Source organism: Kineococcus rhizosphaerae (assembly GCF_003002055.1).
Classification (GTDB): domain Bacteria; phylum Actinomycetota; class Actinomycetes; order Actinomycetales; family Kineococcaceae; genus Kineococcus; species Kineococcus rhizosphaerae.
Genome location: NZ_PVZF01000002.1, coordinates 115343 through 230685 on the forward strand (window position 1 = coordinate 115343; position 115343 = coordinate 230685).

The 115343-nt window shown below is 73.5% G+C and carries 96 protein-coding genes, 1 tRNA gene, 1 pseudogene and 2 riboswitches (2 of these 100 running past the window's edge); of the genes and pseudogenes, 73 read left to right on the forward strand and 25 right to left on the reverse strand.

The features are described from left to right. The 4 genes in view from CLV37_RS04795 to sufU are tightly spaced (at most 10 nt apart) and all read left to right on the forward strand, a layout consistent with a single transcriptional unit that may run on beyond the window. Positions 1 to 381, forward strand: the end of a protein-coding gene (locus CLV37_RS04795) for an NtaA/DmoA family FMN-dependent monooxygenase (RefSeq protein WP_106207704.1). Its footprint begins 984 nt before the window's first position; 381 of the gene's 1365 nt are visible here — the last part of the coding sequence; its start codon lies off the left edge, out of view; its stop codon occupies positions 379 to 381. A 10-nt stretch (positions 382 to 391) separates the two neighbouring features. Further along, on the forward strand, positions 392 to 1168 hold the full coding sequence (locus CLV37_RS04800; RefSeq protein ID WP_106207706.1) for a DUF1684 domain-containing protein: 777 nt from the start codon (positions 392 to 394) through the stop codon (positions 1166 to 1168). Then, a complete protein-coding gene (locus tag CLV37_RS04805) occupies positions 1165 to 2499 on the forward strand; it encodes a SufS family cysteine desulfurase (protein ID WP_106207708.1) in 1335 nt (444 codons plus the stop codon). The genes CLV37_RS04800 and CLV37_RS04805 overlap by 4 nt, the downstream gene beginning before the upstream one ends. Positions 2500 to 2509: 10 nt before the next feature. Next, positions 2510 to 2938 (forward strand): Fe-S cluster assembly sulfur transfer protein SufU, encoded by a 429-nt coding sequence (gene sufU, locus CLV37_RS04810; protein WP_106207710.1) that lies wholly within the window; start codon positions 2510 to 2512, stop codon positions 2936 to 2938. Positions 2939 to 2944: 6 nt separating this feature from the next. Here sufU and CLV37_RS04815 read toward each other — a convergent pair whose 3' ends face one another. Next, positions 2945 to 4015: a LacI family DNA-binding transcriptional regulator gene (locus tag CLV37_RS04815; RefSeq protein ID WP_106207712.1), complete on the reverse strand. Its 1071-nt coding sequence runs from the start codon at positions 4013 to 4015 to the stop codon at positions 2945 to 2947. A 432-nt stretch (positions 4016 to 4447) separates the two neighbouring features. Here CLV37_RS04815 and CLV37_RS04820 point away from each other — a divergent pair, with 432 nt between their 5' ends. The 10 genes from CLV37_RS04820 (at position 4448) to CLV37_RS04865 (ending at position 16165) form a co-directional block, all read left to right on the forward strand. Next, positions 4448 to 5752, forward strand: a complete 1305-nt coding sequence (locus CLV37_RS04820; RefSeq protein WP_170127060.1) for an ABC transporter substrate-binding protein — start codon at positions 4448 to 4450, stop codon at positions 5750 to 5752. A gap of 9 nt (positions 5753 to 5761) precedes the next feature. Next, positions 5762 to 6712, forward strand: coding sequence for a carbohydrate ABC transporter permease (locus CLV37_RS04825; RefSeq protein ID WP_106207716.1), 951 nt, complete (start codon positions 5762 to 5764; stop codon positions 6710 to 6712). Continuing rightward, positions 6709 to 7593, forward strand: a complete 885-nt coding sequence (locus CLV37_RS04830; protein WP_106207718.1) for a carbohydrate ABC transporter permease — start codon at positions 6709 to 6711, stop codon at positions 7591 to 7593. The genes CLV37_RS04825 and CLV37_RS04830 overlap by 4 nt, the downstream gene beginning before the upstream one ends. Next, entirely contained in the window at positions 7590 to 8564 is a 975-nt protein-coding gene (locus tag CLV37_RS04835; protein ID WP_211298399.1) for an aldo/keto reductase, read from the forward strand. The genes CLV37_RS04830 and CLV37_RS04835 overlap by 4 nt, the downstream gene beginning before the upstream one ends. Continuing rightward, positions 8561 to 9658 (forward strand): Gfo/Idh/MocA family protein, encoded by a 1098-nt coding sequence (locus CLV37_RS04840; protein WP_106207720.1) that lies wholly within the window; start codon positions 8561 to 8563, stop codon positions 9656 to 9658. Before CLV37_RS04835 ends, CLV37_RS04840 begins: the two co-directional genes overlap by 4 nt. Next, positions 9658 to 10053 carry a tautomerase family protein gene (locus CLV37_RS04845; RefSeq protein ID WP_146149298.1) on the forward strand — a complete coding sequence of 132 codons (396 nt, stop codon included), beginning with the start codon at positions 9658 to 9660 and terminating at the stop codon, positions 10051 to 10053. The genes CLV37_RS04840 and CLV37_RS04845 overlap by 1 nt, the downstream gene beginning before the upstream one ends. After that, positions 10050 to 11198 (forward strand): zinc-binding dehydrogenase, encoded by a 1149-nt coding sequence (locus CLV37_RS04850; RefSeq protein ID WP_106207724.1) that lies wholly within the window; start codon positions 10050 to 10052, stop codon positions 11196 to 11198. The genes CLV37_RS04845 and CLV37_RS04850 overlap by 4 nt, the downstream gene beginning before the upstream one ends. After that, a complete protein-coding gene (locus CLV37_RS04855; protein WP_106207726.1) occupies positions 11195 to 11971 on the forward strand; it encodes an SDR family NAD(P)-dependent oxidoreductase in 777 nt (258 codons plus the stop codon). Before CLV37_RS04850 ends, CLV37_RS04855 begins: the two co-directional genes overlap by 4 nt. Positions 11972 to 12099: 128 nt before the next feature. Beyond that, complete coding sequence (locus tag CLV37_RS04860) at positions 12100 to 13770, forward strand: IlvD/Edd family dehydratase (RefSeq protein WP_425433608.1); 1671 nt, start codon at positions 12100 to 12102, stop codon at positions 13768 to 13770. Positions 13771 to 13801: 31 nt separating this feature from the next. After that, a complete protein-coding gene (locus CLV37_RS04865) occupies positions 13802 to 16165 on the forward strand; it encodes a beta-xylosidase/alpha-l-arabinosidase (RefSeq protein ID WP_106207728.1) in 2364 nt (787 codons plus the stop codon). On the opposite strand, the gene CLV37_RS04870 is transcribed toward CLV37_RS04865, so the two are convergent. Next, positions 16156 to 17022 (reverse strand): VOC family protein, encoded by an 867-nt coding sequence (locus tag CLV37_RS04870; protein WP_106207730.1) that lies wholly within the window; start codon positions 17020 to 17022, stop codon positions 16156 to 16158. The two genes, CLV37_RS04865 and CLV37_RS04870, sit on opposite strands and share 10 nt — an antisense overlap. A gap of 50 nt (positions 17023 to 17072) precedes the next feature. Between CLV37_RS04870 and CLV37_RS04875 the strand changes: the two genes are divergently transcribed. The 8 genes from CLV37_RS04875 to CLV37_RS04910 all read left to right on the forward strand — a co-directional run bounded on the left by CLV37_RS04875 (position 17073) and on the right by CLV37_RS04910 (position 24297). Next, on the forward strand, positions 17073 to 17387 hold the full coding sequence (locus CLV37_RS04875) for a putative quinol monooxygenase (protein ID WP_106207732.1): 315 nt from the start codon (positions 17073 to 17075) through the stop codon (positions 17385 to 17387). Between the two features lie 31 nt (positions 17388 to 17418). Continuing rightward, positions 17419 to 18750: an endo-1,4-beta-xylanase gene (locus CLV37_RS04880; RefSeq protein ID WP_106207734.1), complete on the forward strand. Its 1332-nt coding sequence runs from the start codon at positions 17419 to 17421 to the stop codon at positions 18748 to 18750. Continuing rightward, positions 18747 to 19787 (forward strand): glycoside hydrolase 5 family protein, encoded by a 1041-nt coding sequence (locus CLV37_RS04885; RefSeq protein ID WP_106207736.1) that lies wholly within the window; start codon positions 18747 to 18749, stop codon positions 19785 to 19787. Before CLV37_RS04880 ends, CLV37_RS04885 begins: the two co-directional genes overlap by 4 nt. 32 nt (positions 19788 to 19819) lie before the next feature. Beyond that, positions 19820 to 20320, forward strand: a complete 501-nt coding sequence (locus CLV37_RS04890) for a GNAT family N-acetyltransferase (protein WP_106207738.1) — start codon at positions 19820 to 19822, stop codon at positions 20318 to 20320. A gap of 128 nt (positions 20321 to 20448) precedes the next feature. Continuing rightward, a riboswitch (SAM riboswitch) is annotated at positions 20449 to 20532 on the forward strand. Between the two features lie 5 nt (positions 20533 to 20537). Further along, positions 20538 to 20939, forward strand: a complete 402-nt coding sequence (locus CLV37_RS04895) for a rhodanese-like domain-containing protein (protein ID WP_106207740.1) — start codon at positions 20538 to 20540, stop codon at positions 20937 to 20939. 115 nt (positions 20940 to 21054) lie between these two features. Beyond that, entirely contained in the window at positions 21055 to 22245 is a 1191-nt protein-coding gene (locus tag CLV37_RS04900; RefSeq protein ID WP_106207742.1) for an O-succinylhomoserine sulfhydrylase, read from the forward strand. Between the two features lie 23 nt (positions 22246 to 22268). Next, positions 22269 to 23489: a cobalamin-independent methionine synthase II family protein gene (locus tag CLV37_RS04905; protein WP_106207744.1), complete on the forward strand. Its 1221-nt coding sequence runs from the start codon at positions 22269 to 22271 to the stop codon at positions 23487 to 23489. A 4-nt stretch (positions 23490 to 23493) separates the two neighbouring features. Next, positions 23494 to 24297, forward strand: coding sequence for a class I SAM-dependent methyltransferase (locus CLV37_RS04910; RefSeq protein WP_106207746.1), 804 nt, complete (start codon positions 23494 to 23496; stop codon positions 24295 to 24297). Here CLV37_RS04910 and CLV37_RS04915 read toward each other — a convergent pair. Further along, on the reverse strand, positions 24233 to 26188 hold the full coding sequence (locus CLV37_RS04915) for an FAD/NAD(P)-binding protein (RefSeq protein WP_106207748.1): 1956 nt from the start codon (positions 26186 to 26188) through the stop codon (positions 24233 to 24235). The two genes, CLV37_RS04910 and CLV37_RS04915, sit on opposite strands and share 65 nt — an antisense overlap. Positions 26189 to 26377: 189 nt before the next feature. Beyond that, positions 26378 to 27580 (reverse strand): ROK family transcriptional regulator, encoded by a 1203-nt coding sequence (locus CLV37_RS04920; RefSeq protein WP_245885255.1) that lies wholly within the window; start codon positions 27578 to 27580, stop codon positions 26378 to 26380. A gap of 177 nt (positions 27581 to 27757) precedes the next feature. Here CLV37_RS04920 and CLV37_RS04925 point away from each other — a divergent pair, with 177 nt between their 5' ends. The 5 genes from CLV37_RS04925 (at position 27758) to CLV37_RS04945 (ending at position 36226) form a co-directional block, all read left to right on the forward strand. Next, entirely contained in the window at positions 27758 to 29962 is a 2205-nt protein-coding gene (locus CLV37_RS04925) for an alpha-galactosidase (protein ID WP_211298401.1), read from the forward strand. Positions 29963 to 30122: 160 nt separating this feature from the next. Continuing rightward, positions 30123 to 31463, forward strand: a complete 1341-nt coding sequence (locus CLV37_RS04930) for an ABC transporter substrate-binding protein (RefSeq protein WP_106207750.1) — start codon at positions 30123 to 30125, stop codon at positions 31461 to 31463. Between the two features lie 10 nt (positions 31464 to 31473). After that, on the forward strand, positions 31474 to 32439 hold the full coding sequence (locus tag CLV37_RS04935; RefSeq protein WP_106207752.1) for a carbohydrate ABC transporter permease: 966 nt from the start codon (positions 31474 to 31476) through the stop codon (positions 32437 to 32439). Continuing rightward, positions 32436 to 33353 (forward strand): carbohydrate ABC transporter permease, encoded by a 918-nt coding sequence (locus tag CLV37_RS04940; protein WP_106207754.1) that lies wholly within the window; start codon positions 32436 to 32438, stop codon positions 33351 to 33353. The genes CLV37_RS04935 and CLV37_RS04940 overlap by 4 nt, the downstream gene beginning before the upstream one ends. Next, on the forward strand, positions 33350 to 36226 hold the full coding sequence (locus CLV37_RS04945) for a glycoside hydrolase family 2 TIM barrel-domain containing protein (protein WP_106207756.1): 2877 nt from the start codon (positions 33350 to 33352) through the stop codon (positions 36224 to 36226). The genes CLV37_RS04940 and CLV37_RS04945 overlap by 4 nt, the downstream gene beginning before the upstream one ends. Before the next feature lie 24 nt (positions 36227 to 36250). Here the strand turns inward: CLV37_RS04945 and CLV37_RS04950 are convergent, their stop codons facing one another. Continuing rightward, the gene (locus CLV37_RS04950; protein ID WP_106207758.1) at positions 36251 to 37414 is read right to left on the reverse strand and encodes an ROK family transcriptional regulator; all 1164 of its coding nucleotides are present in this window, start codon (positions 37412 to 37414) and stop codon (positions 36251 to 36253) included. 249 nt (positions 37415 to 37663) lie between these two features. On the opposite strand from CLV37_RS04950, the gene CLV37_RS04955 reads away from it, so the two are divergent. The 3 genes from CLV37_RS04955 to CLV37_RS04965 are packed head-to-tail and all read left to right on the forward strand — an operon-like array spanning position 37664 to position 40961. Further along, on the forward strand, positions 37664 to 38611 hold the full coding sequence (locus CLV37_RS04955; RefSeq protein ID WP_106207760.1) for a carbohydrate ABC transporter permease: 948 nt from the start codon (positions 37664 to 37666) through the stop codon (positions 38609 to 38611). Positions 38612 to 38643: 32 nt separating this feature from the next. Then, entirely contained in the window at positions 38644 to 39585 is a 942-nt protein-coding gene (locus tag CLV37_RS04960) for a carbohydrate ABC transporter permease (RefSeq protein ID WP_211298402.1), read from the forward strand. Positions 39586 to 39593: 8 nt separating this feature from the next. Then, complete coding sequence (locus tag CLV37_RS04965; RefSeq protein ID WP_211298403.1) at positions 39594 to 40961, forward strand: ABC transporter substrate-binding protein; 1368 nt, start codon at positions 39594 to 39596, stop codon at positions 40959 to 40961. Here the strand turns inward: CLV37_RS04965 and CLV37_RS04970 are convergent. Then, positions 40954 to 41760, reverse strand: a complete 807-nt coding sequence (locus tag CLV37_RS04970; RefSeq protein WP_106207762.1) for a helix-turn-helix domain-containing protein — start codon at positions 41758 to 41760, stop codon at positions 40954 to 40956. The genes CLV37_RS04965 and CLV37_RS04970 overlap by 8 nt on opposite strands. Before the next feature lie 73 nt (positions 41761 to 41833). Between CLV37_RS04970 and melA the strand changes: the two genes are divergently transcribed. Continuing rightward, the gene (melA, locus tag CLV37_RS04975; protein ID WP_106207764.1) at positions 41834 to 43204 is read left to right on the forward strand and encodes an alpha-glucosidase/alpha-galactosidase; all 1371 of its coding nucleotides are present in this window, start codon (positions 41834 to 41836) and stop codon (positions 43202 to 43204) included. Beyond that, on the forward strand, positions 43201 to 44457 hold the full coding sequence (locus CLV37_RS04980; protein WP_106207766.1) for a glycoside hydrolase family 27 protein: 1257 nt from the start codon (positions 43201 to 43203) through the stop codon (positions 44455 to 44457). The genes melA and CLV37_RS04980 overlap by 4 nt, the downstream gene beginning before the upstream one ends. Positions 44458 to 44541: 84 nt before the next feature. On the opposite strand, the gene CLV37_RS04985 is transcribed toward CLV37_RS04980, so the two are convergent. The 10 genes from CLV37_RS04985 to CLV37_RS05030 all read right to left on the reverse strand — a co-directional run bounded on the left by CLV37_RS04985 (position 44542) and on the right by CLV37_RS05030 (position 57002). Further along, positions 44542 to 46245: a dipeptide ABC transporter ATP-binding protein gene (locus CLV37_RS04985; protein WP_106207768.1), complete on the reverse strand. Its 1704-nt coding sequence runs from the start codon at positions 46243 to 46245 to the stop codon at positions 44542 to 44544. After that, positions 46242 to 47966 (reverse strand): ABC transporter substrate-binding protein, encoded by a 1725-nt coding sequence (locus tag CLV37_RS04990; protein WP_211298404.1) that lies wholly within the window; start codon positions 47964 to 47966, stop codon positions 46242 to 46244. Before CLV37_RS04990 ends, CLV37_RS04985 begins: the two co-directional genes overlap by 4 nt. Positions 47967 to 48012: 46 nt before the next feature. After that, the gene (locus CLV37_RS04995) at positions 48013 to 49008 is read right to left on the reverse strand and encodes an ABC transporter permease (protein WP_106207770.1); all 996 of its coding nucleotides are present in this window, start codon (positions 49006 to 49008) and stop codon (positions 48013 to 48015) included. Continuing rightward, positions 49008 to 49973, reverse strand: a complete 966-nt coding sequence (locus CLV37_RS05000; RefSeq protein ID WP_106207772.1) for an ABC transporter permease — start codon at positions 49971 to 49973, stop codon at positions 49008 to 49010. Before CLV37_RS05000 ends, CLV37_RS04995 begins: the two co-directional genes overlap by 1 nt. Positions 49974 to 50044: 71 nt before the next feature. Next, on the reverse strand, positions 50045 to 51208 hold the full coding sequence (locus CLV37_RS05005; RefSeq protein ID WP_106207774.1) for an acyl-CoA dehydrogenase family protein: 1164 nt from the start codon (positions 51206 to 51208) through the stop codon (positions 50045 to 50047). Between the two features lie 9 nt (positions 51209 to 51217). After that, the gene (locus tag CLV37_RS05010; RefSeq protein WP_106207776.1) at positions 51218 to 52462 is read right to left on the reverse strand and encodes an SfnB family sulfur acquisition oxidoreductase; all 1245 of its coding nucleotides are present in this window, start codon (positions 52460 to 52462) and stop codon (positions 51218 to 51220) included. Then, a complete protein-coding gene (locus CLV37_RS05015; protein ID WP_425433609.1) occupies positions 52459 to 53799 on the reverse strand; it encodes an LLM class flavin-dependent oxidoreductase in 1341 nt (446 codons plus the stop codon). Before CLV37_RS05015 ends, CLV37_RS05010 begins: the two co-directional genes overlap by 4 nt. 47 nt (positions 53800 to 53846) lie before the next feature. Then, complete coding sequence (locus tag CLV37_RS05020) at positions 53847 to 54665, reverse strand: carbohydrate ABC transporter permease (RefSeq protein ID WP_211298405.1); 819 nt, start codon at positions 54663 to 54665, stop codon at positions 53847 to 53849. Positions 54666 to 54678: 13 nt separating this feature from the next. Beyond that, positions 54679 to 55629 (reverse strand): carbohydrate ABC transporter permease, encoded by a 951-nt coding sequence (locus CLV37_RS05025; protein WP_106207780.1) that lies wholly within the window; start codon positions 55627 to 55629, stop codon positions 54679 to 54681. Further along, positions 55626 to 57002: an ABC transporter substrate-binding protein gene (locus tag CLV37_RS05030; protein ID WP_106207782.1), complete on the reverse strand. Its 1377-nt coding sequence runs from the start codon at positions 57000 to 57002 to the stop codon at positions 55626 to 55628. The genes CLV37_RS05025 and CLV37_RS05030 overlap by 4 nt, the downstream gene beginning before the upstream one ends. Positions 57003 to 57253: 251 nt before the next feature. After that, positions 57254 to 57344: riboswitch (SAM riboswitch) on the reverse strand. A 435-nt stretch (positions 57345 to 57779) separates the two neighbouring features. Here CLV37_RS05030 and CLV37_RS28795 point away from each other — a divergent pair. The 7 genes from CLV37_RS28795 to CLV37_RS05065 all read left to right on the forward strand — a co-directional run bounded on the left by CLV37_RS28795 (position 57780) and on the right by CLV37_RS05065 (position 66465). Then, positions 57780 to 60980: an Rne/Rng family ribonuclease gene (locus CLV37_RS28795; protein WP_281260507.1), complete on the forward strand. Its 3201-nt coding sequence runs from the start codon at positions 57780 to 57782 to the stop codon at positions 60978 to 60980. A 129-nt stretch (positions 60981 to 61109) separates the two neighbouring features. Then, the gene (rplU, locus tag CLV37_RS05040) at positions 61110 to 61421 is read left to right on the forward strand and encodes a 50S ribosomal protein L21 (RefSeq protein ID WP_106207786.1); all 312 of its coding nucleotides are present in this window, start codon (positions 61110 to 61112) and stop codon (positions 61419 to 61421) included. Positions 61422 to 61427: 6 nt separating this feature from the next. Further along, positions 61428 to 61682, forward strand: a complete 255-nt coding sequence (rpmA, locus tag CLV37_RS05045; protein WP_106207788.1) for a 50S ribosomal protein L27 — start codon at positions 61428 to 61430, stop codon at positions 61680 to 61682. A gap of 242 nt (positions 61683 to 61924) precedes the next feature. Next, entirely contained in the window at positions 61925 to 63466 is a 1542-nt protein-coding gene (gene obgE / locus CLV37_RS05050) for a GTPase ObgE (protein ID WP_106208524.1), read from the forward strand. After that, positions 63463 to 64611, forward strand: coding sequence for a glutamate 5-kinase (proB, locus tag CLV37_RS05055; RefSeq protein ID WP_106207791.1), 1149 nt, complete (start codon positions 63463 to 63465; stop codon positions 64609 to 64611). Before obgE ends, proB begins: the two co-directional genes overlap by 4 nt. A 41-nt stretch (positions 64612 to 64652) precedes the next feature. Then, entirely contained in the window at positions 64653 to 65036 is a 384-nt protein-coding gene (locus CLV37_RS05060; protein WP_106207793.1) for a hypothetical protein, read from the forward strand. Positions 65037 to 65160: 124 nt separating this feature from the next. After that, a complete protein-coding gene (locus tag CLV37_RS05065; protein ID WP_106207795.1) occupies positions 65161 to 66465 on the forward strand; it encodes a glutamate-5-semialdehyde dehydrogenase in 1305 nt (434 codons plus the stop codon). Here the strand turns inward: CLV37_RS05065 and CLV37_RS05070 are convergent. Then, positions 66450 to 67418, reverse strand: a complete 969-nt coding sequence (locus tag CLV37_RS05070; RefSeq protein WP_106208526.1) for a glycosyltransferase — start codon at positions 67416 to 67418, stop codon at positions 66450 to 66452. The two genes, CLV37_RS05065 and CLV37_RS05070, sit on opposite strands and share 16 nt — an antisense overlap. 86 nt (positions 67419 to 67504) lie before the next feature. On the opposite strand from CLV37_RS05070, the gene CLV37_RS27390 reads away from it, so the two are divergent. The 5 genes from CLV37_RS27390 to CLV37_RS05090 all read left to right on the forward strand — a co-directional run bounded on the left by CLV37_RS27390 (position 67505) and on the right by CLV37_RS05090 (position 69507). After that, positions 67505 to 67663, forward strand: a complete 159-nt coding sequence (locus tag CLV37_RS27390) for a hypothetical protein (RefSeq protein ID WP_170127057.1) — start codon at positions 67505 to 67507, stop codon at positions 67661 to 67663. Further along, positions 67660 to 68307 carry a nicotinate-nucleotide adenylyltransferase gene (gene nadD / locus CLV37_RS05075; RefSeq protein WP_106208528.1) on the forward strand — a complete coding sequence of 216 codons (648 nt, stop codon included), beginning with the start codon at positions 67660 to 67662 and terminating at the stop codon, positions 68305 to 68307. Before CLV37_RS27390 ends, nadD begins: the two co-directional genes overlap by 4 nt. Positions 68308 to 68337: 30 nt before the next feature. Further along, the gene (gene rsfS / locus CLV37_RS05080) at positions 68338 to 68718 is read left to right on the forward strand and encodes a ribosome silencing factor (RefSeq protein ID WP_106207797.1); all 381 of its coding nucleotides are present in this window, start codon (positions 68338 to 68340) and stop codon (positions 68716 to 68718) included. A 10-nt stretch (positions 68719 to 68728) separates the two neighbouring features. Beyond that, entirely contained in the window at positions 68729 to 69355 is a 627-nt protein-coding gene (locus CLV37_RS05085) for a histidine phosphatase family protein (protein ID WP_106207799.1), read from the forward strand. Positions 69356 to 69434: 79 nt separating this feature from the next. Beyond that, positions 69435 to 69507, forward strand: a tRNA-Ala gene (locus tag CLV37_RS05090). A 56-nt stretch (positions 69508 to 69563) separates the two neighbouring features. On the opposite strand, the gene CLV37_RS05095 is transcribed toward CLV37_RS05090, so the two are convergent. Further along, positions 69564 to 70367, reverse strand: a complete 804-nt coding sequence (locus CLV37_RS05095; RefSeq protein ID WP_170127061.1) for a serine hydrolase — start codon at positions 70365 to 70367, stop codon at positions 69564 to 69566. A 108-nt stretch (positions 70368 to 70475) separates the two neighbouring features. Next, positions 70476 to 71501, reverse strand: coding sequence for an LLM class flavin-dependent oxidoreductase (locus CLV37_RS05100; RefSeq protein WP_106207803.1), 1026 nt, complete (start codon positions 71499 to 71501; stop codon positions 70476 to 70478). A 41-nt stretch (positions 71502 to 71542) separates the two neighbouring features. Here CLV37_RS05100 and CLV37_RS05105 point away from each other — a divergent pair, with 41 nt between their 5' ends. The 9 genes and pseudogenes from CLV37_RS05105 (at position 71543) to CLV37_RS29290 (ending at position 83658) form a co-directional block, all read left to right on the forward strand. Further along, the gene (locus CLV37_RS05105) at positions 71543 to 72376 is read left to right on the forward strand and encodes a shikimate 5-dehydrogenase (RefSeq protein WP_106207805.1); all 834 of its coding nucleotides are present in this window, start codon (positions 71543 to 71545) and stop codon (positions 72374 to 72376) included. 136 nt (positions 72377 to 72512) lie between these two features. Beyond that, a complete protein-coding gene (locus tag CLV37_RS05110) occupies positions 72513 to 73376 on the forward strand; it encodes a diguanylate cyclase domain-containing protein (protein WP_146149299.1) in 864 nt (287 codons plus the stop codon). Positions 73377 to 73599: 223 nt separating this feature from the next. After that, positions 73600 to 76131 (forward strand): leucine--tRNA ligase, encoded by a 2532-nt coding sequence (leuS, locus tag CLV37_RS05115; RefSeq protein ID WP_106207810.1) that lies wholly within the window; start codon positions 73600 to 73602, stop codon positions 76129 to 76131. Between the two features lie 3 nt (positions 76132 to 76134). Further along, on the forward strand, positions 76135 to 76635 hold the full coding sequence (locus CLV37_RS05120; RefSeq protein WP_211298409.1) for a GNAT family N-acetyltransferase: 501 nt from the start codon (positions 76135 to 76137) through the stop codon (positions 76633 to 76635). A gap of 77 nt (positions 76636 to 76712) precedes the next feature. Further along, positions 76713 to 77522 carry a hypothetical protein gene (locus CLV37_RS05125; RefSeq protein WP_106207812.1) on the forward strand — a complete coding sequence of 270 codons (810 nt, stop codon included), beginning with the start codon at positions 76713 to 76715 and terminating at the stop codon, positions 77520 to 77522. Further along, complete coding sequence (locus tag CLV37_RS05130) at positions 77519 to 78886, forward strand: protein kinase domain-containing protein (protein WP_106207814.1); 1368 nt, start codon at positions 77519 to 77521, stop codon at positions 78884 to 78886. Before CLV37_RS05125 ends, CLV37_RS05130 begins: the two co-directional genes overlap by 4 nt. A 151-nt stretch (positions 78887 to 79037) precedes the next feature. After that, complete coding sequence (locus tag CLV37_RS05135; RefSeq protein ID WP_170127062.1) at positions 79038 to 80507, forward strand: fibronectin type III domain-containing protein; 1470 nt, start codon at positions 79038 to 79040, stop codon at positions 80505 to 80507. A gap of 904 nt (positions 80508 to 81411) precedes the next feature. Next, positions 81412 to 82185, forward strand: a pseudogene (locus CLV37_RS29285) (SGNH/GDSL hydrolase family protein); the annotation flags it as partial. Positions 82186 to 82389: 204 nt separating this feature from the next. Next, entirely contained in the window at positions 82390 to 83658 is a 1269-nt protein-coding gene (locus CLV37_RS29290) for a PKD domain-containing protein (RefSeq protein WP_245885259.1), read from the forward strand. 78 nt (positions 83659 to 83736) lie between these two features. Here the strand turns inward: CLV37_RS29290 and CLV37_RS05145 are convergent, their stop codons facing one another. After that, the gene (locus CLV37_RS05145; RefSeq protein WP_106207821.1) at positions 83737 to 84585 is read right to left on the reverse strand and encodes an NAD(P)H-binding protein; all 849 of its coding nucleotides are present in this window, start codon (positions 84583 to 84585) and stop codon (positions 83737 to 83739) included. A 140-nt stretch (positions 84586 to 84725) separates the two neighbouring features. After that, positions 84726 to 86978, reverse strand: a complete 2253-nt coding sequence (locus CLV37_RS05150) for a glycoside hydrolase family 3 C-terminal domain-containing protein (protein ID WP_106207823.1) — start codon at positions 86976 to 86978, stop codon at positions 84726 to 84728. 46 nt (positions 86979 to 87024) lie between these two features. Between CLV37_RS05150 and CLV37_RS05155 the strand changes: the two genes are divergently transcribed. The 7 genes from CLV37_RS05155 to CLV37_RS05180 all read left to right on the forward strand — a co-directional run bounded on the left by CLV37_RS05155 (position 87025) and on the right by CLV37_RS05180 (position 96393). Continuing rightward, the gene (locus tag CLV37_RS05155) at positions 87025 to 87630 is read left to right on the forward strand and encodes a TetR/AcrR family transcriptional regulator (RefSeq protein ID WP_211298410.1); all 606 of its coding nucleotides are present in this window, start codon (positions 87025 to 87027) and stop codon (positions 87628 to 87630) included. Between the two features lie 85 nt (positions 87631 to 87715). Then, positions 87716 to 88579, forward strand: coding sequence for a ComEA family DNA-binding protein (locus CLV37_RS27395; RefSeq protein ID WP_211298411.1), 864 nt, complete (start codon positions 87716 to 87718; stop codon positions 88577 to 88579). Then, on the forward strand, positions 88576 to 90960 hold the full coding sequence (locus CLV37_RS05160) for a ComEC/Rec2 family competence protein (RefSeq protein WP_170127064.1): 2385 nt from the start codon (positions 88576 to 88578) through the stop codon (positions 90958 to 90960). The genes CLV37_RS27395 and CLV37_RS05160 overlap by 4 nt, the downstream gene beginning before the upstream one ends. 581 nt (positions 90961 to 91541) lie before the next feature. Continuing rightward, the gene (locus CLV37_RS05165) at positions 91542 to 92924 is read left to right on the forward strand and encodes an amidohydrolase family protein (RefSeq protein WP_106207829.1); all 1383 of its coding nucleotides are present in this window, start codon (positions 91542 to 91544) and stop codon (positions 92922 to 92924) included. Continuing rightward, positions 92921 to 93424 carry a nucleoside deaminase gene (locus CLV37_RS05170; protein ID WP_106207831.1) on the forward strand — a complete coding sequence of 168 codons (504 nt, stop codon included), beginning with the start codon at positions 92921 to 92923 and terminating at the stop codon, positions 93422 to 93424. The genes CLV37_RS05165 and CLV37_RS05170 overlap by 4 nt, the downstream gene beginning before the upstream one ends. A gap of 29 nt (positions 93425 to 93453) precedes the next feature. Further along, positions 93454 to 94986, forward strand: a complete 1533-nt coding sequence (locus tag CLV37_RS05175; protein ID WP_106207833.1) for a PucR family transcriptional regulator — start codon at positions 93454 to 93456, stop codon at positions 94984 to 94986. Between the two features lie 108 nt (positions 94987 to 95094). Beyond that, the gene (locus CLV37_RS05180) at positions 95095 to 96393 is read left to right on the forward strand and encodes an NtaA/DmoA family FMN-dependent monooxygenase (protein ID WP_170127065.1); all 1299 of its coding nucleotides are present in this window, start codon (positions 95095 to 95097) and stop codon (positions 96391 to 96393) included. Positions 96394 to 96403: 10 nt separating this feature from the next. On the opposite strand, the gene CLV37_RS27400 is transcribed toward CLV37_RS05180, so the two are convergent. Then, positions 96404 to 96859, reverse strand: coding sequence for a PPC domain-containing DNA-binding protein (locus tag CLV37_RS27400; protein ID WP_170127066.1), 456 nt, complete (start codon positions 96857 to 96859; stop codon positions 96404 to 96406). A gap of 294 nt (positions 96860 to 97153) precedes the next feature. Between CLV37_RS27400 and CLV37_RS05190 the strand changes: the two genes are divergently transcribed. From CLV37_RS05190 to CLV37_RS05235, 10 genes are all read left to right on the forward strand, one after another. Then, positions 97154 to 98212, forward strand: a complete 1059-nt coding sequence (locus CLV37_RS05190; RefSeq protein ID WP_170127067.1) for an ABC transporter substrate-binding protein — start codon at positions 97154 to 97156, stop codon at positions 98210 to 98212. A 70-nt stretch (positions 98213 to 98282) separates the two neighbouring features. Continuing rightward, the gene (locus tag CLV37_RS05195; protein WP_106208534.1) at positions 98283 to 99005 is read left to right on the forward strand and encodes an ABC transporter ATP-binding protein; all 723 of its coding nucleotides are present in this window, start codon (positions 98283 to 98285) and stop codon (positions 99003 to 99005) included. Continuing rightward, positions 99002 to 99787: an ABC transporter permease gene (locus tag CLV37_RS05200; RefSeq protein WP_106207839.1), complete on the forward strand. Its 786-nt coding sequence runs from the start codon at positions 99002 to 99004 to the stop codon at positions 99785 to 99787. The genes CLV37_RS05195 and CLV37_RS05200 overlap by 4 nt, the downstream gene beginning before the upstream one ends. Positions 99788 to 99804: 17 nt before the next feature. Further along, positions 99805 to 100677, forward strand: coding sequence for an ABC transporter permease (locus tag CLV37_RS05205; protein ID WP_170127068.1), 873 nt, complete (start codon positions 99805 to 99807; stop codon positions 100675 to 100677). After that, positions 100674 to 102284: an N-acyl-D-amino-acid deacylase family protein gene (locus CLV37_RS05210; protein ID WP_106207843.1), complete on the forward strand. Its 1611-nt coding sequence runs from the start codon at positions 100674 to 100676 to the stop codon at positions 102282 to 102284. The genes CLV37_RS05205 and CLV37_RS05210 overlap by 4 nt, the downstream gene beginning before the upstream one ends. Beyond that, positions 102281 to 103480 carry an amidohydrolase family protein gene (locus CLV37_RS05215; RefSeq protein ID WP_106207845.1) on the forward strand — a complete coding sequence of 400 codons (1200 nt, stop codon included), beginning with the start codon at positions 102281 to 102283 and terminating at the stop codon, positions 103478 to 103480. The genes CLV37_RS05210 and CLV37_RS05215 overlap by 4 nt, the downstream gene beginning before the upstream one ends. Continuing rightward, positions 103477 to 104532 carry an adenosine deaminase gene (gene add, locus CLV37_RS05220; RefSeq protein WP_211298412.1) on the forward strand — a complete coding sequence of 352 codons (1056 nt, stop codon included), beginning with the start codon at positions 103477 to 103479 and terminating at the stop codon, positions 104530 to 104532. The genes CLV37_RS05215 and add overlap by 4 nt, the downstream gene beginning before the upstream one ends. Then, positions 104529 to 106334, forward strand: a complete 1806-nt coding sequence (locus CLV37_RS05225) for an adenine deaminase C-terminal domain-containing protein (protein WP_106207847.1) — start codon at positions 104529 to 104531, stop codon at positions 106332 to 106334. The genes add and CLV37_RS05225 overlap by 4 nt, the downstream gene beginning before the upstream one ends. A 16-nt stretch (positions 106335 to 106350) precedes the next feature. Beyond that, positions 106351 to 107475 (forward strand): acyl-CoA dehydrogenase family protein, encoded by a 1125-nt coding sequence (locus tag CLV37_RS05230; protein ID WP_106207849.1) that lies wholly within the window; start codon positions 106351 to 106353, stop codon positions 107473 to 107475. Between the two features lie 108 nt (positions 107476 to 107583). Then, the gene (locus CLV37_RS05235; protein ID WP_106207851.1) at positions 107584 to 109008 is read left to right on the forward strand and encodes an amidohydrolase; all 1425 of its coding nucleotides are present in this window, start codon (positions 107584 to 107586) and stop codon (positions 109006 to 109008) included. Here CLV37_RS05235 and CLV37_RS05240 read toward each other — a convergent pair. Next, positions 108989 to 109846 carry an NAD(P)-dependent oxidoreductase gene (locus tag CLV37_RS05240; RefSeq protein WP_170127069.1) on the reverse strand — a complete coding sequence of 286 codons (858 nt, stop codon included), beginning with the start codon at positions 109844 to 109846 and terminating at the stop codon, positions 108989 to 108991. The two genes, CLV37_RS05235 and CLV37_RS05240, sit on opposite strands and share 20 nt — an antisense overlap. Before the next feature lie 29 nt (positions 109847 to 109875). After that, a complete protein-coding gene (locus CLV37_RS05245) occupies positions 109876 to 111531 on the reverse strand; it encodes an LGFP repeat-containing protein (RefSeq protein WP_106207855.1) in 1656 nt (551 codons plus the stop codon). Between the two features lie 89 nt (positions 111532 to 111620). Between CLV37_RS05245 and holA the strand changes: the two genes are divergently transcribed. Further along, a complete protein-coding gene (holA, locus tag CLV37_RS05250) occupies positions 111621 to 112658 on the forward strand; it encodes a DNA polymerase III subunit delta (protein WP_106207857.1) in 1038 nt (345 codons plus the stop codon). Between the two features lie 84 nt (positions 112659 to 112742). On the opposite strand, the gene rpsT is transcribed toward holA, so the two are convergent. Further along, positions 112743 to 113003: a 30S ribosomal protein S20 gene (gene rpsT / locus CLV37_RS05255; protein WP_106207859.1), complete on the reverse strand. Its 261-nt coding sequence runs from the start codon at positions 113001 to 113003 to the stop codon at positions 112743 to 112745. 239 nt (positions 113004 to 113242) lie between these two features. On the opposite strand from rpsT, the gene CLV37_RS05260 reads away from it, so the two are divergent. Together CLV37_RS05260 and CLV37_RS05265 are read left to right on the forward strand one after the other, a co-directional pair. After that, positions 113243 to 114844, forward strand: a complete 1602-nt coding sequence (locus CLV37_RS05260) for a circularly permuted type 2 ATP-grasp protein (RefSeq protein WP_106207861.1) — start codon at positions 113243 to 113245, stop codon at positions 114842 to 114844. Between the two features lie 3 nt (positions 114845 to 114847). Beyond that, a protein-coding gene (locus CLV37_RS05265; protein WP_106207863.1) for an alpha-E domain-containing protein crosses the window boundary here: on the forward strand, positions 114848 to 115343 show its 5' portion. Its footprint extends 446 nt past the window's final position; 496 of the gene's 942 nt are visible here — the first part of the coding sequence; its start codon is at positions 114848 to 114850; its stop codon lies off the right edge, out of view.

Consider the following 115343-nt stretch of genomic DNA (forward strand, 5'->3'; position numbering starts at 1 on the left):
GTCACCTCCGACATCGCTCAGGGCCGCACCCGGATGACGAAGGACCCCCGCGAGACCGCCCGCACCTGGCGCGAGCTCGCGGCGGCGAACGGCTGGACCGCGCGCGAACTCGTCGTCGAGGTCACCGGCCGCCAGCAGTTCGTCGGCACGCCCGAGCAGGTCGCCGCCGAGATCGACGAGTACGTCCAGGCCGACGCCTGCGACGGGTTCATCCTCGTCCCGCACCTCACCCCGGCCGGTCTCGACGAGTTCGTCGAGAAGGTCGTCCCGCTGCTGCAGGAACGCGGCAGCTACCGCACCGAGTACGCCGGGCAGACGCTGCGCGACCACCTCGGCCTGCAGCACCCGCACGCCGTCCCGTCCGTCCGCGCCACCGCCTGAGGAGACCACCGTGACCACCACGCTCGACGTCACCACCGCCCGCACCGAGTTCGACGCCTGGCGCGCCGCCCGGACCGCCGACCTGAGCACGCCCCACGGCTGGCTGAGCCTGACGAGCCTGAACTGGCTCGGTGCCGACCCCGCACCCGTCGAGGGCCTGCCCGGAACCTGGGCCTCGGTGCCCGGTGGCGTCACCGTCACCGCCACCGCCGCCGACGGGATCGTCGCCGAGGGAGCCCTCGTCGACGGCACCGTGACGATCGAGACGGTCGAGGGGGCCCCCGGCAAGCTCGTCGAGATCGGCGACCTGCGGGTGGAGGTCATCCAGCGCACCGGGTCGCACGCCCTGCGCGTGCGCGACCCGAAGGCCCCGGCCCTGGCCGCGTTCACCGGGGTGCCGGTCTTCGACTTCTCCGACGAGTACGTCCTGGACGCCGAGTTCGAGCCGTTCGACGCCGCCCGGGAGGCCGTGGTGGGGGCGGTCAAGGACGGGCTGGAGCACCACTACCGGGCCGTCGGCGTCGTGCGGTTCGAGCTCGACGGCCCGCAGCAGCTGACGGTGTTCCAGGGCGGTACCGTGCTGTTCACCGACGCCACCAGCGGCGTCACGACGACCGGCACCACCCGGTCGGTGAAGGTCCCCGAGGTCCCCGGCCGTTTCGTCCTGGACCTCAACCGCACGCAGAACCTGCCGTGCGCGTTCACCGACCACGCGACCTGCCCGATCCCGCCGGTCGAGAACCGGCTGACCGTCCCCGTGGCCGCGGGGGAGAAGGACCCCCGTTGACCTCTGCCGACCACGCCGTCCTCGCCGGCTTCTCCGCCGTCGAACTCGCCGCCCTGCGCGCCGACTTCCCCATCCTGGGGCGCTCGACGCGCTCGGGGAAGCCTCTGGTGTACCTGGACTCGGGGGCGACGTCGCAGAAGCCGCTCGCGGTCCTGGACGCCGAACGGGCCTTCTACACGCAGCACAACGCGGCCGTGCACCGCGGCGCGCACCAGCTCGCCGAGGAGGCCACGGACGACTTCGAGGCCGCCCGCGCCGCCATCGCAGCGTTCGTGGGCGCCCCTGCGTACGAGGTCGTGTTCACCAAGAACGCGACCGAGTCGCTGAACCTCGTCGCGCACGCCTTCAGCACGACGACGGCCTACGCCGCCCGTGGCTCGGCCCCCGACGGACAGGCGGTCGACCCGCGGTTCGTGCTCGCCGAGGGCGACGAGATCCTGGTCACCGAGGCCGAGCACCACGCCAACCTCGTCCCCTGGCAGGAGCTGTGCGCGCGCACCGGCGCCGTCCTGCGCTGGATCCCCGTCACCGAGGAGGGCGTCCTGGACCTGTCGACGCTGCCCTCCCTCGTCACCGACCGGACGAAGGTCGTCGCGTTCGCGCACGCGTCCAACGTCCTCGGCGGCATCGCCCCCGTCGAGGTGCTCGCGGCCGCGGCGAGGGCCGTCGGGGCGCTCGTCGTCCTCGACGCCTGCCAGTCGGTCCCGCACCTGCCCGTCGACCTGCCCTCCCTCGGCGTCGACCTCGCCGCGTTCTCCGGGCACAAGATGCTCGGCCCGTCGGGGATCGGCGTCCTGTGGGGGCGCTCGGAACTCCTCGCCGCGATGCCTCCGTTCCTCACGGGCGGTTCGATGATCGAGCTCGTGCGGATGGAGCGCTCGACGTACGCCCCCGCGCCGCAGAAGTTCGAGGCGGGGGTCCCGATGACGGCGCAGGCCGTCGGGTTGCACGCGGCCGTGGAGTACCTGCGCGGACTGGGTCCGGACGGCACGGGCCTGGCCCGGGTCGAGGCCCACGAACGGTCGCTGACCGGCCTCCTGCTGCGCGAGCTCGCCGCGCTGCCGTGGGTGCGGGTCCTCGGGCCCCTCGACGCCGCCGACCGCGTGGGGCTGGTGTCCTTCGTGGTCGAGGACGTGCACGCCCACGACGTCGGGCAGCTGCTCGACGACGAGGGCGTCGCCGTCCGCGTGGGGCACCACTGCGCGTGGCCGCTGCACCGCCGGTTCGGCGTCGCGGCGAGCACCCGCGTGAGCTTCGGGCCCTACAACCAGCCCTCCGACGTGGACGCCGTGCTGCGGGGGCTGCACCGGGCCCGCGACCTCTTCGCGTGAGAATGGTGCCGTGGACCTGTACCAGCAGCTGATCATCGAGCACTCCAAGCGCCCGCACGGCGAGGGCCTGCGCGCGCCGTTCGGCGCGCAGGCCCACCACGTGAACCCCACGTGCGGGGACGAGATCACCCTGCGGGTGCAGGTCGAGGACGAGGTGGTCACCGACGTCTCCTACGACGCGGTGGGCTGCTCCATCAGCCGGGCCTCGGCCTCGGTGCTGCACGACCTCGTCGTCGGGCAGCCCGTCGTGGCGGTCGGCGAGGTGCGCGACGCCGTGCAGCACATGCTGACCAGCCGCGGTGAGGACACCGGGGACGAGGAGGTGCTCGGCGACGCCGTCGCGTTCGCGGGCGTGGCGAAGTACCCGGCGCGGGTGAAGTGCGCGCTGCTCAGCTGGTCGGCGCTGGCCGACGCGCTGCTGCGCACCGCCCCGGCCTGAGAGCCCTCAGCCCGCAGCCTCCGGGACGGACCCGGGGGGTGGCCCGCTGGAGTCGCGCACGACGAGCTCGGTGGCCAGCTCGACGTGGTGCGGCTCGACGGTCTCCCCGTCCACCAGGCGCAGCAGCATCTGCAGGGCGTAGCGGCCCATCTCCTGCAGCGGCGTGTGGACGGTCGTCAGGGCGGGGGTCAGCCACGGCGCCAGGTAGGTGTTGTCGAACCCGACGACCGACAGGTCCTCCGGCACGCGCAGCCCGCGGCGGTGGGCGGCCTGGACCACCCCGAGGGCGCACACGTCGGTGACGGCGAAGATCGCCGTCGGCGGTTCGCCGGAGTCGAGCAGGCGCCCGGCCAGTTCCAGGCCCGCCTCGAACCCGAAACCGCCGTCCACGACGAGCCGCGGGTCGACGGGCAGCCCGGCGTTCTCCATGGCCGCCCGGTACCCGTGCAGCCGGGCCTGGCTGATGGCCGCCCGCGCCGGGCCGCCGAGGTGGGCGATGCGCCGGTGGCCCAGGGAGATCAGGTGCTCGGTGGCGCTGAGGCCACCGGTCCAGTTCGTGGCCCCGACGCTGGCGACGCTCGACTGCGGCGTGTGGACCGGGTCGACGACCACCAGCGGCAGGTCCACCTCGGAGAAGCCGGAGGTCTGCTGCGCCGTGAGGTCCGAGGTCACCACCAGGACCCCGTCCCGTCCGGCCTTCAGCAGCCGCTGGGCCCACTGCGCCCCGTCGGTCCCGGCCGACCCGTCCGAGAAGCGGCCGACGACCACGTCGGCGTCGACGGCCGTCCCGGCGTCGGTGACCCCGCGGATGAGCTCGGTGGCGTACGGGCTCATGAAGTCGTCGAAGATCAGGCCGATGGTGCGGTGCGAGCCCGCGGGGCGGCGCTGCGCCGCGGGCCGGCGCGGGACGACCGGCAGGTAGTCGTGCTCCACCAGCAGCCGCTCGATCTGCGCGCGCGTGCGCGCACCGACGTCGTCGCGGCCGTTGAGCACCTTCGAGACCGTCGCCGTGGACACTCCCGCCTCCGTGGCGATGGCGGTCAGCGTCGGGCGACGGCGCCCTGCTGCGTCGGTCACGGAACCCCCTCGAGCCCTGGGGGGCACGGTGCCCCCACCTGGATCATCCCAGCCCCGTCGAGCGGGGGCGGTGGACCCGCTGAGGGGTCCACCGGCGACGTCGCCAGCTGCTGGAGACCTGTTTTGCGAAAGTCCACCGTACGTCGCGAAACGGCAAAAGTCCCCTATCTGGAACGAGATGCTTGCCCGAGGCGAGGGTCTTGACGGTTTCGCGACAGCGGGTTTAGCGTCGTGTCCCGTCGAGCTTGCGAAAGTTTGCGAAGACGCCGCGACGACGCCGCGACACCGACGGTGGGCCGTGGCGGGTGATCCCCGCCCCATCCACCCCGAGCACCAGCACCCGCTCCGCCCCGCACGCACCGGCCGGCCCCGCGCCGCCGGGCCCGGCCCCGCACGTGGACGTGCCGGGGCACCCACCCGATGGAGGACACCGTGCACGAGACCTCTGCCCCTTCCCGGACCCGTCTGAGCCGCCGCAACCTGCTGGCCCTGGGCGCGGCGGCGAGCGCCGCCCCGGTCCTGGCCGCCTGCGGGTCGGACGACAGCGGTGGCGGGGGCGGGAACGTCACGCTCGGCCTGTGGACGTGGGCCTCGGAGTTCGAGGACGCCTTCGCGACCGCCGCCGACGAGTACCACCAGTTGCACCCGAACGTCACCGTGAAGCCCCGCTACTGGAGCTTCGCCAACTACGCCCCCTCGCTGCAGGCGGCCCTGGCGGCCAAGGAGGAGGGCGACATCTTCATGCCGCTGGTCTCCACGCTGGCCCTGGCTCAGGCCGAGCGCACCATCGACCTGCGCAAGGCCCTCGGCGCCGACTTCCTCGACGGGTTCTTCCCCTCCACCAACGAGGAGAACGTCTACCAGGACGGGCAGTACGCCGTCGGCTGGGCCGCCCAGACCTTCGGCCTGTTCCACAACACCACGCTCATGGCGCAGTTGGGCCTGACGCCCCCCGAGACCTGGGACGACCTGGCCGCGATGGCCCCGAAGATCAACGCCGCCGGTCTGGTGCCCATGTCCATCCAGGGCAACCCCTCGAACCAGCTGTCGGACTTCATGCTGCCGATCATCACGCAGATCACCGACGACCCCCAGGTCGTGCTGGACCTCGACACCCACGAGAAGAAGGGCGTCAGCTGGGACAGCGAACCGGTCGTGCAGGCGCTGACGATCGTCAAGCAGCTCACCGACGCCGGGGTGTTCTCCTCCGGGGTCCTGGCCACCGACAGCGACACCGCCAACAGCACCTTCACCAGCGGCAAGGCGGCGATGCTGTTCACCGGGTCGTTCTTCCCGCCGTCCCTGCAGACCACCGCCCCGCCGGAGTTCCTCACCCAGTACGGCATCGCCAAGACGCCGACGGTGAAGCCGGGCGGCAAGCACTGGTGCGCCAACCAGGCCGGCTACACGTGGGCGGTCAGTTCCGGCTCGAAGAACCAGGACGCCGCCGTCGACTTCCTCAAGTACCTCTACGACCCCGCCCGGTACCTGAAGATGATGAACGACACGTTCTCCATGCCCAGCACCGAGGCCGCCGCCGACGGGGTCAGCAGCTCGGACATCAAGACCATGACGTCCTGGCTGCTCGACGGCGAGGGCGCCCCGCACATCATGTTCGGCAAGGGGACGCTGGACTCGGTCACCAACGGGGTCGTCTCGGTCGTCAACGGCTCGGCGACCCCCGCGCAGGCGGCCAAGGCCATCGAGGCGGCCGTGGTCCAGGCGCGGAAGATCTGAGCGGGCCCGATGACGACCACCACCCCCGCGCAGGCCCCGGCCGCGGCGCCCGGTCGGCGCCGCCGGTCGCGGCCCCTCACCGGCTGGTCGACCCCCACGGGTCTGCTGTTCACCGCCCCGGCCGTCGTGTTCTTCGGCGTCTTCATCGCCTACCCCGTCCTGCGGACGTTCTGGCTGTCGCTGACCACCTCCGACGGTTTCGGCGGTTCGTCGTTCGGCGGGCTGCACAACTACGGGGTCATGCTCACCGACCCCATCTTCCGCCAGGCGGCGGTGGTCACGGTGGTCTACACCGTCGTGACCACGGTCCTGCAGACGGTGCTCTCGCTGCTGCTGGCCCTCGTCGTCCACGCCGGCCCGCGCCGCAGCGCCGTCGTCTACCGGACGCTGCTGTTCCTGCCCGCCGCGGTGTCCCTGACCGTCACCGGACTGCTGTGGCGCATCGGCCTGACCCCCGTCTTCGGGGTGTTCAACCGGGCCCTGGAGGCCGTCGGCCTCGGCGCGCTGCAGCACGCCTGGCTCGGGGACACGGCCACCGTGCTGCCCACCGTCATCGTCGTCTCGCTGTGGCAGTCCACCGGCCTGTTCATGCTCATCTTCTACGCGGCCCTGGGCAACGTGGACCCGGCGATCTCCGAGAGCGCCCGCGTCGACGGGGCCGGCCCGTTCCGGGAGGCGTGGAGCATCACCGTGCCCATGCTGCGCCCCGTCGTCGAGGTCGTCGTCATGCTCAACGTTCTCAGCGGGCTGAAGGTGTTCGACCTCAACTTCGTCATGGCCAACGGCGGCCCGCTGCACGCCTCGGAGTCCCTCAGCAGCTACACGTACCTGCTGACGTTCGGCTCCTCCACCGGCGGGGTCCCCTCCTTCGCCTACGGCTCCGCCATCAGCGTCGTCGTGTTCCTCGTCGCCGGCGTGGCGACGGTCCTGCTCTACCGCTTCCGGAAGGGAGAACAGTGAGCACCCAGGCCCTGCACCGCCCGCAGCCGGTCGCGGTGGGCACCCGAGCGCCCCGCACCGCGGCCTCGGTCGGCCGGCGCGTCCTGTGGCACGCCGTCATGGGCGTCGTCGCCGCGGCCGCCGTCGCCCCGCTGCTCTACATGGTCCTCACCTCGATCCGGCCGCAGGCCACCGCCTTCTCCGGGCCCATCGTCCCGGACGAGTTCTCCGGCGCCGGGTACGCGTTCGCGTGGAACGACCTGCAGATCTGGCGGAACTTCCTCAACTCCGTCCTCATCACCGGCGTCACCCTGGCCCTGACCATCGCCGCCGCGACCCTGGCCGGGTACGCGTTCTCCCGCATCGGGTTCACGGCGCGGAACCTGCTGTTCTTCGTGGTCACCAGTGCGCTGTTCCTGCCCGGGGTGGCGACCCTCATCCCCGTCTACCTGGAACTGCAGAGCTTCGGCCTGCTGGGCAGCCGGCTCGGCCTGATCCTCGTCTACACCGCCGGTGGGGTCTCGTTCTCGCTGTTCCTCATGCGGACGTTCTTCGACGCCCTGCCGAACGAGCTCAGCGAGGCCGCCCGGCTCGACGGGGCCAGCGAGCTGCAGATCTTCTGGCGGGTCATGCTCCCGCTGTCGGCCCCCGGCATCGCGACCGTGGCGATCTTCCAGATGATCAGCGTCTGGAACGAGCTGCTGTTCGCCAGCGCGCTGGTCTCCGACCCCGCCTCGCGCCCGATCCAGCCGGTCGCGAACTCCCTCATCAGCCAGTACGGCACGAACTGGCCCGCGCTGACGGCCACCATGACGCTCACCGCGCTGCCCATGGTCGTCGCCTACGTGGTGTTCCAGCGCTGGTTCGTCGCCGGCCTCACCGCCGGGGCGGTGAAGGCGTGAGCGCGCAGCACCCCGGCACCGGCACCGGCACCGGCGTCGACGTCCTGACGCCGCGCTCTCTGGGCCGCACCGGGTTCGAGGTCACCGGGTTGTGCGTGGGCACCGCCGAGCTGGGCGACATGACGAACGTCTACAGCGCCGTCCCCGAGGAGCAGGCCCTGGCCACGGCCCGGCGTGCGTTCGCCGGACCCCTGACGTTCGTCGACACCTCCAACGGCTACGGCTCGTCCGAGCGCCGGCTGGGCACCGTCCTGCGCGAACTGGGCGGTGTCCCCGACGGCATCCTGCTGGCCACCAAGGTGGACCCGCTGGACGGCGGCCCGTTCGACGGTCCGCGGGTGCGGGCCTCGGTCGCCGAGAGCCTGGAACGGCTCGGGCTGGACCACCTGCCGCTGCTGCACCTGCACGATCCCGAGCGGATCGGGTTCGAGGCCGCCACCGCCCCCGGCGGGCCCGTCGACGTCATGCGCGAACTCGTCGCCGAAGGACTGGTCGGGCACCTCGGCGTCGCCGGCGGCACCGTGGACCTGCTGCGCCGGTTCGTCGGCACCGGGCACTTCTCCGTCGTGCTGAACCACAACCGGTGGACGCTGCTGGACCGCTCGGCCGAACCGCTGCTGGCGGACTGCGCGGCCAGCGGCACCGCCTTCCTCAACGGGGCCCCCTTCGGCGGCGGGATCCTGGCCAAGGGCCCGGCCGCGGTGCCCCGGTACTGCTACGCCCCGGCGTCCCCCGAGGTCCTGCGCGCGGCCGAGCGGATCGAGGCCGCCTGCGCCCGCCACGGCGTCCCGCTGGCCGCGGCCGCGCTGCAGGACTCGTTGCGCGAACCGCGCACGACCTCCACCGTGGTCGGGTCCTCCCGACCGGAGCGGCTGGACCAGACCCTGGCCCTGGCCGCCCACCCCGTCCCCGACGAGCTCTGGACCGAACTCGCCGACCTCGTCCCGCCGAAGGAGCACTGGCTTCCGTGACCACCACCGCCACCACGCCCGCGAGACCCACGACGTTCGCCGTCATCGGCAGCGGCTGGCGCTCGGAGTTCTTCCTGCGCCTGGCTCAGGCCGCGCCCGACCGGCTGCGCGCCGTCGGCGTCGTGACCCGCAGCGCCGAGAGCGGTCAGCGCCTCACCGACCGCTGGGCGGTGCCGACCGTCCGCACGGTCGACGAGCTGGTCCGCAGCGACCGCCCCGACTTCGTCATCGCCTCGGTGCCGTGGGCGCAGATGCCGATCACCGTCCGCGAGCTGGAGGCGGCCGGGATCGCCACGCTCGCCGAGACCCCGCCGGCCCCCGACCTCGACGGGCTGCGCTCGCTGTGGAACGACGTCGGCGCCGGCGGCCGCGTGCAGGTCGCCGAGCAGTACCTGCTGATGCCCGGCCACGCGGCGCGCCTGGCGCTGGTGCGGGCCGGGGTCATCGGCGAACCCACCCAGGTGCAGCTGTCCTCCACGCACATGTACCACGCGGTCTCGCTCATCCGCGGTCTGCTCGGCGTCGACATGGACGAGGTCGTCGTCAACGCCCGCAGCTTCACCGCCCCGCTCGTGGACCCGCTCAGCTTCGGCGGCTGGGACACCGGGGCGACGCCGCGACCGCGCGCGAACGTCCTGGCCACCCTCGACTTCGGCGGGAGGTCAGCGCTCTACGACTTCAGCGACAACCAGTGGTGGAACCCGCTGCGGGCCCGGCGCATCGTCGTGCGCGGCTCGATCGGCGAGATCGTCGACGACGCCGTGACGCGCATGGTCGACCCCACCAGCCCCGTCACCTCGCCGTTGTCCTACCGCCGTCGCGGGGTGGACATGAACCTCGAGGGCGTCGACCTCGACACCGTGAGCTTCGACGGGCAGGTCGTGTACCGCAACGCCTGGGCGGGCACCCGGATGTCGGAGGACGACATCGCCGTGGCCCAGATCCTCGCCGACACCGGCGCCTGGGCGCGGGGGGAGGGGCCGGAGCCGTACCCGCTGGCGCAGGCCTGCCAGGACCACGCCATCGCCCTGGCCATGGGCACCTCGGCGGCCACCGGCACCGACGTGCGCGTCGCGAAGGAGGTGTGGGCCTGATGCCCCTCGTCCGCATCGACCTGCCCGACACCACCTCCGTCGAGCTGCGCCGCGCCATCGGCGACGCCGTCCACGAGGGTCTCGTCGAGGGGCTGGGCATGCCTGCGCAGGACAGGTTCCAGATCCTGCGGGCCCTGCCCGCGCAGGACTTCTCCTTCGACCCGCACTTCATGGGCGGCTCTCGCCGCGACGTGGTGTTCCTGCAGGTGCTCATGGTCCGCGGGTACTCCACCGAGGTGAAGAAGGCGACGTTCGCCGCGATCGCCACCCGGCTGGAGGCGGCCGGGGTCCGCCCCGACGACGTGTTCCTGGCCGTCACCGAGAACGGCGGGGAGGACTGGTACGTCGGCCGCTCGGGGGACGACTCCGGGGACGACGCGAGCGCCACCCCGTGAGGGCGCTCGTCCTGCGCGCGCCCGGCACCCGCCCCGAGGTCGAGGACGTCGAGCTCGACGGCCCAGGACCGGGGGAACTGCTGGTGCGCGTCGAGGCGGCCGGGGTGTGCCACACCGAGCTGCACTACGTCAGCGGCGACATCGGCTGCCCGCTGCCGATCGTCCTGGGCCACGAGGGCACCGGGGTCGTCGAGGAGGTCGGACCCGGCGAGGCCGGCGGCCCCGACGCCGTGCGCGTCGGGCAGCGGGTCGCCTTCACCTGGCGCCCGCGCTGCGGGCAGTGCGAGCCCTGCGTCACGGGCCGGCCGGTCATGTGCGTGTACGGCCGCGTGCAGGCCCGCAGTGGCGGGCTGATGGACGGCACCAGCCGCCTGCGCCGCGGCGGTGAGCAGCTGCACCACTTCCTCGGGGTGTCCTGCTTCGCCGAACGCGCCGTCGTGTCCCGGCGCGCCGTCGTCGCCCTGCCCGACGACGTCGCCCCCACCCTGGCCGCGGTCGCGGGCTGCGCCGTGGTCACCGGCGTGGGAGCCGTCGTCAACGTCGCCGCCGCCGACGGCTCCCTCGCGGGCCGTCCGCTGCTCGTCGTCGGTGCCGGCGGGGTGGGGCTGTCCGCCGTCATGGGGGCCGCCCTCGTCGGAGCCGGGCCCGTGGTCGTGGTCGACGTCAGCGCGGACAAGCTCGCCCTCGCCCGCCGGCTGGGGGCCACCCACACCGTCGACGCCTCCGGGCTGGAGGCGGCCGAGGTCGTCGAGGCCGTGCAGGAGGTGACGCGCGGGGGCGCCGACGTGGCGGTGGAGGCCGTCGGGAACCCCGCGACGCTGGCCCAGGCGTTCTCGGCCGTGCGCCCCGGCGGGACGGTCGTGGCCGTGGGCCTGTCCTCGGCGACGGCGACCGTCGCCGTCCCCGTCAACGAACTCGTGCAGCAGCAGAAGCGGCTCGTGGGCAGCCTGTACGGGTCGGCGAACCCGCCCGTCGACCTGCCCCGGCTGCTGGCCCTGCACCGGGCCGGGCGGCTGCCGCTGGAGGACCTGCTGGGGGCGACGTACCCCCTGGAGGAGACCGCCGACGCCTACGACGCGTTGCGGGCCGGAGCCGTCGGCCGGGCCGTGGTCCTGCCCGGGCCCCCCGCGGCGGTCGCCGCGTGAACGCCACGGACCGCTACGCCACCTACCCCAGCCTGCGCGGTGCGGGGGTGGTGGTCAGCGGGGGAGCCACCGGACTCGGCGCGCAGTTCGTCACCGAGTTCGCCGCCCAGGGCGCCCGGGTCGGGTTCGTCGACGTGCAGGAGGACGCCGGCCGCGCGCTGGTCGAGGCGGTCGCGGCGGCCGGTCACCCGCGCCCGGAGTTCCGCCGCGCCGACGTCCGCGACCTCGCCGGTTACCAGGAGGTCCTGCGCGGCCTCGCGGCGGACCTGGGCTCGGTGGGCGTCCTGGTGAACAACGCCGCCGACGACACCCGCCACGCCAGCACGGGCGTCGACCCGGCGGCCTGGGACGCGGGGTTCCGGGTGAACCTGGACCACCAGTTCTTCGCCGTCCAGGCCCTCGCGCCCGCGCTGCGGGCCGCCGGCGGGGGATCGGTGGTGAACCTGGGGTCGATCAGCACGCACGTGAAGCTGCGCGACCTCGTCGTGTACCGCACGGCCAAGGCGGCCGTGGAGGGTCTGACGCGCGCGCTGGCGATCGAACTGGGCGCCGACGCGGTCCGGGTGAACTGCGTGATCCCCGGCTGGGTCATGACCGCCCGGCAGCTCGAGCACCACGTCGACGCCGAGGCCGAGGCCACCCTCGACCGCGAACAGGCGCTGGCCCGGCGGGTGCAGCCCGCGGACGTCGCCCGCCTGGTGCTGTGGCTGGCCGCCGAGGACAGCGCCGCCTGCACCGGACAGAACTGGATCGTCGACGGAGGCTGGATGTGAACGACGTGCAGGACACGACGCAGGACACGACGCAGGACACGACGCAGGACACGACGCAGGACACGACGCAGGACGGCGCGACCCCGCGGCGCAGCCGGGCCTGGTTCGGGGCCACCGGGCGCTCGGGCATGCTCTACCGCTCCTGGTTGCGCAACCAGGGGTACGGAGCGGACGTGTTCGACGGCCGGCCCGTCATCGGGATCGCCACCACCTGGTCCGAACTGTCCCCGTGCAACGCCCACCTCGACCGCGTCGCCGAGGCCGTCAAGCGCGGGGTCTGGATGGCCGGGGGTTTCCCCCTGGTGTTCCCGGTGATGTCGACCGGGGAGACCCTGATCCGCCCCACGGCGATGCTGTACCGCAACCTCATGGCGATGCAGGCCGAGGAACTCATCCGGGGCAACCCCCTCGACGGGGTGGTGCTGCTCTCCGGCTGCGACAAGACCACCCCCGCGCTCCTCATGGGGGCGGCCAGCGTCGACCTGCCCACGATCGTGGTGACCGGCGGGCCCATGCTCAACGGCAAGTTCCGCGGCCAGGACGTCGGGTCGGGGACCCACGTGTGGCGCTTCGAGGCCGAGATGAAGGCCGGGCGCATGAGCGCTCAGGAGGGGGCCGTCGCCGAGGGGTGCATGGCCCGGTCAGCCGGCCACTGCATGACCATGGGCACCGCCTCGACGATGGCCTGCGTCGCGGAGGCCCTGGGGATGCAGCTGCCCGGTTCGGCCGCCTGGCCCGCCGTCGACGCCCGCCGCGACGAGGTCGCCCAGGCCGCCGGCCAGCGGATCGTCGCGATGGTCGAGGAGGACCTGCGCCCCAGCGCGATCATGACGCGCGGCGCGTTCGAGAACGCGATCCGGGCGACCGCCGCGATCGGGGGGTCCACCAACGCGATCGTGCACCTGCTCGCCCTCGCCGGCCGCCTCGGCGTCGACCTCGCGCTGGAGGACTTCGACACCCTCGCCCGCGACGTGCCCACGATCGTCGACCTCATGCCGTCGGGCCGGTTCCTCATGGAGGACTTCTGCTACGCCGGGGGCCTGCCCGCGGTCCTGCGCGACCTCGCCGAGCACGGCCTGCTGAACACCGGCCAGGTCACCGTCACGGGCCGGCCGCTGGGCGAGCTCGTCGCCGACGCCGAGTGCTGGAACCGCGAGGTCATCCGCGGGTTCGACACCCCGCTGCAGCCGGCGGGGTCCGGGACCGCGGTCCTGCGCGGCAACCTGTGCCCGCGCGGCGCCGTCCTGAAGCAGTCGGCGGCCTCGCCGCACCTGTTGCAGCACACCGGCCGCGCCGTGGTGTTCGACTCGCCCGAGGCCTACCACGCGGTCTGCGACGACGAGGACCTCGACATCACCGCCGACGACGTCATCGTCGTGCGCGGCGCCGGGCCGCGCGGTTACCCGGGCATGCCGGAGGTCTCCAACGTCCCGCTGCCGGCCAAGCTGCTGCGCGCCGGGGTGAGCGACATGGTGCGCATCAGCGACGGCCGGATGAGCGGCACCGGGTTCGGGGCCGTGGTCCTGCACGTGGCGCCCGAGGCAGCGCTCGGCGGTCCGCTCGGCCTGCTGCGCACCGGGGACGTCATCGCCCTCGACGTCCCCGCCCGGCGGCTGGACGTGCAGCTGAGCGACGCCGAGCTCGCCGCCCGCGAACCCTCCTGGCGCCAGAGCGCCGACGCGCCCGAGGGGGGCTGGCCCTGGCTGTACGCGCGGCACGTCCTGCAGGCCGACGAGGGCGCCGACCTGGACTTCCTGGTGGGTGCGCGCGGCAGCGCCGTGCCGCGAGACTCGCACTGACGAACGACCACCCGAGCACGGAGGAACCACCATGGACCACGCGACCGAACCGTCCACCCGCCCCGGGGACCGGGTCGAGGAGCTCCTGGCCGCCATGACGCTGGAGGAGAAGCTCGCCCAGCTCGTCGGCCTCTGGGAGGGCCGTGGGGACACCGACAGCGACGGCGAGGGCGGCGGTGAGGGGGCGGCGGTGGCCCCGATGCAGGACACCATGCAGGTCGCGGTGGACAGCCTCGAGGGGTTCGCCGGTCAGGGGCTGGGCCAGCTCACCCGGGTCTTCGGCACGACCCCCGTCGAACCCTCCGACCAGACGCGCGCCCTGATCGCCAAGCAGCGCTGGCTGCAGGAGAACACCCGGCTGGGCGTCCCCGCCCTGGTGCACGAGGAGTGCCTGACCGGACTGGCCGCCTGGAAGGCGACGACGTTCCCGGCCCCGCTGTCCTGGGGGGCCAGCTTCCACCCCGAGCTCGTGCAGGAGGTCGGGGCCGCGATCGGTTCCTCGATGCGCAGCCTCGGCGTCCACCAGGGCCTGGCCCCCGTGCTGGACGTCGTCCGCGACGCGCGCTGGGGCCGGGTCGAGGAGTGCATCAGCGAGGACCCCTACGTCGTGGGGACGATCGCGGCGGCCTACGTGCGGGGCGTGCAGTCGACCGGGGTGATCGCCACGCTGAAGCACTTCGTCGGGTACTCGAACTCCCGCGCCGGACGCAACCTGGCCCCCGTCCACGCCGGGCCGCGCGAACTCACCGACGTCCTGCTGCCGCCGTTCGAGATGGCCGTCCTCGACGCGGGGGCCCGGTCGGTCATGAACTCCTACACCGAGGTCGACGGGGTCCCCGTCGCCGCCGACGCGTCGTTGCTCACCGACCTGCTGCGCGAGCGGTGGGGTTTCACCGGCACCGTGGTGGCGGACTACTTCTCCGTGGCGTTCCTGGAACGCCTGCACGGGGTCGCGGGGTCTCCCGCCGACGCCGCCGCGCAGGCCCTGACCGCCGGCATCGACGTGGAACTGCCCACCGGCGTCACCTACCTGACCCCGCTGGCCGACCTGGTCCGCGCCGGGCAGGTGGACGAGGCCCTCGTGGACCGCGCCCTGCGCCGGGTGCTGCGCCAGAAGGCCGAACTCGGTCTGCTGGACCCCGACTACGACCCCGCCGCCGGGATCGACCCCGACCGCGTCGACCTCGACCCCCCGCAGCACCGCGCCCTGGCCCGGACGCTGGCCGAGGAGTCGATCGTCCTGCTGTCCAACGACGGCACCCTGCCGCTGCGAACCGCGGCCCGGGACGAACCCCTGCGGATCGGCGTCGTCGGGCCCAACGCCGACGACACCTCGGCCCTGTTCGGCTGCTACAGCTTCGCCAACCACGTGCTGGCCCAGCACCCCGGTGTGGAGCTCGGACTCGACGTCGACTCCGTCCTGGCCGCCCTCGGCGCCGAGTTCGCCGGCGCCGCGCGCACGACCCACGTCCGCGGCGCCGACGTGGACACCGACGACACCGGCGGTTTCGCGGACGCCGTCGCCGCGGCGGCGGCCTCCGACGTCTGCGTCGCCGTCGTCGGGGACCGCGCCGGGTTGTTCGGGCGCGGCACCTCCGGGGAGGGCTGCGACGCGGAGTCGCTGGAACTGCCCGGCGTGCAGCGCCCCTTCGTCGAGGCGCTGCTGGACACCGGCACCCCCGTCGTCCTCGTGCTGCTCACCGGCCGCCCCTACGCCGTGGACTGGGCCCTGCAGCGGTGCGCCGCCGTCGTGCAGGCGTTCTTCCCCGGCCAGGAGGGCGGCGGGGCGATCGCCGGGGTCCTGTCCGGTCGGGTGAACCCCTCCGGGCGCCTGCCGGTGTCGCTGCCCCGTTCGGTCGGCGCCCAGCCGTACAGCTACCTGCACCCCAGGCTGGGCGCGGCGAGCCCGGTCTCGAACATCGACACCGCGCCTGTGCGGCCCTTCGGGCACGGCCTGTCGTACACGACGTTCACGCACTCCGACCTGCGGCTGGCCGCGGCCGAGGTGCCGACCGACGGCGCGATCGTCACCACCGTCACGGTCACCAACACCGGCGACCGCGCCGGGGCGCACGTCGTGCAGCTCTACGGCAGCGACCCCGTCGCCTCGATCACCCGCCCCGTCGTCCAGCTGCTCGGCTACGCCCGCGTCGAGCTGGCCGCCGGGGCGAGCGCCGAGGTCACCCTCGACGTCCCGACCCAGCGGCTGGCGTTCTCCGACCGCCGGGTGGTGCGCGTCGTCGAACCCGGCCGGGTCGACCTGTTCGTCGGCCACGACTGCGCCACCCCCGACCTGACCGCGGTGGTCGAGCTGACCGGTGCGGTCCACGAGGTCGGGACCGGCGACCGCCGGGTGGTGCAGGTCGACGTGCGGCCCGTCGCGGGTCAGCCGTGAACGGCGGGGGACCAGCCCGCCGGCAGGAACCGCAGGGTGAGCCCGTCGCGGTCCACGACGTGCCGTCCCGGGCCGCTCAGGGCGCTGGGACGGCCCCCGTGCCCGGTGACGACCCGGGACGCCGCGTCCGGGTCGGGGCAGGTCAGGGCGAGGACCCGCAGCCCGAGCCGGTGCACGTCGACGTCGGCGGCGGCCGGCAGCGGGTCCACAGCGTACGAGAACACCTCCAGCACGCCCGGTCCCGCCGCGAGGTAGCTGCGCACGTACCCGCGCTCGTCGCCCGGGTGCGGCACCTGACCGAGCCGGCCCAGCCCCAGGCCGTCGGCGTACGTCGACAGCGCCTCGTCCAAGTCGCGCACCGTGGTCGCGGCGTGGTCGAGCACCGGGGTGTCGTCCTCGCCGTCCCCGGGGACGGGGTGCGTGACCCTCGCGGCGACGAGGTCGGCGTCCCAGACGTCGGTGTGGCGCAGCTCGCCGGCCACGAGTTCGACCAGCGCCCCGTCGGGGTCGCTGAAGAACACGATCCGCACCCCGCCGAGGGCGGTCATCGGTGCGATGACGAACTCCACCCCGGACCGGCTCAGCCGCTGCGCCCAGGCGTCCACGTCGGCCACCGTGAATCCGACGTGGCGGAAACCCGCCTGGTGGTTCACGCTCGTCCAGCCGCCGAGGTCCCCGTCCTCGACCCGGACCAGCCGCAGGAGCCCGGACCCGGCGCTGAGCCAGGCCTCCCGTGGTCCCCAGGAACGCTGGTGGGCGGGGCTCAACCCCAGGACGTCGACGTGGAACTCCAGGCTGCGGGCGAGGTCACGGACCCCGATCTCGACGTGGTGCAGTTCGACCGGTGCGGTGGGCATGGCCCCACCAGACCGCGACGACGCCCCGGCGGCAACCCGGGAGGAACCCCGTGACCCTCGCCCTCGTCGTCCGTTTCGACCTGCCCGACGCCGCGGCGGCGCAGCGGTTCGACGCCCTGCTGGGCGCCGCGCTGCCCGCCGTCCGCACCGAACCCGGGACCCACCTCTACGTGCCGCACACCAGCGACACCGAACCCCTGGCGCGGCTGGTGTACGCCGTGTACGCCGACCGCGCCGCGCACGAGCGGCACAACGCCGCTCCCGCGATGGCGCGCTTCCTGCGCGAACTCCCGGGCCTGCGCGCCGCCGTGCGCGTCGAGGAACTCGTGCCCGTCCCGGACGCCCCGCGCGTCCCACCGGTCTGAGGCCGGTACCCCTCTCCCGAAGGAGTTCCCCGTGTCGCACGACAGCACCCCCACCCCCGGCCCGGTCACGGCCCCCGCCGCCGACCGTCCCGAACTCGCCCACCGCGTCGCCGCCGCGACGGTGACCGTCCTGGGCGCCGACGGCGTCCCGCTGGCCGACCGGGAGGTGACGCTCGCCCAGCGCGACCACGAGTTCCTCTTCGGTTGCATCGGTTTCGACTTCGTCGCCCACGCCGGCGGGGAGGACCCCGCGACCGCCGACGGCACCTCGTCCTTCTTCGGGGCCTCGGCCCCGGCCGGTCAGGCCGAGGACCTCGCCGAGGCCTGGTTCGGTCTGTTCAACGCCACGACCCTGCCGTTCTACTGGGGCGAGTTCGAACCCGTGCGGGGCCGGCCGGCGACGGACCGGCTCGTGAAGACCGCCCGCTGGTTCGCCGACCGCGGCGTCGTCGTCAAGGGGCACCCGCTGACCTGGCACACCGCGGCGCCGGACTGGCTGCTCGACCTGCCCACCGCCGGGGTCGTCGACGCGCTGCGGGACCGGATCCGGCGCGAGGTGGGCGGTCTCGCCGGGCTCGTCGACACGTGGGACGTCGTCAACGAGTCGGTCATCATGCCCGTGTACGACAAGTACGACAACGGCCTCACCCGGGTCGCCCGCGAACTCGGCCGCACCGCGACCCTGACCCTGGCCTTCGAGGAGGCCCGCGCCGCCAACCCCGCGGCGACGTTGCTGCTCAACGACTTCGACATGTCCCCGGCCTACGAACGGGTCGTCGAGGAGGCCCTGGAGGCCGGGGTGGGCATCGACGCCCTGGGCCTGCAGAGCCACATGCACAAGGGGTACTGGGGCGAGGAGCGGACGCACGACGTGCTGGCCCGGTTCTCCCGCTTCGGCCTGCCGCTGCACTTCACCGAGAACACCCTGGTCTCCGGGGACCTCATGCCCGCCACGGTCGGCGACCTCAACGACCACCAGGTCGAGCACTGGCCCTCCACCGACGAGGGGGAGCAGCGGCAGGCCGACGAGGTCGTGCGCCACCTGCGGACCCTCGTCGAGCACCCCGCGGTGTGGGCCTTCAACTACTGGGGCCTGACCGACGCCACCACCTGGCTGGGCGCACCGGTCGGCCTGGTGCGCGCCGACGGCACCCGCAAACCGGCCTACGGCGCGATGCACGACCTGGTGAAGGGGCAGTGGTGGCTGGCCCCCACCACCGTGCGGACCGACCGGGACGGGCGGGTCGCCGTGCGGGGGTTCCGCGGGGGGTACGAGGTGTCCGTCGCCGGCGAGACCACCGGGTTCCGCCTCGACGGGTCGCAGGACGCCGCCGAGGTGCGGGTGGGGGGCGCGGACCGGTGAACCGGCGCGCGACCCGCGACGTCCACGGGTTCAACTACGCCGGGTCCTGGGGCACGTCCGGCCTGGACCTGTGGCAGCACCACGACCACGGTCTGATGGCCGTCGAGGTCGCCCGCGGCAAGAAGGCCTTCCCCGGGTGGAACACGGCCCGCTGGTGGCTGTCGCACGAGGCCTTCCAGCGCGACCCGGAGCGCTTCCTGGCGAACCTCGACGCCGGGCTGGGGTTGTTCGCCGCGCACGACGTCGCCGTGGTCCCCGTGCTGTTCAACCGCTGGCGGGACCCGGTGTGCGACTTCGGCGGGGTCCCGCTGGACCACCTGCTCCCGCACGCCAGCGCCTGGACCCGCACCGACGACCTGTTCGCCGACCCCGCGGTGGACGGCCCGGACGTCGCCCCCGTGCAACGGATCTTCCGGCGCTACCTCGTCGACGTCGTCACCGCCCACGCCGACGACGAGCGGGTCTGGGCGTGGGACCTGTGCAACGAACCCCTCATGGGCGCCTACGTCCACGACGAGGACAGCCCCCTGCGGGCCGCCGAGCTGCGCTGGCTGCGGTGGTGCCGGGGCGTGGTCCTGGCCGCCGGGGCCCGCCAGCCGCTCACGGTCGGCAACTACGCCGACGTGGCCGCCCTGCGGGCCACCGAACCGGTCAGCGACGTCCTGGGGTTCCACCCCTACTGGATGTGGCAGGGCATCGGCCCGGAGACGAACGTGCACACCCGCGAGGGGTTCGAGGCCTACCTCGACGAGTGCGTCGCCTTCGCGCGCTCGGTCGGCAAGGACCTGTACGCCAGCGAGACCGTCTGGGGCGCCCGCGACGACGCCAAGCACGTGGAGGTGATGCGCTACACCCTGTCCCGGCTGCGGGAGCGGGGGATCGGGTACACCGTCCACGCCCTGCACCACAGCGGTGTCGCCGACCTGCACCGCGACAGCCACGGGCCCGTCGGGCACCCGGAGTGGCTGCACTTCCTCGACGCCGACGGCAGCGTGCGCCCGGGCCACGAGGCGTTCGACGAGTTCGCCCCCGGCTGAGGGGGTGCCGCCCGCCCGGCTACGGTGCCCGGGTGCTGATCCGTGAGTGCACCGACGCCGACTGGCTCTCGATCTGGCCCTTCTTCGACGAGATCGTCGCCGACGGCGAGACGTACGCGCTGCCGCAGGGGCTGACGTCGCAGCGGGCGCGCGACCTGTGGGTGCAGGGCCCGCCGTGGGGCACCTTCGTGGCCGTGGACGGCGAGGGGGCGGACGCGGAGCAGGTGCTGGGCACGGCGAAGTGCGGCCCGAACCGACCCGGCGGCGGGTCCCACGTCGCCACCGCGAGCTTCATGGTCTCCCCGGCGGCCCGGGGTCGCGGCGTCGGCCGCGCGCTCGGCGAGCACGTCCTCGGCTGGGCCCGCGAGCGGGGGTTCCTCGCGATGCAGTTCAACGCCGTCGTGGAGACGAACACGGCCGCCGTCGCGCTGTGGCGCTCGCTGGGCTTCGGGATCGTCGGCACCGTCCCGCAGGCCTTCGACCACCCCGAGCACGGCCACGTCGGTCTGCACGTGATGCACCGCTTCCTCTGACGACCACCCACCCCGCGCGAGGCGCACCTCGCGCCCCCGCCGGCGGCGTGTCGCGGCGCGAGGTGTGCCTCGCGCCCCGGTGAGCGCGGTCGGCGCCCGGACGGGCCGCCCCATGCCCTAGGGTGGGCGGACCATCCAGAGCGGCCGAGAGACCTGGCTCGTCGACGCCGCAGCAACCCCTCGAGGGGTGCTCATGCCAGGACCGATGGGAGGAACAGTGGCCTACGCCGGCGACCTCACCCCGCGTGAGGCCTTCGAGCTCGTCCGGGACGACCCGGACGCCGTCCTGGTCGACGTCCGCACCGACGCCGAGTGGCGCTTCGTGGGCACCCCGACCGGCCTGGGCACCGAGCCCGTGTTCGCGTCCTGGCTCCCCGTGGACCCCGAGCGCTTCCTCACCGAGCTGTCCGCGGCGGGGATCGCGCCCGGGAGCGGGCGCAAGGTCGTGTTCCTGTGCCGCTCCGGACAGCGCTCCGTCGCGGCCGCCGAGACCGCCACGGCGGCCGGGATCACCCCCAGCTACAACGTCCTCGAGGGGTTCGAAGGACCCCTCGACGCCGACGGGCACCGCGGTGCGGTGGGCTGGCGGGCCGCGGGACTGCCCTGGAGGCAGTCGTGAGCGACGCGCGGTGCGGCGCCGCCTGGACCGAGGAGACGCGCCGACGGAGTCGCTGCGTGGATCCGCGGGAAGGCGGCGGCACGGGCACCGCGGCGGAGCGAACGGGGGAGACGTCGTGAGCGACACGCACGCCTGGCGGCCCGACACCACCGCCGTCCGCGGCGGCCTGGCCCGCTCGCAGTTCGAGGAGACCGCGGAGGCGATGTACCTGACGTCGGGGTACGTCTACGAGACCGCCGCCGACGCCGAGGCCGCGTTCAGCGGGGACGTCGACCGCTACGTCTACTCCCGCTACGGCAACCCCACGGTGTCGGTCTTCACCGAGCGGCTGCGGCAGATCGAGGGCGCCGAGGCCTGCTACGGCCTGGCCAGCGGCATGTCCGCGGTGTTCTACGCCTTGGCCGCGCTGCTGGGTGCCGGGGACCGCGTCGTCGCCGCCCGCAGCCTGTTCGGGTCGTGCTTCGTGATCCTCGACGAGATCCTCCCGCGCTGGGGCGTCGAGACGGTCTTCGTCGACGGCGAGGACCTGCAGCAGTGGGAGCAGGCCCTGGCGACGCCGGCCCAGGCGGTGTTCTTCGAGACCCCGGCGAACCCCATGCAGACGCTCGTGGACATCGCCGCGGTCACCGAGCTCGCGCACGCGGCGGGGGCGACGGTCGTCGTCGACAACGCCTTCGCCTCCCCGGTGGGGCAGCACCCGCTGCAGTTCGGCGCGGACGTCGTCGTGTACTCGGCGACCAAGCACATCGACGGCCAGGGCCGGGTCATGGGCGGTGCCGTCCTGGGCACCGAGGAGTTCATCGCCGGACGTTTCCGCGAACTCACCCGGCACACCGGCCCGACCTTGAGCCCGTTCAACGCCTGGACGCTGGCCAAGGGACTGGAGACCCTGAGCCTGCGGGTGCGGCACTCGGCGGCCACCGCGCTGCGGCTCGCCGAGCACCTCGAGCAGCAGCCGGGGATCCGCTGGGTCCGCTACCCGCTGCTGCCCAGCCACCCGCAGTTCGACCTGGCGAAGCGTCAGATGGACCTCGGCGGGACCATCCTCACGTTCGAGCTCGACGCCCCCTCCGGCCGCGGCAAGGAGCGCGCGTTCGAGGTGCTCGACGCGCTGCGGATCGTCGACATCTCCAACAACCTCGGCGACGCCAAGTCGCTGGCCACCCACCCGGCCACCACGACGCACCGGCGGCTGGGTGCCGAGGGTCGTGCCGCCATCGGCCTGACCGACGGCGTGCTGCGGTTGTCGGTGGGTCTGGAGGACCCCGACGACCTGCTGGAAGACCTCACCCGCGCCCTCTCCTGAACACCCCGATCGGAGCAACTCCCTTGTCCAGCCAGCAGATCCCCGTCTCGCACGCCGGCTCCCTGCCGCGCACGCCCGAACTCATCGCGGCCAACGAGGCGCGCACGTTCGCCGAGGACGGTTTCACCCTCGACCGCAGCCCCGAGTTCGACGCGCTGCTCACCGGTGCCGTCGTCGACCTCGTCCAGCGCCAGAAGGACCTCGGCGTGACGATCGTGGGGGATGGCGAGTACGGCAAGGCCATGTCGAGCGCCGTCGACTACGGCGCCTGGTGGGGGTACGTGTTCCAGCGCGTCAGCGGTCTCGCGCTGACGGGCGAGGACATCTTCAGCCAGCCGAACGTGCTGTCCGAACCGGGTCACGTGCGCCTGACGAGCTTCCCGAACCGCCGCGACTGGACGATCTTCAAGGACGCCTACACGGACCCGACGTCGGGGATCTCGACGGGGAAGAACGCCACGCCGTTCCCCGCGACGACCGGTGCCCTGCAGTACACCGGGCACGAGGCCATCGCCTCCGACATCGCCAACCTCAAGGCCGGCCTGGCGGCCGCGGGCCTCGAGCAGGGGTTCATCACCTCCCTGTCCCCGGGCAGCGGCGCGCGCATCGCCAACCGGCACTACGCCACCGAGGAGGAGCACATCTGGGCGTGGGCCGAGGTGATGCGCGAGGAGTACAAGGCGGTCACCGACGCCGGCCTGATCGTGCAGATCGACGACCCGTCGATCGCGGAGAACTGGGACCAGATCACGCCCGAACCCTCCGTGGAGGACTACCAGGCGTTCACCCGCATCCGCGTCGAGGCCCTCAACCACGCCCTGCGCGGGTTGCCGACCGAGCAGGTCCGCTTCCACCTGTGCTGGGGCAGCTGGCACGGCCCGCACACCACCGACGTCGAGTTCAAGCACATCGTCGACCTCATGCTCGAGATCGACGCCGGGTCGTACTCGTTCGAGGCCGCGAACGTGCGCCACGAGCACGAGTGGAAGGTGTGGCGGGACGTGCGGCTGCCCGAGGGCAAGAAGATCGTCCCGGGCATCGTGAGCCACGCCACGAACGTCGTCGAGCACCCCGAGCTGGTCGCCGACCGCATCGAGCGGTTCGCCTCCGTCGTCGGCGCCGAGAACGTCGTGGCCTCCACCGACTGCGGTCTGGGCGGCCGCATCCACCCGCAGATCGCGGTGGCCAAGCTCGCCGCGCTCGGTGAGGGCGCGCGCCTGGCGGGTTCCCGGCTGTTCGGGTGAGCTGATGTCCGCGGGGGAGGCGGCGTGGGCGCTGTGGCAGGACTCGCCCTGGGGCCGGTTGCGGTACCACGTCGTCGCCCGGTTGCTGCGGTCCTGGACGGCCGATCTCGGCGACGGGCTGCGGGTGTTGGACGCCGGTGGGGGCGACGGGCGCGACGCCCTGCCGTTCGCCCTCGCCGGGCACGAGGTGACGATCCTCGACCGGTCGCCGGAGATGCTCGCCCTCGCGCGGGCCGCCGCGGCGGCCGCCGGGGTCGCCGAGCGGGTCCGCACGGTCAGCGCCGACCTCGAGGACCTCACCGCCCTGGCCGCGCTCACCCGGCACCGCGAGGGTGGTTCGGGCTCCTTCGACGTCGTGTTCTGCCACGACGTGCTGCAGCACCGCAGTTCCCACCAGCAGGTGCGGGCCGACGTCGCGACCCTGGTGTCCTCGGTGCGCCCCGGGGGCCTGGTCTCCCTGCTCGCGCCGAACCCGCCCGCCGACGTCGTCGCGACCGTGCTGCACGAGGGGCCCGCGGCGGCGTGGGTGACGCTGGACGCCGACCGGGCCGCCGACCCGGCGACCGGTCACACGGCGCTGCGGTTGTCGCCGGAGTTCGTCGCCGACGCCCTCGCCGAGGCCGGGTGCGACGTCGTCGGCCGGGCCGGGGTGCTCGCCGTGACGGCGCTGCTGGAACTGCTGGGCGACGGCGGCCGCGTCGACGACCGGGTGGCGGCGGACCTGGAGGAGCTGGAGGTCGAGCTCAGCGCGCGGGTTCCGTTCGCCGGGACGGCGCGGTACTGGCTGCTCGCGGGGCGACGACGCTGACGGGCGTGCCGGGGTCGGTTCCGCCGGTGCCGGCGACCCGCAGCAGTTCCTGAGCCACCCGGTCGTTCAGCCGGAAGAACCCCGCGTCGAGGTTCGGCCGGGCGAACGCCGCCGCCCACCCGCCACCGGCCACCCACGGGCCCAGGCCGAAGCGCCGCGGGTGCACCGAACCGTCGGTGTGCACGAGCCGCTGAGCGGGGTCGACGACGAGCCGGCCGTTCCCGAGCTCGCTCACGTGGCCGCGGTGGGTCAGGTTGCGCAGCAACGGGTCCGCGCTGGCCGTGATCCGCGCTTCGGGCAGGCGGGCGTCGACCAGGGTGGTGGCGCTCACGACGGCGGGGGAGTTCGCCGACCGCGCCGTCCAGCAGCCGCCGACCTCGTCGGGGGCGATGCGCACGTCCCCGCCGAGGAACCGCACGACCCCCGCGTCGGCCAGGGCGAGGAGCTCGAGCAGCCGCCGCGGCGGGGGGCCGGAGGCGAGGTAGCTGAACAGCCCGTGCCACCAGCCGTCGACCTCGACGACGGACTCGGGGTCGAGGCGCCCGGAGTGGGCGAGGCCGGCGACCGTCACGTAGCAGGACAGCAGCGCGTGGAACACCGCGGCGTCCATGCTGTACGCCGGGTCCGCGCGGCGCGCCACGTCCGCAGCGACGTGGTCGTGGACCCGGCGGTGCACCTCCTGCGCCGACGACCCCCACCACCCGTCCAGCGGCCGGTCGAGGCGGTGCAGGTCGAACCGGTCCCGCGGGTCGGGCACCGCGCGGGACACGAGGTCGTCGAGGGCGGCCGACCCCCAGGGCAGCCCGGCGAACTCCCGGTCGAACCCGGGGGCGTCGCCGGTCGTGCGGCCGGGGTGGGACCGGAACAGCTCGTGGTAGTGGGCGCCGGCGAGCTCCTTGGCGACGAGCGGCCACAGGTCCCGGCGCAGGTTCAGCGTCCCGTGCGCTCCGAGGGCCTGCGGGGTGAAGAACCGCGGCAGCGGCGGACGCTCGTCGAGGACGTAGGTGATCTTCGAGCGGTACGGGACGCCGCGGCGGGACCCGACGTGCAGCACGGGCTCACGCCCGCTGGGGTGGTAGACGAGCCCGTCCGGCCCGTCCGTGAAGCGGCCGCCGCGCCCCTGGGTGAGGAGCACCACCAGGTCCACGAACGCCAGACCCATCCCCGCCACGAGGACATCGGCGCCGGGGCGCAGCGTGTCCTCGTCCTCGGTGAGCCCGAGGTCGCTGGTGTACCCGGGCTCGACGTAGCGCAGGCCGTGCCGGTCGGCGAACGCGCGCGCCGCCCGCTCCCGGGGACCGGGCACGACGTCGGGGTGACCCTGGGCCAGGACCACGGCGTCGACGACGAGCTCGGTCCCGTCCTCCAGGCGCACGGCCTGCCGCGCCGGGCCGGTCACCTGACCGGGCACCTGGTCGACCACGTCCACCACGCGGGTGCGGTGGGTGTGCAGCCGCACGGTCGGCGGCAGGTCCGTCACGACGCGCTCCCACGCCCAGCCGAGGTACCGGCTGCCCAGCGCCCGGGACACGAACGTCCCCTCCCGCACCCCGAGGACCTCGCGGCGCAGGGCCTCCTGCCCGGTCGCGGCGAACCCGGCGACGAGGTCGGCCCGGTGCTCGTCGAGCCACGCGTACAGCGTCGGGCCCGTCCGGACCGGCCCGTCGAGCCGGGAGGAGGCGTCGGGCAGGACGGTGACGTCCGCCGCGCGGGAGTTCATCCACAGCAGCGGGTGCTGGTCGGCGCGCCAGATGCGGCCCGCGCCGGCGGGGTGGGGGTCGACCACGTGGACGTCGACGTCCGCACCGGTCGCCGAGGCGTGCGCGCCGAGGCGGTCCAGCACCCCGAGGGTGCGGGGACCGGCGCCGACGAAGAGCAGGGACAGGCTCACGTGCGCTCCTGGAGTGAGGTTCCGGCGGGGGACTCCTCAGCGACAGGTGGCGGCCTGGGTGCGGCACAGGTCGACGTGGCGACGACGGACCAGCCGTCCGTTCGTCGCGCTCACGACCCGCTCCGCCGGCACGGGTCAAGGGTAGGCCCGGCGTCCCCGTCCCGCCGCTCACCCCGGTGACGGGTGGGGTCAGCGGCGGTGGCCCAGGACGAAGGTCCGGATCGCGGTGACCGCGGCCCCGCGGGCCCACTCGGTGAAGCCGGTCGGCTGCACGACGAGGTCGAGGTCGGTGGCGTAGGAGCTGCGGTGCTCGGCGATGCCGCGGTGCAGGGCGTCCTCGCCGACCAGGGCGAGCCGGATGCCCTCACCCGACAGGATCACCATCTCGGGCATCGTCAGGTTGCCGACCGCCGCGACGAGCACGCCCAGGCCGTAGGCCGAGTCGTCGACGACCCGGCGGGCCAGGGGGTCCCCGGCGGCCGCGAGGTCCAGGACCTCCTCGTAGCCGACCGCGCGCCGCAGCGCCACCGAGGCCCGGGACTGCACGGCGGCCACGGTGAGCAGGGCGTCGGCGCAGCCGAGGTGGCCGGCGGGGCACAGCGGCCCCCCGGGCAGCAGCGGGTAGTGCCCCAGCAGGCCCACGCCGGCGTCGGGCCGGTCGAGCACCTCGTCGCGGACCACGAGCCCGTACCCGAGCCCCTCGCCGATGGTCAGCACGGCGAAGTGCCCGCAGCGGCGGGCCGAGCCGAACCACTGCTCCGCGCGCGTGAAGGACAGCAGGTCGTTGTCGACGACGACGGGCAGGTCGAGCTCGGCCTCCAGGACGGGGCCGAGCGGCACGTCCTGCCAGCCGAGGAAGCTGGCGTTCAGGACGTGCCCGTGCTCACCCACCAGCCCGCCCAGGGCGACCCCGACGGCGCGCAGCGAGCCGGCGTGCTCGGGGTGGCCGGCGACGACGGAGCGGACGAGGTCCACGACGGTGGCCACCACCGCGTCGGGCGTCCGGTCGGGCAGCTCGGCCTCGGCGGTGTCCAGCACGGTGGCGCGCAACGACGTCAGCACGACGTGCACGGTGGTGGCGGTGAGCTTGACCCCGACGAACAGGTGCGAGGTCTCGTCGACGTCCATGGGCCGGGTCGGCCGGCCCGTGACGGGGTCGCTGGCCTCGCCGATCTCCTGCAGCAGACCGGAGTCGAGCAACGGCTTGGACAGCCGGGTCAGGGTGCCGGGCGACAGGTCCAGCCGCCGGGCCAGTTCGCTGCGGGCCAGTGGCCCGTCGAGCAGCACCTCCAGCGCGATGCTGTGCGCGGTGCCGGTCAGGGGGGTCCACGCCACGGCGCTGGTGTCGGTGATCGTGACACCCGCCGGACGAGGAGTTGCGAGAGCGTCCACGATCCGCCTCCTTCGTGACCGGATGGTACCCCTGGGAGAGACCTTTGGGAGTGTTGCAGTGGAACTCACTTGAGGACATCCGCGCCGAAAAGACCGTGACGTCGCCGTGATTGACGAACTGGGAGTTTCAGCGTAGAACTTCCACGTCCCGTACACCGACGTGCCGACGGAGCCACCGTGAGCCAGCACGACCCCGCACCCCAGCCCGAGACGCCTGTCGTCGCGGGCCGGACCGTGCACCTGCGCGCCGCGGGCGTGAGCCTCGTCCTCGACGTCCACCCGGACTCGACGCCGACGCTCGTGCACTGGGGCGCCGACCTCGGCGACCTGTCGCAGCCGGCCCTGGCCGACCTCGTCACCGCGGGCCGGACGGCCCGCAGCAACAACGACCTCGACGTGCCGCAACCCCCGCGGCTGCTGCCCGAGCAGTCCTGGGGCTGGAGCGGGCGCCCCGGGCTCGTCGGGCACCGGGCCGGTGCGGCCTGGTCGACGCGGTTCGTCCCCACCCACCTCGAGGTCACCGGCGGAGTCACCGGCGGGGTCACCGACGGCGACGCGGGGGGCCGGGTCGCGCTGCGGGCCACCGACCGCGACGCGCACCTCGACCTCGAGATCGAGCTGGAACTCCTGCCCTCGGGCCTGCTGCGCCACCGCGCCACCGTCACGAACACCGGCCCCGACGCGTACGAGGTCGCCGAGCTGGCCCTGGCCCTGCCCGTGCCGCCCGTGGCCACCGAACTGCTCGACCTCGCCGGCCGGTGGGCCAAGGAGCGCATCCCGCAGCGTCGGGCCCTGACGTTCGGCTCCCACGTCCGGGAGAACCGCCGCGGGCGCACCGGTCCCGACGCCCCCCTGGTCGTGGCCGTGGGGACCGAGGGTTTCGGGTTCCGGCGCGGCGAGGTGTGGGCGCAGCACACCGCGTTCAGCGGCAACCACCGCTCGGTCGTCGAACGCCTGTCCTCGGGAGCCACGACGGTCGCGGGCGGCGAACTCCTGCTGCCCGGCGAGGTCCGGCTCGCGACGGGGGAGCAGTACCGCACCCCGTGGGTGTTCGGCGCCTGGTCGGACGCCGGCCTCGACGGCGTCGCCGCCCGGTTCCACGACCACCTGCGGGCCCGCCCGCACCACCCGCACGGTCCGCGGCCCGTCGTGGTGAACACGTGGGAGGCCGTCTACTTCGACCTCGACCTCGAGCGCCTGCTGGAACTGGCCAGGGCCGCCGCCGACGTCGGCGCCGAGCGCTACGTCCTGGACGACGGGTGGTTCCGCCACCGCCGGTCGGACGACGCCGGGCTCGGCGACTGGTACGTCGACGAGGGGATCTGGCCGCAGGGTCTGCACCCGCTCGTCGACGGCGTCCGCGAACTCGGCCTGCAGTTCGGGTTGTGGGTCGAACCGGAGATGGTGAACCCCGACTCCGACCTGGCCCGCGCGCACCCGGACTGGATCCTGCGCAGCGGGGACCGGCTGCCCCCGGCCTCGCGCCAGCAGCAGGTCCTCGACCTCGGGAACCCCGACGCCTACGCGTACGTGCTCGGACGGCTCGACGCCCTGCTGTCCGAGTACGAGATCTCCTACCTGAAGTGGGACCACAACCGCGACCTCGTCGAGGCCGGTTCCGGGCCGGTGCGCGCTCCCGGGGTCCACGCCCAGACCCTGGCGACCTACCGCCTGCTCGACGAGCTGCGGGCGAGGCACCCCGGGGTCGAGATCGAGTCCTGCTCCTCCGGTGGCCTGCGCGTCGACCTCGAGATCCTCGAGCACACCGACCGGGTCTGGGCCAGCGACTGCATCGACCCGCTGGAACGCCAGGACATCCAGCGGTGGACGCTGCAGCTGCTGCCGCCCGAACTCATCGGGTCGCACGTGGGTGCCTCGCCCTCGCACACGACGCACCGCGCGAACGACCTGTCGTTCCGGGCCGGGACGGCGTTGTTCGCCTCGTTCGGCATCGAGACCGACCTCACCCGCCTCAGCGGCGCCGAACGCGACGAACTGCGCCGCTGGGTGGCGTTGTACAAGGACGTCAGGTCGTTGGTGCACACCGGGACGACGGTGCGCAGCGACGACCACGACGAGTCGTTCCGCGTGCACGGTTCCGTCGCCCCGGACGCCTCCGACGCGCTCTTCGCGGTCGTCCAGACGGGGACCCCCGACGGTTCGGTCCCCGGCCGGGTCCGGCTCCCGGGCCTGCTGGCCGACGCCGAGTACCACGTGAGCGCCCAGGAACCCGGGGACGCCCCCCGGGTCCGGGGCGAGGCCGACCTGCCCTGGCTCGCTTCCGGAGTGCGTCTCACCGGGCGTGCGCTCGGTGCGGTCGGGCTCGCCGCGCCGGCCCTGCAACCCCAGCAGATCCTCCTCGTGCGCGCCCGGCGCACCTGAGGCAAACCCCTTCGACCGCAGTCCCGCAGAACCGCTTGACAACCCATCCACCCACACCCACGCTGACGGTGAGGGACCGTGTGATCTCCGCGCAGGAGATCGAGGATCCCGCACCGCGTGCCCGTCCCGCCGACCGCGGGACGCCGACGAAGGAGTCGCGATGAATCGCCCCGCCACCGAGTCCGAGTACCTCGCGAGCCTCGTGCCCGCCTCCGCCGGCCGCCAGGGTTTCAGCCGCCGCAACGTGTTGCGCGGTTCCCTCCTGGCCGCCGGGATCCCCGCCCTGCTCGCCGCCTGCGGCGGCGGTGGCGGCAACAGCGGTTCCGGGGGCGGCGGGGGCCAGGTCACCCTGGGGTCCAACTTCTCCGACGAGGTCCCCCTGAAGACGATGAAGGCCATGGTCGAGGACGCCCAGAAGAAGCAGGGCATCTCGATCAAGCTGAACACCGTCGACCACACGACGTTCCAGAACAACATCAACAACTACCTGCAGGGCAGCCCGGACGACGTGTTCTCCTGGTTCGCCGGGTACCGCATGCAGTTCTTCGCCGCGCAGGGCCTGGCGTCGGACATCTCCGACATCTGGGGCTCGATCGGCGCCAACTACACCGACGCCTTCAAGAAGGCCTCCACCGGTGAGGACGGCAAGCAGTACTTCGTCCCCACCACCTACGGCCCGTGGGCCGTCTTCTACCGCAAGTCGCTGTGGCAGGAGAAGGGCTACCAGGCCCCCAAGACCCTCGACGAGATGAAGACCCTCGCGACGCAGATGCAGAAGGACGGTCTCGTCCCGCTCGCCTTCGCCGACAAGGAGGGCTGGCCGGCCATGGGCACCTTCGACCAACTCAACATGCGCATCAACGGCTACCAGTTCCACGTCGACCTGATGGCCGGCAAGGAGGCCTGGACCGACCAGAAGGTCAAGACGGTCTTCGACACCTGGAAGGGTCTGCTGCCCTTCCACCAGACCGACTCCCTGGGGCGCACCTGGCAGGAGGCGGCCACCGGTGTCGTCAACAAGACGTCCGGCATGATGGTCATCGGCTCCTTCATCGGCCAGCAGTTCGAGGAGGCCGACCAGGAGGACATCGACTTCTTCAACTTCCCCGAGGTCGACTCCGCGGTCGGCGCCGACGCGGTCGAGGCCCCCATCGACGGCTTCATGATGTCCAAGCGCCCCCGCAACGAGGACGGCGCGAAGAAGCTGCTGGAGTACTTCGGCTCCCCGGACGACGGTGTCGTCCAGACGACCAACGACCCGTCGGGCATCGCCGCCAACACGAAGTCCGACCAGTCGCACTACACCGAGCTGCAGAAGAAGTGCGCCGAGTTCGTGGCCAGCGCCAAGTCCATCTCGCAGTTCATGGACCGCGACACCCGCCCCGACTTCGCCTCGACGGTCATGATCCCCTCGCTGCAGTCGTTCATCCAGAACCCGAACGACATCGACGGGCTCTGCACGCAGATCGAGAACCAGAAGAAGAGCATCTTCACCTCCTGAAGGAGCGCCCGTGTCGTCCCCCGACCTGCCGCTCGTGGCCCCGCAGACGGCGCACGCCGCGCCGTCCGCGGGTTCCCACAAGGGCACCGGCAAGAAGCAACGCGTCCGTCGGCTGACCGGCCGGGACCGCGTGGCCGTCATCCTCATGGTGGCCATCCCGACCCTCGTGGTCGTCGGCCTCATCTGGCTGCCGGCCATCGCCTCGGTCCTGCTGTCGTTCACCAACTGGAACGGCGTCGGATCGCTGGCGGACGTGAAGGTCATCGGTGTGGAGAACTACACCAACGTCTTCACGAACTACCCGCCCTTCAAGCCGGCCGTCGAGCACAACCTGCTGTGGCTCGTCGTGATGTTCGTGGTGGCGACACCGCTCGGCATCCTCTTCGCGGTCCTCATCGACAAGGAGCTGAAGGGCAGCCGGTTCTACCAGACCGCGCTGTACCTGCCGGTGGTCCTGTCGCTGGCCCTCGTCGGCTTCATCTGGCAGCTCATGTACTCCCGGGACCAGGGCCTCATCAACGCGGTCCTGGGCACCCAGATCGACTTCTACGGCGACCCGAAGTGGAACATCTGGGCCGCGCTGTTCGCGACCTGCTGGAAGCAGGTCGGGTACGTCATGCTGCTGTACTTGGCCGGCCTCAAGGGGGTCGACGCCTCGCTCAAGGAGGCGGCCCAGATGGACGGCGCCAACCAGGTCCAGACGTTCTTCCGGATCGTCTTCCCGGTCATGCGCCCCATCAACATCATCGTCCTGGTCATCACGGTCATCGAGTCGCTGCGCGCCTTCGACCTGGTCTGGGTCATCAACCAGGGCCGCAACGGCCTGGAGCTCATCGCGACCCTGGTGACCGCGAACATCGTGGGTGAGGCCAGCCGCATCGGCTTCGGCTCCGCCCTGGCGACGATCATGCTCGTGATCTCGCTGGTGTTCATCAGCATCTACCTGTGGGTCGTCATGCGGGAGGACGAACGATGAGCACGAGCACCATCGGGGGTGTCGGGGGCCGCACGGTCCCCGGCGTCCCGAAGGCGGAGCGCCGCACGCCGCCCGCACGGATCGTCCTGTACGTCTTCCTCATCGGCGCGTCGATCCTGTGGCTCTTCCCGCTGCTGTGGGCGGTGTTCAACAGCTTCCGCGACTACGGCTACACCCAGGCCAACGGGTACGCCTCGTTCGGCGGCTTCACGATCAAGAACTACGTGAACGCGTGGCAGCAGGGCGACTTCGGGCGCCACTTCCTCAACTCCGTGATCATCACGGTGCCGTCGGTGGTGCTCGCGCTGCTGCTGGCCTCGATGGTCGCGTTCGTCGTGGCCCGGTTCAACTTCAAGTTCAACCTCGCCCTCCTCGGCCTCTTCACGGCGGCCAACCTGCTGCCGCCGCAGGCCCTGCTGATCCCGCTCTACCGCTTCTTCCGCGCCATCGAGGTCCCGTACTGGTTCAGCTACTCCGGCACGCTGCTGGACAGCTACTGGGCGCTGATCATCGTCAACACGGCCTTCCAGACGGGCTTCTGCGCCTTCGTGCTCAGCAACTACATGAAGACGCTGCCCTACGAGCTGTACGAGGCCGCCCAGGTCGACGGCCTGAGCGTCTTCAAGCAGTACTGGAAGATCACCCTTCCGCTGTGCCGGCCCGCGCTGGCGGCCCTGGCGGTCCTGGAGATCACCTGGATCTACAACGAGTTCTTCTGGGCCACGGTCCTGCTGCAGTCGGGGGACAAGTTCCCGATCACGAGCTCGCTGAACAACCTCAAGGGCCAGTTCTTCACCGACTACAACCTGCTGTCCGCCGGGTCCGTCCTCGTCGCCCTGCCGGTGCTGGTCGTCTTCTTCGCGCTGCAGAAGCAGTTCGTCTCCGGTCTGACGCTGGGAGCCACCAAGGGATGAACCACTGGTTCGAGGACTTCACGCCCGCGCGAGGCGCCCTGCCCGCGCGGGCGTGGGTGCGCACGGACGCACCCGCGCTCTCCCTCGACGGGGGCTGGCGCTTCCGGTACGCCGAGCGCGCCGACGGCCCCACCGACTTCACGGCCCCCGGGTTCGACGACGCGGCCTGGGACGAGATCACGGTCCCCGGGCACTGGCAGCTGCAGGGGTGGGGGAAGCCCGCCTACACGAACATCACGTACCCGTTCCCCGTCGAGCCGCCCTTCGTGCCGGACGAGAACCCGACCGGTGACCACCGGCGCACCTTCACGGTGCCGGAGTCGTTCGGCGACTCCCGGGTGGTCCTGCGGTTCGAGGGCGTCGACTCGGCGTTCACGGCCTGGGTCGACGGGACCGAGGTCGGCCGCTCGGTCGGCTCGCGCCTGCCCGTCGAGTTCGACGTCACCGACGCCCTCACGGGCGGCGGTGAGCACGTCCTGGCCGTGCGGGTCCACCAGTGGTCCGGCGCGAGCTACCTCGAGGACCAGGACATGTGGTGGCTGTCGGGGATCTTCCGCGACGTGACCCTGCAGGCCCGACCCGCCGGTGGCGTCGAGGACGTCTTCGTGCACGCCGGGTACGCCGGTGGCACCGGGACGCTGCGCGTCGACACCCCGTCGCCGGCCCGGCTGCTGGTCCCCGAGCTCGGCGTCGACGCCGCCACCGGGGAGGACCTCGAGCTGCCGGCCGTCGAGCCCTGGTCGGCCGAGGTGCCCCGCCTCTACGACGCCGAGGTCGTCACGGACACCGAGCGGGTGCGCCTGCGGATCGGCTTCCGGACCGTCGCGATCGTCGACGGGGTGTTCACCGTCAACGGGGTGCCCGTCAAGCTGCGCGGCGTGAACCGGCACGAGGTGTCGGCCGACCGCGGCCGGGCCGTCACCGAGGACGAGATGCTCGCCGACGTGCTGCTCATGAAGCGGCACAACGTCAACGCCGTCCGCACGAGCCACTACCCGCCGCACCCGCGGTTCCTGGAGCTGTGCGACGAGCACGGCCTGTGGGTCGTCGACGAGTGCGACCTGGAGACCCACGGGTTCTGGTTCCTGGACTGGCGCGACAACCCCTCCGACGACCCGCGCTGGCACGACGCGCTCATCGACCGCATCACCCGCACCGTCGAACGCGACAAGAACCACCCCAGCGTCGTCCTGTGGTCGCTGGGCAACGAGAGCGGCACCGGGCGCAACCTCGCCGCGATGTCGGCGTGGGCCAAGGACCGCGACGGTTCCCGCCCCGTGCACTACGAGCACGACTGGGCCGTCCCCTACGCCGACGTGTACTCGCGCATGTACGCCAGCCACGCCGAGGTGGCCGCCATCGCCACCCGCACCGAGGAACCGCTGGAGGACCCCGCGGCCGACGCGCGGCGGCGGGCCATGCCGTTCGTGCAGTGCGAGTACGCGCACGCGATGGGCAACGGGCCCGGTGGTCTGGTCGAGTACCAGGACCTCTTCGAGTCCTCCGAGCGCTGCATGGGCGGGTTCGTCTGGGAGTGGATCGACCACGGCCTGCGGCAGCAGGGGCCGGACGGCCGGGAGCGCTTCGCCTACGGCGGCGACTTCGGCGAACCCGTCCACGACGGGGCGTTCGTGGCCGACGGACTCGTCTTCCCCGACCGCACGCCCTCACCGGGGCTGCTCGACTACGCCGCCGTCATCGCCCAGGTGCGGCTGCGCCCGGACTCCGCGTCCGGAGAGCCCCGGCTGCGGCTCACGAACCACCACGACGTCGTCGACCTCAGCCACGTCCGGTTGCGCTGGACGGTCGAGGACGACGGCGTGCAGATCGCGCACGGCGAGCTGCCGACGCCCGAGCTGGCGCCGCGGGCCTCGACGCTGCTGGAGACCCCGCACCTGGCGGCGGGCAGCGGGGAACGCTGGTTCACGGTGACCGCCGAACTGGCCGCGGCCACCTCGTGGGCCCCCGCCGGGCACGTCCTGGGCCGGGGGCAGGTGCAGCTGTCCGCCGCGACCGCGCCCGCCGCCACCGCAGGGGGACCGGTGCTGCGGGAGGGGTCCGACCTCCTCGTGGGGCCGGCGGTCCTCGACGCCCGCACGGGGGCGCTGCACCGGCTGGCCGGCCAGCGCGTCGAGACGGCGGAGTTCACCGTCTGGCGCGCGCCCACCGACAACGACCGCGGCGAGCACGGCGAACCCCTCGAACCCGCCTGGCGGGCCCTGGGCCTGCACCGCCTGCGCCACCGCACGGTGGACGTGGAGGTCAGGGACGAGGACGGTGTCGTCGTCCGGCGGCGCACGGCCCCCGCGGGCACCGACACCGGGTTCTCGACGACCTGGCGCTGGGCGGCGGAGGGTTCTGGGGTCCGGCTGACGGTCGACGTCGTCCCCGAGACCCCGGGCGGGCTCACGACCCCGCTGCCGCGGGTGGGGCTGCGGTTCGCGCTGCCGCGGGAGCTGCGCAACCTCGCGTGGTTCGGCCGCGGGCCGGGGGAGGCGTACCCCGACACCGGGACCGCTACCTGGGTCGGCACGTTCTCGGCGGCCGTGGAGGAGCTCCAGACGCCGTACGTCCGGCCCCAGGAGAACGGCCAGCGGTCCGACGTCCGGTGGGCGGAACTGACCGACGCCGCCGGCCGGGGGCTGCGGGTCAGTTCCACGGAACCGTTCGGGGTCACGGTGCGGCCGTGGAGCACCGAGACCCTGGACGCCGCGACCCACACCTCGGCGCTCGACGACGAGGGACGCGTCTGGCTGCACCTCGACCACGCCCAGCAGGGCATCGGCAGCGGGTCCTGCGGTCCGGGGGCGCTGCCGGCCTACCGGCTGGACGCGGCGCCCGTGAGCTTCAGCCTCTTGTTCGAGCGGGTCTGATCCCGACGGCGGTCCGGACGTCCGTCAGCGGCGCGTGCCGAGGACGAACGTCTGGATCGCCGTCACCGCCGCACCGCGCGACCACTCCGCGAACCCCGTGAGCTGGACGTCGACGGGGATCTGCTCGGCCACCCGGTTGCGGCCGGCGGCGATCGCCGCCTCCATCGCCTCCCGGCCGACCTCGGCCAGGCGCGCGTTCTCGCCCGAGACGACGATGCGCTCCGGCATCGTGAAGTTCCCGACCGCGGCGACGAAGGTCCCCAGAGCCCGTGCGGCGTCGTCGACGACCCGGCGCGCCAGCGGGTCCCCGGCGCTCGCCAGGTCCAGGACCTCCTCGACGGTGACGGGCCGGCGCAGGGCCAGTCCCGCGCGCGCGGTCAGCGCGCCCGTGGTGAGCACCGCCTCCGCGCAGCCCACGTGACCCTCCGGGCACAGGCCGCCGTACGGGTCGAGCGGGTGGTGCCCCAGCAGCCCGACCCCGGCGTCGGGGCGGTCCACGAGCTGGTCGTGCACGACGAGCCCGTACCCGATCCCCACCCCCACGACGACCACGGCGAAGTGCCGGCACCGGCGCGCCGTGCCGAACCACTGCTCGGCCCGCGTCAGGGACAGGACGTCGTTGTCGACGACGACGGGCAGCCCCAGCTCGGCCTCCAGGGCCGGACCGAACGCGACGTCCTCCCAGCCGAGGTAGCGGGCGCTGTCGACGACGCCGTCGGCGCCGACGCGGCCCCCCAGACCCACCCCGACCGCGCGGACCTCGCCGGGACCGGCGCCGGCGAGCTCGCGCACGAGCCGGGCCACCGTCGTGGTGACGTGGGCGGGGGAGCGGTCGCTCAGCGGCGCCTCCCGCGAGGTGATCACCTCCGCCCGCAGGGTGGTCAGGACGGCGTAGGCCGTGTCCGAGGTCAGCTTCACCCCGACGAACCGGTGGGTGGTGTCGTCCACGTCCAGGGGCCGGGTCAGCCGGCCGGAGACCGGGTCGCCGACGCCGCGGCTCTCGACGAGGAGCCCGGAGTCCAGCAGCGGTTTCGACAGCCGCGTGAGGCTGCCCGCGGACAGGTCCAGGCGCCGGGCCAGCTCGCTGCGCGTCAGCGGCCCGTCGAGCAGGACCTCCAGGGCGATCTGGTGGGCCGCCCCGGTCAGGGGGGTCCACAGCGACTGCCGCGCGGGCGAGTCCAGGCTCACACGACCTCCTCGTCGACAGCTGACCCACCGCCACGGTAGCTGACTTCCGCGGTGGAAGTCGAGCGCCAGAGCCGTACGAGACACCCACGTGTAGATTCCTTTCCGGCACCCGTTGACGCTGGCCCGTGTTTTGTCGTAGAACTCAGGGCACACCCGAGCCCGGCCCACGACGACGTGACCACGGAGATCCAGTGCACCCTGACCGCTGCTCGTCCCCCTCCGCCGCCTCCGCGCGGGAGGACTGACGCCATGGCCACCACGAGCCGCAGCGCCCGCACCCGCGGCCTCACGCTCAGCCGGGGACAGGGCCTGCGCCCCGACAGCAACGGCAGCCGCCGCGAGCGGCTGACCGCGCTGGCGTTCGTCGCCCCCGCCCTCCTCGGCTTCGTGGTCTTCTACCTGTGGCCCACCCTGCGCGGGATCTACTACAGCTTCACCGACTTCGACGTCTTCAACCGGCCGGTGTGGGTCGGGCTGCAGAACTACGTCGAGGTGTTCGGCGACGCCACCTTCGGCAACGCCATGAAGGTCACCGTCGAGTACGTGCTCATCAACATCGGCACCCAGACGGTCCTCGCGCTGCTGCTCGCCGTGCTGCTGCACCGCCTGACGCGCTCGGTGCTGGTCCGCAGCGTCATCGTGCTGCCGTACCTGATCTCCAACGTCGTCGTGGCGCTGGTCTTCTACTGGATGCTCGACGCGCAGATCGGCATCACCAACCAGTTCCTCGGCTGGCTGGGGCTGGACGCGATCCCGTTCTTCGGCGACCAGAACTGGGCGATCCCGACCATCGCGCTGGTCAACACCTGGCGCCACCTCGGCTACACGGCACTGCTGCTGTTCGCCGGCATGATCATGATCCCGAACGACGTATACGAGGCCGGCCGGGTCGACGGCGCGTCGGAGTGGAAGATGTTCTGGCGCATCACCCTGCCGCTGCTGCGGCCCATCCTCGCCCTCGTGCTGGTCATCACCGTCATCGGCTCGTTCCAGGCCTTCGACACCGTCGCCGTCACCACGGGCGGCGGGCCGGGCGACGCGACCCGGGTGATCCAGTACTACATCTTCGACCTCGCCTTCCAGCGCTACCGGTTCGGGTACGCCTCGGCGGTCTCGGTCGTCCTGTTCCTCATCCTGGCCGCCGTCGCCTTCGTGCAGTTGCGGCTCATGCGCGCCGACGAGTCCGACGTCGCCTGAGGGCGACCCACACCACAACGCGAGGAGGCGAAGTGGCCACCACGGCAACGACGTACGACCAGGTCGTCGCGGTCCACGGGACGGGCGCCGGCGAACGGCGGCGCGTGAGCGTGGGCCGGGTCCTGGCCTGGACCGTGCTCGGGCTCATCATGCTCGTCACGCTGTTCCCGTTCTACTGGATGCTGCGGACGGCGTTCTCCAACGGCGCCGCCCTGTCGTCCGAACCGTCGAGCCTGCTGCCCGTCGAGGGCACCTGGGGCGCCTTCAAGCGCGTGCTGGGCCTGGCCACGACGGCCGAGGCCCAGGCGCAGGGCGGGTCCGGCGCGGCCCTCGACATCGGCCGCTACCTGCTGAACTCCGTCATCGTCTCGGTGTGCATCACCGCCGGGCAGGTGTTCTTCGGCGCAATGGCCGCCTTCGCGTTCGCGCGGCTGCGCTGGCCCGGGCGCAACCTGGTGTTCTTCGTATTCCTCACCGCCCTCATGGTGCCGCCGATCTTCACGCAGCTGCCGAACTTCCTGCTGGTGCGCGACCTCGGGCTGCTGAACACCTACGCCGGGATCATCCTGCCGTTCTTCTTCATGACGCCGTTCGCCATCTTCTTCCTGCGCCAGTTCTTCCTCAGCATCCCCCGCGAGGTCGAGGAGGCCGCGCGCATCGACGGCGCCGGCGCGGTCCGGCGGTTCTTCCGGGTCATCCTGCCGATGGCGTCCGGGCCGTTGCTGACCCTGACGATCCTGCAGTACATCCAGGCCTGGGGCGAGTACTTCTGGCCGCTGCTGGTCGGCAGCGACGAGAAGGTCCGCGTCATCACCGTCGGGCTCGGCATCTTCCGCGCCCAGACCCCGCAGGGCACCCCCGACTGGGCCGGGCTCATGGCCGGGACCCTGCTGGCGGCCCTGCCCATCGTCATCCTGTTCGCGCTCTTCGCCCGCAAGATCGTGAACTCCATCGGCTTCTCCGGCATCAAGTGAGGTCCCCCGTGAACCTTCCCGCCCGCTCCCTGGGGCGCCGATCCGTCCTGGCCGGCGCGCTCGCCGGTGCCGGGGCCCTGCTCGCCGGTTGCGGTTCCTACGGGGTCGACCCCGGCGCCGACGGCGAGACCGGCACGGTCGTCTACTGGCTCTGGGAGTCGGCGCAGCTGCCGGCCTACCAGCAGTGCGCCCTCGACTTCCAGAAGCTCAACCCGGACATCGAGATCAAGATCGAGCAGTTCGGCTGGGACGACTACTGGAACAAGCTGTTCACGTCCTTCGTCGGCAACTCCGCACCCGACGTGTTCGCCAACCACACGGCCCGCTACGGGGAGTTCGCCCAGCGCGGGCTCATCGTCCCCATCGACGAGCAGGTCGCCGCGGCGGGGATCGACCTCGACGCGTACGTGGCGGGGACGGCCGACCTGTGGGTCGGGTCGGACGGCAAGCGGTACGGCCTGCCCAAGGACTTCGACGCCGTGGGCCTGTACTACAACGAGGACATGGTCGCCGACGCCGGGCTGAGTCGTGACGACCTGTGGAACCTGGACTGGAACCCCGACGACGGCGGCAGCTACGAGAAGGTCATCGCCCGCCTCACCATCGACCGCAACGGCAAGCGCGGGGACGAACCCGGGTTCGACAAGGGCAAGATCGCCACTTACGGCCTGGGGCTGAACTCCTCCGGCGGGTACGTCGGTCAGACCGAGTGGTCCTACCTCGTCATGACGACGGGCTGGACCTACATGGACAAGAAGGCCTGGGGCACGAAGTTCTACTACGACGACCCCAGGTTCCAGCAGACCGTCTCCTGGTGGCGCGGCTTGATCGACAAGGGCTTCATGCCCCCGCTGTCCTTCACCGAGGGCGGCTCGCAGGACCAGCAGATGCAGGCCGGCCGGTACGCCATGTGCTCGGAGGGCTCGTGGACGGCGAACACCTACAGCACGCTCAAGGGCGTGAAGATCGGGCTCGCCCCGACCCCGGTGGGCCCGGTCGGTCACCGCGCCTGCATGCAGAACTCCCTCGCGGACTCCATCTCCACCAGTTCGCAGGTCAAGGGGGCGGCCTGGAAGTGGGCGGCCTACCTCGGGTCGGAGGCGGCGCAGAGCGTGGTCGCCGAGGCCGGGGTCGTCATGCCGGCGCTGAAGTCGACCAACGCCGCGTCGAAGACCTCGCTGGGCAAGACGGGCCTCGACGTCAGCGCCTACACCGACCAGATCGACCAGCACACGACGTTCCCCTACCCGGCGGTCCTGCAGTCGACCGAGATCACCACGACCATGCAGTCGGCGATGGACAACGTCATGGCCTTCAACGCCGAGCCGTCGTCGCTGACCGCGACGAACCGCAAGCTCGACGCGCTCTTCACGTGACCGAACGGGCGGCGCGGTAGGCGCCGGGGGAGCAGCCGCACGCCTTGGAGAAGTGGGCGTACAGGCTGCTCCCCGACCCGAACCCGGCGGCGTGCGCGACGGCCGCCGTCGTCATGGTGGTCGTGAGCAGCAGCCGCTGCGCCTCGGCGATCCGGTGCCGCAGCAGCTGCTCCCCGAGCGTGGCGCCCGTCGCCTGCCGGAACAGCGTCGTCGCGTAGTTGGGGTTGAGGTTGGCCGCCCGGGCGATGTCGACGGTCGAGATGGCCCGCCGGAAGTTCTCGGCCGTGAACCGGGCCATCTGCGCGACGGGCCGCAGGTCGGGCCGTTGCCGGGGAGCGGGCGAGGAACCCTCGTGTGCCAGGATCCTCAGCACCATCGCGTTGGCCTCGAGCAGGACGGTCTCGGTGTGCCGGCCCGTGGCGAGGTCGCGCTGCCACGTGGCGAACTGCGCCTCGACGTGGGCGCCCACCGTCGCCGTGGGCACCACGACGGTCTCGTGCGACATGATCCGCGCCGAGAACTCCTCGGGCAGCGACCAGCGCAGCACGGCGGCCAGGGGCAGGTGGATCCAGCAGATGTCGCTGTCGTCGGACGGTTCGGCGGGGATCAGCCGGTGCGGCGCGGCCGCCCAGAACATCGCGGTGTGCCCCTCGGGCACGGTGACCCGTTCGCCGCCCAGGAGGTACTCCAGGGACCCCAGGACGGCGACGTTGATCTCGAGGTCGTCGTGCCGGTGGAACTCCCGCATGGGTGGGGCGGCGCCGCGGTGCACCCAGAGGGCGGGGTCGACGATGTTCACCACCTGAGGATACTGGAAGGTCTGCCGGGTTGTCCGGAGGTCGTGGAGGCGTCCGGGCGCCTACCGTGGAGCCATGACGCAGAGCCCCAAGATCACCATCATCGGCGCCGGTGGTTTCGTCTTCCCGTTCCGGCTGATCGGCGACATCCTCAGCTTCCCGGCCCTGCGCTCGGCCCGGCTGTGCCTCATGGACGTGCGTCCCGAGAAGCTGGGCCCGGTCGCCGACGCCGCGCGCAAGCTCGTCGCCCACCACGGCTTCGACGCCGAGGTCGAGGAGACGACCGACCGGCGTGCAGCCCTCGACGGCGCCGACTTCGTCATCATCACCTTCCAGGTCGGCGGCGTGGAGGCGTACAAGGACGACGTCCTCATCCCGCGCCGGTACGGGATCGACCAGACCGTCGGCGACACGATCGGCCCCGGCGGGGTCTTCCGGTTCCTGCGCTCGGTCCCCGCCTACGAGGTCATCGCCGCCGACGCGCTCGAGGTCTGCCCCGACGCGGTGTTCATCAACTACGCCAACCCGATGGCCATGGCGACGGCGTTCCTCAACGCCAAGGGCTTGAAGACGGTCGGGCTGTGCCACAGCGTCCAGGGCACCACGCGCATGCTGGCCCGCACGCTCGGCGTCCCCTACGAGGAGGTCAACTACCTCTCGGCCGGCATCAACCACCAGGCCTGGATCCTGAAGTTCCGCCACGGCACCGAGGACCTGTACCCGCGGCTGCGCGAGGTCATGAACGCCCGGCACGTCGTGGGCCGGGCCGCGGCCGAGCTCGCCGGTGACGACGGTGACCACTCCGAGGCCGCGCAGGCCGCCAGCACCTACGAGGGCGGCAACGAGCAGGTCCGCACGACCCTCATGAACGCCTTCGGGTACTTCGAGACCGAGTCCAGCCACCACGCCTCGGAGTACCTGCCGTACTTCCGCAAGAACCCCGAGATGGTCGAGCACTACATCCCCGAGCGCTGGGACTACTACGAGATCTGCGTGAACCACGACGACCAGGGCGACATCGACACCCAGCTCGACAAGCTCAAGGCCGAGCTCAAGCCGTCGGTCGAGTACGGGGCCTCGATCGTGAACTCCGTCGTCACCGGCGTCCCCAGCGTCGTCTACGGCAACGTCCCCAACGTGGGCGTGATCTCCAACCTGCCCCCCGACGCGTGCGTCGAGGTCCCCTGCCTCGTCGACGAGAACGGCGTGCAGCCGACCGCGATCGGGGAACTGCCGCTGCAGCTCGCCGCGCTGAACCGCACCAACGTCAACGTCCAGACCCTCGCCGTGCAGGCGGCCCTGACGGGCAACCGCGAGAACGTCCACCACGCGGTGGCGCTCGACCCGCTGACCGCGGCCCTGCTCACCCTCGAGCAGGCCCGCGCGATGACCGACGAGCTGCTGACCGCCCACGCCGAGCGCCTCCCGGAGAACCTGCGCGCATGACGAGCCGCCCGCCCATGGGCTGGAACTCCTGGGACTGCTACGGCACCACGGTGACCGAGGAGGAGGTGCTCGCCAACGCCCGGTTCCTGGCCGAGCACCTCCTGGAGTTCGGCTGGGACACCGTCGTCGTCGACATCGACTGGTCCGACCCGACGGCCAGGGCGCACGGCTACAACGCCGGTGCCCCGCTGTGCCTGGACGAGCGGGGCCGGCTCGTCCCCGACCCGGGCCGGTTCCCCAGCGCGGCCGGGGGAGCGGGGTTCGGTCCGCTGGCCGAGCAGGTCCACGCCCTGGGCCTGAAGTTCGGGATCCACGTCATGCGCGGCGTCCCCCGCCTCGCGGTCGACGAGAGCACGCCCTTCGTGGACCGGGACAACGTGTGCGAGTGGAACCCCGACATGCTCGGCCTCGACCACTCCCACCCGGGAGCCCAGGAGTACTACGACTCCGTCCTGGAGCTGTACGCGTCCTGGGGCGTCGACTTCCTCAAGGTCGACGACATGCTGTGGCCGTACCAGGCGCAGGAGATCGAGGCCTTCGCCGAGGCGATCCGGCGCTCGGGCCGCGACATCGCGCTCAGCCTGTCCCCGGGCCGGGACCTGTCGCTGTCACGGCTGGAGCACCTGCGCGAGCACGCCACGATGTGGCGCGTCTGCGACGACCTGTGGGACCGGTGGGCGGACGTGGAGGCGAACTTCGCCCGGTTCGCGCGCTGGGCCCCGCACGCCGGCCCGGACGGCTGGCCCGACGGCGACATGCTGCCCCTGGGGCGCATCGGGATCCGCGCCGAACGCGGCGAACCCCGCCACGACCGGCTCACCCCGGCCGAGCGGCGCACGCTCGTCACGTTGTGGGTCGTCGCCCGGTCACCGCTGATGATCGGCGGGGACCTGCCGTCGTCCGACCCGGCGACGGTCGCGTTGTTCACCAACCCCGACGTGCTGCGGGTGCTGGACTCCGGCGGCAGCCGGGAGGTGTTCCGCGAGGGTCCGCTCGTGCTGTGGACGGCCGACGGTGGCCACGTCGCCGCGTTCAACCTCGGCGACGAACCGCTGGACGTCGCCCTGGACAGCCGCGACGTGGACCTGCCGGGGCGGCTGGGGACGGTCACCGACCTGTGGACGGGCGAACCCGTCGCGACGGTGCCGGTGACGGCGCAGCGCGACGAGACCCGCGGTGTCGCCCCCGGCAGCACCGCGATCCCGCTGCGGATCGACCCGCACGGCGCGGTGCTGCTGCGGCACACCCCCTGAGACCGCGCGAGGCACACCTCGTGCCCCCGGTGGGCCCTTCCGAGGGTGCGAGGTGTGCCTTGAGCCCGGGTGGGGTCCGCCGGCTCAGGAGGCCAGCGCCCGCCAGGCCGTGCGGCGCCGCTGCTGCTCGTCGGGGTCGGTGACGGGCGCGGCGGCGACCAGTCGCCGCGTGTACGGGTCCACCGGCCGGGTCAGCACGTCCGCGGCCGGGCCCTGCTCGACGAGCCGGCCCCGGTGCAGGACCGCGACGCGGTCGGCGACCTGCCCCACGACGGCCAGGTCGTGGCTGATGAACAGGCTCGCGAACCCCAGCCGTCCCCGCAGCTCGGCCAGCAGGTCCAGGATGCGGGCCTGCACGGACACGTCGAGGGCGCTGGTGGGCTCGTCGGCGATGAGCAGGTCCGGTTCCAGGGCCACCGCCCGGGCGATGGCGACGCGCTGGCGCTGACCGCCGGACAGCTCGTGCGGGTAGCGGTCGGCGCTGCCGGCCGGCAGCGCCACGGAGTCCAGCAGCGCGGCGACGCGGGCCCGCACCGCGGCCGCGTCCAGCGACGTGTGCAGCAGCAGCGGTTCGGCGACGGAGTCGGCCACGACCGCCCGCGGGTCCAGCGAGGAGTAGGGGTTCTGGAAGACGACCCCGACCCGGGCGCGCAGGGACCGCAGCGCCGCCCCGCGCAGCGCCGAGGGGTCCTGCCCGCCGACGCGGACGGTCCCGGCGCTGGGCCGCACCAGGCCGTTCACCACCCCGGCCAGGGTGCTCTTGCCGGAGCCGGACTCACCGACCAGCCCCAGCACCTCCCCGGGGGCCACGTGCAGGTCCACCCCGTCCAGCGCCCGCAGGCCGGGACTGCCCCACCGGGCGCCGTAGACGACGCTCAGTCCGCGCACGTCCAGGACCGCCGTGCCCTCGGGGGCGGGGTGGGCACCGGGCCGGGAGACCCCCTCCGCCGCCTCGCCCAGCTCAGGTTCGGGCAGCCGGGGCACCGCGGCCAGCAGGTCCCGGGTGTACTGCGCCTGCGGGGCCCGCAGCACGTCGCGCACCGGGCCCGTCTCCACGACGAGGCCCTCGCGCATGACGACGACCCGGTCGGCGAGGTCGGCGACCACGCCCATGTCGTGCGTGATGAGCAGCACCGACGTCCCGCGCCGCACCGTCAGTTCCCGCAGCAGGTCCAGGACGTCGGCCTGCACGGTCACGTCCAGCGCCGTGGTCGGCTCGTCGGCGATCACCACGGCGGGCTCGTTCGCGAGCGCCATGGCGATGACGACGCGCTGCAGCTGCCCCCCGGACAGCTCGTGCGGGTAGGAGCGCAGCCGGCGCTCGGGGTCGGGCAAGGCGACGGTCCGCAGCAGCTCCAGGGCCCGGGCGCGCGCGGCCGCGCGCCCGGCGCCGGAGTGGACCCGAACCGCCTCGGCGAGCTGGTCCCCGATCCGCAGGACGGGGTTCAGGGCGCTCATGGGGTCCTGGAAGACCATGGACACGGTCCCGCCGCGCAGCCGGCGCAGCGCCTCGGGGCCCAGGGTCAGCAGGTCTCCGTGGCCGTCGAGGACGGCCCGGCCGCCGACCTCGGCGGTCGGCGGCAGCAGCCCCAGCAGCGACGTGGCGGTCACGCTCTTGCCCGAACCGGACTCCCCGACGACGGCCAGCACCTCACCGCGGCGCAGCTGCCAGGACGCACCGCGCACGGCGTGCGTCGCGGAGCCCCCGGCGCCGAAGGTGACGGTGAGGTCCTCCACGGACAGCAGCGGTGCGCCGTCGTGCGGGGTGCCGGTCCGGGCCTCGCTCACGAGCTGACACCCACCGCGAGGTAGTTCGGGTACGCGGGGAAGGCACCGATGAAGAAGTTCGTCACCTTCGAGCCGCGCAGGAACGAGTTGCGCGTGTAGATGAGCGGCACGACGGGGGAGTCGGCCATGACAGCCTTGTCGACCGCGACCCACGCCTTCGCGGCGGCGTCGGTGTCGACGGTGGCCTGGGCGGTGGCGATGGCCGCGTCGACGGCCGGGTTGGAGTAGCGCGCCGAGTTGTAGCCCCCGTCGCCGATCGCGGAGGTGGCGAACAGCGGCTGCAGGTTCGCGTTGGCGCTGGGGAAGTCCGGCTGCCAGGACGCCAGCGCCAGGTCGTACTCCTGGGCGTTCACGGTGTTGATGGCCGCGTAGTAGGCGTCCTCGTCGAGGACCTGCAGGGTGACGGTGATGCCGGCCTTCGCCAGCGACGCCTGGATCGCCTGCGCCTGGGCCGGGCCGTTGTTGGACTGGCTGACCAGCAGGGTCAGCCCGCTCAGGCCGTCGGGGTGACCGGCCTGGGCCAGCAGTTCCTTCGCCTTGGCCGGGTCCCCGGTCTTCTCGGTCGGGTAGAGGTCGAACTCCTCCCGGCCCGCGATGCCGTCGGTGATGAGGGTGGTGGCGATCTCCCCGGCCAGCGCGGCGGTGCCGGCGGTGGCGACCTGGAAGGCCGACTTGTCGACGGCGTACTGGAACGCCTTGCGGACGCCCGCGTCCTGCAGCGCGCCGCGGCGGGTGTTGAGGGACAGGAAGGCCAGCGCCCCGGACTGCGAGGTGACGAGGCGGTCCTTGGCGGCGGGGTTGTTGGCGACCTGGACGAGCTGGGCGGGGGAGACGAACCCGGCGCCGAAGGCGGACTGGTCGGCGGCCGAGTCCGCGGCCAGGCGCTGGGAGACGACGTCGGTGGCCTGCCCGAGGGAGAACACGACGGTGTCGGGCAGCGCGGGTCGCACGTCGTCGGTCTTCGCGTCCCAGTGCTCGTTGCGGGTCAGTTCCAGCTTCACGCCCTGCTGGACGGTCGAGAGCACGTAGGGGCCGGACGAGACCGGCTTCAGGCCGTAGTCCGCCTCGGCCCCCTTGCCCTCGGGCACGGGGGCGAACGCCGGGGTGCTTGCCACCCAGCCCCAGTCGCCGTAGGGGCGGGCCAGGGTGAAGACGAGGGTCTTGTCGTCGGGGGCGGCGATGGAGTCCAGGTGGGCGCCCTCGAACGGCCCGGCGTAGCCGGCGGCGCCCGCCAGCAGGTCCTTGTGGTAGGTCAGGCCGCCGCTGAAGGACGCCGCGAACGAGCGCTCCAGGCCCCACTTCACGTCGGCCGCACGGATCGGGGACCCGTCGGAGAACGTCAGCCCGTCCTTGAGGGTGAACGTCCACGTGGTGCCGTCGTCGCTGGTGGAGCCGACGTCGGTGGCCAGGTCCGGGACGAGCTGGGCCGGCTTCCCGGACTCCACCTTCCACGCCGTCAGGCGGCGGTGCACCAGGCCCAGGGACGTGATCGCCAGGCTCTGGCTCTTGGCGGGGTCGAAGTTCGTGGCCGTCGAGGAGACCAGGACGGTCAGCGTCCCGCCCTTGGCGGGGGCGGAGGAGGAACCCTGCCCCGAGCTCGAGCCCTGCCGCTCGTTGGCCCCGCAGGCGGCGAGGAAGGACGTCGCGCCGAGCCCGGCGAGCACGGAGCCGGCCAGGACCGTGCGGCGGGTCAGGAGCGGGGCGGGGGACTTGGAGACCACGGTGGTACCTCTCGAACGGTTGGACGGGTGGAGCGGGACGGGACCCTCAGGCGATGCGCGCCCGCGGGTCCAGGAGTCCGTAGACGAGGTCGACGACGATGTTCGCCAGGACGATGAGGACCGCGGCGAACAGGGTCGTGCCCAGGAGCAGCGGCAGGTCGAGCTGACCCACCGCATCCAGCAGCAGACTTCCGACCCCTGGCATTCCGAAGGTCTTCTCGGTGATGACGGCCCCGCCGAGCAGACCGCCCAGGTCGAGGCCGAACAGGGTGACCAGGGGCAGGGTCACGTTGCGCAGGGCGTGCTTGCCGACGACGGTCCGTTCGGGCAGTCCCTTGGCGCGGGCGGTGCGGATGTAGTCCTCGGACAGGACCTCCAGCATCTGGCCGCGCGCCAGCCGGACGTAGACGGCGCCGTTGATGCAGGCCAGCACGGCCCACGGCAGCGCCAGGTGCCAGGCCCAGTCCAGCGGTGAGCTGCTCAGCGGCACGTAGCCGCTGACGGGGACCACGTCGAGGGTGAAGCCCAGGAGCAGGATCCCCAGCAGGCCCAGCAGGTAGACCGGTGCGGAGACCCCGATGACCGACAGCCCGCTCAGCACGTGGTCGGCGGCCCGTCCCCGGCGCAGGGCGGCGACCACGCCCAGGGCCACGCCGACCACCAGCCACAGGACGGCCGCGCCCAGGGCCAGGGACACGGTGACCGGCAGCCGGTCGGCGATGAGGGAGGCCACGGGCGCGGTCTGCTGGAAGGAGTACCCGAAGCAGGGCGCCGGGCAGACGACGGCCGTCGCCCCCGAGCCGAAGGTGCGCCCGGTCACGATGCCGGTGACGAACTCGACGAACTGCTGGTACCAGGGGTGGTCCAGCCCCATGAACCCCTTCGCCAGGGCCAGGCTCTCGGGGGTGCAGGGCCGCCCGCAGGACAGCTGCGCGGGGTCCGAGGGCAGCAGGTAGAAGACCGCGAACGTCACGAACGCGACGACCAGCAGGACCCCCAGGCCGCTCAGGACGCGGGTCAGGGCGTAGCGCAGGGTGGCCATCAGTGCGCCCCCTCCCGGGCCGTGCGGGGGTCGAGCACGTCCCGCAGCCCGTCCCCGACGAGGTTGAACGCCAGGGTCGCGGCGAACAGCGCCAGGCCGGGGAAGACGAGGAACATCGGGTCGGTCTGCACCCAGCCGATGGCGTCGGAGATCGAGCGGCCCCAGCTCGGCGTCGGCGGCGGCACCCCGACGCCGAGGAACGACAGCGCCGCCTCCAGCCCGATGCGCTCGGGGATGGACAGCGTCGCGATCACCACGACGGGTCCCCAGAGGTTCGGCAGGACCCGCCGGGTCAGCGTCCGCCACGTCGGGGACCCCATGACCTGGGAGGCGCGCACGAAGTCGCGCCGGGCCACCCCCAGCGTCGCCGAGCGCACCACGCGCGCCACCCGCGGCCAGCCGAAGAAGCCGATGACGACGACCAGCAGCAGCGTGCGCGGGATCGACGGCGGGGCCACGGCGCCGAGGGCGACCATGAACACCAGGTAGGGGAAGCCGAAGATCACGTCCCCGGTCCAGCCGACCACCCGGTCCCACCAGCCGCCCAGGTACCCGGCGCTGGCGCCCAGGACGACGCCCAGGACGACGGCGACGACGGTGGCGAGCACCCCGATGAGGAAGGAGGTGCGGGCCCCGTGGGCGACGATCGCGAACAGGTCGCGGCCGGTCAGCGGCTCCACGCCGAACCAGTGCGTGCCGCTGACCCCGCCGAGCGCACCGGCCGGCAGCCCGGAGGCGGGGTCGAGGGCGTCGGGGTGGTAGCCGTAGGGGGTCTGGCCCGTGAGGCGGCTGATCAGCGGGGCCAGCAGGGCCAGCAGCACGAGCGCGAGGACGAGCACGGCGCCGACCGTCGCGCCCCGGCGGTCGAGGACGGCCCGGGCCAGGGCGGAGCGGCGCCACCGCCCGCGCGGGCGGGCGGGGGGAGGAGCGGACCCGTCCGGGGTGGACGGTGCGGAGCGGGACACGGGAACACCTGGGGTCGGGGACGGTCGGGCGGGACCCGGTGCGCCGGGGCGGCGCACCGGGTGTCCCGAGGTCAGGTGTACAGGGTGAAGTCCGGGTGGGCACCCGTGAGGAAGTGGTTCCCGACCTCGCGGGCCTTGTACTGCACCGGGTCGTGCAGGGTGTGCGTGCGCACGTTGCGCCAGAACCGGTCGAACCCGTGCTTGTTCGCCGTCGCCCGTGCGCCGGTGACCTCGTAGATCGCCGACGTCGCCTCGACCGCCAGGTCCGACGACACGACCTTGAGGGCGGCGATCTCCTCGGCGACCTCTCCGCGCTCGGCCCAGGTGAGGTCCGCGCCGCGGGCGTGCGCCTGCGACAGCGACTCACCGACGCTGCGGCCCAGGGCTTCGGCTGCCCGCAGCCGCGCCACGAGCCGGCCGTACGTGGCGAGCACGTAGGGGTCCTCGACGGCCTTCTCGACGTCCGACAGCAGCCACGGCCGCGACGTCGTGCGCGTGTACTCCGAGGCCGCCTCGAGCGCACCGCGCGTGACGCCGAGGTAGAAGTGGCCGAACGCGGCCTGGATCGAGGGCGTCACGAGCGAGCCGAACGCCCCGCTGGACGACGCCGACCCGAGGACCGCGTCCGGGGTGATCCGGACGTCGTCGAAGCGCACCGACCCCGACGCCGACAGCCGCTGGCCGAGGTTGTCCCAGTCACCGCCCTTGACGAAGCCGGGGGTCTCGCGCGGCACGAGGACGAGCAGGTCCCGGCCGTCGTCGGTGAGCCCGCCGACGAGGGTGACGTCGCCGACGCTCGCGCCGGTCGAGAAGTTCTTCGTCCCGGACAGGACCCAGTCCTCCCCGTCCCGCGCCAGCCGCAGGTCCGGGTCGACCGGGTTCACCGAGTCGCCCCACAGCCACTGGTTCGCCACGCTCGGCACGCCCCAGCGGGCGCGGCCCGCGTCGTCGGCCACCCACACGAGGTTGTGCGCGTTGACGTAGTGGTAGGCGATGAGCTGGGCGATGGAACCGTCGGTGCGGGCGATCTCGCGCACGACCTCCAGCGCCACCGACCACGGCAGGCCCGCGCCGCCGATCGAGGCGGGCAGCAGGACGCTGGGCAGCCCGGCCTTGCGCAGCAGCTCGGCCTCGGTGAACGGTTCGGCGTTGGCGCGGTCGCGCTCGAGCGCGTCGAGGGCGAGGTGGTTCGCGACGTCGCGGGCGGCGTCGAGGACCTGTTCACGGGTGGTCACGGTTTCTCCTCACACCCAGCCGTTGGCGGGCGGGTAGACGTCGAGCAGGGCGTGCCGGCCGAGGTGCTGCAGCTTCGAGCGGCGGGGGTCGTGCAGGGTGTGCGTGCGGGCGTTGCGCCAGTGCCGGTCCAGGTTCAGCGGCTTGGCCGCCGAGCGGGTGCCGACCAGCGCGAACACGTCCGAGGACACCGACACCGCGGCGGTGTCCGCCGCGGCGCGCGCGGCGGCGACGGCCAGGGACGCCTCGCCGGCGGACTCCTCCGTGAGGTCGGCGCGGGCGGCGTCGATCGCCGCCCCGGCCTCGCGCAGCAGGGCGTGCGCGGCCCGGGTGCGCAGCACGAGGTCACCGACCTCCTGAGTGATCAGCGGGTCCTGCGCGGCGCTGGGCGCGCCGAACTCCGGCCACGGCCGGGCCACGGTCCGCACCAGCTCGGTCGCGTCGCGCAGCGCGGCCCAGGCGATCCCGACGTCGATCGCGGCGTGCAGGAAGTTCCCGAACGCGCCGAACGTCTCGGCCTGCTCGAACATCCGCCCCGCGGGCATGACGCGGTCGGCGTCGACGAGGACGCCCTCGAACCGGACCGTGCCCGACCCGGTCGTGCGCTGGCCCATGCCGATCCAGTCGTCCTGGACCGTGACCCCGGGGTCGGAGGCCTCCACCCAGGCCGCGACGAGGCGGCCGTCGGGGTCCTCGGAGCGGTCCGTGGCGTAGATCGGGATCCACGGCGCGAAGGGGGTCCCGGTGCCGTAGTGCTTGACCCCGTCGACGAGGTAGCGGCCGTCGGGCTGCCGCTCGAAGCGGATGTCGTACTCCCACGCCGTCTTCGACCCGCGCTCGGACAGCGCGTTCGCGAAGTGCCGGCCGGCGAGGACCTCGCCGTAGAAGAACCGCTGCTGCTCCAGCGTCCCCACGTGGTGCACGACGTCGACGAAGAAGTAGTGGTTCTGCGGGACCTGCCCGACGCTGGAGTCGCCCTCGGCCAGTTCGACGAACACCTCGCCCAGGTCCCGCGCGCCCAGGCCGGCACCGCCGAAGGACCGCGGGACCGTCAGACCGAGCAGGCCCGACGCGGCGAGCGCGGCGACCTCGGCGTGCGGCAGGCGGCGTTCGGCGTCGCGCTCGGCGTCGCCCTCGGCCAGCTGCGCGCCGAACCGCTTCGCGACGGCCAGGGCCTCCGCGGCGTCGGCGATGACGTGGGCACTCGTGGGGGCGCTCGTGGGGGCGCTCGCGGGAGCGCTGGTGGGGGCGCTCACCGGTTCACCCGCTTGTGGCGGGCGGCGGGGTGGTCGTCGCGCACGTGGACCTGCCCCTTGCCGTAGATGGTCTCCCGCAACGTCTCGCCCTCGTACTCGCTGGGGTAGACGCCACGGCGCTGCAGCTCGGGGACGACGAGCTCGACGATGTCCTCGAACGTGCCGGGGGTGATGGCGTACGCGCAGTTGAACCCGTCCACGTCGCCGACCTCCATCCAGCGCTGCAGCTCGTCCGCCACCGTCGCGGGGGAGCCGACGATCACCGCGCCCATGCCGCCGATGCCCACCCAGTTCGCGATGTCGCGCGGGGTCCAGCGGCGGTCCGGGTCGGCCGTGGAGAACGCCTCCACGGCGCTGCGGACGGCCTGCGTCTCGGCGTACTCCAGCGGTTCGTCCGGCGGGTAGCTGGACAGGTCCAGCCCGCTCCAGCCGCCGTAGAGGTTCAGCGCCCCGTCGTAGCTGACGAGCTTCGCGTACTCGGCGTGCTTGGCCCGCGCCTCCTCGTCGGTGGGGGCGGTGATGATCGTCACGAGCGTGAACACCTTCACGCTGCGCGGGTCGCGCCCGGCCTCGGCGGCCTGCGCGCGCAGCCTGTCCACCCAGGGGCGCATGACCTCCGGGCGGGTGGCGGTGTTGAAGATCGCCTCCCCGTGGCGGGCGGCGAAACCGATCCCGCGGGGGGAGGCGCCGGCCTGGAAGATGACCGGGGTGCGCTGCGGCGACGGGGCGGTCAGGCCGATGCCGGGGACGTCGAAGAACCGGCCGTGGTGCTCGATCGGGTGGACCTTCGCCGGGTCGGTGTACACCCCCGCCTCGGCGTCGCGGACGACGGCGTCGTCCTCCCAGGAGCCCTCCCACAGCTTGTAGACGACCTCCATGAACTCCTCGCCGAGCTCGTAGCGGTCGTCGTGCGAGATCTGGGTCGCCAGGCCCAGGTTCTTCGCCGCCGACTCCAGGTAGGACGTCACGACGTTCCAGCCGACCCGGCCGTTCGTGTAGTGGTCCAGCGTCGCCATCTTGCGCGCGAAAGAGTACGGCTGCTCGTAGGTCAGCGAGACCGTGACCCCGAACCCGAGGTGCTCGGTGACCGCGCCCATGGCCGAGACCGCGAGCATCGGATCGCCGACCGGGACCTGCGTGGACTCGCGCAGGGCCGTCTCCGGGCCGCCCTGGTAGACGTCGTAGATCCCCAGGACGTCGGCGATGAACAGGGAGTCGAACTTGCCGCGTTCGAGCAGCTTCGCCAGCTCGGTCCAGTACCGGATGTCGTCGAACCGGTGGGACTGGTCGTCCGGGTGGCGCCACAGGCCGGGGGACTGGTGCCCGACGCACGTCATGTCGAAGGCGTTGAGATGCACTCGGCGGTCGGACACTTCTGGCTCCCTCACTTGACGGCCCCGGCGGACAGTCCGCCGACGAGCCACTTCTGCGCCACGACCGCGAGCACGTACATCGGGACGATCCCGACGAGCGAGGCGGCGGCCTGCTGGCCGAACTGCACGGTGCGGTCGCCCTGGAACAGCGACAACCCGACCGGCAGGGTCTGGCTGGTCGTGCTCTGCGAGAAGGACACCGCGAACAGGAACTCGTTGTAGGACAGGAACAGGCAGATCAGCAGCGCCGCGACCAGGCCGGGGGCCAGCAGGGGCAGGACGATGCGGCGCAGACCGCCGGTCGTCGACAGCCCGTCGACCCAGCCGGCCTCCTCGACCTCGATCGGGACGCGGCGCACGAAACCGTCGAGCAGCCACACCGCGACGGGGACGTTCGCCAGCCCGTTGACCAGGATCAGACCGAGCGCCGAGTTCGTCAGGTCGGCCTGCTTGAGCAGGTAGTACAGCGGCAGCACCGCGACGATCGGCGGTGCGCAGTAGCTGGCGAGCAGCACCGTCTGCAGGCGTTCCCCGCGCTGACCGGCGCGCGCCGTCACGTACGCCGCGGGCACGGCGACGATCGAGGTGAGGACCGTCGCGCCGATCGCGACGACCCAGGAGTTCGCCAGCATCGTCGACAGCGGGACCGTCGAGAAGGCCTTGGAGAAGTTCGACCACACGAACGCGCTGGGCAGCCAGCCGCCGTTGGCGATGTCGTCGACGCTGCGCAGCGACAGCGAGACGAGGAACAGCAGCGGCAGCAGGGCCACGAACGCCACGGCGGCCAGGGCGACGCGCACGCCGCCGCGGCGCAGGATCACGGTGTTCACTGAACCTCCTCGCTCACTGGTCCGCCTTCACGGCGCGCGCCCGCAGCAGCGTGACGACGGTGGTCAGGACCCCCACGACGAGCCCGAAGACCAACGTCTCCGCGGCCGCCGTGCCGATCTCGTAGCTGCCGCGCATGCCCGTCCGGAAGATCTCGAAGCTGCTGACGATGGTCGACACCCCCGGTCCGCCCTGGGTCACGACCGTCACCAGGTCGAAGACCTTCAGGCCGATGACGAGTTCCAGCAGCAGCACCGACCACACGTTCGGGGCGATCACGGGCCACACCACGTTCGTGAACGCGCGCAGGCTGCCCGCCCCGTCCAGCGCCGCCGCCTCCCGCAGTTCCTCGGGAACCCCCAGGAGCGCGGCGAAGACCAGCAGCGTCACCAGCGGCGTCCACTGCCACACGTGCATGACGACGAGCGCCCCGAACGCGCCCACGCTGTCGCCCAGCGGGTTGGCCCCCGGGAAACCCAGCGCGGAGAACAACCCGCCGAACGCGCCGCCGACCGGGGCGAGCATGAGCTTCCAGGCCACCCCGACCATGACGGGCGGGGTGACCAGCGGCAGGAGCAGGATCGTGCCGACGACCCCGAAGCGCGTCCCCCGGGCGTGCAGCAGCAGCGCGAGGGCGACGCCGAGCACCGTCGCCAGCACGGCGGCGAGGACGGCGAACACCACCGAACGCACCAGGGAGCCGGCGAAGGCCAGCGACTGCCAGGCGTCCACGACGTTGTCGGTGCCCGTGAAGCGCTGTAGAGGCCGGGCCAGCGAGGACTTCGTGACCGCCAGCGCCACGACGAACACCGTGGGGTAGACGAGCATGAGCGCGAGCCCGGCCAGGCTCGGTGCCGCCAGCCACGTGGACACGTGCCCGGGGCGGTGCCGGCCCGGCACCGCCCGCCGGGCGACGGCGTCGCGCTGGCGCGGCAGGGTCCGGCGTTCGTCGAGGAGCTGACTCATCCGAGCGTCTTCTCCCAGCTCTTCGCGGCCTCGTCGAGCGCGGCCTGCGGCTCGGTCTTGCCCTGGATCGCCAGCGCGAGCTGGTCGACGAGGTCCTGCAGGGCTTTCGGCGCGCCCTGCTGCGACGGCCAGGCCAGCGGGTCGCCGTCGAGGCCCTCGCGGATCGTCTCGGTCGCGATGCCCGCGGCCTTGGCGTAGTCGGCGGAGTCGAGGACCGTCTTGCGCGCCGGGTCGATGCCCGAGCCCGCCGTGGAGGCCAGCAGGAAGTTGTTCTCCTCGTTCGTCGCCCACTTCACGAAGGCGGCGGCCTTGTCCTGCTGCTTGCCTGCCGTGGAGACGCCCAGGCCGAACCCGGCGTCGAGCGCGGTGCGGGGCTTGGTGTTCTTCCCCCCGACGGGCAGCGTCACGACGCCCCACTTGTCGACGATCTTCGAGCTGGCCGGGTCCTGCGCCTTCAGGCCCAGGTCGGTCCAGGTGTCGAGCATGGCGCCCTGACCGGACAGGAACGCCGAGTTGGCCTGGTCGAAGCCGGTCTGCAGGGGCGTCGGCAGGGCGTGGGGGGCGACGTCGATGAGGTGCTGCAGCGCCGCGAGCCCCTCCTCGCCGTTGAACGCGGCCCCGCCGTCGCCGTCGACGAGCGTGCCGCCGTAGCCGGCGAGGCGGTTGATGAAGGAGCAGCCCAGGATCATCGGGACCTGCTGGCCCTCGACGATCGCGCCGTACACGCTCCCGCCGGAGTCCTTCGTGATCTTCTCGGCGGCCGCGTCGTAGTCGTCCCAGGTCTTCGGCGGCTCGACGCCGTACTTCTGGAAGACCTCGGCGTTGTAGTAGAGGACGTGGGTGTCGCCGTCGAAGGGCAGGCCGTAGCGCTTGCCGTCGATGAGCGTGTACGGGTCGTAGATGGACGGCAGGAAGTCGTCCGTGCGGATGTCGTCGTTGGCGTCGATCCACTTCGTCAGGTCGACGAGGGCGCCGGCGTCCACGAGCTCGCCGAGGCCGAAGTAGAAGTAGTCGAAGACGTCGAACTCGCCGTCGCCGCCCTGCACGTCCAGGATCTGCTTGCTCGTCAGCTGGTCGTAGGGGATCGCGGTGACCTCGACCTTGCCCCCGAACTCCTGCTCGAACTTCTTGCCCAGCAGGTCCGTGAAGGCCAGCACGTGGGGCTGGTTGACCATGAGCTTGAGCGTGGCGCCCTTGAGGTCGACGGCCTTGCCGGCGGCCAGGTCGGATCCGGTCGAGCCGTCGCCGCAGGCGGCCAGGGTGCCGGTCGCGGCCAGCGCGCCGACGCCCAGGGCGCCGGACAGGACACGGCGGCGGGAGGCGATCAGGCGCTGGGTGCTCGCCGGGGAGGAGGTGCGCAGGGGCGCGGACATGGGTGTGCTCCGTGGGGGTGGGCGGACGATCGTCGTCCGTCGTGGGTGCGCGCGGGAAGCGGCGCGCTCGCCTGAGGACCGTGGGGGAGGGCGTGCGGGTCGGTCAGACCGCGCGCGGCGTCCCCGGACGCAGGGCGTGCGTCGACCGGGCCGGGCGACAGGCCATCGAGGCCGTGCGACCGAGGTCGACGTGGTAGCGGCGGGTGAGCCGCGTGCCGGGTCGGGGCTGGGTACAGCTGTCCACTGCGAGTCCTCCATCGCCCCTGGCGGGAGCACCTGCCGCTCGCGCGGTGGTTGCTGTGGCGTCAACGAGCCAGGTCTCTCGGCCACTCTGGATGGTGTTGGTCGCAGCGTAGCGGACACCGGGGGCGGCCGGGGACCGATCGCGCCGCGCCTCGCGCCTCGCCCGGCGCCGGGCTGGCGGTGACGACCCGCGACCCGGCGCGGCCGGTCGTCCCGGCGGCCCTTGTGCGACACTGAGCGTGGCCGAGCGTTCCCCGACACCGGGCGCCCGGCCCGCCGTCGAGACCGCCGCCCAGCGCGCGGGTCCCGGGCAGCGCCGCGGTCCAGTGGAAGGGCCTCGCAGGCGCCCCGTGCCCGTTCGCCGGACGACGACCGCCGGCGGCCCGGGGGGAGCACGCGCCGCGCGAACCCCTCCGGTGCAGCGAGGACTTCCGTCGGGTGCGGGACGACCCGCCCGACGATTCCGACGAGGACGCCCGAGCGTCCGCGGGGTTCACCGGTGGAGCGGGCGCTGCGGGCCCAACGGAGCGACCCGTGACCACGACCCCGGAAGAGAACACCGCAGCACCCGTGAACGGCACCGGCGCCGACGCCGGGAGCGCGCCGACGCGGCCCCGCCGCCGCCGGGCGGCCAGCCGCCCCGCCGGGGCGCCCGCGCACGCCGAGCCCGTCGTCACGACGGCACCGGCGGCCACCGCCGCGCCGGTCGAGACCACCGACGCGGCTGCGTCCCCCGAGGCCGTCACCGCGACGGCCGCCGACGCCGCCGCGACGGCCCGCACGACGCCCGACGCCACCGCGGCCCCCACCCCGGCGGCCGGGGAGGAACCCGCCCCCGAGGCGCCGCGCCGCCGGGCGCGCCGGGCCACCCGCAAGGTGACCACGCCCGAGCACGCCCCCGAGCCGGTCCTGGAGACCTCTCCCGCCGCGCCGGCCGCCGAGACCCCGACCGAGCAGCGCGTCGCCCCGGTGGGCGGACCGGCCGTCGAGGAGGTCGGGGAGGTGACCGCCCCGGCGCCGGCCCGCCGCCGCCGAGCCCGCAAGACCGCCGCCGCCCCCGCCGCTGCCCCCGAGGTCGCCGCTGCCCCCGAGGTCGTCGCCGACCCGGTGGTGCCCGCAGCCGTCGAGGAGGTCGCGGCCGCCGAGCCCGCCGCCGTCGAGGAGGTCGCGGCCGCCGAGCCCGCCGCCGTCGCCGCCGTCGCCGAGGACGTCCCGGTGGAGGAGGCCCCCGTGCTCGAGCCGTCGGTGGACGCCGCCGCTCCGGCCGGGCAGGAGCCCACCGCCGACGCCGACGCCGACGCCGCCACTGAAGCCGACGACACCGACGACCTGATGGACGACCCGGTGCTGCTGCGGGCCGCCGGGCTGGCCCGGCGCGGCGGCCGTCGTCGCCGCGAACCCGAGACCGAGCGGGCCACCGACGCCGCGGCGCGCGCGACCGCCCTGTTCTTCCAGGCCCCCGACGCCGAGACCTCCGCGCGGGAGACCTCCCCGCGCCGCTCGCGCCGCGCGTCGGCGCCCGCGGGCCCGCCCCCGGGCGAGGACCAGGACACGCTGGACTTCGAGTCCTTCCGCCGGCCCGGCTCCACCGACGGCGGCTCGGACCGCCCCGACGAGGACGCCTTCGAGGAGGACCTCGACGAGACCGCCGACCAGGCGGTGGACGAGGACGGCCAGGACGCTCAGGACGACGAGTCCGACGACGACAGCGGCGCACCGCGCCGCCGCCGCCGCCGCGGCGGTCGTGGCCGGCGCAGCCGCACCCGCGACGACGCCGACGACGCCGAGGGCTCGGACGACGACGAGGAGACCGGCGCCCGGGACACCGGGGCCGAGCCGGCCGACGAGGACACCGACGAGGACACCGACGGGGACGCGGGCGAGGAGTCCGAGGACGGGGAGGAGTCGTCGGGCTCGTCCCGCCGCCGCCGTCGCCGTCGCCGCCGCGCCGGGTCCGCGGACGGGGAGGACGCCTCGCCGGACGACCCGCCGAACACCGTCACCCGGGTCCGCGAACCGCGCCGGTCCGCCTCCCGGGGCACCGGCGAGGACGAGATCACCGCGCTGCGCGGCTCGACGCGCCTGGAGGCCAAGAAGCAGCGCCGTCGCGAGGGGCGTGAGCAGGGCCGCAAGCGCGCCATCCTCACCGAGGCCGAGTTCCTGGCCCGCCGCGAGGCCGTCGAACGCGTCATGGTCGTGCGCCAGGAGGACGACCGGACGCAGATCGGGGTCCTCGAGGACGGGATCCTCGTCGAGCACTACGGCGCCAAGCAGGCGCAGACGACGATGGTCGGCAACGTCTACCTCGGCCGGGTCCAGAACGTGCTGCCCAGCATGGAGGCCGCCTTCGTCGACGTCGGCAAGGGCCGCAACGCCGTCCTGTACGCCGGTGAGGTCAACTGGGACGCGGCCGGGCTCGAGGGCCAGCCGCGGCGCATCGAGGCGGCGCTGAAGTCCGGCGACCCCGTCCTCGTGCAGGTCACCAAGGACCCGGTGGGGCACAAGGGTGCCCGGTTGACCAGCCAGATCTCGCTGCCCGGCCGCTACCTCGTCTACGTCCCCCGCGGGTCGATGACGGGCATCTCGCGCAAGCTGCCCGACACCGAGCGCGCGCGCCTGAAGAAGGTGCTCAAGGAGGTCGTGCCCGCCGGAGCGGGCGTCATCGTGCGCACGGCCGCCGAGGGGGTCGCCGAGGAGGAGCTGCGCGCCGACGTGCAGCGCCTGCAGGCGACCTGGGAGGCCATCCAGGCGAAGTCGACCAGCAAGAACGCCCCCCTGCTGCTGCACGGTGAACCCGACCTGACGGTCCGCGTCGTGCGCGACGTCTTCAACGAGGACTTCACGAAGGTCGTCGTCTCCGGCGAGGCGGCGTGGGAGGCCGTGCACGGGTACGTGGCCGACGTCGCTCCCGACCTCGCCGACCGGCTCGAGCGGTGGGAGGGCGACCGGGACGTCTTCGAGGCCCACCGGATCGACGAGCAGCTCGCCAAGGCGCTGGGCCGCAAGGTGTGGCTGCCCTCGGGCGGTTCGCTGGTCATCGACCCCACCGAGGCGATGCACGTCATCGACGTCAACACCGGCAAGTTCACCGGGGCCGGCGGCACGCTCGAGGAGACGGTCACCCGCAACAACCTCGAGGCCGCGGAGGAGATCGTCCGGCAGCTGCGGCTGCGGGACATCGGCGGGATCATCGTCATCGACTTCATCGACATGGTCCTGGAGTCCAACCGCGACCTCGTGCTGCGCCGGCTCGTGGAGTGCCTGGGCCGGGACCGGACCAAGCACCAGGTGGCGGAGGTCACCTCCCTCGGCCTGGTGCAGATGACGCGCAAGCGGACCGGTCAGGGCCTGGCGGCCGTGCTGGAGGAGCTCGACGCCGCCGCGGACGCCAACCCCGCGCCCCAGCCGTCCCCGGCCCAGGGGGCCGGGGGCGGTGGCTCCGGCAACGGCTCCAACGGCTCCGGCAACGGCTCCAACGGCTCCGGCAACGGCTCCAACGGCTCCGGCAACGGCTCCAGCGGCTCCGGCGGCGGCGCGAACGGCTCGGGCAAGTCCCGCCGCCGCGGCCGCGGCCGGGACCGCGGCGAGGCCGAGCAGGCCCCCAGGGCCGAGGAGCCCGCCGCGGACGCCGGGCGCGGGGAGTCCCACCGGGACGCCGCGGCGCTGGCGGCGATCGCGGCCGTGGCGGCCGCGGGCCGGCGTGAGCGCGAGGCGGCCGCCGAGGCGTCGGAGTGAGCGCGTCGTTTTGACCCCGGGGGTTCGCGTTCCGTACGCTTACCCCTTGGTGCGCCGTCGTGCGCGAGCCTCCAACTGCACGTGCAGTTCGGCGGCGTTCCAGTTCGTGACGAGAGAAACGGGTTCGTTGTGGTGTACGCCATCGTCCGCGCCGGCGGCCGGCAGGAGAAGGTCGCGGTCGGCGACGTGCTGACCATCGACCGGGTCCCCGTGGCCAGCGGGGAGACGCTGCAGCTGCAGCCGCTCCTGCTCGTCGACGGTGAGACCGTCACTCACGACGCCTCGGCGCTCGCGGGTGTCAAGGTCGTCGCCGAGGTGGTCGAGGAGGCCAAGGGCCCCAAGATCACCATCCTCAAGTACAAGAACAAGACCGGGTACCGCAAGCGTCAGGGTCACCGCGCGAAGCTCACCCGCGTCAAGATCACCAGCATCGGGGCGTGACGTCAGATGGCACACAAGAAGGGCGCGAGCTCCTCGCGCAACGGTCGTGACTCCGCCGCTCAGCGCCTCGGTGTGAAGCGCTTCGGCGGTCAGGTCGTCAGTGCGGGCGAGATCCTCGTCCGTCAGCGCGGCACCCACTTCCACCCCGGTGCGGGTGTGGGCCGCGGCGGCGACGACACGCTGTTCGCGCTGATCCCGGGGGCCGTCGAGTTCGGCACCCGTCGTGGTCGCAAGGTCGTCAACATCGTCGCGGGCGAGTGACGACGCACCAGTCGTGAACACGAGGGGCGGACCGGACAAGATCCGGTCCGCCCCTCGTGCGTTCCACCCCTCGCCCCCCCATCTCGGCCCCGGTCGAGCGGGCGGCGACGTCCCCTCCGTGATCGTGCGAGAAGTCACGACGCCGCTGGCGTCCACGGGGAGGTCGGGCGGGTTCCCGTCGTGGCTTCTCGCATGATCACGGTGGGGACTCGTGGAGCCGCCCACTCGAACGGGAGATGGCCATGTCGACGCACTTCGTCGATCGCGTCGTTCTGCACGCGTCCGGCGGTGACGGCGGCAACGGGTGCGCCTCGGTGCACCGCGAGAAGTTCAAGCCCCTCGGCGGCCCCGACGGCGGCAACGGCGGCCGCGGCGGCGACGTCGTCCTCGAGGTCGACCCGCAGGTCACGACGCTGCTCGACCTGCACCGCCGCCCGCACCGCAGCGCGCCCGACGGCCGCTTCGGCATGGGCGACCACCGCAGTGGCGCCGAGGGCGAGGACCTCGTCATCGGCGTGCCCGACGGCACGATCGTGCGCTCGGCCAAGGGCGAGCTGCTCGCCGACATGGTCGGCCCCGGGACCCGCTACGTCGTGGCCCCCGGCGGGCGCGGCGGCCTCGGCAACGCGGCCCTGGCCACCACCAAGCGCAAGGCCCCCGGCTTCGCCCTGCTCGGCGAGCCCGGTGAGGTGGTCGACGTCACCCTCGAGCTGAAGACCCTCGCCGACATCGCGCTCGTGGGCTTCCCCAGCGCCGGCAAGTCGAGCCTGGTCGCGGCGCTGTCCGCGGCCCGGCCCAAGATCGCCGACTACCCCTTCACGACCCTCGTCCCCAACCTCGGCGTCGTCGAGGCCGGCTCGACGCGGTTCACCGTCGCCGACGTCCCCGGTCTCATCCCCGGCGCCAGCGAGGGACGCGGCCTGGGCCTGGACTTCCTGCGCCACGTCGAACGCTGCGTCGCGCTCGTGCACGTCCTCGACGGCGCGAACCTGGAGTCCACGCGCGACCCGGTCTCCGACCTGGAGGCCATCGAGAAGGAGCTCGCGGCCTACACCGTCGACGACGGCACCGTCCCGCTGCAGGACCGGCCGCGGATCATCGTCATCAACAAGGCCGACGTGCCCGACGCGCGGGACATGGCCGACATCGTCCGCGAGGACCTCGAGAAGCGCGGCGACCCCGTGTTCGTCGTCTCCGCCGTGGCGCACACCGGTCTGCGCGAGCTGTCCTTCGCCATGGCCGAGCTCGTCGCCGCCTCCCGCGCCGCCGAACCCGCGGCCGTGCCGCAGCGCATCGTGCTGAACCCGCCGGCCGTCGACGAGTCCGGGTTCCGGGTCACGCGCGAGGAGTACGGCGAGGACCAGGTCCGGTTCCGGGTGCGCGGGGAGAAGCCGCGCCGGTGGGTCCGGCAGACGGACTTCACCAACGACGAGGCCGTCGGGTACCTCGCCGACCGCCTCGCGCGCCTGGGCGTCGAGGACGAGCTGTTCAAGGCCGGGGCGACGCCCGGCGCCGAGGTCGTCATCGGCGACGACGCGAACGCGGTCGTCTTCGACTGGGAGCCCACGATGGTCGCCGGGGCCGAGGTCCTGGGGCAGCGCGGGTCGGACCTGCGCCTGGAGGACCACTCCCGGCCCACGCGCGACGCCAAGCGCCAGCAGGAGCGCGAGCGCCGGGCCGCGAAGGCCGCCGCCCGCGGCGAGCTGGAGGCCGAGCGCCGGGCCGGGCACTGGACCTCCACCGACGAGGACGCCGGGGACACCGGGGACGACGACGGCGCATGAGCGTCCCGTCCGCGCTCGCCCGGCGCGAGGACCTCGCCGGTGCGCGCCGCGTCGTCGTCAAGGTCGGGTCGTCCTCGCTGACGACGGCCGCCGGGGGCCTGGACGCCTCCCGGCTGGACGCGCTCGTCGACGTGCTGGCCCGGCGCCGGGTCGGCGGCGGCGACGTCGTCCTCGTCTCCTCGGGGGCCATCGCCGCGGGCCTGGCGCCGTTGGGCCTGACCAAGCGGCCCCGCGACCTGGCCAGCCAGCAGGCGGCGGCCAGCGTCGGGCAGGGACTGCTGCTGGCGGAGTACGCGCGCGCCTTCGCGCACGCGGGGCTGACCGTGGGGCAGGTGCTGCTGACGGCCGAGGACGTGGTGCGGCGCACGCACTACGGCAACGCCCAGCGCACCCTGGAGCGGCTGCTGACGCTCGGGGTGGTGCCGGTGGTCAACGAGAACGACACCGTCGCGACCCACGAGATCCGCTTCGGCGACAACGACCGGCTGGCCGCGCTCGTCGCGCACCTGGTGCGGGCCGACGCCCTGGTGCTGCTGTCCGACGTCGACGCGCTGCACACTGCCCCGCCCTCGACGCCGGGCGCGCGGCGCATCCCCCTCGTGCGGGGCCCGGAGGACCTGGACGCGGTCACGGTCGGTGCGGCCGGGGCCGCGGGGGTGGGGACCGGGGGGATGACCACCAAGGTCGAGGCCGCCGGCATCGCGGTGTCCGCCGGGGTGCCCACCCTGCTCACCTCCGCCGCGCTGGCCGAGGAGGCGCTGGCGGGGCAGGACGTGGGGACGTGGTTCTCGGTGCCCGCGTCGCGTCGCGCCCGCCGCAGCACCCGGCAGCTGTGGCTGGCGCACGCCGCCGCCCCCGCCGGCCGGCTCGTCCTGGACGACGGGGCCGTGAAGGCGGTGCGGGGCAACCGCTCCTCCCTGCTGCCGGCGGGTGTCGTGGGGCTGGCGGGACGGTTCCGGGCGGGGGACCCGGTCGACCTCGTCGACGGAAACGGCCACGCCGTGGCCCGGGGACTGGTGAACTACTCCTCGGAGGAACTGCCGGAGATGCTGGGGCGGTCCACGCGCGAGCTGGCCCGGCAGTGGGGTGCGGCGTACGAGCGCGAGGTCGTGCACCGCGACCACTTGGTCCTCCTGGGGCGTTGAACCCGCAGCGACCCTCATCTCTCGGGCTGGAGGTTTCGAGCGTGGGGTCTGAGTCGCTGCCGCTGTGGTCGGTGACGCTGACGGTCGCCGGTGAGGCGGTGGACGTCTGCGAGGTCCGGGCCGCGCTGGACCGGCTGCTGGCCCAGCACCCGTTCCTGTCCAGCGTGCGCTACAGCGCGACGCGGGCGGAGCTGCGCTACTGGGACGAGGCCCGCGACGTCGACGACGCGGCCGCCATGGCGCTGCGGCTGTGGCCCGAGCACCGCGTCAGCGCGGGGTTGCCGGCGTGGTCGGTGGCGGGTCTGGAGGTCGTCGACCGGGCGACGGTGGAGCACCGCGCGCAGGCCACCGGCCGGCACCGGCGCGGGCTGTCCGCCCGCCGCCCCCGCACCCTGGACCTGATCGGCGACATCGCTCCCTGGTGAGGTGGGACGGGTTCCGGCACGTTGCCTCCCCGGTCCCGTTGAACGGGACCGGGGAGGCAACGTGCCGGAACGGACACCCTCGAAATCGTTCAACGATCCGGGGTGCGGGGCGTACGCTGACCGCATGACTCTCGCCGTGGACCCCAGTGTGGCCCCCGCCGTCTCCGTGCAGGACGCCGTCCTGGCCACCTGCCGAGCCGCCAAGGTCGCCTCCCGACCGCTGCGGGTCGCGACGCGGGCCACGAAGGACGCTGCGCTGCAGGCGATCGCGGACGCCCTGGAGGCTGCGACGGACCGCATCGTGGCCGCCAACGAGCAGGACCTCGCCCGCGGCCGGGCGCAGGGGACCGACGAGCACCTGCTGGACCGCCTCGCCCTGAGCCCCGAGCGCATCGCCGCCATCGCCGGCGCCGTCCGCGAGGTCGCCGCGCTGCCCGACCCCGTGGGGGAGGTCGTGCGCGGCTCGACGCTGCCCAACGGCCTGCGGCTGCGCCAGCTGCGCGTGCCCATGGGCGTCCTCGGCGTCGTCTACGAGGCCCGGCCCAACGTGACGGTCGACGTCGCGGTCCTCGCCCTCAAGAGCGGCAACGCCGTCGTCCTGCGCGGCGGGTCGGCTGCGATGAGCAGCAACACCGTCCTCGTCGAGGTCGTCCGCGGTGCCCTGGAGTCGGCCGGGCTGCCCGCCGACGCCGTCACCAGCATCGACGAGCACGGCCGCGACGGGGTCGGCGTCCTGCTCACCGCCCGCGGGCTCGTGGACCTCCTCGTCCCGCGCGGGGGAGCCGACCTCATCCAGCGCGTCGTGCGCGAGGCCACCGTCCCCGTCATCGAGACCGGCGTCGGCAACTGCCACGTCTACGTCGACGCCTCCGCGAACCTGGCCCGGGCCGTCGACGTCGTCCTGAACGCCAAGACCTCCCGCCCCAGCGTCTGCAACGCCGCCGAGACGGTGCTGGTCCACTCGGCGCTCGCGGCCGACTTCCTGCCGACCCTGCTGAGCGCCCTGCACGCCGCGGGCGTCGTCCTGCACGCCGACGAGCGGTCGCTGGCCGCCGCCCGGGTCGCGGACGTCCCCGCGCAGGCGGTGACCGACGAGGACTGGGCCGCGGAGTTCCACGGGCTCGAGATCGCCGTCGGCGTCGTCGACTCGGTCGAGGAGGCCGTCGAGCACATCGGGCGCTGGACGTCGGCGCACACCGAGGCCGTCCTGGCCACCGACATCCGCGTCACCGACTACTTCTGCGCCGCCGTCGACTCCGCGGTCGTGGCCGTCAACGCCTCGACGCGCTTCACCGACGGCGGGGAGTTCGGCCTGGGGGCCGAGGTGGGCATCTCGACGCAGAAGCTGCACGCGCGCGGCCCCATGGGCCTGGCGGAGCTGACGACGACGACCTGGCAGGTCCTCGGCGACGGTCACGTGCGGGTCTGACGGGACTCCTCGAGGGAGTCGCTGGCCACGAGGTAGGTGGGCCGGTTCTGCAGCTGCACGTAGAGCCGGCCCACGTACTCGCCCAGCACGCCCAGGCACAGCAGCTGCAGGGTGCCGACGCCCGCGACGACGGCCAGCGTCGACGTCCACCCCGGCACGGTCCGGCCGGCGACGAACGAGACGATCGCGTAGAGCAGCAGCAGGGACGTCAGCACCGCGCCGCCGAGGCCGAAGAACGTCGCGAGCCGCAGGGGAGCGGTCGAGGACCCCGTGATGGCGTCCAGCGACAGGCGCAGCATGCGGGCCAGGGGGTACTTCGTGCGCCCCGCGCCCCGCGCCTCGCGCACGTACCCGACCGTCGTGGAGGTGAACCCCAGGTCGGGGATCACGAGCCGCAGCACGCGGTGCGCCTCCGGCAGCTGCAGGACGGTGTCGACGACGACGCGGGTGGTGAACCGGAAGTCGCCGGCCTGCTCGGGGGCGCGACCGCCCAGTGCGCGCACCAGCCGGTAGAAGGCGGCCGCGGTCAGCCGCTTGGCCGGAGAGTCCACCGAGCGGTCCCGGCGCACGGCGTAGACGACGTCGTGACCCTCCTCGGCCGCGGCCAGCAGCCGGGGCAGCACCTCGGGCGGGTCCTGCAGGTCGGCGTCCATCGTCACCACCCCCGTGCGGCCCCGGGCCCGGGCCAGCCCCGCCGACAGCGCGGCCTGGTGGCCGGAGTTGGTGCGCAACCGCACGACCCGCAGCTGCGGCCAGTCCCGGCGCAGCCGCGCCAGCACGACGGGGGTGGCGTCGGCGCTGCCGTCGTCGACGACGAGCACCTCGTACCCGCCCAGGCCGTCCGCCACCAGGGCGTCCAGGACGGGCCGCAACCGGCCGGCGAGGACGGGCAGGACCTCCGCCTCGTCGAAGGCGGGCACCACCACCGACAGGGCCGGCCGATCGTCGGGGATCACACGGCGATCCTGCCGCAGCCGTCGCGGGGCGGACGTGCGAGACTGGCCCGCACGTTCGACCCGCACGCTTCACGGAGGACCCCATGCTGACCGCTCTCGTCGCCGAAGCCGCTCAGACGACCGAGGAGACCCACGGTGCGGGTCTGCCCTCGCCGTACGTCTTCGCGACCATCGCCTTCTGCGTGCTGGCGGCGCTGCTCATCGTGACGATGGGCTTCAAGAGCGTCGGGACCCGTCACTGACGTCCCCGGCGGACGGTCGCCGCCCGCGCCTCGGCGTCATGGGCGGCACCTTCGACCCGATCCACCACGGTCACCTGGTGGCGGCCAGCGAGGTGGCCGCCCGGTTCGAGCTCGACGAGGTCGTGTTCGTCCCCACCGGCCGGCCGTGGCAGAAGTCGCGCGGGGACATCGCCCCCGCCGAGCACCGCTACCTCATGACGGTCATCGCGACGGCGTCGAACCCGCGGTTCACGGTGTCGCGCGTCGACATCGACCGCGGCGGCTTCACCTACACGATCGACACCCTGCGCGAGCTGCACGACCTGCGGCCCGAGGCCGACCTCTTCTTCATCACGGGGGCCGACGCGCTGGCCCAGATCCTGCAGTGGAAGGACGTGGCCGAGCTCTGGTCGCTGGCCCACTTCGTCGGCGTCAGCCGCCCCGGTCACGCCCTGAGCGACGACGGTCTGCCGCTGGACGGCGTCAGCCTCCTGGAGGTCCCCGCCCTGTCGATCTCCTCCACCGACTGCCGCCGCCGCGTCGCCGACGGGCTGCCGGTCTGGTACCTCGTGCCGGACGGCGTCGTCCAGCACATCTCCAAGCACCGGCTGTACGCGCACGTGGACGGGGACCTCCCGGTCGCCGTGGGAGAATCAGAGGGCTGAACCGTCCCGAACACCCCTCCTAGGAGTCTCGTGCCTGCCTCCGACCGTTCTCTCGAGCTCGTGACCGCCGCTGCGGCAGCAGCTTCGGACAAGCTCGCGACCGACGTGATCGCGCTGGACGTCTCCGACCAGCTCTACATCACCGACGCCTTCCTGCTGGCCTCCGCCCCGAACGAGCGCCAGGTGCGCGCGATCGCCGAGGCCATCGAGGAGAAGCTCCTGCCCCTGGGCTCCAAGCCCGTCCGCCGCGAGGGCGAGCGCGAGGGCCGCTGGGTGCTGCTCGACTTCGTCGACGTCGTCGTGCACGTCCAGCACACCGAGGAGCGCGAGTACTACGCCCTCGAGCGCCTGTGGAAGGACTGCCCCCTCATCGAGCTGCCCGAGCACGCGGCGAGCGACGCCTCGGCCTGAGCCCGACGTCGTGAGCGCGCGTCGTGTCGTGCTCTGGCGGCACGGTCGCACCACCTTCAACGCCGAGAACCGCTTCCAGGGCCAGCTCGACGTCCCGCTGGACGACGTCGGGCGGGCCCAGGCCGCCGTGGCGGCCGCGCACCTCGCCGAGCAGCCCGTCGACGCCGTCGTCGCCTCGGACCTGTCCCGCGCCGTGGAGACCGCGCGGGCGCTGACGTCCCGCACGGGCCACGCGCTGCGCACCGACCCCGCGTTGCGCGAGGTCGACGCCGGAGCCTGGCAGGGGCTGCTGGGAGCCGAGATCGAGGCGCGCTGGCCCCGGGAGTACGCCGCCTGGCGCCGCGGCGACGACGTGCGCATGGGCGGCGGGGAGAACCGCCTGGAGCTGGGGACCCGGGTCGCCGAGGCCGTGGACCGGCACGCCCGCGCCGTCGAGGGCACCCTCCTGGTCGTGGCGCACGGGGCTGCGCTCAAGGCCGGCGTCCTGCGGCTCGTGGGCCTGCCCACCTCGGCCACGACCGCGCTGGCCGGCTTCCGCAACTGCCACTGGGCGGTGCTGACCCGGCGGGGCCACGGCTGGGTCCTGGAGGAGTGGAACGCGGGCCCGTCGGGTGCTGCCGTGGGCGCCGAGGGCTGAGGTGGTCACCAGCACCCCCGCCGGTGCGGTAGTGTTCTCTTCGTCGCCAGGGGGAGACCCAGGGTGATGAACGAAGCAAGGGGCTGTGGCGCAGCTGGTAGCGCACCTCCATGGCATGGAGGGGGTCAGGGGTTCGAATCCCCTCAGCTCCACCTCAGAAGGGTCCGGACGAGAGTCCGGGCCCTTCGTCGTCCCCGGCGGGTCCGCCTCACCAGGTGCGGTCCAGGCCCTCGAGCAGGGCCACCACGACCTGCGTCACCGCGCTGCGCGAGCCGAGCACCGCGGGCTGCCCCGCCCGCACGGTGGCCGCCACGAGCACCTGCCGCCGCCCGCGCCGGGCCGTCCCGACGAGGGCGGCGGTCCCGTAGCGGCCCGAGGCGACGGCGTGCGTCACGGCCCAGCCGCCGGTCAGGCCCGTCGTCGGGAGCAGGTCCAGCAGCTGCGACCGGGCACCCGGCGCCAGGGCGCGGCCGAGCAGCAGCGCTCCGTAGGTCCGGGCCAGCGCCGCGGTCGTGGTGGTGTCCTGGGGGTCCCAGGGGGCGCCCGTGCACGAGTCCGGGGCGGCGCGGTCGACCCGGGTGCGCCGGTCGCCGAGGCGGCGGCAGAACGCGGTGAGCGCCGCCGCGCCCCCGGCCCGGGCCACCAGCAGGTTGGTCGCGGTGGCGTCGGCCCGGCGCAGGGCGGCGTCGCCGAGCTGGGCGACCGACAGCCCGTCCTGTACGTGCCAGGCGCACACGGGGGAGGACCTGACGAGCTGGGTGGCGCTGTAGCGCACCCGTCCCGTGAGGGCGTGGGGCCCGCGGTCGGACAGCAGCAGGCCGAGCGCCAGTCCGGCGGACAGCGTCAGGACGGGACGGGCCTCGTCGGCGCGGTGCCGGGCGCCGCGGCCGGAGAACAGGTCCTCCGCCCAGAACGTGACCTCGTCGGGGGCGAGGCCCGTGGCGGCGAGGATCCCGGTGCCGATCCCGGCCCGCACCACCTGCCGGCGGGTCGCTGCGCGCGAGACGTCCACGTCCCGCCTCCTTCGTCGAGGAGCACCAGGGTGCGCCGACCCGGGCCCGAACACCAGGCCCGAGCCCCCGGTGGGTGCGGCACCGCACCGGGAACCCGGGCCGAGGGCTCAGACCGAGGGCTTCCAGCCCAGCGCCGGCGCGACGTGCTCGACGATCGAGCTCATGAGGTGGGCGTTGTAGTCGACCCCGAGGGCGTTCGGGATCGTCACCAGCAGCGTGTCGGCCTCGCGCACGGCCGCGTCCTTGGCGAGGTCCTCGGCCACCTGGTCGGGGTCGCCCGCGTAGGTCTTGCCGAACCGGGCCAGACCCGGCTCGCCGAGGGAACCCACCTGGTCGGTGGAGCCGCGGTCCCGGCCGAAGTAGGCCTCGTCGAGGTCGTTGACGATGGGCATGACGCTGCGGGACACCGAGACCCGAGGCTCGCGCTCCCAGCCCGACTCCTTCCACACCTGCCGGAACAGGGCGATCTGCTCGGCCTGCAGCTCATCGAAGGGAATGCCGGTGTCCTCGGTGAGCAGGGTCGAGCTCATGAGGTTCATGCCCTGCTCGGCCGTCCACCGGGCGGTCTCGCGGGTGCCCGAACCCCACCAGATCCGGTCGGCGAGGCCGGGGGACTGCGGCAGGATCGGCAGCGTCACGCTGCGGCCGGTCATGCGCGGGTTCGACTCCGCGACGCCGGCGCCGGCGATGGCGCGGCGGAAGACGTCGGTGTGCCGGCGGGCCATGTCGGCCTCGGTCTCACCGTCGGCGGGGACGTACCCGAAGGTGGCCGGGCCGTGCAGGGCGGGCTCGGGTGATCCCCGGCTCACGCCGAGCTGGAGGCGGCCCCCGGACAGCAGGTCCGTCATGGCCGCCTCCTCGGCGGCGTACAGCGGGTTCTCGTACCGCATGTCGATGACGCCCGTGCCGAGCTCGATCCGGCTGGTGCGGGCCGCCATGGCCGCCAGGACCGGGTACGGAGCGGCCTGCTGGCGGGCGAAGTGGTGCACCCGCACGTAGGCGCCGTCGAAGCCGAGCTCCTCGGCGGCGACCGCGAGCTCGACGGTCTGAACGAGGGCCTCGCGCGCGGTCCGGGCGGCCGAGCCCTGGACCGGCTGGTAGTGCCCGAAGGACAGGAATCCGATGCGCTTCACGTGGTCATTGAACCATCAACAAGTCGAGTCTGTTCCACACTGTGACGGTGATCTCCAAGGACACCCAGCTCTGCCTGTCACTGTCGGGCCGCCCCAGCAACCTCGGCACCCGCTTCCACAACTTCCTCTACGCCGAACTCGGCCTCGACTTCGTCTACAAGGCCTTCACCACCGACGACCTGCCCGCCGCGATCGGCGGCATCCGGGCCCTGGGCATCCGCGGCGCCGGGATCTCCATGCCCTACAAGGAGGACGTCATCGCCCTCGTCGACGAGCTGGAGGCCTCCGCCGCCGCCATCGACTCCGTCAACACGATCGTCAACACCGGCGGCCGGCTCGTCGCGCACAACACCGACTACCTCGCCGTGGTGACCCTGCTCGCCGAGCACGGCATCACCCCGGACGGGACGGGGCGGGGCCCCGCGGCCGTCCTCGGCAGCGGCGGCATGGCCAAGGCCTGCCTCGCCGCGCTGCGCGACACCGGCTTCGACGACCTGCTCGTCGTCGCCCGCAACGAGACCACCGGTGTGCCCCTGGCCGCGCAGTACGGCGCCCGCTGGCTGCCCGCGCTGGGGGCCGAGCGCCCCGCGCTGGTCCTGAACGCCACCCCCGTGGGCATGGCCGGCGGACCCGCCGAGCACGACCTGCCCGTCGCCCGCGAGGTCGTCGAGGCCGCCCGGGCCGTCTTCGAGGTCGTCGCCGTCCCCGAGGACACCCCCCTCGTCCGCCTGGCCCGCGAGCTCGGGCGGACCGTCGTGACGGGCACCGAGGTCGCCGCCCTGCAGGCCGCCGAGCAGTTCGCGCTGTACACCGGCGTCCGTCCGAGCCCCGACCAGGTGCGCCGAGCGGGTGAGTTCTCCCGCCGTCCGGTGTGAGGAGCGCCCCGTGGGGCCCTGCGCGCGGGAGGATCGTGACGTGTCCTCGTCGCCCTCCCCGTCGTCCTCGTCATCGTCGTCGTCACCCTCTCGCCGTCTCCAGGCGGACGCGCGCGCTGCCGACGTCGAAGGGGTGATGAGCCCGCCCGGTCCCGACGCGCCCGGTCCCGCCGTGCCCGTGGTCCACCCGCAGCGGGCCAGCAGCGCCTCGGGTGGGCGGGGGCTGGGCGCCGCGCTGCTGCTCGTGCCTGCGCTCGGTGCCGTCGCCGTGACGCTGGCCGCCGTGCTCGCCTCGTCGACGACCGCCCTCGTCGTGGCGCTGGCCGCCGCGGGGGTCCTCGTGGTCGTGCTGGCCGTGGCCCTGGCCGGCAGCGTGCGCGCCCACCGGCAGGCCGAGCGCAGCGCCGACCAGCTGCTGTCGGCGCTGGAGACCGCCCGCGACGAGAACGTCAACGACGCCGTGACCGGCCTGCTCAACCGCCGCGGCCTGCTGCTGGTGGGCCACCAGGTCCTGGAGTCCGCGCGCCGCTCCGGCGGTGCCGTGCACGCCTGCGTCGTCGAGGTCACCCCGGGCGTCCGGCTCGGGGAGGGGGCGCGGACGGCCGACGACGTCCGCCTGCAGCGCGAAGCCGAGTGGGCCGCCGCGGCGGCCGCGCTGCGCGGCGCGACCCGCACCTCCGACGTCGTGGCCCGCGAGGGCGAGGGGCGGTTCATCGTCCTGGGCCCCGGTGCCGGGCTGCACGCCCAGGAGCTGGAGCGGCGCATCCGCGTCGGCCTGGCCCAGGGCCGCCTGGCCGGCGGCGGGGACCGCACGGCGCGCCTGGCCGTCGAGGTCGGCGCCTCCGTGCTGGCCCCCTGGGACGAGGGCGGGGTCGCCGACCTGCTGGTCCGTGCCGAGCAGGCCCTCGCGCAGCGCCGGGCGTTGCGCCGCAGCGCCCCCCAGCACGGGTGGGGGCGCCGGCGCAGCGACCGCAGCGCGCGCCCCGAGCAGCGGCCCTGACCTGCGCGCCGTCCCCTCCCTGCGCTCGGGCCGACCCCGACGCGCAGGTCGTCGACGGCGCCTGCAGTAGGCTTGCCCCCGTGTCGTCCCGTCGACTTCCCAGCCGGCGCTGAGCTGCTGCAGATCGCAGGTGCTCGCGTCGTGACCCCTCCTGCGTGAGGGGTCTTTCGCTGTTCCAGGGCAAGTTCGGGGTGCGGGAGCACGACAGCACCGGGAGGACGAGATGACGCAGGACGTTGGGCAGCACGCCCAGGAGCAGACCGAGGAGCAGGACGGCCAGCGCTACGACGCGTTCGCCCTGCAGGACAAGTGGTTGCCGGTCTGGGACGAGCTGAAGCCGTTCCGCAGCGGGGAGCCGGGGGACACCCGGCCCAAGAAGTACGTGCTCGACATGTTCCCCTACCCCTCCGGCGACCTGCACATGGGCCACGCCGAGGCGTACGCGCTGGGTGACGTCATCGCGCGGTACTGGCTGCAGCGCGGTTTCGACGTCATGCACCCCATCGGCTGGGACGCGTTCGGGCTGCCGGCCGAGAACGCCGCCATCAAGCGCGGCCTGGACCCGCGGCGGTGGACGTACGACAACATCGCCCAGCAGCGCGCCTCGATGCGCCGCTACGCGTGCTCGTTCGACTGGGACCGCGTCCTGCACACGTCCGACCCCGAGTACTACAAGTGGAACCAGTGGCTGTTCCTGAAGCTGTACGAGAAGGGCCTGGCCTACCGCAAGGACTCCCTGGTCAACTGGGACCCGGTCGACCAGACGGTCCTGGCCAACGAGCAGGTGCTGCCCGACGGCACGTCGGAGCGCTCCGGTGCGAAGGTCGTGAAGAAGAAGCTGACCCAGTGGTACTTCCGGATCACCGAGTACGCCGACCGGCTGCTGGACGACCTGGACACCCTGGAGGGCCAGTGGCCCGCCAAAGTCATCTCGATGCAGCGCAACTGGATCGGGCGCTCCACCGGCGCTGAGGTCGAGTTCGCCATCGAGGGCCGCGACGAGCCGGTCACCGTCTACACGACCCGTCCCGACACCTTGCACGGTGCGACGTTCATGGTCGTGGCCGCCGACTCCGACCTGGCCGAGGAACTGGCCGCCGGGTCGGCGCCGGAGGTCCGCGAGCAGTTCGAGGCCTACCGCACCCGGGTGCAGGAGACCTCCGACATGGACCGGCTGGCCTCCGAGCGCGAGAAGACCGGCGTCGACCTGGGCCGCTTCGCGCTCAACCCCGTCAACGGCGAGAAGCTGCCGATCTGGGCCGCCGACTACGTCCTGGCCGACTACGGCACGGGCGCCATCATGGCCGTCCCCGCCCACGACCAGCGGGACCTGGACTTCGCGCGCACCTTCGGCCTGCCCGTGCGGGTCGTCGTCGACGTGCGCGACGGCGACGGGAACCCGCTGCCCGACCCGGCCGTGTCCGGCGAGGCGACCGCGGGCGACGGCGTGCTGGTCAACTCCGGCCCGCTGGACGGGCTGGACAAGAAGGCCGGCATCGCGCAGGCGATCGAGCTGCTGGCCGAGCAGGGCAAGGGCCGGCCGGCGAAGAACTACCGGCTGCGCGACTGGCTGATCTCCCGGCAACGCTACTGGGGCACCCCCATCCCGATCGTGCACACCGAGACCGGTGAGGTCCCCGTCCCCGAGGACCAGCTGCCCGTCCTGCTGCCGCCGTCGGAGGGGCTGAACCTCACCCCCAAGGGCACCTCCCCGCTGGGGGCGGCCGAGCACTGGGTGAACGTGCCCAGCCCCGTCGACGGCAGCCCCGCGCGCCGGGACCCGGACACGATGGACACCTTCGTGGACTCCTCCTGGTACTACCTGCGGTTCGTGTCCCCGCACGACGACACCAAGGCGTTCGACACGGACCTGATCGGCCAGTGGGGCCCGATCGACCAGTACGTCGGCGGCGTGACCCACGCGATCCTGCACCTGCTGTACGCGCGGTTCATCACCAAGGTGCTGCACGACCTGGGCTACGTGCCCTTCGACGAACCCTTCACCCGCCTGCTGAACCAGGGCATGGTGCAGATGGAGGGCTCGGCGATGAGCAAGTCGAAGGGCAACATCGTCCGGCTCTCCGACCAGCTGGAGGAGCACGGCGTCGACGCGATCCGGCTGACGATGGCGTTCGCGGGCCCGCCCGAGGACGACATCGACTGGGCCGACGTGTCCCCGTCGGGGTCGGCGAAGTTCCTGGGCCGGGCGTGGCGGCTGGCGCGCGACGTGACCTCGGCCGCGGGGGCCGACCCGGCGACGGGTGACCTGGCCCTGCGGCAGGTGACGCACCGGACGCTGCACGAGGTCGCCCAGCACGTCGAGGCGTACCGCTTCAACGTCGCCGTCGCCCGCGTCATGGAACTGGTCAACGCGACCCGCAAGGCCATCGACTCCGGTCCCGGCGCGGGCGATGCGGCCGTGCGGGAGGCCACCGAGGCCGTCGCGATCGTGCTGTCCCTGTTCGCCCCGTACGTGGCCGAGGACATGTGGTCGTTGCTGGGCCACGAACCGGCCGTCGCCCGTGCCGGCTGGCCCGCGGTCGACGAGGCGCTGCTGGTCGAGGACACCGTGACGTGCGTCGTGCAGGTCAAGGGCAAGGTCCGCGACCGTCTGGAGGTGGCGCCCGACATCACGGCCGAGGCGTTGCAGGAACTGGCGATGGCCTCGGACAAGGTGCGCGCCGCGATCGAGGGCCGGAGCGTGCGGACCGTCATCGTCCGCGCGCCGAAGCTGGTCAACGTCGTCACCGCCTGACCCGTGCCGGTGACCGTCCTGCCGCCGCCCACCCCGCGCCTCGTGCTGCGGCGGTGGACGGCGGCCGACCGCGGACCCTTCGCGGCGCTGAACGCCGACCCGGAGGTCATGCGGTACTTCCCGTCGGTGCTGGACCGGGCGGCCTCGGACGCGCTGGCCGACTACTGCGACGGGTGCTTCGACCGGCTGGGTTTCGGTCTGTCCGCCGTGGAGCACGCGGGGGAGTTCGTCGGTTTCACCGGGCTGCACCGGATGCGCTGGTACCCCGACGAGGTGGAGATCGGCTGGCGGCTGGCCCGCCCCGCCTGGAACCGGGGGTTCGCGACCGAGGCGGCGCGCGCCTGGGTCGAGGTCGCCCGCGGGCTGGGCCTGCCGCGCCTGATCTCGATCGTCGACCCGGACAACGCGGCCAGCCTCGCTGTGACCCGCAAGCTCGGGATGGTCGAGGGCTGGCGGGCCGAGGAGGAGGGGCGCCCGCACGTGGTGACGGTCCTGGAGCTCTGAGGCCGGCGCGGACGACGAGGTCGTCGCACGTTCCACGACCGGCTGCGCGCGGACCCCGGAGGCGCTAGAACCAGCCTGTGCGACGCGAGCGCGAGGCGACGGCCCCGGTGGCGGACGGACGGGCCGGCGGCCCGTCGCTGACCGTCGTGTACACGGGCGAGCAGGACGAGGTCTACGACTTCCCCGCCGAGGGCTGCCGGCGCACCTTCGGCCGCGACGACGAGCGGTGCGACATCGTCGTCTGGTCCGCCCTCAACGGCTCGGACCTGGCGCGGGTGGCCGGCGTGGTCTTCCGCATGGACGGGGAGCTGTGGCTGCGCAACCTCGCCCTGAGCCACGCGCTGCGGGTGCAGGTGCCCGGACGGCCCCCCGAACCGGACCTGCCGCCGCGCCGCTCGGACGCCGACCGGGGCCCCGCCCGGTCGCTGCCCGGACCGGTGTGCACCGTCCTGGGCCCCGACGGCTGCGAGCTGCTGGTGCGCCAGGAAGCGCACCCCCGGCCCGATCCCGCCGGGCGGGCCGGGGTCCTGCCGGGTTCCCCCACCCGGTTCGAGGTCCCGGCCGTGCCGGACCACCTGCGGGCGGTCGCGGTCGCTGTGTGCGCGCCCCTGCTGCGCGGGGAGCGGTTCCCCGCCTCCTACAGCGAGGTGGCGGTGACGCTGCGGCTGCGCAGCGCGCGCACGGCCCGGCGGCTGGTCGACGAACTGTGCGACTGCTGCGCCCCCGCTCACCCCGTCCCCGGTGAGCGCCCGCCGGGAGACCGCCGGACGCTGAGGCTGCCGGCCTACTACGACCTGGCGCACGTCCTCGTCGCCCACCACCGCATCGACACCGACGACCTGCGCCTGCTGCCGTCCCCGCCCACCGACGGGACGGCCCGGTCGTGAGCGCGCCCGGCGCCGGCGCACCGCTGGCCGCGCACCCCGACCTGGAGGTCCTGGGCGTCCTGGGCACCGGAGGGGTGGGCACCGTCCACCGCGTCCGGGACGTCGCCTCCGGTGCGCTGCTGGCGTGGAAGGTGTGGCACGAGCCGCTCAGCGAGCACGACCACCGGCGCTTCGAGGCCGAGTGCGCCCTGCACACCGCACTGTCCGGGCACCCGCACGTGACCCGGCTCGTCGGGCACGCCCGGCCCGGACCCGGTGAGCGTGCCTGGATCACGACCGAGCTGCACGAGACGTCGCTGCAGGACTGGCTGGCCGAGCACCGCCCGACGTCCACCCAGTGGCACGTCCTCGTGACGGACCTGCTGTCCGGTCTGGGGGCCGTCCACGCCGCCGGGCACGTCCACCGCGACGTGAAACCCGCCAACGTCCTGCTGAGGGCGGGACGCTGGTCGTTGACCGACCTCGGGCTGGTGATGCCCGTCGACGGCACGACGCGCGACGCGCCGGCGGGCACGCCGTACTACCTCGCCCCCGAACTGGGCCGCCCCGGGGCCGTGCCCGGGCCGCGCAGCGACGTCTACTCCACCGCGCTGACCCTGCTGCAGGTGCACGACCGCCTCGCCGACCCCGAGAACCTGCCCCCGGCGGTCGAGCGGGTCCTGACCCGGGCCGCCTCGGTGCACCCGGCCGACCGGCCCGCCGACGCCCACGACCTGCACCGGCGGCTCGTGGCGGCCGCCGCGGGGCAGGCTCCGGCCGGCGTCCCGCCCGTCCCCACCGGTGCGGCGAGGGACCGGACCCGGCGCGAGGTGCGGCTGAGCGCGCTGGGAGCCGCCCTCGTCGCCTGCCTCGTGCTGACGGGCAGCACCGCCGCGAGCACGACGGCTGCCGGCTGCCCGGTGACGACCACCGTCGACGCGGTGGTCCCCGGCCCCGGACCCGGTCTCACCGAGGTCAGCCACCTCGGCTACGCCGTCCACGGTCACCTCTCCCTGGAGCTGTCGGGCCGGGTCGCGCCGGAGCTGGTCGCGGCCGGCCCTGGGTCGCTGTGGATCGTCTCCTTCCCCCGGCGCCTGCCCGTCGGCCACGACGGGCGACCCGGCAGCCAGACGTGGTACCCGCTGGGCGTGGTGCGGCCCGACGGGGACGGCTGCTTCCAGACCGACCCGCTGCAGCTCAGCTCCTACGCCGCGGCCCAGGGCATCGTGTTCGACGTGGCCCTGGCCCGCCTGAGCCCCCAGCGGCAGCGGCAGGCCACGGCGTGGCTCGCGGAGAACTCCGCGGACGGGTGGCGGCCCCTGCCGGCCGACGTGGAGCCGTTGAGCACGTTCGTCGTCGACTCCGGGCCGTTCGAGGTGCTCTGAGCCCCGGTCCCGTCAAGGGCAGGGCTGCCGGTGAGGGCCGGGACCGTCACCCGTTTGGATGAGCGCTCCGGTCACCGGGTGCAGGTGGTCACGAGGGGGGTCACCTGCGCCGGTGCCCGACGTGCCACCCCACCGGCCCGCGGAGGACCCCATGCGCGCACGACCCCGCTCCACCGGCCCGCGCCACCGCCGCCCGCAGCGCGGCCTGTCGCGGCTCGCCCTCGCGCTGGCCGTGGCCCTGGCGCCCGTCACGGTCGCCGCCGGGCCGCCGTCGACCGCCGTCGCGGCCGCCCGGGCCGTCACGGCCCCCTCCGCCCCCACCTCGGTGACCGTGACGACCTCCGGGACGTCGGCGACGCTGTCCTGGGGCGCACCGGCCGGCACCGGGGGCGCCGCGATCACCGGCTACGTCGTGGCCCGCGACGGCAAGGACTCCACCGGGTACGGCGCCTGGAGCGGCACGGTCGCCGCCACCGCCCGGTCGGCGACCTTCAACCAGCTCGTCCCCGGCGCCACCTACCGGCTGTCCGTACGGGCCGTGAACTCCGCCGGGGCGGGGACGAGCACCACGGTCGCGGTGACGATGACCTCTGCGACGGCGCTCGCGAGCGCCCCGACGTCCGTGACGGTGACCCCCGCGGCGAGCGGCGGCACCGCGACCCTGGCCTGGGCGCCCCCGAAGGCCTCCGGCGGCGCCGCCGTCTCGGGGTACCGGGTCGCCCGCGACGGGACCGACAGCACCGGCACCGGGGCGTGGAGCACGACGGTGGCGGCCACGGCGCGCCAGCAGCTCTTCGGCAACCTCGTCCCCGGCCGGACGTACACCTTCACCGTCGCCGCCGTCACGTCGCTCGGCACCGGGACGGCTGCCGCGGTCACGGCCGTCGTCCCCACCCCCTCGCCCTCCGGCCAGCCGATGCCCGTGGGGAACCTGACCGGCTGGAAGCAGGTCTTCGCCGAGGACTTCACCGCCGACCTGCCCCCGGGCGGGTGGCCGGGGGCGTACTCGGGACGGTTCGAACCCTACGACTGGGGAACCCCCGACACCGGGAAGCAGGGCGTCTGGAAGACCTCCAAGGTGTTCTCCGCCAAGGGCGGCGTCGGTGACTACTACCTGCACAGCGAGAACGGCGTCCCGCAGTCGGCGGCGCTGATCCCGAAGGTGGGCGGCAAGAACGCCGACCAGGTGTACGGCCGGTACTCGGTGCGCTTCAGGGTGGACCCCGGGATGGCCGGCTGGTCCAGCGCCTGGCTGCTGTGGCCGCAGGACGACGGCGACCCGGCCACCAGCGAGTGGCCGGACAAGGGGGAGATCGACTGGCCCGAGGGCGAGCTCGACGGCGAGATCCAGGGGTTCATGCACTACGCGAACCCGGCAGGCGGCCAGGACGACTTCCACTCCGGCGTCGCTTTCAACTCCGGGTGGCACACGACGACGACCGAGTGGACCGCGGGGCAGGTGAAGTTCTTCCTCGACGGCCGGCTCGTGGGCACGTCCACCCGTCAGGTGCCCGCCGGCCCCATGCACTGGGTCCTGCAGTCCGAGACCGCGTACGGGAAGAAACCCACGACGGCGGGGCACATCCAGATCGACTGGGTCGTGCAGTACGCGCCAGCCTGAGGTGGGGCGGGACGCACGTCCGCCGCCGCGGTGCCACCGAACGGCAGCGACGAACGACGGGAGGTTGCGATGGTGCAGCGGAGTCGACGGATCGGCACGTTCACGCCCGTGGTGGTGACGTGCGCCCGAGCGGGTGGGGTGGGGGAGACCGCCCTCACGACGGGTGGGGGACTCCCTCTGCGCCTTCGCTTTCGAGGCCGGTGACGCCGGGCACAGGCAACAGGGCGGTCAGGGCCGAGGTAGGCACTACGACGAGCGCGGAAGGTTCGCTGTCGTCAAGCGGGCGAACTGTACGGCTGCCAGGAGCCTCGGGGGTTGAGTTCAGGTGAGCCACTTCCAGCGCAGACACAGGCGCGGCTCGGGCGCCGACGTAGACGTCGGGCAAGGTGCACTGCGTTGCGCGAACCGAGCCGTCGTACGCCTGGAGGCACCTGACCTCGAGGGCGGACGGCTCAGCGTTCGTGTGGTCGGGGAGGGCTCTTCGTTGGCCCTGACCACTGGCTGGCCTCGGTCGCGGCGAGGGCCTGCTGATTGAAGTCTGCCTCGAAGCTGGTGTCGCCCTGACGCCCGAGGGGCTGTGCTGGGCGGGAGTGCGACCCGTATCTCGCGGCGACGCCGTTCCTGTGGCGGTCAGTCTCAGATACAGCTGCGCGTATTCAGTGTCGCGTGGATCCGGAAGCGCTGATCCGCCGAGGCGGGTCAGCGAGAGGACCCCCTCATCGCTGCCGCAGCCTCGTGCAGTTCTCGCGAAAAAGCCTTCGAGAGGGCTTGCCGCGACCCGTGCTCCGAACTGAGTGCACTTCGAAGACGAACAACAGGCGACCTGGAGGTTGACATGCATCTCGCGAAACGTTCTTGGATGAGCATTCCGGTGCTCATCTCTGCCCTTGTGGCAACGATGCTGATGAGTCCCTCCTCGGCGAACGCAGAGCCCAAGACGCTGCGGATCGTCGCCGTAGGTGATTCTTACACCGCGGGCAACGGTGCGGGGAACTACGAAGACACCGACTGCTTCAGGAGCAAAGACAACTGGTCGAGCCTGTACGCGCAGGGACGTGTCTCGCGCGGCCAGACCGTCCTCTACGACAACGCGGCCTGCAGTGGCTCCACCATCAGCGCGCTCGTGAATGGCACGAACTGGAACCCCGCAACTGGTTCATACAGCGCCAGCAAGGGGGGAATCCAGATATCTCACCTGGGAACCCGTACGGACATGGTCCTCATGACGTTCGGTGGGAATGATGCAGGATTCGCCACGATCGTCAGCGACTGCTTGGTCAAAATCTTGCCCAACTACTGCAACACTGCACTCAACCGAGCCGAGAGGCTCACGAGCGACGGCACGATCAGCAACTCCCTCGCAGAGGCGGTCAGGCGCATCCGTCAGGCGACGCGAACCGATACGCAGATCGTCATCATGGGTTATCCACCGTTGGTTGCGCCCAACTGCCTCGGCGTACTTCCAGGTGTGCAGGTGGCTCATCGCATCCGTAAACTGAGCGACAAAGCGGACGAGATTCAGCAGGCTGTCGTCGATGCTGCCGCAAGATCGAACCCGAACATCAAGTTCATCCCCGTCAGCGGAACCTTCAAGTGGCACGCCCCCGGCAATGCTCTACCCGCTCCGACGTGTTCGGTGAACCCCGTGACGTGGGTCAATCAGTTCCCGGCGCTCGATACTTCGAAAGTGCCCACCTGGTACCACCCCAACAGCGACGGACAGCGGGAGTACGCGCGGCTGTTGACGGAAGCTTTTCCGTCATGGACCCCCGCTTCCTGGGCCGGTGCCGGGGGTGGTGGCAGCGTGGGCACCCCGACCCCTGCCAACAAGGTCCCGTCGGCGGCTTTCTCCTCCGTGCGAGTCGATGGAGTTCCTGGCAAGGTGAACCTGGACGCGAGTGCGTCCTCGGACCCGGACGGCAGCATCGCCAGGTACGAGTGGCTCTACAAGGGCGCGGTCGTCGCCACGGGCAAGACCGCGTCGTACGCCTTCGGCACCGCCGACCGGGCGCCGTCGGTGACGCTGCGCGTGACGGACGACAAGGGGGCTGCGGCGACGACGGTCAAGACGCTCAGCCTGCCCAACCGCGCACCCGTCATCGGCCGGCCCAACCCCGCCGACGGCACGATCGTGGGCACCAACCGGCCCGTGCTCAGCACGACGGTCACCGATCCCGACGGTGATGCCGTGGGCTTCACCTACCGGATCACGGGGTACATGGTCGACAAGTCCTCCGGTCCCGTCTCGGGCGGGTGGACGGTTCCGGCCAGCACCCTGGACCCGGGGACGAAGTACGACTGGACCGTCACCGTGACCGACGGGCAGGGCGGCTCGGCCTCGGCCGGGCGCAGCCTGACCGTCGCCATGCTGCCCACCGCCGCCGACGTCATCGCCACCCCCTCGGGCAAGGGGTACTGGCAGGTGGCCAGCGACGGAGGTGTCTTCACCTACGGCGACGCGCAGTTCTACGGTTCGGTGCCCGGCATCCCGTTGCACCTGACGAACATCATGGGCATGGCCCGCACGCCCTCGGGCAAGGGGTACTGGGTCGTCGGGTCCGACGGGGGCGTGTTCAGCTTCGGGGACGCCGGTTTCTACGGCTCGCTGCCCGGCATCGGCGTCCACGTCGGCAACATCGTCGACATGGTGCCCACCAAGACCGGCCGCGGGTACTGGCTCGTGGGGTCCGACGGCGGGGTCTTCAGCTTCGGGGACGCGCAGTTCTTCGGGTCGATGGGTGGGCAGCCCCTGAACCGGCCGGTCGTCGGGATGGCGGCCACGGCCAGCGGCAACGGGTACTGGCTCGTGGCCGCTGACGGAGGTGTCTTCTCCTTCGGGGACGCCCCGTTCTACGGATCGATGGGCGGGCAACCCCTCAGCTACCCCGTCGTCGACATGGACGTGACCCCGGACGGTGGCGGGTACTGGATGACGGCCGAGGACGGCGGGGTGTTCACCTTCGGCAACGCCCAGTTCTACGGGTCGATGGGCGGCAAACCGCTGAACGGCCGGGTGACCGGCATGGCCGTGACCCCCACGGGCCGGGGGTACTGGCTCAACGCCTGCGACGGCGGGGTGTTCACCTTCGGGGACGCGCCGTTCCTGGGGTCGAACCCGACGTACATGTGCCGGGGGACCAACCAGGGGTAGGAGCCCGGTGGTGCCCGGGCGGGACGTCGGTCCTGCCCGGGCGGGGCGCCCGCACCGCGCGACGGTCTGCGGGCCGCCTCACACCCGCGTGGCGAGCAGGTCCCGCACGGTGCGGGGTTCGCGGCCCAGCAGGTCGCCCAGCGCCGGGTCGGTCCCGGCGAAGAACCCGGCGCGCGCGGCCTGGAAGTACGACAGCACGAACCGGGCCATCGGCTCGGGGGTGCCCGCGGCCACCGAGTCCGCGACCCACTCCTCGTCGTCCACGACGACGCGGCGGACGGTGCGGCCGGTCAGCTCGGTCAGGACCGCCGCGATGTCCTCGAACGTCACCGCCTCGCGCGCGGTGAGGGTGACGGGCCCGTCCACGGGGGCCCCGGCCAGCAGGACGGCCGCGGCGTCGGCCGCGTCCTCGCGGTGCGTCCACGACGTGGGTCCGTCGGCGGGGGCGGCGATGGTGCCGGTCCGCTGCCAGGGTCCGAGGAACCAGTCGAGGGAGTGGGCGTAGAACCCGTTGCGCAGCGACGTCCACGCGACCCCGGACTCGGCCAGGGCCGCTTCGGTCCCGGCGTGGTCGCGGCCGGGATGGAAGGGCGTGTCGGGGTGGGCGCCCTGGTGGCTGGTGTACAGCACCCGCCGGGCGCCGACGGCCTGCGCCGCCTCGATCCCGTTGCGGTGGAGCGCGACGCCGTCGGCGTGCGGGTCGCTCGTGGACACGAGCAGCACCTGCTCGGCGTCCTCGAAGGAGTGCCGCAGGGCGGCGGGGTCGGTGTAGGAGCCCTGGCGCACGCGCACCCCGCGCTCGGCCAGGGACTGCGCCCTGGTCACGTCGCGGACGCTGACGCCGATCCGGTCGGCGGGCAGGACCTCCAGCAGCTTCTCGGTGGTGCGGCCGTTCAGCGCGCCGGTCGCGCCGGTGGTGACGATCACGGGGTCCTCCTGGTATCGGTGGTTGCGTTTGAACGCTAACGCTGGAAACGTCAGTGCGCAACCACCGGTACCGCAGACGCCGGAGGGCCGGCCGACGTCGTGTCGGCCGGCCCCGGGGTGGTGCGGGTCAGGTGGCTGGGTCAGACGTCGGCGGACTCCAGCAGCGCCGGCAGCTCCGCCTCGGCGATCGGGAACCCGGGGAACCGGGTCAGCCGCAGCAGCGGGATCGCCCGCATCATGGCGCCGTTGTGCGGGTCGAACAGCATGCCCTCCCAGGACGTCCCGGACAGCGTCGCGCGCAGCGAGGCGCCCACGCCCGGGTGGGCGAGCCAGGTCTCCAGCTCGGAGTCGAGCGCGAGCGGGGTCACGACCCCGTCCCCCGGCAGGGTGATCGTGGTGGCCAGGCGGATGTCGCGCGAGGACGCCCCGACGCGGATCCCGAACTCGCCGCCCTCGACGACCCAGCGGCCGACGGCCGTGTGCCAGAAGGAGAACGCGCGCTCGTCCAGGGTGATCACGACCTCGCGGCTCTGGCCCGGTTCGAGGCTGACCCGTGCGAAACCCTTCAGCTCCTGGTCCGGGCGCGAGACGCTCGCCTCGGTGTCGGCCACGTACACCTGCACGACCTCGCTGCCCGCGACGTCGCCGGTGTTCGTGATCGTCACGTGCACGTCCAGGCCGTCCTCGCCTGCGACGAGGTCCAGGCCGGAGTAGGCGAACGTCGTGTACGACAGCCCGTGACCGAAGGCCGCCGCCACGGGCAGGGAGTGGGCGTCGTACCAGCGGTACCCGATGAGCAGACCCTCGCCGTACCGGACGTGCCCGTGCTCGCCCGGGAAGTTGCCGATCGTGGGGTTGTCCCGGTAGGCCACCGGGATCGTCTCGGCGAGCTTGCCCGACGGGTTGACGGCGCCGGAGAGCAGGTCGGCGACCGCGGACCCGCCGGCCTGGCCGCCGAGCCAGCCCTCCAGGACCGCCTCGACCGACCCCTGCCACGGTTCCAGGTTCACGACCGACCCGTTGGCCAGCACGACGACGACGTGCGGGTTCGCCACGACGACGGCGTCCAGCAGCGCGAGCTGCGTCGGCGGCAGGTTCGTGTGCTCGCGGTCGTACCCCTCGGACTCGTACGACGACGGCAGGCCCAGGAACAGGACGACGACCTCGGCGGCCGCGGCGTGCGCGACGGCCTCGGCGACCAGGGTGGCGTCCACCTCCTCGCTCTCGGGTTCGTACCCGGCGGCGAAGGTGACCTCGCGCCCGGTGAACCGCTCCCGCAGCGCGCTGAGCGCGTCGTCGAGCTGCGTGGGGTTCACCTGCGAACTGCCGGCGCCCTGGTAGCGGGGGGAGCGGGCGAACTCGCCGACGACGGCGATGCTCCCGCCGGTGGCGGCCAGCGGCAGGATCGCGTCGGAGTTCTTCAGCAGGACCGCGCTCTGGGTCGCGGCCTCGCGGGCCAGGGCGTGGTGGGCGGCGGGGTCGAAGGTGCCCGGGTCGGCCAGCGCCGCCCGGGACTTCTCGACGAGTTCCAGGACGCGCAGCACGGCGCGGTCGAGGTCGGCGGTGGCCAGCGTCCCGGTGGCCACGGCCTCGAGCAGGCGCTGCGTCCCCGCACCCGACGAGCTGGGCATCTCCAGGTCCAGGCCGGCGCGCACCCCGTCCTCGCGGACGTCGACGGCGCCCCAGTCGGAGACGACGAGGCCCCGGAACCCCCACTCCTCGCGCAGGACCTGCGTCAGCAGCCAGGGGTCCTGCGAGGCGTAGACGCCGTTGATCTTGTTGTACGAGCACATGACGGTCCACGGCTGGGCCTTCGTCACCACCCGCTCGAAGGCGGTGAGGTAGATCTCGCGCAGCGTGCGCTCGTCGACGTCGGCGGAGATCGTCATCCGCTGCGTCTCCTGGTTGTTGGCCGCGAAGTGCTTCAGCGACGTCCCCACGCCCTGGCTCTGGACACCCTCGACCAGGGCCGCGGCGAGGTCGCCGGCCAGCACCGGGTCCTCGGAGAAGTACTCGAAGTTGCGCCCGCACAGCGGCGAACGCTTCATGTTCACCCCGGGGCCGAGCAGGACCGACACCTTCTCGGCCCGCGTCTCACGGCCCAGGGCCTCGCCGAGCCGGCGCAGCAGGTCGGTGTTCCACGAGGAGGCCAGCCCCGCGGCCGGCGGGAAGCAGGTGGCGGGCACGGAGGCGTTCAGGCCGAGGTGGTCGCCGTCCCCGGCCTGCTTGCGCAGGCCGTGCGGGCCGTCGGTGACCATGAGGGCCGGGACGCCCAGGCGCTCGACGGGTTCGGTGTGCCAGAAGTTGGACCCGTCGAGCAGGGCGGCCTTCTCCTCGAGCGTGAGCTCGGCCAGCAGCTGCGCCGGCGAGCGCGGGACGTCGGTGTCGGTCATGGCGGGAGGCTACCCCCGAAAACCGTTCAAGTGGTAGGTATTGGGGGTGAGCACTCGGGGTGAGTACGCCAAGGGGCGCGCGCGGCGCGAGCAGATCCTCACCGAGGCCGTCGCGCTGTTCGCCGGGTCCGGTTACCAGGCGGCGTCGCTGCGCGACCTCGCGGCCCGCTGCGGACTGTCCCAGGCCGGGCTGCTGCACCACGTGGGGGGCAAGGAGGCGCTGCTGCTGGCGGTGCTCCGGCAGCGCGACGTCGAGGACGCGGCCGCTCTGGAACTGCAGGCCGGGACCGGCCGCGAACGACTCGCGGCGCTGCTGGACGTGGTGCGGCGCAACGTCGGGCGCCGCGGGACCGTCGAGCTGTTCAGCGTGCTGTCCGCCGAGGCCACCTCGCCCGCCCACCCCGCGCACGCCTTCTTCGACGAGCGCTACCGGCAGGTCGTCGCCGCGCTGACCGACGCGTTCGCGGACTGCGGGCACCCCCGGCCCGGTTCCGCGGCGCGCCGGCTGGTCGCCGTCCTGGACGGCCTGCAGGTGCAGTGGCTGCTGCACCCCGACGACGTCGACATGGTCGCGGAGGTCGACGCGCAGATCGCCGTCGAACTGGCCTCGGCGGGCGGGTCGTCCCGGGTGTGGACGCAGCCCGCCGGGTGACGCCGCGGCGTCCACAGGGTCCTCCCGTCCACACGTGAGATCCCCGTGGCCGGGAGCGCGCGCCGGGCGCGCCTAGCTTTCCCGGGTGCCTGCCTCCCCACCCCCGCGTGACGGCGTCGCCCGAGCCCGGGACCTCGCGCTCCGGCAGTTCCGGACCCCCGGCGCGAGCCACGCCGCGACCTCGGCCGCGAACTCCGACGAGGAGTTCGACGAGGAGTTCGACGAGGACGACCCGGCACCCACCGCACCGTCGCCCTCCTGGCGGCGGGCGGTGGCCGACCGCACGCCGCCGGGGTTGCGGGCGGTCCGCACCCGCGTCGGGCCGCGCGCCGCGCTGGGAGTCCTCCTGGTGGGACTGCTCGTGGCCGCCGCCCTCACGTTCCTCGTCTGGCGCGGATGGCCGCGACCGGCTGCGGTGCAGGGGGAGGCGCTTCCCGCGCGCACGACCGCGCCGGTCCCGAGCGCACCCGCCACCGCGTCTCCGTCCCCCGCGGGACAGGTCTCGGGACAGTCCTCGGGGCAGGTCGTCGTCCACGTCGCGGGCCGGGTCGCCTCGACGGGTGTCGTGACCCTGGCCGCGGGCAGCCGCGTCGCCGACGCGCTGACCGCGGCGGGCGGGGCCGGCCCCGACGCCGACCTCGACGCGGTGAACCTCGCCCGGGTCCTCGTCGACGGCGAGCAGGTGCTGGTCCCCGGTCCGGGACAGGCCCCGCCCGCCGCACCGCCGGGTGTCGCCGCCGGGTCCGTTCCCGTGGCCGGGCCCGTGGACCTCAACACCGCCACGGCCGCCGACCTCGACGCCCTGCCGGGCGTGGGGGAGGTCCTCGCCGGGCGGATCGTCGCCTGGCGGCGGGAGAACGGCAGGTTCTCCAGCGTCGACGACCTCGGGGAGGTGCAGGGCATCGGGCCGAAGGTGCTGGAGGGCCTGCGGGACCTGGTGAGGGTGTGAGCGCGCCACCGGTCCCGCTCGACCTGCGCCTGGCGGCCGTGGCCGTCGCCGCGTGGGCGACCGCGTTCGGTGCCACCGGCGCCCCGGGGTGGCGGCCCGTGCTGGTGGGCGCCGGCGTGCTGGTCGCGGCGGTGGGGTTCCTCGTCGCGGCCGGCCGCGGGGCCCGCGGCGTCCTCGTGCTCGCCGGCTGCCTGCTGGTGCTCCTCTCGGTGGCCCTGCAGCACGGCCGGTCCACCGCCGGCGGGGTGCAGGACCTCGCGCATCGCACGGTGTCCGGGACGTTCACCGCGACCGTGACGTCCGACCCGCACGCCCTGCCCGCGCTGCACGAGGGCGACGCGCCGCGGGTGGTGCTCGACGTCCGGCTGCGCCGGGTCAGCGCCCGGGGCGCGACGACGGCCCTGGCCGCGCCCGCCACGGTGTTCGCCCCCGCCGACGGGTGGCGCGCCGTCCGCTGGGGGGACCGCGTCGCGTTCGGCGGGCGCCTCGGCCCGGCCGAGCCGGGGGACCGGTCCGTCGTCGTGGTCTCGGCGCGGGCCCTGGACGCGACCCACCGCCCCGGCGGGCCGCTGACCGTCGCCGAGCGGCTGCGCACGGGGTTGCGCGACGCCGTCGCGGACCAGCCGCGGGACGCGCGCGGGTTGCTGCCGGGCCTGGTCGTGGGGGACACCAGCGAGCTGCCCGACGACCTCGAGGCCGCGATGAAGCAGGTCGGGCTGACGCACCTCACCGCCGTCAGCGGGTCGAACACGACGCTGGTCGTGGGGTTCGTCGTCCTCGTCGCGTCGTGGCTGGGGTTCGGCCGGCGGTCGCGGCTGCTGGTCGCCGGGGTGGGACTGGTGGGTTTCGTCGTGCTGGCCCGGCCGGACCCGAGCGTGCTGCGGGCGGCCGTGATGGGCGGGGTCGGTCTGGCCGGTCTGGCGGCCGGGCGGCCCGTGCGGGGGGTCCCCGTGGTGGGGGCGGCGGTCGTGGTGCTGCTCGTCGCCGACCCGTGGCTGGCCCGGGAGTACGGGTTCGTCCTGTCGGTCCTGGCCACGACGGCGCTGGTGCTGCTGGCCCGGCCCTGGGCCGAACGGCTCACCGGCGCCGGGCTGCCGCGGGTCGTCGCGTACTCCCTGGCGGTCCCCGCTGCGGCGCAGGCGGTGTGCGGGCCGGTCGTGGTCCTGCTGCAGCCGTCGGTGAACCTCGTGACGATCCCCGCGAACGTCCTGGTCGCCCCGGCGGTCGCGCCCGCGACGGTCATCGGCCTGGCCGCCACGCTGCTCTCGCCCCTGTGGCCGGGCGGGGCGGCGCTGCTGGCGTGGCCCGCGGGGTGGTGCGCGTGGTGGATCGCCGCCGTGACCCGGGGCTGCGCCCGGTTGCCGACGTCGCTGGAGGTCCCGGCCGGGGCGGCGGGTTTCGTCGTGGTCGTGCTGCTGACGCTGCTGGTCGTCGCGGCCGTCGCAGCGGTCGTCCGGTTCCGGCGTTCGGGGCGGCGGTGGTTGGCCGTGGCCGCGGTGCTGCTCCTGGTGGCCGTGCTCCTCGTGCGGTGCGCACCCCGCTGGGGTGGGCCGTCGGGGCCGTGGCCGCCACCGGACTGGCTCGTGGTGGGCTGCGACGTCGGCCAGGGCGACGCGCTCGTGCTGCGGTCCGGGCCGGCGTCGGCGGTGCTGGTGGACGCCGGCCCCGACGACGTCCTCGTCGACGGCTGCCTGGACCGGCTGGGGGTGCGGCGGCTGGACGCGGTGGTGCTCACCCACTTCCACGCCGACCACGTCGGGGGTCTGGCCGGGGCCCTGCGGGGCCGGCCGGTGGGCCGGGTCCTCGTCTCCCCGCTCGCGGTCGAACCCGCCGCCCGCGGCGTGCGACGGACGGTCGGTGCGGTCGAGGTCACCGAAGCCGTCGCGGGCCAGCGGGGATCGGCCGGGACCGTGCGCTGGACGGTCCTGGCGCCCGAACCCTCGGTGGCGCAGCTCGCAGCACCGGACTCCTCGCAGGTCAACGACTCCAGCCTCGTGCTGCTCGCCGACGTCGCCGGGGTGAGCGTCCTGCTCACCGGTGACCTCGAACGCGACGGTCAGCGGGCGGTGCTCTCGCACTGGCCCGAGGGCGCGAGCGTCGACGTCGTCAAGGTCGCCCACCACGGCTCGGCCAACCAGGACCGGCGGTTCTACGCCCGGGTGCGGCCGCGGATCGCGCTCGTGGAGGTGGGGGAGGTCAACGACTACGGCCACCCGGCCGCGGGGACGTTGGACCTGCTCACGCGGACCGGGGCCCGGGTGCTGCGCACCGACACCGGCGGCGACGTCGCGGTCGCCGGGACGGCCGCGGCGCTGCGGACCGTGGTGCGCGGGTCGGACCCGCGGCAGGCCGCGCGGCGCGCGCAGAACTCCGACGGGTGAAGGGGCACGGTCGTGAGGACCGCCGGGTTCTTGCGCTGCGAGTGCTCCCCTCCACCGGCCGCGGTGCGTCGTCTCCGTCCGGGAGGAAACCACGCCGGGTTCGTGCTCGGCCTCCTCGACGGTGCCGGGATCTGCTCCGGACTCCGTGAGGGGCTCGGCGAGCTGCCCGCCCCGGGCAACGACGACCGCGGGGTCCGCTGCGGTGACGGGTGCGCGGGCAGGCCGAGACGGCGTCGACGGTGTCCACCGGCGTCGACCTGGAGGCGGCCGGGCGAGACGTAACAAACATTTAACTCCGTGAACAGCGTGTTTCCCCGCGCCTGCTCGGGCGGGCACCGCGCCGCACGACCGCGCCGTCGCGTCGTGCTGCGCGAGGACGCTCGCGCCGGACGGTTCGTCCGTGACGGTGCCAGCACATCAACTGTGCCGCAGGGGAAGCGGTCGATCCGACGAGCGTGGGCCCCGTGCGGGCCGCCGGTTCCACGACGGTTCCACCCCCCAGCACCACGTCCCGCCACCCGCCTGGTCCGCGGTGTCGGTCCGGTGTCCGAACACGCCGTGGCGGCTGCGACCCTGTCCCGGTGACCCAGACCACCCTCCTCACGGCCGACGTCGTCGTGCCGCTGGCCGGGGCCGGGCCCGAGCGGCACCGTGTCCTCGCCCCCGGGGCCGTCGTCGTCGACGGCCAGACGATCCTCGCCGTCGGTGGTCCCGCCGAACTGCGGGCTGCCCACCCCGAGGCCGTCGTCCACGAACTGCCCGGACGTGTCCTCATGCCCGGCCTGGTCAACGCCCACCACCACTCCGGGCTGCTGCGCGGGACGGCGGAGCACCTGCCGGTGTGGGAGTGGCTGCGTCTGCACATCGACCCGATGCACCGGGTGCTGCGGCCCGAGGAGGCCGAAGCCGCAGCGTGGCTCTGCTACGCCGAGGGTCTGCTCTCAGGCACCACGACGGTCGTCGACATGTGGCGCTACCTCGACGGGGCAGCCCGGGCCGCGCTCCAGCTCGGCAACCGCCTCGTCACCGTGAACTACGTCGGCGCCCACCCCGACCACGACTACTTCGACACCCTCGACGACAACGAACGCCTGCTGAAGGAGTGGTCCGGCGCGGCCGGGGGCCGGATCGTCCCCTGGGTCGGTCTGGAGCACCCCTTCTACGCCGACGAGGCCGGGCAGCGCCGGGCCATCGCGCTGGCCGGTGAGTACGGCACCGGGCTGTACACGCACTGCTCCGAGGCCGAGATCGAGGTCGAGCAGTTCCAGCAGCGCTACGGAGCTCGCCCGGTGCACGCCCTGGACCGGCTGGGTTTCTTCGACACCCCGAACACCGTGCTGGCCCACGCGGTCTGGCTCGACGACTCCGAGATCGAGCTCCTCGCCGCCCGCCGCGGGGGCGTCTCGCACAACCCCGTCAGCAACATGAAGCTCGCCAGCGGTTTCGCCCCCGTCGCCGAGCTCCTGGCCGCCGGGGTCGCCGTCGGGATCGGCAGCGACGGGGAGAAGGAGAACAACAACCTCGACCTGTTCGAGGAGATGAAGGTCGCGTCCCTGCTGGGCAAGCTGCGCGTGATGGACGCGGCCGCGATGGACTCCTGGCAGGTCCTGGAGATGGCCACCCGCGGCGGCGCCCGGGCCATGGGCCTGGACGAGACGACCGGGTCGCTGGAAGCAGGCAAGCAGGCGGACCTCATCGCCGTGCGGCTCGACACCCCGCGGATGACCCCGTTGTTCACCGACGGCCCGTACGCCAACGTCCACCACAACCTCGTCCACGCCGTCCGCGGCTCCGACGTCGACCTGACCATGGTGGCGGGACAGGTCGTGGTCCGCGACGGCCGCCTCGTCACCGCCGACCTGCACGAGATCATCTCCCGGGCGAACTCCCTCGTCCCGGACCTGTTCGCCCGCCGCAGCGCGTGGCTCGCCGAGAACGGCGAGCCGGAAGGAGTCATGCCGTGACCGACCAGGCACCTCACCAGACCCCCGTCACCGAGACCGACCTCGCCCGGCTGCGCGACGCCATCGCGGTGTCCCGCCGCTCCCGCGACCGCGGTCAGCACCCCTTCGGTGCGGTGCTCACCGACCCTTCCGGTGCCGTCGTCCTGGAGTCGGAGAACAGCGTCCCGGCCGACGGCGACTGCACCGCGCACGCGGAACTCAAGCTGGCGCGCGCCGCGTTCCAGGCGTTCGGGGCCAGCGCCCTGGCGGGGTTCACGCTGTACACCAGCGCCGAGGCGTGCGCCATGTGCTCCGGGGCGATCTACTGGTCCGGCATCGGCCGGGTCGTGCACGCCATGAGCGAGGCCCGGCTCGGCGAGCTCACCGGCGACCACGAGGAGAACCCCACGATGGCGCTCTCCAGCGCCGCCGTCCTCAACGCGGGACAGCGCGTCGTGCTCGTCGCCGGGCCGGCGCTGGCCGACGAAGCGGCCGCGGTCCACGAGGGGTTCTGGAACTGACGTGCCGGACCTGACGTGCTGGACGTGACGTGAAGCTCTCGGAGCTGGTGGGGATCCACAGCCTCGGGCTGCGGGTCGTCGTGGGCGGCGGGGACGTCGGGGACCTCCCCGTCACCGCCGCCTACATCACCGACCTGCCCGACCCGTCGAGGTTCCTCGTCCCCGGCATCGTCGTCCTCTCCAGCGGGCTGTGGGTCGACCGGCCCGGCGGTGTGGAGCGTTTCGTGGGCGCCCTCGTCGCGGCCGGCGCCACAGCGCTGGTCCTGGGGACGGTGGAGATCGGGGAGATCCCGCCCGAGGTGGTCGAGGCCTGCCGGCGCGAGGGCCTGGTCCTCGCCACGGTCCCCGACGACGTGTCGTTCGGGGCGGTGGTGCAGAGCGTGGTCGAGACCGTCGCCGTCCTGGGCGCGGGCGACGCCCCGGGGGTGGAGCTCGGGGAACGGGTGCAGCAGGCCGTCGCCGACGGTGCCCTGGACGACGCGCTGGCCCTGGTCCACACCGCGTACGGGGTGGCGTGCTGGGTCGTCGACGACGTCGGCGCCCCGCTGGCCACCGCCGGGGCGGTCGGGGTCGAGCACATCGCCCGGGCGTGGTCCCGCGCGGTGGGCGGCGAGGAGGTCACGAGCTGGCCGCTCGGCCCGGCCTCCTCCCGCGCCGTCCTCACCGCGCAGCGCTCCCGGCGCGACCTCGGACCGGCCGCGACCCGCGTCCTGGAAGCGCTCGCGGCAGCGCTGCGGCCCGAACTGCGCTTCGCCCGCCGTTCGCGTCGTGCGCGCTGGGAGCGGGTGTCCGCGCTGCTCGCGGCGACGGTGGACGAGTCCCTGCCGCCGGGGGAGGTCTCCGCCCTGCTGCGGCTGGTCGGCCTGGACCCGCAGGGCGGGCTGCGGGTGCTCGTCGCCCGCACGGACGATCTCGGGTTCCCCGCGGAGGCGGTGGCCGAGCTGCTCACCCGGCTGTGCACGGGCCCGGGGGTCCGTGCCGCCGTCTGCCTGCACGAGGGGGCCGCGACGGCGGTGCTGTCCGAGATCGCGGAGGTCGCGGACCTGCGCGACCGCCTGGCGGGCGGGCTGCCCGAACCCGTCGACCTGCTGGACGGGCGCACCCTCGTCATCGCCGCCAGCGACCCGGTGAACGGCGTGAGCCGGCTCGCCTCCGCGCACGCCGTCGCCCGTGAGCGGCTCGTGGAGTTCGACGCGGCACCGCACCCCGCGGCGGGAGCGGGGCTGGTCCTGGTGGACTCCTCGGCCAGCGGGGACCACCGCTCACTGCTGCGGATGCTGTCCCTGCCCGCCCGCGACGCGTTCGCCGCGAGCGTCCTCGGCGAGCTGGAGGAGTACGACCGCCGGCACGGGGGCGACCTCGTGACGACGGTCGAGATCTTCCTGGACCGGGGAGGTTCCTGGCAGGACGCCGCCCGCGCTCTGCACGTCCACCCCAACACCCTGCGGTACCGCATCGGCCGCGTCGAGGAACTCACCCACCGCGACCTGACCACCACGCAGGACCGCGTCGACGTGTTCCTCGCGCTGCGGTGCCGGGGCAGCGTCGACAACCGCAGTTGAACGAAGGCTGGCCCCGTACCGCGGGGACACCGGCGAACCCCCGTGCCCCTCACGGCGCCGCTCGGGCCTGGGTCGATCCACCGCGCCCGGATCCCCGGAGGTCCGCCCGTGTTCCACCTCGGTTTCTTCACGTGCTTCGCCTCCGACGAGTGGAACGGTCCGCTGGCCGGGCACTCGGCGAGCTTCGCCGACGGCCGCTTCCACGTCGACACCGCGCGCGACCTGGAACGTGCCTGCTTCGACTTCGTCCTCCACGAGGACTCCCTCGCCGTGCCGGAGGTCTTCGGGGGTTCGCGCGACGTGTACCTCGAAGAGGCGCTCGTCACGCCCGAGCACGACCCGGTGCCGCTGACCGTCGCCGTCGGCGCGCACACCCCCCGCACCGGCGTGGCCGCGACGACGTCGACGACCTTCCACTCCCCGTTCGCCCTGGCGCGGTTGTCCTCGACCGTGGACGGACTGACCCCTGGACGGTTCGGCTGGAACACGGCGACGTCGACGGGCGACGGCGTGGCGGCTGACTTCGGTGCGCCGCAGCTGCTCGACCACGACGACCGGTACGACCTGGCCGACGAGTTCGTCGACGCCGCGGAGGCGCTGTGGAACTCCCGGGACGAGGGGGCGGTCGTGATGGACCACGCCACCGGCCGCTGCGCCGACCTGGCGCGGGTGCGCCCGGCGGACTTCCGGGGACGGTGGCTGCGCACCCGGGGCCCGCTGGACACCGTGCCGTCCCCGCAGCGCCGTCCGGTGCTCGTCCAGGCCGGCGCCTCGGACCGGGGCCGGGCCTTCGCCGCCCGCAACGCCGAGGTCGTCGTCGCGACCGCACGCGGGATCGAGGCGATGCGGGCCTACCGCGACGACGTCCGGGCCCGGATGGTGGAGTCCGGTCGCGATCCGGACTCCTGCGAGGTGCTCTTCCTCGTCACCCCGATCGTCGGTCGCACCGGCGAAGAGGCCCGCGCGCAGCACGACGACTTAACCCGGACCCGCCGCCACCAGGTCGACGTGCTGGCCCGGTTGTCCGCCTACACCGGCCACGACCTGTCGGTCCACGACCTCGACGCACCGTTGCCGCCGATCGCGACGGAGGGCAGCGCGGGGCTGCTGGCCCGCCTCGCGCAGTGGGGCAGCAGGAAGAGCCTGCGCCAGTGCCTGGCGGAGATGGGGTTCGCCTCCGACTGCCTGGACCTGGTCGGGACCGCGGAGTCGGTGGCCGAGGAGATGGCGGCGGCGATGGAGGAGGTCGGTGGGGACGGGTTCCTGCTCGGGGCCCCCGGGTTCCAGCCGAGCCGCGTCCACGTCGCCTCGATCACCGAGGCGCTGGTGCCCGCCCTGCAGCGGCGCGGTGTCGTCCGCTCCCGCTCCGAGTTCGAGACGTTCCGGCAGAACCTGCCGGCCTTCTGAGACGCGGCGCTCACGGGACCCGCAGGGTGGGGATGCCGTGAGCGCGCTCGTCGGGGCGGCGGACGAGTTCCACGCCGTGCAGCTCCTCGAGGAGCACCTCGCCGGTGTAGTGGGTGGTGGCGCTCAGCACGTGCCCGGCGTAGCCGAGGGCGGCGGCACCCTTCACCCCGACGGCGGCGTGCAGGTGGACGACGAGGTCACCGTCGGGGCCGGGCGCCACGGTGCCGCTGGCGGTGCCCTCGACGTGGTGGACGACGACCGAGCGGGGCAGCGGCAGGTCGGGGTCGGCCACCGGGTCGGCGGTCCCGATGAGCTCGACCCGGGTGAAGGCGCCGAGGAACGCCGTCACCGCGGCCTGGCGCACGCCGTGGTCGCGGCAGGCGGTGGCCAGGGCGGTGACGACCTCGTCCCCGGGTTCCAGCACGACGAGGAGACGGCGTCCGACGGTCACGGGGGTGCTGAGCACGGGGTCCTCCAGGGGGTCAGGTCCCCCCAGCGTCCCAGTGCACCGCCCGCCGGTCCTCGGCGCTGCCACCGACACCGCCGGTCCTGCCGGCCCGTCGTCCCGTGGCGGGGGAGACGGCGGGCACGACCGCAACGCCTGCGAAACACGACGGCAACGACGTGGTCGGCGGCACCGGGCCGAGGGATCGCAGGTGCCTGAGGTTCGTCGGATCGCACGTGGTGGGCCGTGCTGCCCGACAGGTGTACTTCGCGGGAGCGCAGCACCTCCCCCCCCCCGAACGAGGAGATCACCGCAGTGGACATCTCGAGGCGACGCCTGAACTCCCTGGCCGCGGTCGGAGCCCTCGCCGCGCTGGGTCTGAGCGCCTGCGGTGGTGACGACAGCAGTGCGTCCAGCGGATCCGGTGGCTCGGGCGGTTCGGGGGACTTCGGCGACATCGGGGTCCAGCTGTCGTACATCAAGAACATCGAGTTCGCCGGCAACTACCTGGCCGTGGACGACGGCCACTACACCGACGCCGGGTTCGGGACCGTGACCCTGACCGCCGGCGGCTCCTCGGCGACCAACGCCGAGGCCCAGGTCGCCTCGGGGAAGTCGTTCATCGGGATCAGCTCCCCGCTCATCACCGCCCCCGCCGTGGTGGCCGGTGCGGAGATCAAGATCATCGCGGCGGACTACCAGAAGAACCCCTTCGACATCGTCTCGCTGAAGTCGGCGCCGCTGAGCACCCCGGCGGACCTGAAGGGCAAGACCGTCGCGGTCTCGGACTTCAACAGCCTCGTGTTCCAGGCGTTCATGGCGGCGAACCGCCTCAGCAAGACCGACGTCACCATCGTCCCCTACACCGACGGCGAGGCGCAGCTGGCCAGCGGCCAGGTGCAGGGTTACCTCGGGTACACCACCGACTTCTCCGGCGTCGCGGGCAACGACGACCAGGCCACGACGGAGTTCCTGCTCGCCGACAACGGCCTGCCCATGGTCGGGGAGGTCGTGCTCGCCGCGCAGAGCACGATCGACGACGACCGCGACAAGCTCAAGGCCTACCTGGTCGCCACCATCAAGGGCTGGAAGGACGCCCTCGCCGACCCCGAGCTGGCCGTGAAGACCACCGTCGAGGACTACGGCAAGGACCAGGACCTGGACTCCGCCAACCAGCTCAGCGCGTTCACCAAGCAGACCACCCTCATGGTCACCGAGGACACGAAGGCCCACGGCCTCTTCACCATCACCCCCGACCTCGTCGACGACACCGTCGCCGGTCTGCAGCTGGCCGACATCGACATCACGGCGGAGCAGTTGTTCGACACCACCGTCATCGCCGAGGTGTACCAGGAGAACCCGGACCTCGTCTGAACCCCCGACCCGACCAGAGGAGGATCCCGTGACCGGCATCGCACTGCAGGGGCTGTCGAAGACGTTCTCGATGGGACGCCAGCGCGTCGCGGCCCTCCAGGACATCGACCTGCTCACCCCCGAGGGGTCCTTCACCTCGTTGCTGGGACCCTCCGGCTGCGGGAAGTCGACCATCCTGCGGATCCTCGCGGGCCTGGACCGGCCCTCGGTGGGTTCTGCGACCGTGAACGGCGCGGTGCCGGGGACGAAGCGGCGCGGGAGCGGGGAACGGCTGGGCATCGCGTTCCAGGACAGCGCCCTGCTGCCCTGGCGCAGCGTCCGCACGAACATCCGGCTCCCGCTGGAGATCGCCCGCCGCTCCGACGACGCGACCGTCGACGAACTGGTCGAACTCGTCGGCCTGCGGGGTTTCGAGGACGCGCGGCCCGCGCAGCTGTCCGGCGGCATGCGCCAGCGCGTCGCCATCGCGCGGTCGCTGGCGCTGCGCCCGGACTACCTCCTGCTCGACGAACCCTTCGGGGCGCTGGACGACATGACCCGTCAGCGCCTGAACCTGGAGCTCCAGCGGATCTGGAGCGAGCGTCCCGTGACGACCCTGATGGTCACCCACGGCATCTCCGAGGCCGTCCTGCTCTCCGACCAGGTCGCGGTGATGTCGGCGCGGCCCGGACGCGTCGTGGAGGTCGTCGACATCGACCTGCCGCGGCCGCGGACGGCGGCGACCCTGCGCACCCCGGAGTTCCACGCCCACGTGGACCGGCTGTCCCAGCTGCTCTTCGAGGCGCACTCGTGAGGCGCACGGGCCTGCGGGCGGCGCTGGTCAACCCAGCGGTCGGGGGCAGCGTCGGCATCCTCGGGCTGCTGGTGATCTGGACGGTCTGCGCGACCCTGCTGCCCAGCTCGGTGATCCTGCCCACCCCCTGGGCCTCGGTCGCCGACATCCGCGACTCCGCGACCCGGTACTACCTGCCCAACCTCGCCGTCACCCTGCACCGCGCCGGCTGGGGGTACCTGTGGGGCAACCTCGCCGGCCTGGCGGCGGCGACCCTGGTGCTACTGGTGCCGAAGCTGGAGGAGATCGTCACCCAGCTCGGGGTCATCAGCCAGTGCCTGCCGATCACCGCGGTCGGCCCGATCGTCGTCCTGATGTTCGGCGGGGGCACGACCTCGATCTTCCTGTCCGCGCTGCTGGTGTTCTTCACGACCATGGTCGGCGCGATCCTGGGCCTGCGCTCCACCGGGGCGACCGTCCTGGACGTCGTGGACGCCTACGGCGGAAACCGGTTCACCCGCATCCGCAAGGTGCAGCTCATCGGCGCGGTGCCCGCGGTGTTCACCGCGCTGAAGATCGCCGTCCCCGGCGCGATCCTCGGCGCGGTCGTCGGGGAGTACCTCGGCGGGATCGACAGCGGGGTGGGGGTCGCGCTGGCCGCGGCCCAGCGCGAGCAGTCCGGGGACCGGGTCTGGGCCCTGTCCATCGTGGCCGGGCTGGTGTCCCTGCTGGGGTACGGCCTGGTCGGTCTCGTCGGCCGTTGGGCCACCCCCTGGTCGCGCCCGTCCCGCAGGAACGCCTGATGACCCCGGAGGAGACCGTGAGCACACCGTCGCAGGCGCCCGCGGGGACGGCCTCGGAGACACCCGCGCAGACATCCGCGAGGACGGTCCCGAACGCGTCCGCGGCGATGCCCCCCGCCCTGCGCGTGGTCCTGGCCCGCGTCGGTCTGCTGCTGCTCGCGATGGTCCTGGCCGTGGCCGTCTGGTGGTCGTTCCTGGAGGTCTTCGACATCAGCGCCCTCATCGGCAAGGACCCCGTCCACGTGTGGGAGTACCTGTTCACCGACGAGGACGCGGCGGCGAACCGCAGCGAGCTGCTCGGGTTCCTGGCCGAGACGGGACGCGACTTCGGCATCGGCTACGTCGTCGGCATCGGCACGGCGTTCCTGCTCGCGGTGCTCTTCAGCCTGTCCCCGTCGCTGGAGAACGTCCTCATGCCCACCGCGATGGTCCTGCGCTGCGTCCCCGTCATCATCCTGGCCCCGCTGGTCACCCTGCTGTTCGGCGTCGGCGTGGAGGCGGTCGCCGCCATCGTCACCCTGGTGGTGTTCCTGCCCGCCCTGGCCAACGTGCTGCACGGTCTGCGCGCCGCGCAGGAACGCCACGGCGACCTCGTCCGCGCCTACGGCGGTTCCGGTCTGGACCTGCTGCGCAAGGTGGCCCTGCCCGGTTCGCTGCCGGCGGTGCTGGCCTCGGCCCGGATCTCCATCCCGGCCGCCGTCACCGGCGCGATGATCGGGGAGTGGCTCGCCACCGGCGACGGTCTGGGCGGTTTCATCTCCCGTTCCTCCGGCAGCTTCGGCTACGACGCGATGTGGGCCTCGGCCGTCGTCGTCACCGCCGTCACGATGATCGCCTACACCGTCGTCAGCATCCTCGACACCCTCGTCCAGCGCAGGTTCGCGGCGTGAAGGTCGACCTGCTGCTCACGGGGGGCGACGTCCTGGACGGTCTGGGGTCACCGGCGGTGCGCGCCGACGTCGCCGTCGCCGGGGACCGCGTCGTGGCGGTCGGGGCGCACCTCGACCTGCGGGCCGCCCGCGTGATCGACGTCACCGGTCACGTCGTGGCGCCGGGGTTCATCGACCCGCACACCCACTCCGACGTCGTCCCGCTGATGGCGGAACCGCAGCCGTTCAAGCTCCTCCAAGGGGTCACGACCGAGATCGTCGGCAACTGCGGCAACTCCGCCGCCCCCCTCGTGGACGAGACCGCGGTCGAGAACCACCGCTCGATCTCCAGCACCGCCAAGGCGGGCGTCACCTCGCACCCGCGGACCTTCGCCGGCTACCTCGACGAGATCGAGGCGGCCGGCCCGACCAACCACGTCGCCTCCCTCGTCGGGCACCACACGCTGCGCATCAGCGCGAACGGCATGGCCGTCGACCTCGCCGACGGCGCCCTGGAGCGGATGGTGGAACTGGCCGAGGAGGCGTTCGCCGCCGGCGCGGTCGGTCTGTCCACCGGACTCGTCTACGCCCCGGGCAGCTACGGCGACGTCGGGGAGGTCAGCGCCCTGGCCCACGTCGCCGCCCGCTGGCAGCGGCCCTACGCCACGCACCTGCGCGACGAGGGCGACCGGCTGCTCGCCGGCCTCGGCGAGGCCGTCGAGGTCGCCCGCCGGACCCGGGTGCGGTTGCAGGTCTCGCACTGCAAGGTCGCCGGGGCCCGCAACCACGGCCGGGCGGAGGAACTGCTCGACGTGCTGCGCTCGGCGCGGGCCGAGGGGCTCGACGTCCTGGGCGACCAGTACCCCTACACCACCGGGGAGACCTTCCTCGCCGCGCTGTTCCCCAGCCTGCTCCAGGAGGGCGGGCCCGCCGCGCTGCGAGCCCGGTTGTCCGACCCGGCGCAACGGCGGTACTGGTTCGAGGTCGCCGCCACCGGTGCACCCCCGGCCGGCGGCGGGTCCCCGGGGGCCTGGCACCAGACCACCCCGGACGGGGTGACGATCAGCATGCACACCGACCCCGCGGTGCAGGGCACGACCCTCGCCGAGCAGGCGGCCGTCCTCGCCGTCCCGCCCTGGGAGGCGCTGTGCCGGACGGTGCTCGCCGACCCGTCGGCGATGATGGTCTACGAGCTGATGAGCGCCGCCGACGTGGACACGCTCCTGGCCGACCCGCTCATCGCGATCGGCTCCGACAACTCCGTCCCCGTCGGACTGGCCCACCAGCGCGCGTGGGGGTGCTTCCCCACCGTCCTGGCCCACGGCGTGCGCGAGACGGGACTGCTCGGCCTGCCCGAAGCCGTCCGCAAGATGACCTCCGCCTCGGCGGCGCAGTTCGGCCTCGTCGGCCGCGGCGTCCTCGCGCCGGGCTGCGTCGCCGACCTCGCGGTGTTCGACCCGGCCACCGTGGGGCACCCCGGCGCCTCCCCGCAGAACCCCGCCGCCCGTCCCCGCGGGATCCCGCACGTCGTCCTGGCCGGTGAGGTGGTCGTCGACCACGGCGACTTCACCGGCGTCCGGCACGGGCGCGTCCTGCGCGCCGGCCACCCCGAACGGAGCACCTCGTGAAACCCCTGGGCGGATCCCTCGCCGGCGTCCGGGTCTGGGACGGTGAACGCGACCTGGGCCCGGTGACGGTGCACTGGCGGGCCGACCGCATCGAGGCCGTCGACCCCGCCGAGGACCTCCACCCCGGCCTCACCGTCGTCCCCGGCCTGGTCGACACCCACGTCCACCTCGACACCAGCGTCCTCGACGGCGCCGGACCGGGTGACGCGTGGCCGCTGGTCACCCCGCCGGAGGAGAAGGCGCTGCACGTCGCCGCGCACACCCAGCGCTTCGCCGCCGCCGGGATCACCACCCTGCGCGACCTCGCCAGCTCCCCGGTCCAGATGGCCGTCGCCCGTTCCCTGTCGGCCGGTGTGCTGCCGGGGGCGCGGCTGGTGACGGCCGGCGCCGTCGGGATGACCGCCGGGCACGGAGACCTGTTCACCCCACCGCGCTTCCGCGAGCGTCCCCCGGTCGCGGACACCCCCGACGAGTGCCGGCGGCTGGTGCGGCAGTGGGCGCGGGAGGGCTCCCAGCACATCAAGGTGTACTGCAGCGGCGGCATCCTCTCGATGGGCGACCAGGTGGGCTGGCGCAACCAGACCCGCGCCGAGCTCGAAGCGACCCTCGACGAGGCCCACGCCCTCGGGATGCTGGTCGCCGCGCACACCCACACCGCGACCGGGATCGACCTCGCCCTCGACCTCGGCGTGGACTCCGTCGAGCACGCCACGGGTCTGGTACCCCGCCAGTTCGACCGGCTGCTGGAACGGCAGGTGCCGGTCGCACCCACGATCCTGGTCAACGACCTCGTCGCCGCCGGGGGACCGGGCATCCGGCCCGAGGCCCGCGACAAGGCCCGGGCCGCGACCGGAGCCCGGGACGAGGTGTTCGCCGCGGCCGGTGCCGCCGGGGTGCGCTTCGTCCTGGGCACCGACGCCAACGCGCGCTTCGTCGGGTACGGCGACCAGTTCAGCGAGGTGCACCGCATGCGGGAACTGTTCGGCTGGGACGCCGCCCGCGCCCTGCGGTCGGCGACCTCGGACGCCGCCGCCGCGATCGGGTTGGGGGACAGCGTCGGCCGCCTGGCGCCCGGCTACGTCCCCGACCTGCTCCTCGTCCGGGGAACCCCCTGGCAGGACATCGAGGACCTCAGGACCGAGAACGTCGTCGCCGTGCTCAGCCGCGGTCGACTGGTGGCAGGAGAACTCCCGTGAGCACGAGCACGACCGGCACGAGCACGACCGGCACGAGCACGACCGGCACCCGCATCGACGAGGCCCTCGTCCGTGCCCTGCCCAAGGCCGAGGTGCACGTGCACCTCGAGGGCGGTTTCTCCCTGGTGGACCTGATGGAGCTGTCGAAGGCGGCGGGCGAGGAACTGCCCGGCCCCGCCGCGACGATCTTCGACGTCTCCACCCACGACGGTCTCGGCGGGTTCCTGGACTTCCTGGACTGGGAGTGCGGACTCGTCCGCACCCCCGAGCAGGCCGCCCGGCACGCGTACTCCTTCGCGGCCCGCGAAACCTCCTCAGGGGTCCGCTACGCCGACGTCATCGTGAACCCGACGCACTGGAACGCCTGGGCGGGCCGGGTCCCGCACCTGCTGGACGCCTTCGCCGCCGGGTTCGACGAGGCGGAGCAGGACGGGCTCGCGGTGGTCAACCTCTGCGTCTCGCTGCTGCGCCAGCAGAGCGCCGGTGAGGCCGTCGAACTCGTCGAGCTGCTGGCCGAGCACCGCCCCGCCCGGGTCGTCGCCCTCTCCGTCGACGGCGACGAGGCCGCCGCCGGTCGCACGGGGGAGAAGTTCGCGCAGGCCTTCACGCTGGCGCGCGACCGGGGGTTCCACCGCACCGTGCACGCCGGGGAGTCCTCAGGACCGGAGGGGGTGTGGGACGCGGTCCGGCTGCTGCACGCCGAACGCGTCGACCACGGCGTCCGGGCCGCCGAGGACCCGGCCCTGATCGAGCACCTGGTGCGCGAGGGCATCAGCCTCGGGGTCTGCCCGCGGTCGAACCTGGCGCTGGGCGTCTACCGGGACTGGGTCGACCACCCGCTGGAAGCGCTGCGCGAGGCGGGGGTGCGGGTCACCCTCAACACCGACGACCCCGCACCGCTGGGCACGACCCTGGAAGCGGACTGGGCGGTCGCCGCGGGGGTCTTCGGCTGGGACCTCGGCGTGCTGCGGGACTTCGCCCGCACCTCCGTCGAGGTGAGCTTCGCCCCGCCGGAGCTGAAGGCCGCGCTGCTCGGGGAGCTGGGGTCGTGACCGCCCTGCGCCCGGACCTGCTGCCCACCACCGCCGAACTCGTCCACCTGCGCTCCGTCGCCGCGGGTCTGTCCGCGCCCGACCTGATCGTCCGCGGCGGCACGGTCCTGCACGTGCACACCGGGGAGTGGCGACCGGCCGACGTCGTCGTCGCCGGCCGCCACATCGCCGCGGTCACCCCCGTCGGGCGGATGGAGGCGCCCGCCACCGTGGACGCCACCGGGCGGTTCGTCACCCCCACGTTCCTCGACGCGCACCTGCACATCGAGTACACGATGCTGACCCCCGGCGAACTCGCCCGGCTGTCCATCCCCCGGGGCACCACGACCGTCCTCACCGACGCCGACTGCCTCGCCAACGTCGCCGGGGTCGCGGGCATCGAGTACATGGGCCGGACCGGGACCCCGTTGCGCATCCTCGACCAGATCACCCCCGTCACCCCGGTCAACCCGGCGCTGGAACGCGGGGGCGCCGTCATCGCCGACCAGGACGTCCTGGACCTGCTGTCCGCCCCCACGACCGTGACCCTGGGGGAGAGCAACCCCTTCGACCACTCCGTGGCCGCCACCCACCGCTTCCGCACCGCCCTGGTCAACGGCCGCCGCATCACCGGTCACACCGGGCGCCAGGAGTTCGAGTCGCTGTGGGGCTACCTCGCCGCGGGCGTGAGCGACGACCACAACGCCGCCACGCTGCCCGAGGTGCTCGACCGGGTGCGGCTGGGGGCCATGGTCACGCTGATGTCGGGGTCGATGAACGACAACCTCGACGCCGTCCTCGCCGACCTCGAGGCCGTCGCTCCCGCCCTGCGGCACAGCTGCTTCTGCGCCGACGACAAGCACGTCCTCGACCTCAGCGGAGAGGGCCACATCGACCACGGCGTCCGCAAGGCGATCGCTCTGGGCGTCGATCCCGCGCAGGCCTACCGGATGGCGACCTGGCAACCCGCCCAGTACTACAAGGTCGACCACCTGGTGGGCTCGCTCACCCCCACGCGTCTGGCCGACCTCATGGTCCTGCCCGACCCGCGCGAGGTCCGGCCCTCCGACGTCGTGGTGGGCGGGCAGGTCGCCGCCCGTGACGGCGTCGCGCTCTTCGAGAACACCGACCCCGTGCCGGCCTTCACCCGCGACACGATCCACCTGAACCCCGGGTTCGGTGCGAGCCGGCTGGCGGTGCGCGCCGTGGGGGAGAGCACGCAGGTGCAGGCGGTGCAGATGTACGACGGGTACTTCAAGCGCGGCTACCACACGACGCTGCCCGTCGTGGACGGGGTCGTCCAGAACGACCTCGACGCCGACGTCCTCAAGGTGGCCGTCGTGGACCGCCACCACGGCGAGGACCTCGTCGGGACCGCCTTCGTCAAGGGTTTCACCCTCGGCGCCGGCGCACTGGCCGTCTCCACCAACTGCACGAACATGAACATCGCCGTCGTCGGGGCCAGCGACGCGGACATGGCCACCGCGGTCCGCCACCTGGAACGGACGGGCGGGGGTTTCGTCGCCGTGCGGGACGGGGCCGTCCTGGCCGACGTGCCGCTGGAGGTCGGCGGCTTGATGAGCGCCGCGCCCTGGGAGTCGACCCGGGACGCCCTGGCCGCCGCGCACCGGGCCGCCGAGGACCTCGGCTGCCGCGTCCGCGCCCCGTACATGGTCCTCTCCTTCGTGGGGATGGTCGTCGTCCCCGACTTCGGCGTCACCGAACGGGGTTTCGTCGACGTCGTGCAGCAGGAGTTCGCCCCCCTGGTGCTGCAGGACGCCACGGGGTCACCCCTGACCTGCCGCTGCCCCGGAGGCCACTGATGGAGGTCCTGAGACCGTGCTGACCCGACCGTCCGCCTTCGCCCCGCCGGCCGGGGAGGCCCACTGGCTCGACGTCGTCCGCGAGCTGGCCGTGGGTTTCGCCGAGCGGGCCCCCGGCCACGACGCGGACTCGACGCTGCCGCTGGAGAACCTGCAGGCGCTCAACGCCTCGGGTCTCGACGTCGCCGTCCTGCCCGCGCCCCACGGCGGGGGACTGAGCTTCGCGACGATCGGCGCGGCCCTCGTGGAGATCTCCGCGGCCTGCCCGGCGACGGCCGCGTTGTGGCTCATGCACGCCGGAGCCGCGCACGGGCTGGTGTCGCTGTCGGAACCCACCGCGGCACGCTTCTACGCCGCCGAGCTCGCCGCCGGGCGCCGGTTCGCGAACGCGTTGTCCGAGCCCTCCAGCGGCAACCTGTTCCTCACCCCGCAGCAGTCGGCGACCCCCGTGGAGGGCGGCTGGCGCCTGGACGGGGCCAAGCGCTTCGTCTCCGGCTGCGAGGTCGCCGACCACTTCCTCACCAACGTCCTCGTCGGCGGCGTCCCGACGTTCTTCGGCGTCGCCAAGGACGACAGCGTCTCCTTCGCCGGGGTGTGGGACGCCATGGGCATGCGGGCGACCCGCAGCCAGCTGGTGTCCTTCGCCGGGACGGTGCTGCGCGAGGAGCGCCGCTGCGCGGTCCCGCCGCCGACGTCGGCCAACCTCATCTCCGTCGGTCTGCCGTTCCTGTCCCTCGGCATCGCCCGCGCCGCCGTCGACGCGGCGTCCGAGCACGCCCGCGGCCGGTTCCTGCCCGGGGTCGGTGACGTCCTCGCGAGCCTGCAGTGGGTGAGGTTCGAGATGGCCGGGTTGCACGTGGCCCTGCGCGGCGCGTTCCTCATGGCCGAGCAGGTCGCGTGGCTCGCCGACCGGGACGACCCGCAGGCGACACCGGCCGCCGTGGAGGCGAAGCTGGCGGCGAACGAGGTGGCCAAGGCGGCAGCCGCCCTCGGCGTCAAGATCGGCGGGGCGTCGGGCTACCTGAGCACGTCGCCCATCCAGCGCCACTTCCGCGACGCCCAGGCCGGTGCCCTCATGGCCTACTCCGTCGAGGTGTGCTCCGACGTCGTGGGGACGTGGGTGGTGCAGAGTCCGCGGTGAACGGGGCCAGGTCCCACCACGCCGACCGGCAGCTCGATCGGCTCGGAGCACCCCCGCCGACGGTGCCGTGGTTCGCGGGACGCCCGAGCCGCGGGGCAGGATCGCCGTGTGCTGCTGAAGAACGTCCACCGCGCCGGCCGCCTCGTCGACCTCCTCCTGTCCGCCGGCCGGGTCCGCGCCATCGGCCGGGACCTCGCGGACGCCGCCGGGGAACCGGCCGTCGACGCGGAGGGCGCGTTCCTGCTGCCGGGCCTCGTCGACTCCCACGTCCACCTCACGCAGTGGGCCGCGGCCCGGCGCCGCGTCGACGTGCAGGCCGCCGCGTCACCCGCCGAGGCCGCCCGGACCCTGCGGGAGAACGCCGGACCGGGCGACGACCTCGTCCTCGGCCACGGGTACCGCGACGCGCTGTGGGCCGAACCCGCGCACCGCGACGTCCTCGACGCCGCGTTCGGCGAGCGCCCCGTGGTGGTCGTGAGCATGGACCTGCACGCCGCCTGGGTGAACTCCGCGGCCGCGCGGCGCTTCGGGGTCGACGAGCCCACGGGCGTCCTGCGGGAGGGGCCGGCGATGGAGCTGCTGACCCGGGCGGGCAACGTCGGGGACGCGGTGCTGGACGGCTGGGTGGCCGAGGCGACCCGGGCGGCGGCGGCCCGCGGGGTCACGGGGATCGTGGACCTGGAGTACGCCCCGGTCGGGAACTGGCACCGGCGGGAGCGGCCCGCCGTGCGGGTCGCCGCGGGGATCTGGCCCGAGTGGCTGGAGGACGCGATCGCGGCCGGGTGGCGGACGGGGGACCGGCTGGCCGGGGACCGGGTCGCGGTCGGGCCGGTGAAGTTCGTCGTCGACGGTTCCCTCGGCACGCGCACCGCCTACTGCCACGACGCCTACCCGTCGGGTGGTCACGGGGTGCTGCGGCTGCCGCTGGCCGAGCTGGCGCCGGCGCTGCGCCGGGCCACGACGCACGGCCTGGACGTGGCCGTCCACGCCATCGGCGACGACGCCGTCCGGGTGGCGCTCGACGCCTTCGCCGACGTCGGCTGCCGGGGCAGCGTCGAGCACGCCCAGCAGGTCCACCCGGGCGACGTCCCGCGGTTCGCCGAGCTGGGGGTCGTGGCGAGCGTCCAGCCGCGGCACGCCGTCGACGACCGCGACGCCGTGGCCGTGCACTGGGGGAGCGGCGCCGAACGCGCCTACCCGTACGCGGACCTGCTGGCGGCGGGGACCGAGCTGCGGCTCGGCTCGGACGCACCGGTCGCCCCGCTGGACCCGTGGGACGCCCTGGCCAGCGCCGTCCACCGCACGGTCGACGAGCGCGAACCCTGGCACCCCGACCAGCACCTGCCGTTCGTGGCGGCGCTCGCGGCGAGCTCGGCGGGCCGTCGCGGGGTGTTCGTCGGCGACGTCGCCGACCTCACGCTGGTGGCCGAGGACCCGCGGCGGACGTTCGCCGAGCGGGGAGCGCAGGCGTTGCGCCGCACGGAGGTCGTCGCGACGCTGGTGGGTGGGGAGTTCACCCACGGGGGCCGGTGAAGGATTCCCCCGCCCGCAGTTGCAGCAGGTGCGCGGCGAGCAGTTCCCCGGGCACGGGCCCGAACTCGGCCAGGGCCTGGCGGTGCAGGTCCAGCACCCCGCGGTGCAGGTCGAAGGGGACCGCGGCGTCCTGCGCCATCCGCTCCAGGACCTCGAGCTCCTCGACGCACCGGTCCAGCCCGAACGTCGTGAGGTGGTCGCCGGCGAGCAGCGCGCCGGCGTGCCGCTGCAGGAACGCGCTGTCCCCGGCGGACCCGGCGAGCGCCTGCGTCAGCACGGCCGGGTCCAGCCCCGCGGACCGTCCGAGCAGCAGGGCCTCGGTGACGGCCACCGACTGCGCGAACCACAGCAGGTTCGCCACGAGCTTGGCCGTCTGCCCGGCCCCCGGTGCCTCCCCGAGCCGGCGCACCGACCGGGAGACCGCCGCCAGCAGCGGGGCGACGCGCTCGACGTCGGCCGACGCACCGCCGACGAACAGGTCGAGGGTCCCGTCCGCGGCCTCGGGCGGTCCGCCGCCCATTGCGGCCGCGACGGTCCCGACGCCGCGGCTGGCGAACCCCTGCGCGATCCGCCCGGTCGTGCGCGGGTCCCCGCTGGTGAGGTCGAGCCAGACGGTCCCGGGACGCAGGTCCAGGCCCGGCACCACCGCGGCCACCTCGGCGGCCCCGGGCAGGACGGTCACGAGCACGTCCGCGGCCGAGGTCACCTCCGCGAGCGGGTGGACGGGCACGTCGACCGGCGCGGGGTCGTGGACGAGCACGTCGAACCCCGCGGCCGTCCAGCGCCGGACGAGGGGCAGCCCCATCCGGCCGGCCCCCAGCACCCCCACGCGCGTCACGGGACCCACTGTGCCGCAGGTCCGGGGCATCAGGTCAGGGTGACCGTCACCCGCTGCGTCCGGTAGTCCCAGTCGAGACGGCCGCCCTCGAAGGTCTGCCGCACCCCGCCGATGACGCTGAACTCCTCCGAGGTGGGGTACCCCAGGTCCGAGCCCTCCCACCCGCGCGCCGCCCACGCCGGGTAGAAGGCGCCCGTGACGCTGAACCGCTGGTGGTCGCGGGTCGCCGGGTCCCACCGGGCGTAGAGGTTCCCCTTCGAGAACTGCTGCACGGCCCCGGTGCTGCCGAACCGGTTCGCCAGGGTCAGCGCGGCCTGCGGGGCCGTCGGGTACCCCAGGCGGGAGGAGGGGCCACCGCGGTAGGCGTAGTAGCCGTTGAACCCGTACCCGGCGTCGACGACCTCGTGCGCGCCCGTCGCCGGGGACCAGTAGATCCCGGCCTGGTTGGCGAAGACGGCGTAGGCGCCGGTCCCGTCCGCGGTCGCGATCTCGTCGCTGACGGGGTAGCCGAGGGCGCGGGCGAACCGGAAGTCCGTGCGGTCGTTCCCGCCCTGGTAGCGCGCGGCGATCGCGCCGTACAGGACGTGGGCGGGGTAGGGGCCGCCGTCGAAGGGCGAGAAGATCGCGCCGTTCTGGAACCGCTGGCGCCAGCTGTCGTAGGGCTCGGCGGCCGAAGAGCCGTCGCCGTAGGCGAACGGCTCCCCGCTGCTGACCGGCCAGCCGAGGCGACCGCCCTCGTACCCGGTCTCGGCGTACTCGGCGAGGACGGCCCCGTTCGCGACGAAGCCCGCCCCGGCGACCGAGTAGTAGTTCACACCCTCGGAGAACCGCTGGTACCAGCCGAACGTCGACCCGTCGGCGGCCCGGACGTCGGTGCCGTCGTCGGTCGGGAAGCCCAGCCCCGGTGCCCACCGGGTGCCCTCGGTCCCCACGCCGTACGGGAACGACCAGTTCTTCAGGGAGTGGGCCCCGGTGGCCGGGCTCCACCACACCGCGCCGGAGGTGAACTGCGTGGAGAACCCCGTGCCGTCGGAGTTCTCGACCTGGCTGGTGGTGGGCGTCCCGAGCCGGCCGTCCAGCCCACCGGTGGCCCGCCAGAACTGCGAGACCGGACCGCGCACGACGTGGGTGGTCCCGTCGCGCTCGGCCACGACGTCGCCGTCGAGGGCCTGCGCCGCGGTGGCGCCGTCGGGCCCGCGGGTGACGACACCCGTGAGGGCGCCGACGGCCAGCGGGGACCCGGGCTGGTTCGCGCTGGAGGCCGCGAAGGCGCTGATGCCGGGCCAGCCGTCGCAGTCGGGCACGTCGAGCTGCTTCTCCGACACGACCTCGCCGCCGGCCCGCAGGGCGACGCGCGCCGGCCCGGCCTGGCTCTCCAGCCACCAGTGGTCCTCCTGCCAGCCGGTCGTCCCCACCGCCAGCGGGCCGGTGTCGACGACGGTGTCGGCCGTCCACGGCAGGGCGCTGGTGTCCAGGGAGTAGGTGGTGCCGAGGCGGTCGACGCGCCACTGCAGCTCCAGCTCCGTGCCGTCCTCGGTGCAGTGGACCGTGACCCGCAGCGGGTCCTGGGCCCGGGGCCGGCGCTCCACGGCGTGCGCGGGCGCCGCCGTCGCGGCCAGCACCCCGGCCAGCGTCACCGCACCCACGACCGCCCTGCTGCGCACCACGAACCCCTCGCGTCCCATGCGCCTCAAGCTAACAGCGGAGGGTGCTCGTTCGTGGGCGAAGAGTGACGAACCGGGGTGGTGTCCGGGGGACGTGCGACAGTGTCGCCGTGCCCAGCAAGCCCAGGACCGCCACCAAGAGCACCGCGAAGAGTGCAGCGAAGACACCGGGGAACACCGTCGCCCCGTTCGACCTGGCCCCCGCGCCCGTCGTCCTGCTGGCCGGGTCCGAGGAGGCGCTCGCCGACCGCGCGTTCGGGGCCCTGCTGGCCCGGATGCGCGAGCTGGACCCCACCTTCGAGCGCACCGACATCAGCGCCGCCGGGTACCAGAAGGGCCAGCTCGCGACCTGGACGTCCCCTTCGCTGTTCGACGAGCGGTCCCTCGTCCTCGTCGACGGGGTGGACACCGCGAGCGACGCCTTCGTCGAGGACGTCCTGGACTACCTGGCCGCCCCCGTCGACACCGTGGTCCTCGTCCTGCGCCACCGGGGCGGCAACAAGGCCAAGAAGGTCCTCGAGACCGCCCGCACGGTCCCCGGCGTCGCCGAGGTGTCCTGCCAGCCCCTCAAGCGCGACCAGGACAAGGTCGACTTCGTCCTCGGAGACGTGCGCCGCGCGCGCCGCCGCATCGACGTCGAGGCCGCCCGGGCCCTCGTCTCCGCCCTCGGCTCCGACCTGGGCGAGCTCGCCGCCGCCGTCGACCAGCTGCTCGCCGACACCGACGGCACCGTGACCGAGGCCGCCGTCCACCGCTACCACGGGGGCCGGCGCGAGGCCACGGGCTTCGAGGTCGCCGACGCCGCCATCGCGGGCGAGGAGGGGCAGGCGCTGGTGCTCGTGCGGCACGCCGCGGCGACGGGCGTGCCCGCGGTCGTGGTGGTCGCCGCCCTGGCCTCCCGGCTGCGCCAGCTCGCCAAGGTCGCCGCCGCCGGTCGCGGGCGGGCCGCGGACCTGGCCCGTGACCTCGGGATGGCGCCCTGGCTGGTGGAGAAGGCCCAGCGCGAGGTCCGCACCCTCGACCCCGAGGGCCTGGCCGCGGCGATCCTGGCCGTCGCCGAGGCCGACCACGCCGTCAAGGGCGGCGGCACCCCGCCCGAGCACGCCCTGGAACGGGCCGTGCGGGTCGTGGCCGCCGCCCGGCGCTGAGCCCGGCCCCGACCGCGGCGACGCCCGAACGCGACGAGGGCCGGCCCCCGCGGGGACCGGCCCTCGTCGTGAGGGATCCGAGGATCAGGCCTTGGCCGCAGCCTTGGCGATGGCCGACTTGCGGTTCGCGGCCTGGTTCTTGTGGATGACGCCCTTGCTCACGGCCTTGTCGAGCTTCTTGCTCGCCAGCTGCAGAGCGGCCTGGGCCTTGGCGGCGTCGCCGGAGGCCAGGGCCTCCTTGAAGCCGCGCACCGCGGTGCGCAGCTCGGACTTGACGGCCTTGTTGCGCAGGCGCGCCTTCTCGTTGGTGAGGATGCGCTTCTTCTGCGACTTGATGTTCGCCACGTGTTCCGTCTTCCTGTCGATCGCTGATCGGTGTCAGAGGGCGGTCGCTCCACCGGGGACTACCGGCGTGGGGAACACCGGGAGGTGACGGCGGGAGACCGTGACCTCCGCACGGAGCGAAGGCGTCCTCAAGGTTACCAGCGGATGCGCTCGGCCCACGACACGAGGAGGCAACAGCGTGCGACCCGTCGAAACGTCCGCGCAACGTGCGAGAAACGCGCGCTCCCTAGGGTCCGCCCATGCGTGACGTCTTCGAGGGCTACCGGGACTCCCCGAGCGGGGCCGCCGGGGCCCGTGCGGCCGACGAGATGTTCGACGACGCCGGCCGGCCGCGCCCGGAGTGGCGGGCGCTGGCCTCGGCCCTGTCCGAGCTGCCCGCCGCCGAGCTGCGGGCCCGGGCCGACCAGCTGGCCAGCACCTTCCTCGACCGCGGCGTCACCTTCGACTACGCCGGCGAGGAGCGGCCCTTCCCGCTCGACGTCGTGCCGCGGATCATCGACGCCGTCCAGTGGGAGCGGGTCGAGCGCGGCGTCGCCCAGCGCGTGCGGGTCCTCGAGGCGTTCCTGGCCGACGTCTACGGCCCCATGCGCGCGGTCGCCGACGGCGTCGTCCCGCGCGCGGTCATCACCAGCTCCAGCCACTTCCACCGCGCCGCGGTGGGCGTCGAACCGGCCGGCGGGGTGCGCGTGCACGTCGCCGGCATCGACCTGGTGCGCGACGAGGACGGCGACTTCCGCGTCCTGGAGGACAACGTCCGCGTGCCCTCGGGGGTCAGCTACGTCCTGGAGAACCGCCAGGCCCTCACGCAGGTGCTGCCCGAGGCGCTGCAGGCCCACCGCGTCCAGCCCGTCGCCGGCTACCCCCAGGACCTGCTCGCCGCGCTGCGGGCCGCCGCCCCCGCCGGCGTCGACGACCCGACCGTCGTCGTGCTCACCCCCGGGGTCTACAACTCCGCCTACTTCGAGCACTCGCTGCTGGCCCGCGCGATGGGCGTCGAGCTCGTCGAGGGCCGCGACCTGGTCTGCCGCGGCAACCGCGTCTACACGCGCACCACGGCCGGGGAACGGCGCGTCGACGTCGTCTACCGCCGCGTCGACGACGAGTTCCTCGACCCCGTGCACTTCCGCCGCGACTCCGTCCTGGGGTGCGCCGGCATCCTCAACGCCGCCCGGGCGGGGGGCGTGAGCATCGCCAACGCCGTCGGCAACGGCGTGGCTGACGACAAGCTCGTCTACACCTACGTCCCCGAGCTCACGAAGTACTACCTCGGGGAGGAGCTGATCCTCGGCAACGTCCCGACCTACCGCCTCGAGATCCCCGCCGAGCGCGAGGAGGCGCTGGACCGCCTGGACGAGCTCGTCGTCAAACCCGTCGACGGCTCCGGCGGCAAGGGGCTCGTCGTGTGCCCGGACGCCAGCGCCGAGCAGGTCGAGGACCTGCGCCGGCGGGTGCTCGCCGACCCGCGCGGCTGGATCGCCCAGCCCGTCGTGGCCCTCTCGACCGTCCCGACCCTGTCGGGCAGCCGGCTGCGGCCCCGGCACGTGGACCTGCGGCCGTTCGCCGTCAACGACGGGCAGCGCGTGCGGGTCCTGCGCGGCGGGCTCACCCGGGTGGCGCTGCGCGAGGGCTCGCTCGTGGTGAACTCCAGCCAGGGCGGCGGGTCCAAGGACACCTGGGTGCTGGCCGGCGACGAGAGCACCGACGAGGTCGAGCGCATCGCGGTGCGCCCCGCCGAGACCGACCTCGCCCCGGCCCCGCAGCACTCCGCGAGCGACGCCGGGCCCGGCGCCGGGTCCGAGCAGGCCCAGCAACAGCAGCAGCAGCACGAAGGGCAGGGGTGAGACGTGCTCAGCCGCATCGCCGAGTCGCTGTTCTGGATCGGGCGCTACGTCGAACGGGCCGACGCCACCGCGCGCATCCTCGACGTCCACGTCGAGCGCACCCTGGCCGACCCGTGGGTCGACGAGAGCGCCGTCTCGACGTCCCTGCTGTCGGTCATGGGCTCCCCGCTCGAACCCGGCCGGACCGTCGGGCGCCGCGAGCTGCTGGAACTGCTCGCCCACGACCCCGTCAGCCCCAGTTCCATCACCGGGGCGCTGGGGGCGGCCCGCGAGAACGCGCGCCGGGCCCGCGAGACCGTCTCCGGTGACATGTGGGAATCGCTGAACACCACGTGGAACGCCCTGGCCTCCGGTCAGTGGCGCGCCGCGAGCCCGCACCGGTTCTTCTCCTGGGTGCGCGAGCGCACCGCCGTCGTGTCCGGGCTGGTCGACGCGACCATGAGCCGCGACGACTCCTGGCACTTCTTCGTCCTGGGCCGGTCCCTGGAGCGCGCGGACA

Coding starts and splice junctions, on each gene's coding strand:
- proB (WP_106207791.1), top strand. CDS start 63,463: ATGAGCGTCCCGTCCGCGCTCGCCCGGCGCGAGGACCTCGCCGGTGCG.
- CLV37_RS04980 (WP_106207766.1), top strand. CDS start 43,201: ATGACGAGCCGCCCGCCCATGGGCTGGAACTCCTGGGACTGCTACGGC.
- CLV37_RS04845 (WP_146149298.1), top strand. CDS start 9,658: ATGCCCCTCGTCCGCATCGACCTGCCCGACACCACCTCCGTCGAGCTG.
- CLV37_RS04870 (WP_106207730.1), bottom strand. CDS start 17,022: ATGCCCACCGCACCGGTCGAACTGCACCACGTCGAGATCGGGGTCCGT.
- CLV37_RS04940 (WP_106207754.1), top strand. CDS start 32,436: ATGAGCACGAGCACCATCGGGGGTGTCGGGGGCCGCACGGTCCCCGGC.
- CLV37_RS04945 (WP_106207756.1), top strand. CDS start 33,350: ATGAACCACTGGTTCGAGGACTTCACGCCCGCGCGAGGCGCCCTGCCC.
- rpmA (WP_106207788.1), top strand. CDS start 61,428: ATGGCACACAAGAAGGGCGCGAGCTCCTCGCGCAACGGTCGTGACTCC.
- CLV37_RS05110 (WP_146149299.1), top strand. CDS start 72,513: ATGAGCCCGCCCGGTCCCGACGCGCCCGGTCCCGCCGTGCCCGTGGTC.
- CLV37_RS05065 (WP_106207795.1), top strand. CDS start 65,161: ATGACTCTCGCCGTGGACCCCAGTGTGGCCCCCGCCGTCTCCGTGCAG.
- CLV37_RS04825 (WP_106207716.1), top strand. CDS start 5,762: ATGACGACCACCACCCCCGCGCAGGCCCCGGCCGCGGCGCCCGGTCGG.
- CLV37_RS04995 (WP_106207770.1), bottom strand. CDS start 49,008: ATGGCCACCCTGCGCTACGCCCTGACCCGCGTCCTGAGCGGCCTGGGG.
- CLV37_RS05260 (WP_106207861.1), top strand. CDS start 113,243: ATGCGTGACGTCTTCGAGGGCTACCGGGACTCCCCGAGCGGGGCCGCC.
- leuS (WP_106207810.1), top strand. CDS start 73,600: ATGACGCAGGACGTTGGGCAGCACGCCCAGGAGCAGACCGAGGAGCAG.
- CLV37_RS05015 (WP_425433609.1), bottom strand. CDS start 53,799: ATGACGTGCGTCGGGCACCAGTCCCCCGGCCTGTGGCGCCACCCGGAC.
- CLV37_RS04955 (WP_106207760.1), top strand. CDS start 37,664: ATGGCCACCACGAGCCGCAGCGCCCGCACCCGCGGCCTCACGCTCAGC.
- CLV37_RS05195 (WP_106208534.1), top strand. CDS start 98,283: ATGGGACGCCAGCGCGTCGCGGCCCTCCAGGACATCGACCTGCTCACC.
- melA (WP_106207764.1), top strand. CDS start 41,834: ATGACGCAGAGCCCCAAGATCACCATCATCGGCGCCGGTGGTTTCGTC.
- obgE (WP_106208524.1), top strand. CDS start 61,925: ATGTCGACGCACTTCGTCGATCGCGTCGTTCTGCACGCGTCCGGCGGT.
- CLV37_RS05150 (WP_106207823.1), bottom strand. CDS start 86,978: ATGACCGACACCGACGTCCCGCGCTCGCCGGCGCAGCTGCTGGCCGAG.
- CLV37_RS04930 (WP_106207750.1), top strand. CDS start 30,123: ATGAATCGCCCCGCCACCGAGTCCGAGTACCTCGCGAGCCTCGTGCCC.
- CLV37_RS05030 (WP_106207782.1), bottom strand. CDS start 57,002: ATGTCCGCGCCCCTGCGCACCTCCTCCCCGGCGAGCACCCAGCGCCTG.
- CLV37_RS27390 (WP_170127057.1), top strand. CDS start 67,505: ATGCTGACCGCTCTCGTCGCCGAAGCCGCTCAGACGACCGAGGAGACC.
- CLV37_RS05025 (WP_106207780.1), bottom strand. CDS start 55,629: ATGAGTCAGCTCCTCGACGAACGCCGGACCCTGCCGCGCCAGCGCGAC.
- CLV37_RS04865 (WP_106207728.1), top strand. CDS start 13,802: ATGGACCACGCGACCGAACCGTCCACCCGCCCCGGGGACCGGGTCGAG.
- CLV37_RS05135 (WP_170127062.1), top strand. CDS start 79,038: ATGCGCGCACGACCCCGCTCCACCGGCCCGCGCCACCGCCGCCCGCAG.
- CLV37_RS05245 (WP_106207855.1), bottom strand. CDS start 111,531: ATGGGACGCGAGGGGTTCGTGGTGCGCAGCAGGGCGGTCGTGGGTGCG.
- CLV37_RS04910 (WP_106207746.1), top strand. CDS start 23,494: ATGTCCGCGGGGGAGGCGGCGTGGGCGCTGTGGCAGGACTCGCCCTGG.
- CLV37_RS04860 (WP_425433608.1), top strand. CDS start 12,100: ATGCTCTACCGCTCCTGGTTGCGCAACCAGGGGTACGGAGCGGACGTG.